110 protein-coding genes and 1 pseudogene (1 of these 111 cut by a window edge) are annotated in these 112,447 nt (G+C 68.5%); 57 read left to right on the top strand and 54 right to left on the bottom strand.

Annotated elements, in window-relative coordinates:
* The 5 genes from ACIBG5_RS40545 to ACIBG5_RS40525 form a co-directional block, all read right to left on the bottom strand.
* Nucleotides 1–1,389, bottom strand: the 5' portion of a protein-coding gene (locus ACIBG5_RS40545; RefSeq protein ID WP_396397335.1) for an MFS transporter. The gene continues 87 nt to the left of window position 1, outside the view; only the first 1,389 of its 1,476 coding nucleotides appear in the window; the start codon lies at nt 1,387–1,389; its stop codon lies off the left edge, out of view.
* A gap of 81 nt (nt 1,390–1,470) precedes the next feature.
* Complete coding sequence (locus ACIBG5_RS40540; RefSeq protein ID WP_396397333.1) at nt 1,471–1,638, bottom strand: hypothetical protein; 168 nt, start codon at nt 1,636–1,638, stop codon at nt 1,471–1,473.
* 978 nt (nt 1,639–2,616) lie between these two features.
* A complete protein-coding gene (locus tag ACIBG5_RS40535; RefSeq protein ID WP_131285495.1) occupies nt 2,617–2,904 on the bottom strand; it encodes a WhiB family transcriptional regulator in 288 nt (95 codons plus the stop codon).
* A gap of 160 nt (nt 2,905–3,064) precedes the next feature.
* Nucleotides 3,065–3,265 (bottom strand): hypothetical protein, encoded by a 201-nt coding sequence (locus tag ACIBG5_RS40530; protein WP_396397331.1) that lies wholly within the window; start codon nt 3,263–3,265, stop codon nt 3,065–3,067.
* Nucleotides 3,266–3,652: 387 nt separating this feature from the next.
* Nucleotides 3,653–5,773: an ATP-dependent DNA helicase UvrD2 gene (locus ACIBG5_RS40525; protein ID WP_396397329.1), complete on the bottom strand. Its 2,121-nt coding sequence runs from the start codon at nt 5,771–5,773 to the stop codon at nt 3,653–3,655.
* 101 nt (nt 5,774–5,874) lie between these two features.
* On the opposite strand from ACIBG5_RS40525, the gene ACIBG5_RS40520 reads away from it, so the two are divergent.
* Together ACIBG5_RS40520 and ACIBG5_RS40515 are read left to right on the top strand one after the other, a co-directional pair.
* On the top strand, nt 5,875–6,114 hold the full coding sequence (locus ACIBG5_RS40520) for a mycoredoxin (RefSeq protein WP_396397327.1): 240 nt from the start codon (nt 5,875–5,877) through the stop codon (nt 6,112–6,114).
* Nucleotides 6,115–6,251: 137 nt separating this feature from the next.
* Complete coding sequence (locus tag ACIBG5_RS40515; protein ID WP_396397325.1) at nt 6,252–8,627, top strand: PQQ-binding-like beta-propeller repeat protein; 2,376 nt, start codon at nt 6,252–6,254, stop codon at nt 8,625–8,627.
* On the opposite strand, the gene nudC is transcribed toward ACIBG5_RS40515, so the two are convergent.
* Nucleotides 8,628–9,551, bottom strand: a complete 924-nt coding sequence (nudC, locus tag ACIBG5_RS40510) for an NAD(+) diphosphatase (RefSeq protein WP_396397323.1) — start codon at nt 9,549–9,551, stop codon at nt 8,628–8,630.
* A 40-nt stretch (nt 9,552–9,591) separates the two neighbouring features.
* On the opposite strand from nudC, the gene deoD reads away from it, so the two are divergent.
* Both deoD and ACIBG5_RS40500 read left to right on the top strand, forming a co-directional pair.
* A complete protein-coding gene (gene deoD / locus ACIBG5_RS40505) occupies nt 9,592–10,305 on the top strand; it encodes a purine-nucleoside phosphorylase (protein ID WP_360458037.1) in 714 nt (237 codons plus the stop codon).
* A 137-nt stretch (nt 10,306–10,442) separates the two neighbouring features.
* Nucleotides 10,443–10,847 (top strand): hypothetical protein, encoded by a 405-nt coding sequence (locus tag ACIBG5_RS40500; RefSeq protein WP_396397321.1) that lies wholly within the window; start codon nt 10,443–10,445, stop codon nt 10,845–10,847.
* A gap of 6 nt (nt 10,848–10,853) precedes the next feature.
* Here ACIBG5_RS40500 and ACIBG5_RS40495 read toward each other — a convergent pair whose 3' ends face one another.
* Entirely contained in the window at nt 10,854–11,492 is a 639-nt protein-coding gene (locus tag ACIBG5_RS40495; protein ID WP_396397320.1) for a TetR/AcrR family transcriptional regulator, read from the bottom strand.
* Nucleotides 11,493–11,665: 173 nt separating this feature from the next.
* Between ACIBG5_RS40495 and ACIBG5_RS40490 the strand changes: the two genes are divergently transcribed.
* The 3 genes from ACIBG5_RS40490 to ACIBG5_RS40480 are packed head-to-tail and all read left to right on the top strand — an operon-like array spanning nt 11,666 to nt 15,196.
* The gene (locus tag ACIBG5_RS40490) at nt 11,666–12,472 is read left to right on the top strand and encodes an SDR family oxidoreductase (protein ID WP_360458029.1); all 807 of its coding nucleotides are present in this window, start codon (nt 11,666–11,668) and stop codon (nt 12,470–12,472) included.
* Nucleotides 12,473–12,474: 2 nt separating this feature from the next.
* On the top strand, nt 12,475–13,599 hold the full coding sequence (locus ACIBG5_RS40485; protein WP_396397318.1) for a DUF5938 domain-containing protein: 1,125 nt from the start codon (nt 12,475–12,477) through the stop codon (nt 13,597–13,599).
* A gap of 25 nt (nt 13,600–13,624) precedes the next feature.
* Nucleotides 13,625–15,196 (top strand): long-chain fatty acid--CoA ligase, encoded by a 1,572-nt coding sequence (locus ACIBG5_RS40480; protein ID WP_396397317.1) that lies wholly within the window; start codon nt 13,625–13,627, stop codon nt 15,194–15,196.
* Here the strand turns inward: ACIBG5_RS40480 and ACIBG5_RS40475 are convergent.
* The gene (locus ACIBG5_RS40475) at nt 15,193–15,867 is read right to left on the bottom strand and encodes a GPP34 family phosphoprotein (RefSeq protein WP_396397316.1); all 675 of its coding nucleotides are present in this window, start codon (nt 15,865–15,867) and stop codon (nt 15,193–15,195) included. The genes ACIBG5_RS40480 and ACIBG5_RS40475 overlap by 4 nt on opposite strands.
* Nucleotides 15,868–15,934: 67 nt before the next feature.
* Entirely contained in the window at nt 15,935–16,864 is a 930-nt protein-coding gene (locus ACIBG5_RS40470) for a sigma-70 family RNA polymerase sigma factor (RefSeq protein WP_396397315.1), read from the bottom strand.
* Nucleotides 16,865–17,004: 140 nt separating this feature from the next.
* Between ACIBG5_RS40470 and ACIBG5_RS40465 the strand changes: the two genes are divergently transcribed.
* From ACIBG5_RS40465 to ACIBG5_RS40450, 4 genes are all read left to right on the top strand, one after another.
* Nucleotides 17,005–17,592, top strand: a complete 588-nt coding sequence (locus ACIBG5_RS40465; RefSeq protein ID WP_396397313.1) for a GNAT family N-acetyltransferase — start codon at nt 17,005–17,007, stop codon at nt 17,590–17,592.
* 1 nt (nt 17,593) lies between these two features.
* The gene (locus ACIBG5_RS40460; RefSeq protein WP_396397312.1) at nt 17,594–19,315 is read left to right on the top strand and encodes an IucA/IucC family protein; all 1,722 of its coding nucleotides are present in this window, start codon (nt 17,594–17,596) and stop codon (nt 19,313–19,315) included.
* A 157-nt stretch (nt 19,316–19,472) separates the two neighbouring features.
* The gene (locus tag ACIBG5_RS40455; protein ID WP_396397311.1) at nt 19,473–19,973 is read left to right on the top strand and encodes a Uma2 family endonuclease; all 501 of its coding nucleotides are present in this window, start codon (nt 19,473–19,475) and stop codon (nt 19,971–19,973) included.
* A gap of 27 nt (nt 19,974–20,000) precedes the next feature.
* Nucleotides 20,001–20,612: a Uma2 family endonuclease gene (locus ACIBG5_RS40450; RefSeq protein WP_396397309.1), complete on the top strand. Its 612-nt coding sequence runs from the start codon at nt 20,001–20,003 to the stop codon at nt 20,610–20,612.
* Here ACIBG5_RS40450 and ACIBG5_RS40445 read toward each other — a convergent pair.
* From ACIBG5_RS40445 to ACIBG5_RS40425, 5 genes are all read right to left on the bottom strand, one after another.
* Entirely contained in the window at nt 20,609–23,848 is a 3,240-nt protein-coding gene (locus ACIBG5_RS40445; RefSeq protein WP_396397308.1) for a UvrD-helicase domain-containing protein, read from the bottom strand. The genes ACIBG5_RS40450 and ACIBG5_RS40445 overlap by 4 nt on opposite strands.
* Before the next feature lie 214 nt (nt 23,849–24,062).
* Nucleotides 24,063–27,278 (bottom strand): ATP-dependent helicase, encoded by a 3,216-nt coding sequence (locus ACIBG5_RS40440; RefSeq protein WP_396397306.1) that lies wholly within the window; start codon nt 27,276–27,278, stop codon nt 24,063–24,065.
* A gap of 159 nt (nt 27,279–27,437) precedes the next feature.
* Nucleotides 27,438–27,734: an MGMT family protein gene (locus ACIBG5_RS40435; RefSeq protein WP_396397305.1), complete on the bottom strand. Its 297-nt coding sequence runs from the start codon at nt 27,732–27,734 to the stop codon at nt 27,438–27,440.
* 31 nt (nt 27,735–27,765) lie between these two features.
* A complete protein-coding gene (locus tag ACIBG5_RS40430) occupies nt 27,766–28,605 on the bottom strand; it encodes a TIGR03560 family F420-dependent LLM class oxidoreductase (RefSeq protein WP_396397304.1) in 840 nt (279 codons plus the stop codon).
* An 87-nt stretch (nt 28,606–28,692) separates the two neighbouring features.
* Nucleotides 28,693–28,959, bottom strand: coding sequence for a DUF2277 domain-containing protein (locus ACIBG5_RS40425; RefSeq protein WP_131516337.1), 267 nt, complete (start codon nt 28,957–28,959; stop codon nt 28,693–28,695).
* Between the two features lie 88 nt (nt 28,960–29,047).
* On the opposite strand from ACIBG5_RS40425, the gene ACIBG5_RS40420 reads away from it, so the two are divergent.
* Nucleotides 29,048–29,689, top strand: a complete 642-nt coding sequence (locus tag ACIBG5_RS40420; RefSeq protein WP_396397301.1) for a TetR/AcrR family transcriptional regulator — start codon at nt 29,048–29,050, stop codon at nt 29,687–29,689.
* Nucleotides 29,686–30,477 carry a maleylpyruvate isomerase family mycothiol-dependent enzyme gene (locus tag ACIBG5_RS40415; RefSeq protein WP_396397299.1) on the top strand — a complete coding sequence of 264 codons (792 nt, stop codon included), beginning with the start codon at nt 29,686–29,688 and terminating at the stop codon, nt 30,475–30,477. The genes ACIBG5_RS40420 and ACIBG5_RS40415 overlap by 4 nt, the downstream gene beginning before the upstream one ends.
* On the opposite strand, the gene moeZ is transcribed toward ACIBG5_RS40415, so the two are convergent.
* From moeZ to ACIBG5_RS40395, 4 genes are all read right to left on the bottom strand, one after another.
* A complete protein-coding gene (gene moeZ / locus ACIBG5_RS40410; protein ID WP_396397297.1) occupies nt 30,474–31,664 on the bottom strand; it encodes an adenylyltransferase/sulfurtransferase MoeZ in 1,191 nt (396 codons plus the stop codon). The two genes, ACIBG5_RS40415 and moeZ, sit on opposite strands and share 4 nt — an antisense overlap.
* Nucleotides 31,665–31,963: 299 nt before the next feature.
* Nucleotides 31,964–34,513, bottom strand: a complete 2,550-nt coding sequence (locus ACIBG5_RS40405) for a Calx-beta domain-containing protein (protein ID WP_396397296.1) — start codon at nt 34,511–34,513, stop codon at nt 31,964–31,966.
* Entirely contained in the window at nt 34,480–34,713 is a 234-nt protein-coding gene (locus tag ACIBG5_RS40400; RefSeq protein ID WP_396397295.1) for a hypothetical protein, read from the bottom strand. The genes ACIBG5_RS40405 and ACIBG5_RS40400 overlap by 34 nt, the downstream gene beginning before the upstream one ends.
* A gap of 191 nt (nt 34,714–34,904) precedes the next feature.
* Complete coding sequence (locus ACIBG5_RS40395) at nt 34,905–35,819, bottom strand: alpha/beta fold hydrolase (RefSeq protein WP_396397293.1); 915 nt, start codon at nt 35,817–35,819, stop codon at nt 34,905–34,907.
* Between the two features lie 41 nt (nt 35,820–35,860).
* Here ACIBG5_RS40395 and ACIBG5_RS40390 point away from each other — a divergent pair, with 41 nt between their 5' ends.
* The 6 genes from ACIBG5_RS40390 (at nt 35,861) to ACIBG5_RS40365 (ending at nt 38,765) form a co-directional block, all read left to right on the top strand.
* Nucleotides 35,861–36,007 (top strand): hypothetical protein, encoded by a 147-nt coding sequence (locus tag ACIBG5_RS40390; RefSeq protein ID WP_396397292.1) that lies wholly within the window; start codon nt 35,861–35,863, stop codon nt 36,005–36,007.
* Nucleotides 36,008–36,052: 45 nt separating this feature from the next.
* Complete coding sequence (ligD, locus tag ACIBG5_RS40385; protein ID WP_396397291.1) at nt 36,053–36,988, top strand: non-homologous end-joining DNA ligase; 936 nt, start codon at nt 36,053–36,055, stop codon at nt 36,986–36,988.
* Nucleotides 36,989–37,020: 32 nt separating this feature from the next.
* Entirely contained in the window at nt 37,021–37,227 is a 207-nt protein-coding gene (locus tag ACIBG5_RS40380; RefSeq protein WP_396397290.1) for a hypothetical protein, read from the top strand.
* 126 nt (nt 37,228–37,353) lie between these two features.
* Nucleotides 37,354–37,983 (top strand): TetR/AcrR family transcriptional regulator, encoded by a 630-nt coding sequence (locus tag ACIBG5_RS40375; protein WP_360451145.1) that lies wholly within the window; start codon nt 37,354–37,356, stop codon nt 37,981–37,983.
* Between the two features lie 130 nt (nt 37,984–38,113).
* Entirely contained in the window at nt 38,114–38,341 is a 228-nt protein-coding gene (locus ACIBG5_RS40370; protein ID WP_360451142.1) for a DUF3107 domain-containing protein, read from the top strand.
* A gap of 145 nt (nt 38,342–38,486) precedes the next feature.
* Nucleotides 38,487–38,765: a GlsB/YeaQ/YmgE family stress response membrane protein gene (locus tag ACIBG5_RS40365; protein WP_396397288.1), complete on the top strand. Its 279-nt coding sequence runs from the start codon at nt 38,487–38,489 to the stop codon at nt 38,763–38,765.
* Between the two features lie 198 nt (nt 38,766–38,963).
* Here the strand turns inward: ACIBG5_RS40365 and ACIBG5_RS40360 are convergent, their stop codons facing one another.
* A complete protein-coding gene (locus ACIBG5_RS40360) occupies nt 38,964–39,644 on the bottom strand; it encodes a ferritin-like fold-containing protein (protein WP_131358941.1) in 681 nt (226 codons plus the stop codon).
* Between the two features lie 319 nt (nt 39,645–39,963).
* Here ACIBG5_RS40360 and ACIBG5_RS40355 point away from each other — a divergent pair, with 319 nt between their 5' ends.
* Both ACIBG5_RS40355 and ACIBG5_RS40350 read left to right on the top strand, forming a co-directional pair.
* Nucleotides 39,964–41,481 carry a DEAD/DEAH box helicase gene (locus tag ACIBG5_RS40355; protein ID WP_396397286.1) on the top strand — a complete coding sequence of 506 codons (1,518 nt, stop codon included), beginning with the start codon at nt 39,964–39,966 and terminating at the stop codon, nt 41,479–41,481.
* A 102-nt stretch (nt 41,482–41,583) separates the two neighbouring features.
* A complete protein-coding gene (locus ACIBG5_RS40350; protein ID WP_396397285.1) occupies nt 41,584–42,513 on the top strand; it encodes a DUF4349 domain-containing protein in 930 nt (309 codons plus the stop codon).
* A gap of 1 nt (nt 42,514) precedes the next feature.
* Here ACIBG5_RS40350 and ACIBG5_RS40345 read toward each other — a convergent pair whose 3' ends face one another.
* Nucleotides 42,515–43,264 carry a ParA family protein gene (locus ACIBG5_RS40345; protein ID WP_396397284.1) on the bottom strand — a complete coding sequence of 250 codons (750 nt, stop codon included), beginning with the start codon at nt 43,262–43,264 and terminating at the stop codon, nt 42,515–42,517.
* Between the two features lie 39 nt (nt 43,265–43,303).
* On the opposite strand from ACIBG5_RS40345, the gene ACIBG5_RS40340 reads away from it, so the two are divergent.
* Entirely contained in the window at nt 43,304–44,173 is an 870-nt protein-coding gene (locus ACIBG5_RS40340; RefSeq protein WP_396397282.1) for an alpha/beta fold hydrolase, read from the top strand.
* 6 nt (nt 44,174–44,179) lie between these two features.
* Here ACIBG5_RS40340 and ACIBG5_RS40335 read toward each other — a convergent pair whose 3' ends face one another.
* Together ACIBG5_RS40335 and ACIBG5_RS40330 are read right to left on the bottom strand one after the other, a co-directional pair.
* Nucleotides 44,180–45,271: a hypothetical protein gene (locus ACIBG5_RS40335; RefSeq protein WP_396397281.1), complete on the bottom strand. Its 1,092-nt coding sequence runs from the start codon at nt 45,269–45,271 to the stop codon at nt 44,180–44,182.
* Nucleotides 45,268–45,774, bottom strand: coding sequence for an RNA polymerase sigma factor (locus ACIBG5_RS40330; RefSeq protein WP_396397279.1), 507 nt, complete (start codon nt 45,772–45,774; stop codon nt 45,268–45,270). The genes ACIBG5_RS40335 and ACIBG5_RS40330 overlap by 4 nt, the downstream gene beginning before the upstream one ends.
* Nucleotides 45,775–45,968: 194 nt before the next feature.
* Here ACIBG5_RS40330 and ACIBG5_RS40325 point away from each other — a divergent pair, with 194 nt between their 5' ends.
* Nucleotides 45,969–46,766, top strand: coding sequence for a hypothetical protein (locus ACIBG5_RS40325; RefSeq protein ID WP_396397277.1), 798 nt, complete (start codon nt 45,969–45,971; stop codon nt 46,764–46,766).
* Complete coding sequence (locus ACIBG5_RS40320; RefSeq protein ID WP_396397275.1) at nt 46,763–47,074, top strand: hypothetical protein; 312 nt, start codon at nt 46,763–46,765, stop codon at nt 47,072–47,074. Before ACIBG5_RS40325 ends, ACIBG5_RS40320 begins: the two co-directional genes overlap by 4 nt.
* On the opposite strand, the gene ACIBG5_RS40315 is transcribed toward ACIBG5_RS40320, so the two are convergent.
* The 7 genes from ACIBG5_RS40315 to ACIBG5_RS40285 form a co-directional block, all read right to left on the bottom strand.
* The gene (locus tag ACIBG5_RS40315) at nt 47,075–48,028 is read right to left on the bottom strand and encodes an ATP-binding cassette domain-containing protein (protein ID WP_396397274.1); all 954 of its coding nucleotides are present in this window, start codon (nt 48,026–48,028) and stop codon (nt 47,075–47,077) included.
* A 3-nt stretch (nt 48,029–48,031) separates the two neighbouring features.
* Nucleotides 48,032–48,847: an ABC transporter permease gene (locus tag ACIBG5_RS40310; protein ID WP_396397273.1), complete on the bottom strand. Its 816-nt coding sequence runs from the start codon at nt 48,845–48,847 to the stop codon at nt 48,032–48,034.
* Nucleotides 48,840–49,685: an ABC transporter permease gene (locus ACIBG5_RS40305; RefSeq protein WP_396397272.1), complete on the bottom strand. Its 846-nt coding sequence runs from the start codon at nt 49,683–49,685 to the stop codon at nt 48,840–48,842. The genes ACIBG5_RS40310 and ACIBG5_RS40305 overlap by 8 nt, the downstream gene beginning before the upstream one ends.
* Before the next feature lie 222 nt (nt 49,686–49,907).
* The gene (locus tag ACIBG5_RS40300; protein ID WP_396397270.1) at nt 49,908–50,747 is read right to left on the bottom strand and encodes an alpha/beta fold hydrolase; all 840 of its coding nucleotides are present in this window, start codon (nt 50,745–50,747) and stop codon (nt 49,908–49,910) included.
* Nucleotides 50,748–50,861: 114 nt separating this feature from the next.
* Nucleotides 50,862–51,749, bottom strand: a complete 888-nt coding sequence (locus ACIBG5_RS40295) for a RecB family exonuclease (RefSeq protein WP_396397385.1) — start codon at nt 51,747–51,749, stop codon at nt 50,862–50,864.
* Nucleotides 51,750–51,759: 10 nt separating this feature from the next.
* Nucleotides 51,760–52,377 carry a MarC family protein gene (locus tag ACIBG5_RS40290; protein ID WP_396397269.1) on the bottom strand — a complete coding sequence of 206 codons (618 nt, stop codon included), beginning with the start codon at nt 52,375–52,377 and terminating at the stop codon, nt 51,760–51,762.
* On the bottom strand, nt 52,374–53,255 hold the full coding sequence (locus ACIBG5_RS40285) for a PHP domain-containing protein (RefSeq protein ID WP_396397268.1): 882 nt from the start codon (nt 53,253–53,255) through the stop codon (nt 52,374–52,376). Before ACIBG5_RS40285 ends, ACIBG5_RS40290 begins: the two co-directional genes overlap by 4 nt.
* Before the next feature lie 152 nt (nt 53,256–53,407).
* On the opposite strand from ACIBG5_RS40285, the gene ACIBG5_RS40280 reads away from it, so the two are divergent.
* Both ACIBG5_RS40280 and ACIBG5_RS40275 read left to right on the top strand, forming a co-directional pair.
* Nucleotides 53,408–53,812, top strand: a complete 405-nt coding sequence (locus tag ACIBG5_RS40280; protein WP_396397267.1) for an NUDIX hydrolase — start codon at nt 53,408–53,410, stop codon at nt 53,810–53,812.
* 111 nt (nt 53,813–53,923) lie between these two features.
* A complete protein-coding gene (locus tag ACIBG5_RS40275) occupies nt 53,924–54,688 on the top strand; it encodes a GNAT family N-acetyltransferase (protein ID WP_396397266.1) in 765 nt (254 codons plus the stop codon).
* On the opposite strand, the gene ACIBG5_RS40270 is transcribed toward ACIBG5_RS40275, so the two are convergent.
* Nucleotides 54,664–55,077, bottom strand: a complete 414-nt coding sequence (locus ACIBG5_RS40270) for a DUF4267 domain-containing protein (RefSeq protein WP_396397264.1) — start codon at nt 55,075–55,077, stop codon at nt 54,664–54,666. The two genes, ACIBG5_RS40275 and ACIBG5_RS40270, sit on opposite strands and share 25 nt — an antisense overlap.
* 92 nt (nt 55,078–55,169) lie before the next feature.
* Between ACIBG5_RS40270 and ACIBG5_RS40265 the strand changes: the two genes are divergently transcribed.
* Together ACIBG5_RS40265 and ACIBG5_RS40260 are read left to right on the top strand one after the other, a co-directional pair.
* Nucleotides 55,170–55,727, top strand: a complete 558-nt coding sequence (locus ACIBG5_RS40265; protein WP_396397262.1) for a TetR/AcrR family transcriptional regulator — start codon at nt 55,170–55,172, stop codon at nt 55,725–55,727.
* A 114-nt stretch (nt 55,728–55,841) separates the two neighbouring features.
* Nucleotides 55,842–56,798: a hypothetical protein gene (locus ACIBG5_RS40260; RefSeq protein ID WP_396397261.1), complete on the top strand. Its 957-nt coding sequence runs from the start codon at nt 55,842–55,844 to the stop codon at nt 56,796–56,798.
* 52 nt (nt 56,799–56,850) lie between these two features.
* On the opposite strand, the gene ACIBG5_RS40255 is transcribed toward ACIBG5_RS40260, so the two are convergent.
* The gene (locus tag ACIBG5_RS40255; RefSeq protein ID WP_396397259.1) at nt 56,851–57,426 is read right to left on the bottom strand and encodes a histidine phosphatase family protein; all 576 of its coding nucleotides are present in this window, start codon (nt 57,424–57,426) and stop codon (nt 56,851–56,853) included.
* A gap of 105 nt (nt 57,427–57,531) precedes the next feature.
* Here ACIBG5_RS40255 and ACIBG5_RS40250 point away from each other — a divergent pair, with 105 nt between their 5' ends.
* From ACIBG5_RS40250 to ACIBG5_RS40225, 6 genes are read left to right on the top strand one after another with little or no spacing between them, the layout of a single operon-like run.
* A complete protein-coding gene (locus ACIBG5_RS40250; protein WP_396397258.1) occupies nt 57,532–58,566 on the top strand; it encodes a LacI family DNA-binding transcriptional regulator in 1,035 nt (344 codons plus the stop codon).
* Nucleotides 58,567–58,577: 11 nt separating this feature from the next.
* Nucleotides 58,578–59,870 (top strand): sugar ABC transporter substrate-binding protein, encoded by a 1,293-nt coding sequence (locus ACIBG5_RS40245; RefSeq protein ID WP_396397256.1) that lies wholly within the window; start codon nt 58,578–58,580, stop codon nt 59,868–59,870.
* 5 nt (nt 59,871–59,875) lie between these two features.
* Nucleotides 59,876–60,850 carry a carbohydrate ABC transporter permease gene (locus ACIBG5_RS40240; RefSeq protein WP_396397254.1) on the top strand — a complete coding sequence of 325 codons (975 nt, stop codon included), beginning with the start codon at nt 59,876–59,878 and terminating at the stop codon, nt 60,848–60,850.
* Nucleotides 60,850–61,662 carry a carbohydrate ABC transporter permease gene (locus ACIBG5_RS40235; protein WP_396397253.1) on the top strand — a complete coding sequence of 271 codons (813 nt, stop codon included), beginning with the start codon at nt 60,850–60,852 and terminating at the stop codon, nt 61,660–61,662. Before ACIBG5_RS40240 ends, ACIBG5_RS40235 begins: the two co-directional genes overlap by 1 nt.
* Nucleotides 61,663–61,701: 39 nt before the next feature.
* Entirely contained in the window at nt 61,702–63,276 is a 1,575-nt protein-coding gene (locus ACIBG5_RS40230) for a glucoamylase family protein (protein ID WP_396397252.1), read from the top strand.
* A 22-nt stretch (nt 63,277–63,298) separates the two neighbouring features.
* Nucleotides 63,299–65,128 carry a xylan 1,4-beta-xylosidase gene (locus tag ACIBG5_RS40225; RefSeq protein ID WP_396397251.1) on the top strand — a complete coding sequence of 610 codons (1,830 nt, stop codon included), beginning with the start codon at nt 63,299–63,301 and terminating at the stop codon, nt 65,126–65,128.
* Here the strand turns inward: ACIBG5_RS40225 and ACIBG5_RS40220 are convergent.
* The gene (locus tag ACIBG5_RS40220) at nt 65,034–65,795 is read right to left on the bottom strand and encodes a FadR/GntR family transcriptional regulator (protein ID WP_360451064.1); all 762 of its coding nucleotides are present in this window, start codon (nt 65,793–65,795) and stop codon (nt 65,034–65,036) included. The two genes, ACIBG5_RS40225 and ACIBG5_RS40220, sit on opposite strands and share 95 nt — an antisense overlap.
* Before the next feature lie 180 nt (nt 65,796–65,975).
* Between ACIBG5_RS40220 and ACIBG5_RS40215 the strand changes: the two genes are divergently transcribed.
* Genes ACIBG5_RS40215 through ACIBG5_RS40200 form a run of 4 tightly spaced genes read left to right on the top strand, consistent with a single transcriptional unit; the run spans nt 65,976 to nt 70,342 of the window.
* Nucleotides 65,976–67,247, top strand: coding sequence for an ABC transporter substrate-binding protein (locus tag ACIBG5_RS40215; RefSeq protein ID WP_396397249.1), 1,272 nt, complete (start codon nt 65,976–65,978; stop codon nt 67,245–67,247).
* Nucleotides 67,247–68,191 carry a carbohydrate ABC transporter permease gene (locus tag ACIBG5_RS40210; protein ID WP_396397247.1) on the top strand — a complete coding sequence of 315 codons (945 nt, stop codon included), beginning with the start codon at nt 67,247–67,249 and terminating at the stop codon, nt 68,189–68,191. Before ACIBG5_RS40215 ends, ACIBG5_RS40210 begins: the two co-directional genes overlap by 1 nt.
* Nucleotides 68,181–69,023, top strand: coding sequence for a carbohydrate ABC transporter permease (locus tag ACIBG5_RS40205; RefSeq protein ID WP_396397245.1), 843 nt, complete (start codon nt 68,181–68,183; stop codon nt 69,021–69,023). The genes ACIBG5_RS40210 and ACIBG5_RS40205 overlap by 11 nt, the downstream gene beginning before the upstream one ends.
* A gap of 20 nt (nt 69,024–69,043) precedes the next feature.
* Nucleotides 69,044–70,342, top strand: coding sequence for an alpha-L-fucosidase (locus ACIBG5_RS40200; protein WP_396397244.1), 1,299 nt, complete (start codon nt 69,044–69,046; stop codon nt 70,340–70,342).
* Between the two features lie 688 nt (nt 70,343–71,030).
* On the opposite strand, the gene ACIBG5_RS40195 is transcribed toward ACIBG5_RS40200, so the two are convergent.
* Both ACIBG5_RS40195 and ACIBG5_RS40190 read right to left on the bottom strand, forming a co-directional pair.
* A complete protein-coding gene (locus ACIBG5_RS40195) occupies nt 71,031–71,534 on the bottom strand; it encodes a MaoC family dehydratase (RefSeq protein WP_396397243.1) in 504 nt (167 codons plus the stop codon).
* 111 nt (nt 71,535–71,645) lie between these two features.
* Nucleotides 71,646–72,227 (bottom strand): general stress protein, encoded by a 582-nt coding sequence (locus tag ACIBG5_RS40190; protein WP_396397241.1) that lies wholly within the window; start codon nt 72,225–72,227, stop codon nt 71,646–71,648.
* A gap of 75 nt (nt 72,228–72,302) precedes the next feature.
* Between ACIBG5_RS40190 and ACIBG5_RS40185 the strand changes: the two genes are divergently transcribed.
* Nucleotides 72,303–73,412 (top strand): magnesium and cobalt transport protein CorA, encoded by a 1,110-nt coding sequence (locus ACIBG5_RS40185; RefSeq protein WP_396397239.1) that lies wholly within the window; start codon nt 72,303–72,305, stop codon nt 73,410–73,412.
* A 219-nt stretch (nt 73,413–73,631) separates the two neighbouring features.
* Nucleotides 73,632–74,657: an ArsR/SmtB family transcription factor gene (locus ACIBG5_RS40180; RefSeq protein ID WP_396397238.1), complete on the top strand. Its 1,026-nt coding sequence runs from the start codon at nt 73,632–73,634 to the stop codon at nt 74,655–74,657.
* Nucleotides 74,658–74,730: 73 nt separating this feature from the next.
* On the opposite strand, the gene ACIBG5_RS40175 is transcribed toward ACIBG5_RS40180, so the two are convergent.
* Together ACIBG5_RS40175 and ACIBG5_RS40170 are read right to left on the bottom strand one after the other, a co-directional pair.
* Nucleotides 74,731–75,921 (bottom strand): acyl-CoA dehydrogenase family protein, encoded by a 1,191-nt coding sequence (locus tag ACIBG5_RS40175; protein WP_396397236.1) that lies wholly within the window; start codon nt 75,919–75,921, stop codon nt 74,731–74,733.
* Between the two features lie 111 nt (nt 75,922–76,032).
* Nucleotides 76,033–77,511 carry a serine/threonine-protein kinase gene (locus ACIBG5_RS40170; protein ID WP_396397234.1) on the bottom strand — a complete coding sequence of 493 codons (1,479 nt, stop codon included), beginning with the start codon at nt 77,509–77,511 and terminating at the stop codon, nt 76,033–76,035.
* Between the two features lie 119 nt (nt 77,512–77,630).
* On the opposite strand from ACIBG5_RS40170, the gene ACIBG5_RS40165 reads away from it, so the two are divergent.
* Nucleotides 77,631–78,287, top strand: a complete 657-nt coding sequence (locus tag ACIBG5_RS40165) for a peptidylprolyl isomerase (RefSeq protein ID WP_396397232.1) — start codon at nt 77,631–77,633, stop codon at nt 78,285–78,287.
* A gap of 48 nt (nt 78,288–78,335) precedes the next feature.
* Nucleotides 78,336–78,953: a VOC family protein gene (locus ACIBG5_RS40160; RefSeq protein WP_396397230.1), complete on the top strand. Its 618-nt coding sequence runs from the start codon at nt 78,336–78,338 to the stop codon at nt 78,951–78,953.
* Nucleotides 78,954–78,961: 8 nt separating this feature from the next.
* Here the strand turns inward: ACIBG5_RS40160 and ACIBG5_RS40155 are convergent, their stop codons facing one another.
* On the bottom strand, nt 78,962–79,927 hold the full coding sequence (locus ACIBG5_RS40155; protein ID WP_396397228.1) for an HpcH/HpaI aldolase/citrate lyase family protein: 966 nt from the start codon (nt 79,925–79,927) through the stop codon (nt 78,962–78,964).
* 150 nt (nt 79,928–80,077) lie between these two features.
* On the opposite strand from ACIBG5_RS40155, the gene ACIBG5_RS40150 reads away from it, so the two are divergent.
* The 7 genes from ACIBG5_RS40150 to ACIBG5_RS40120 all read left to right on the top strand — a co-directional run bounded on the left by ACIBG5_RS40150 (nt 80,078) and on the right by ACIBG5_RS40120 (nt 86,437).
* Entirely contained in the window at nt 80,078–80,605 is a 528-nt protein-coding gene (locus tag ACIBG5_RS40150) for a hypothetical protein (protein ID WP_396397226.1), read from the top strand.
* A gap of 30 nt (nt 80,606–80,635) precedes the next feature.
* A complete protein-coding gene (locus tag ACIBG5_RS40145; RefSeq protein ID WP_396397225.1) occupies nt 80,636–81,916 on the top strand; it encodes a magnesium transporter MgtE N-terminal domain-containing protein in 1,281 nt (426 codons plus the stop codon).
* Nucleotides 81,906–82,436, top strand: coding sequence for a DUF1003 domain-containing protein (locus tag ACIBG5_RS40140; protein ID WP_396397223.1), 531 nt, complete (start codon nt 81,906–81,908; stop codon nt 82,434–82,436). Before ACIBG5_RS40145 ends, ACIBG5_RS40140 begins: the two co-directional genes overlap by 11 nt.
* A 49-nt stretch (nt 82,437–82,485) precedes the next feature.
* Nucleotides 82,486–83,385, top strand: a complete 900-nt coding sequence (gene htpX, locus ACIBG5_RS40135; RefSeq protein ID WP_396397221.1) for a zinc metalloprotease HtpX — start codon at nt 82,486–82,488, stop codon at nt 83,383–83,385.
* A 3-nt stretch (nt 83,386–83,388) separates the two neighbouring features.
* The gene (locus ACIBG5_RS40130; RefSeq protein WP_396397220.1) at nt 83,389–83,952 is read left to right on the top strand and encodes a hypothetical protein; all 564 of its coding nucleotides are present in this window, start codon (nt 83,389–83,391) and stop codon (nt 83,950–83,952) included.
* Between the two features lie 219 nt (nt 83,953–84,171).
* Nucleotides 84,172–85,317, top strand: a complete 1,146-nt coding sequence (locus ACIBG5_RS40125; RefSeq protein WP_396397218.1) for an Mrp/NBP35 family ATP-binding protein — start codon at nt 84,172–84,174, stop codon at nt 85,315–85,317.
* 40 nt (nt 85,318–85,357) lie between these two features.
* Nucleotides 85,358–86,437, top strand: a complete 1,080-nt coding sequence (locus tag ACIBG5_RS40120; RefSeq protein WP_396397217.1) for a GNAT family N-acetyltransferase — start codon at nt 85,358–85,360, stop codon at nt 86,435–86,437.
* Between the two features lie 3 nt (nt 86,438–86,440).
* On the opposite strand, the gene ACIBG5_RS40115 is transcribed toward ACIBG5_RS40120, so the two are convergent.
* From ACIBG5_RS40115 to ACIBG5_RS40085, 7 genes are all read right to left on the bottom strand, one after another.
* Entirely contained in the window at nt 86,441–86,788 is a 348-nt protein-coding gene (locus ACIBG5_RS40115; protein ID WP_396397215.1) for a sec-independent translocase, read from the bottom strand.
* 72 nt (nt 86,789–86,860) lie between these two features.
* On the bottom strand, nt 86,861–88,330 hold the full coding sequence (locus tag ACIBG5_RS40110; protein WP_396397213.1) for a trypsin-like peptidase domain-containing protein: 1,470 nt from the start codon (nt 88,328–88,330) through the stop codon (nt 86,861–86,863).
* 76 nt (nt 88,331–88,406) lie between these two features.
* A complete protein-coding gene (locus ACIBG5_RS40105; RefSeq protein WP_396397212.1) occupies nt 88,407–89,459 on the bottom strand; it encodes a transcriptional regulator in 1,053 nt (350 codons plus the stop codon).
* A gap of 3 nt (nt 89,460–89,462) precedes the next feature.
* Nucleotides 89,463–90,071 (bottom strand): anti-sigma factor family protein, encoded by a 609-nt coding sequence (locus ACIBG5_RS40100; RefSeq protein ID WP_396397210.1) that lies wholly within the window; start codon nt 90,069–90,071, stop codon nt 89,463–89,465.
* On the bottom strand, nt 90,068–90,736 hold the full coding sequence (sigE, locus tag ACIBG5_RS40095; protein ID WP_396397208.1) for an RNA polymerase sigma factor SigE: 669 nt from the start codon (nt 90,734–90,736) through the stop codon (nt 90,068–90,070). The genes ACIBG5_RS40100 and sigE overlap by 4 nt, the downstream gene beginning before the upstream one ends.
* 150 nt (nt 90,737–90,886) lie before the next feature.
* A complete protein-coding gene (locus ACIBG5_RS40090) occupies nt 90,887–91,108 on the bottom strand; it encodes a biotin/lipoyl-binding carrier protein (RefSeq protein WP_131359088.1) in 222 nt (73 codons plus the stop codon).
* Nucleotides 91,109–91,143: 35 nt separating this feature from the next.
* Complete coding sequence (locus tag ACIBG5_RS40085) at nt 91,144–91,689, bottom strand: CGNR zinc finger domain-containing protein (protein WP_396397206.1); 546 nt, start codon at nt 91,687–91,689, stop codon at nt 91,144–91,146.
* A gap of 71 nt (nt 91,690–91,760) precedes the next feature.
* Here ACIBG5_RS40085 and ACIBG5_RS40080 point away from each other — a divergent pair, with 71 nt between their 5' ends.
* Entirely contained in the window at nt 91,761–92,936 is a 1,176-nt protein-coding gene (locus ACIBG5_RS40080) for an MFS transporter (protein ID WP_396397204.1), read from the top strand.
* On the opposite strand, the gene ACIBG5_RS40075 is transcribed toward ACIBG5_RS40080, so the two are convergent.
* Nucleotides 92,923–93,804, bottom strand: a complete 882-nt coding sequence (locus ACIBG5_RS40075; protein WP_396397202.1) for an SIS domain-containing protein — start codon at nt 93,802–93,804, stop codon at nt 92,923–92,925. The genes ACIBG5_RS40080 and ACIBG5_RS40075 overlap by 14 nt on opposite strands.
* A 101-nt stretch (nt 93,805–93,905) precedes the next feature.
* Between ACIBG5_RS40075 and ACIBG5_RS40070 the strand changes: the two genes are divergently transcribed.
* Together ACIBG5_RS40070 and ACIBG5_RS40065 are read left to right on the top strand one after the other, a co-directional pair.
* Nucleotides 93,906–94,688 (top strand): DeoR/GlpR family DNA-binding transcription regulator, encoded by a 783-nt coding sequence (locus ACIBG5_RS40070; protein ID WP_112244167.1) that lies wholly within the window; start codon nt 93,906–93,908, stop codon nt 94,686–94,688.
* Nucleotides 94,689–94,844: 156 nt separating this feature from the next.
* Nucleotides 94,845–95,522 (top strand): O-methyltransferase, encoded by a 678-nt coding sequence (locus ACIBG5_RS40065; RefSeq protein ID WP_396397200.1) that lies wholly within the window; start codon nt 94,845–94,847, stop codon nt 95,520–95,522.
* Between the two features lie 342 nt (nt 95,523–95,864).
* Here the strand turns inward: ACIBG5_RS40065 and ACIBG5_RS40060 are convergent, their stop codons facing one another.
* The 4 genes from ACIBG5_RS40060 to ACIBG5_RS40045 are packed head-to-tail and all read right to left on the bottom strand — an operon-like array spanning nt 95,865 to nt 98,544.
* Nucleotides 95,865–96,587 (bottom strand): alpha/beta hydrolase family protein, encoded by a 723-nt coding sequence (locus tag ACIBG5_RS40060; RefSeq protein ID WP_396397199.1) that lies wholly within the window; start codon nt 96,585–96,587, stop codon nt 95,865–95,867.
* Nucleotides 96,587–97,597, bottom strand: a complete 1,011-nt coding sequence (locus ACIBG5_RS40055; RefSeq protein WP_396397198.1) for an amidohydrolase family protein — start codon at nt 97,595–97,597, stop codon at nt 96,587–96,589. The genes ACIBG5_RS40060 and ACIBG5_RS40055 overlap by 1 nt, the downstream gene beginning before the upstream one ends.
* Nucleotides 97,597–98,115 carry a 3-hydroxyanthranilate 3,4-dioxygenase gene (locus tag ACIBG5_RS40050; RefSeq protein ID WP_396397197.1) on the bottom strand — a complete coding sequence of 173 codons (519 nt, stop codon included), beginning with the start codon at nt 98,113–98,115 and terminating at the stop codon, nt 97,597–97,599. Before ACIBG5_RS40050 ends, ACIBG5_RS40055 begins: the two co-directional genes overlap by 1 nt.
* A 3-nt stretch (nt 98,116–98,118) precedes the next feature.
* On the bottom strand, nt 98,119–98,544 hold the full coding sequence (locus tag ACIBG5_RS40045) for a RidA family protein (RefSeq protein ID WP_396397196.1): 426 nt from the start codon (nt 98,542–98,544) through the stop codon (nt 98,119–98,121).
* A gap of 94 nt (nt 98,545–98,638) precedes the next feature.
* Between ACIBG5_RS40045 and ACIBG5_RS40040 the strand changes: the two genes are divergently transcribed.
* Nucleotides 98,639–102,130 carry a tetratricopeptide repeat protein gene (locus ACIBG5_RS40040; protein ID WP_396397194.1) on the top strand — a complete coding sequence of 1,164 codons (3,492 nt, stop codon included), beginning with the start codon at nt 98,639–98,641 and terminating at the stop codon, nt 102,128–102,130.
* On the opposite strand, the gene ACIBG5_RS40035 is transcribed toward ACIBG5_RS40040, so the two are convergent.
* The 4 genes and pseudogenes from ACIBG5_RS40035 to glgC form a co-directional block, all read right to left on the bottom strand.
* Nucleotides 102,080–103,582 (bottom strand): 2-hydroxymuconic semialdehyde dehydrogenase, encoded by a 1,503-nt coding sequence (locus tag ACIBG5_RS40035; protein WP_396397193.1) that lies wholly within the window; start codon nt 103,580–103,582, stop codon nt 102,080–102,082. The two genes, ACIBG5_RS40040 and ACIBG5_RS40035, sit on opposite strands and share 51 nt — an antisense overlap.
* Nucleotides 103,579–104,880, bottom strand: coding sequence for an FAD-dependent oxidoreductase (locus ACIBG5_RS40030; protein ID WP_396397191.1), 1,302 nt, complete (start codon nt 104,878–104,880; stop codon nt 103,579–103,581). The genes ACIBG5_RS40035 and ACIBG5_RS40030 overlap by 4 nt, the downstream gene beginning before the upstream one ends.
* Nucleotides 104,877–106,136, bottom strand: coding sequence for a kynureninase (gene kynU / locus ACIBG5_RS40025; protein WP_396397189.1), 1,260 nt, complete (start codon nt 106,134–106,136; stop codon nt 104,877–104,879). Before kynU ends, ACIBG5_RS40030 begins: the two co-directional genes overlap by 4 nt.
* An 80-nt stretch (nt 106,137–106,216) precedes the next feature.
* Nucleotides 106,217–107,425, bottom strand: a pseudogene (gene glgC / locus ACIBG5_RS40020) (glucose-1-phosphate adenylyltransferase); the annotation flags it as partial.
* 64 nt (nt 107,426–107,489) lie between these two features.
* Here glgC and ACIBG5_RS40015 point away from each other — a divergent pair.
* From ACIBG5_RS40015 to ACIBG5_RS40005, 3 genes are all read left to right on the top strand, one after another.
* Nucleotides 107,490–108,035 (top strand): GNAT family N-acetyltransferase, encoded by a 546-nt coding sequence (locus tag ACIBG5_RS40015; RefSeq protein WP_396397187.1) that lies wholly within the window; start codon nt 107,490–107,492, stop codon nt 108,033–108,035.
* Nucleotides 108,036–108,053: 18 nt separating this feature from the next.
* Complete coding sequence (gene glgA / locus ACIBG5_RS40010) at nt 108,054–109,211, top strand: glycogen synthase (RefSeq protein WP_396397186.1); 1,158 nt, start codon at nt 108,054–108,056, stop codon at nt 109,209–109,211.
* A 70-nt stretch (nt 109,212–109,281) separates the two neighbouring features.
* Nucleotides 109,282–110,526, top strand: a complete 1,245-nt coding sequence (locus ACIBG5_RS40005; RefSeq protein ID WP_396397185.1) for a hypothetical protein — start codon at nt 109,282–109,284, stop codon at nt 110,524–110,526.
* Here ACIBG5_RS40005 and ACIBG5_RS40000 read toward each other — a convergent pair.
* A complete protein-coding gene (locus ACIBG5_RS40000; RefSeq protein ID WP_396397183.1) occupies nt 110,510–111,394 on the bottom strand; it encodes a helix-turn-helix transcriptional regulator in 885 nt (294 codons plus the stop codon). The genes ACIBG5_RS40005 and ACIBG5_RS40000 overlap by 17 nt on opposite strands.
* A gap of 104 nt (nt 111,395–111,498) precedes the next feature.
* Here ACIBG5_RS40000 and ACIBG5_RS39995 point away from each other — a divergent pair, with 104 nt between their 5' ends.
* Entirely contained in the window at nt 111,499–112,356 is an 858-nt protein-coding gene (locus tag ACIBG5_RS39995) for an oxidoreductase (protein ID WP_396397182.1), read from the top strand.
* The last annotated feature ends 91 nt before the right edge of the window (nt 112,357–112,447 follow it).

Below are 112,447 nucleotides of genomic sequence, written 5' to 3'. Positions count from 1 at the left end.
GCCGGCGGCCAGGTGCAGTCCTCCGGTGAACGCGTCCTGCGCCTGGGCCAGTACGTCGCCAGGCACGCCCTGAGCGATCGCCTCGGCCAATGAGTTGCCGCCGCGGCCGTTCATCTGGCTCCGGTACGCCGCGGTGACCACGCTGCCCAGGATCGCGATGCCCAGCGCGTAGCCGAACTCGTTGCCGGTCTGCGTCAGCGCGCCGGCGGATCCGGCCTTCTCCGGCGGGACCGAGCCGATCACCAGGTTCGTGCCCAGCGTGACCAGCGGAGCGGGGCCGACGCACTGGACCGCGAAGGCGATGACCAGGACGGCGGTCGACGTCGCCTGGGTCATCACGGCCATTCCGACCACCGTGAAGGCGATGCCGGCCGGGATCAGCACGCCCGGGCGGATCCGCTGCGCCAGCCGCGGCGCCACCTGAAAGGCGACGGTCGTGGTGACCATGCCCGGGACCAGCGCGACCCCGGCGGCCAGCGGCGTCATGCCCTGAACCAGCTGGAAGTACTGCGCGACGAACACCATCACGCCCCCGGACAGCATCGAGAAGCACAACATGCTGCCGAGCGTGACCGTGAAGGTCTTCCGGGTGAACAGGTGTACGTCGACCAGCGGGTCGGCCAGCCGCTGCTGGCGTCGTACGAAGATCCAGCCGAAGACTCCGCCGGCCACCAGCGCGCCGGCCGCCATCGCGCTTGGGCCGTGGGCGGCGAGCTGCTTCAGGCCGTGGATCGCCGGCAGGATCGCGGCCAGCGACAGCAGCACGCTCGGGAGATCGATCCGGCCCGCCTTCTCGTCGCGGTACTCCGGCAGCAGGAACGGCCCGACCGCGACCAGCACCGCCATCGCCGGTACGCCGATCAGGAACGCCGAGCCCCACCAGAAGTGGTTCAGCAGGACGCCGCCGACGATCGGGCCGATCACAGCGCCGACAGTGAAGCAGCCGGCCCAGATCCCTAGTGCCTTGGCCCGCTGCTGCGCGTTCGGGAACAGGGTGCTGATCAGCGACAGCGTGCATGGAGCGATCGCCGCACCCGCGATACCGAGTACCGCGCGGGTCACGATCAGCATCTCCGGGCTCGTCGAGTACGCCGCTGCCACCGAGGCGACACCGAACAGCGCGGCGGACGCGAGCAGCAGCCGGCGGCGGCCGATCCGGTCGCCGATGTTGCCCATCGTGATCATCAGGCCGGCGACCATGAACCCGTACACGTCCAGGATCCACAGCTGCTGGCTGCTCGTGGCGCCCAGCGCCTCGGTCACCGCAGGCACGGCCAGCAGCATGACGAACAGGTCCAGTGACACCAGTAGCGTCGCGAGCGACAGAACTCCCAGGCCGATCCACTGCCGCCGGCTGGTCGTCGCTGACGCGCTCTCGGTGAGGGTCATGATCCGGTTCCTTCCGCTGGAGTGCTTTCACCCCTGCGTCGGGCGGATCAGGCCGGATTCGACATCCGGTTCAGAACTTTTTCACCAGTAGACGATGTCCAGCTTCCCCTCGATGCTGCGGACGTTCTCCCGGGCGCACCGGTCGCAGTACACCAGCTTGCGACCGTCCTCCACCGAGGTCATCCAGGTCAGCGGCACGTCCTCCGACTCCGCCTGCTGACCACACAACGCACAACTCACTCTCACCATGCGCTCAGTCTGCACCTTCCCAGGACGACGCCCCCTCGGCCCCACCTCCACCCCGAGGAAGAGGCACGCACCGGCCCGTACTCCAGGAGCTGCGGACCCCCAGCACTACACAACCACCACCCAACGCCATCCGCTGAGCGTGGAAGCCGGTGGCGGTAAGCGGTTGATGAGTGCTGGCGATCCGCTGCCCGAGTTCAGCACGGCGAGGCCGAGGAACGGCGAGCGGCCGCGTGGGCGAGGAGCGGCGGCGGACCGCCAGCACTACACAACCGCCACCGAGAGACCCCACCTGAGCGTGGAGCCTGCCGGCCCGGCGCAGTTGATGAGTGCTGGCGGTCCGGGTACGCGGGTGCGGCGAGCGGGAGAAGCGACAGCGCCGGCGTGGCCGAGGAGCGGCGAACGCGGGCGCGCGAGGAGCGGCGAGTGCGGGCGCGCGAGGAGCGGCGGCGGACCGCCAGCACTACACAACCGCTGGCGACGCCGCGCGCTGAGCGTGGAACCTGCCGGCAGAACCCAGTTGTGTAGTGCTGGCGGTCCGGGCCAGAGACGGCGGGGCGCGGCGGCGGGGCGGGGCGTGGCCGAGGGGCGGGCGTGGCCGAGGGGCGGGCGTGGCCGAGGGGCGGCATCCGGTGGATGCCGCCCCTCGGTGATTCAGCTGGTCAGGCTTGGGTGCCTGCCGGCCGGTCCTCCCTTTCGGACCGGCCCGCGGGCGATGTGTTCTTTCTGGTGGTCAGACCAGCCGGGCGAGTGCGAGGCGCGCGCGTGCGCTGGCCCTCTCAGCTCGCCGGGCGGCCCGCTCGGCCCGCTTCTCGGCTCGCTCGATCTGACGAGCAAGGTGGAAGCGCCGGTTCTGCTCTGCGTCGGTCAATGTAGATCGACAATGAGCACGAGCAAGATCTTCGTTCATTAGATGCATTTCCATTCTCCTGCGTGAAGTCTGTGTCGTCATGGCTCGGTTTCTCGATTCCGGTTGGTTCGTCAGGCTGCGGTTACGGTGTCACTCTTGCGGGGACGCCCACGGGGCCGCTTGCGCGGAACCACCACTCCCTGGACGAACAGTTCGCCGCCCCACACTCCCCACGGCTCGGAACGCTCGAGCGCTCCGGCCAGGCACTCGGCCTTCAGCGGGCAGGTGGTGCACAGCGACTTTGCGTACTCGACGTCCGCCGGCGATTCGGCGAAGAAGAGTTCTGGCGCGTAGGACCGACAGGGCAGGTCCTGCGACGTTGCCACCTCGGTGAAGACATCGAGGAAGCTCACGCTCATTCCGGTCACCTCCCAGTGACTTGATGCTGATCTCTTGTCGTCGGTGACGACCTCCGGTCGAAGGCCACCAAATCTGTGGACAAACACTGGCTGATCAAACAGAAAGGCCGCGGGACCCTTTTCGGGTTCCGCGGCCTTGGAGGTGCCGGGCTGACGTCTGTCAGACCGGTGGACTCCATGCTCGAGAACCCGAACCGCCGTACTTCGCATCGCCGACAGCTCCGCCCCGGATCTGGGCAGCGCCGGAAGCCATGAGCACAACGGCCGCGAGATGCGTGCGCGGGAAGGCACCCAGGATCTGGGCGCACGGCAGCGCTACAGCGTCGCTGAACGGCTTCTTGACGATGTTGATCGTGATCATTTCCAGGGCACCTCCTCTCGTTGTGGCGAAGCGGGCGGTTAGCTCGATCGCTATGGTTGTTTGAAGTTTTCGGCCAGGCTTCGACCGCAGAAAGAACAGTACGCCGTCCCCATCGGAGCCCGCAAACTATTTATCGCCAGTTCGCGAAGTTGGCCGGAAGTTGCCGCCTCGGCGTCCGAATCTGGCTGCCTCGACGGTCTTCCGGCACGCTCCGGGACGTCATCCGCACGCTCCGGGATCGTTGCCTGTGTCACCTAATTGCCACGTCTGCCAGGAGCAGAACACGGCCTGTCCTCCAGGGTGCGCCCCACTCCCCCTGCCTGGCAACACATTTCCGGCCAGTAGCCATGGTCTGCCCGGAAGGGCAGGTCATCGGGCGGGACGAGATCAGCGCGTGCAGAGGGTCAGGATGTGGGCGCCGTACTTGGTGAGTTTGGTGTGGCCGATACCCGGGATCCGGCGGAGGGCCTGTTCGTCGGCGGGACGAGTCTCGGCGATCGCGGTCAGGGTGGCGTCGGTGAGGATGACGAAGGCCGGCATGCTTTCGGACGCCGCCTGCTCCGTGCGCCAGGCGACCAGGGCGTCGTACAGGTCCTGGTCGATCGTGGAGGGACAGTCCTCGCAGCGGCCGAGCTTGCGGGCACCGGGATCGAGCAGGCCGCGACCGCAGACGCGGCACTTCGGGATCGGCCGGCCGGACCGGGCGGCGCGCTCGGAGCGGTCCGTAGACGGCTCCCGCGCTGTTGGTGGCCGGGACGTACGGACGCCGATCGGGTCGAGGAACCGGGTCGGACCCCGCTGACCGCGCCCACCTGGGGAACGTGACGTCGACCAACTGATGAACAGCTGGTCCTTCGCCCGCGTCACCCCGACGTAGAACAGCCGCCGCTCCTCCTCCACCTGCGCCGGCGTCTGGGCGTAGCTGATCGGCAGCGTCCCCTCGTGCGCGCCCACGATGAAGACGCAGTTCCACTCCAGGCCCTTGGCCGCGTGCAGCGTGGCCAGCGTGACCCCCTCGGCCAGCGGCGCGTGCTGAATCGTGGCCCGCCGGTCGAGCTCCGCCATCAGATCCAGCAACTTCGCCGACGGATTCTCGGCGGCGAAGTCCGAAGTCATCGTCACCAGCGCGCTGAGCGACTCCCACCGGTCCCGGACGGCACCGGTCCCGGTCGGTGGCTCCGGCGTCCACCCCGCTCCGCCGAGCACCCCGGTCACCACCTCGACCAGATCGTCCGAGACGTCCCCGGCCTTGGCCTGGCCCCGCAGCAGTACGGCGGCCTGCCGAATCTCGGCGCGCTCGAAGAACCGCTCGGCACCCTTCAGCACTGCCGGGATCTTCCGCTCGGCCAGCGCCTGCTCGAAGTTCTCCGACTGGGCGTTGGTCCGGAACAGTACGGCGATGTCCCGCAGCTGAGCCCCCTCGTCGCGGAGCCGGGCGACTGCCCGAGCCACCGCATCGGCCTCGGCGACCTCGTCGGAGTACTCGCGGTAGACCGGAACCGGACCGGCGTCGCGCTGGGAGCGCAGTGTCACCCGGCCGGGCAGTCCGGACGGTCCGGCCGCGTCGAGGATCTTGTTCGCGATGTCGACGATCTGCGGAGTGGATCGGTAGTCGCGGACCAGCTTGATCACGTTCGCCGACGGGTGCCGGGAGGCGAAGCGCACCAGGTTCTCCGGCTCGGCGCCGGCCCAGGAGTAGATCGTCTGCGCCGGGTCGCCGACCACGCAGACGTCCTCGCGGCCGCCGAGCCACAGGTCGAGCAGGCTCTGCTGCAGCGGGCTGACGTCCTGATACTCGTCGACCACGAACGTCCGGTACTGCCGGCGGATCTCCGCCGCCACCCGCTCGTCCTCAGCGAGCAGCGCGACCGCACAGAGCAGCACGTCCTCCAGATCGATCCGGCCGCGCTCCAGCTTCACGTCCTCGTACGCCGCGAAGATCCGCGCGATGGTCGCCGGGTCGAACGCGGCCAGCGTCCGGCCCGAGCGGGGCGCCAGCTTCGCGTAGTCGTCCGGCCGGACGTTGCTCACCTTGGCCCACTCGACCTCACCGGCCAGGTCGCGCAGCGCGGGCGTGTCCACCCGGACCCGGCAGCGCGATGCCGCCTCGGTGAGCAGCGGGAACTTGCGATCCACGATCATCGGCAGCTCACCGCCGTACACCTTGGGCCAGAACCATCTGGCCTGCCGCAGCGCGGCGGAGTGGAACGTGCGCGCCTGCACACCCTCGACGCCGAGCTGAGCGAGCCGGCCGCGCATCTCCCCCGCGGCGCGCTGGGTGAACGTCACCGCGAGCACCCGCAGTGGGTCGAACGTCCCGGTCCGCACGCCGTACGCGATCCGATGGGTGATCGCCCGCGTCTTCCCGGTCCCCGCACCCGCCATCACCACAACCGGCCCGTGCAGAGAGGTCGCGACCGCTCGCTGCTCGGGATCGAGCGCCTCGAGCAGAGCATCCGCGGAACCCACGGCAACGGATTGTGTGAGATCGCTCACGGGCTGGGACATGCGGGAAGAGCACCACCTGCGGCGTGGTTCGGGTAGGACGAGAGCAACCCTAGACGGGCCGCCGGACAGAATCCGCGCCCACTTGCAGAAGGAGACAGCCGATGGCGGCTTTCACGATGTACTCGACCCCTTGGTGTGGCTACTGCCACCGCCTCAAGGGCCAACTGACGCGGGCCGGGATCGAGTTCACCGAGGTCGACATCGAGCAGGTCCCGGAGGCCGCGCAGATCGTCGAGAAGGTCAACAACGGCAACCAGACGGTGCCGACGGTGGTCTTCCCGGACGGGACCGCGATGACGAACCCGTCGCTGGCCCAGGTCGCCGAGAAGCTGGCCGCCTGACCCGGCACCCCGCAGTACGACGCCCGCGGCGCCGACCCCCTCAAGGGTCGGCGCCGCGAGTCATAGTGCGCGAGTTATGGACTTTACGGTCATGACCGTTATACCGTCGCGGGAACCACGTCGCAGGGAGCCCGCCCATGATCCCGCGCAGTTCAGTTCGCCATGCCCTCTTCCGCATCGCTCTGGTCCTGGCTGTCGTGCTGGGACTGCTCGTCACCGGTGGCCCGGCCGCCACTGTCGGTCCGGACCCCCACCGGCCACCGCCTGATCTCTTCCCCTCCGAGACCGGTCCGCTCACCCCCGACCGCAACCGGACCAGCAAGGCCGCCGACGTCATCCAGGATCTCGGCGCACCGATCAGCTCCCTCACGATCATGGAGGGTGCCATCGGCCGCACACCGGACGGCCGCGACGTCGTGTACGCCGTACCCGCCGGTGAGAACGCACTCCTGAACGTCGTCGACCTGCACTCCCGCCAGTTGCTCAACACCGTGACGCTCAACGGGGCCGCCGGCGCGTGGGCGATCGTGGTGGCCGCGGACGGCCGTGTGTACGTCGGCACGTACCCGAACGCGCACCTCTATCGCTACGACCCGGCGGACGGCACGGTCAGCGACCTCGGCCAGCCGATCCCTGGCGAGTCACAGATCTACGGCCTCACCGCCGACCAGAACGGCAACGTGTACGCGGGCACCTACCCGACCGCACACGCCTTCAAGTACGACGGCAGTACCGGACAGGTCACCGACTACGGCTCACTCGACCCGGTGCAGCAGTACGCACGGTCGACGGTGTACGACCCGGACCACAACGCGCTGTTCGTGGGCATCTCCACTCCGAACGCGAGACTGCTCCGCATCGACCTGGCGACCGGTGCGGTCGAGGACATCACCCCACCGGGTCTGCCGGCCAAGGACTTCATCGACCTCGACTACGCGGGCGGTCGGGTCTTCGCCAACGCCAGCAGTCGTCTGATCGTGGTCGACGCAGTCACAGGTGAGCAGCTCAAGTTCACCGACTCCGAGACCGGCAGTCAGGTCATGGACTACGCGATCGCCGCCCGCGGTGTGTCCGCAGCCGGTCCAGGTGGCGTGTACTTCACCACTAGCACGCTCGCCCTGATCCATTACGACCTCGACACCAACACGATCGGCCCGGTGTCGCCAACGGTCCGGCTGACCCGTGGCGCTTCGATCGGCTACGGCTGGGTCACCGAGAACGGCGTACCGGTGCTCTACGGCCTGGCCGGCAACTACTCCGGTGGAACGTTCCGGTACGACCCCCAGGCCGGGACGCTCGCGCAGTGGAGCTCACCGTTCCAGTACGTCCCGGTGCCACTCATGCACGCGCTCTCGAACCCGTCCGACGGCAAGGTCTTCGTCAACGCGTACCTGAACGGGTCGACGTCGGTCTACGACCCACCAACCGGCAAGTCCACGGTCACCACGCGACTGGGCCAGGTCGAAGGCTGGGGGTGGGACACCACCGGCAAGATGTACGTCGGCATCTACCCGTACGGCCGCCTGTCGCTCTGGGATCCGCACGCACCGGAGAGCCCGACGAACCCCCGTGAGCTGTTCAGTCTGGTCGACAGCCACCACCAGAACAGGCCCCTCGCGGTGGTCCCGTCCGGCGACCATGTGTACGTCGGCACCACTCCCGGGTACGGCGAGTACGGCGGAGCCATCACGGTGTACGACGTACCGACCGGTGCGTTCACGGTGTACCGCGATGTGGTGGTGGACCAGACGATCGCCTCGATCCTGCCGATGGGAACAACCCTCTGGGCGGGCTCCGGCATCGAAGGCGGCCAGGGCACCGAGCCGCGCGCGACCGAGGCCCACCTGGTCAAGGTCGATCCGGCGACCGGCTCTGTCAGCACAGACGTCGTCCCAGTGCCAGGCGCAGCCAGCATCAACGAGCTCAGCATCGGACCGGACGGCAACCTGTGGGGCCTCGCGGACGGCACTGTGTTCGTCGCCAACCCCGCCACAGGCCAGGTACTGCGGACCATCCCGGTGTTCACCGGCAGGACCGGCGCCAACGACGGAGCACTGTCCTGGCGCGACGGCTACCTGTACGGCGTGACCGGCGGCCGCCTGTTCGTCGTCGACAGCCTCAACGGCGAGGCGACCGTACTGCGCGACCACGGCCTCAACCGGCTCACGCAGACAACGGACGGCACCTACTACACGTTGCTGCGCCCGGACGGCTGGACCAACCCGACCAATCTGGCTTCCTACACCCCACCGGCGGACCCGTGTCCCCAGTCGGACCTCCGGACCACGGTGTGGACCGGGAACGTCAACAGCTACGTGATCAACCGCAACGTCCGCTACGGCTGCACGCTGACCGACGAGCTACCCGACGCGTCAGCCGACTGGCCGAACCACGCCGCCTACGTTCGCGCCGTGGACAAGACAGTCGGGGAGCTGGAGTCCGACGGCACGGTGGAGCGCTGGGAAGGAGCCCTCATCCGTGTCGCCGCGACCCGCTCCGACGTTGGCCGGTGATCACCAACTACCGGTGAGGTCCTCTCCGTACCAGCCCTCGATCAGGCGGCGGGAGATGGAGATGCTGCCGGGGAGGGCCATCGTGCCGGCTTCGACCAATGCACGAAGGTCCTCCCTGGTGAACCACCTGGCCTCAGCGATCTCGTCGGCGTCCACCTCGATGTCGGTGCTCGCCGCCTTCGCGTAGAACCCGAGCATCAGGCTGGACGGCAGCGGCCACGGCTGACTGCCGGCGTACTCGATCTCGGCTCCCACGACCACTCCGGTCTCCTCGAGGACCTCACGCCGTACGGCGGCCTCCAGCGACTCGCCGGGCTCGACGAAGCCGGCCAGGGTCGAGTACCGGCCCTCGGGCCAGGCGGCGTTGCGGCCGAGGAGCGCGCGGTCCTGGTCGTCGGTGACCAGCACGATGATCGCCGGATCGCTCCGCGGGAAGTGGTGCGCGCCGCACGCGGGGCAGTCCCGCACGTGGCCGGCCTCGACCACGACGGTGTGCTCACCGCAGTTCGCGCAGTGCGTGTGGACGGCGTGCCAGTTGGCCAGACCGATCACATGCACCGCGATGCCGGCCTCACGGTTGTCCAGGACCACGCCCATCTCGCGCAGACCGGCGTACGACTCGTCCGGCTGGCCCTCGGCCAGGACCGCGAACACAGCGCGACCGTCGGCGGTCTGACCGGCACCCGACTCGCGGTCGATGCCCAGGAAGATCCGGGCGCCCTCCGGCGCCTCGGCGGGAGCGAGCAACCGCAGTTCGGTCCGTTCGGGGTTCACCAGCATCTTGTCGCCGATCACCACCGCCACCTGCGTGTCCGGAGCGGCCCAGGCCTTGTCCAGCCAGTCGGCGTCTCGTCTGCGATCGGCCGCACGGTCCAGCACGGACCGGGACAGGGCTAGGGAACCAGGAGCGATGGAGTAGGCCACGTGACTCAACATATCCCGGCACCGTGAGAGCATCCCTCGCATGAGTATTCACATCGCCGCCGAGAAGGGGCAGATCGCGCCGCGGGTGCTGTTCCCCGGTGACCCACTGCGGGCCAAGTGGATCGCGGAGACCTACCTGTCCGACGTGACCTGCTACACCGAGATCCGGAACATGTTCGGGTTCACCGGCACCTACAAGGGTGAGCGCGTCTCTGTGCAGGGCTCCGGCATGGGCCAGCCGTCCGCGGCCATCTACGCCAACGAGCTGTTCGCGGAGTACGACGTCCAGACCCTGATCCGGGTCGGGACCTGCGGTGCGCTGACCGAGGCCGTCCGGGTCCGGGACGTCATCGTGGCGATGTCCGCGAGCACCGACTCGCAGATGAACAGGCTGCGCTTCCACGGCATCGAGTACGCACCGACCGCGGACTACAAACTGCTCCGCGCCGCGGTGGACGCGGCCGAGGCGGCCGGCCTGAACGTGCACGTCGGTCAGGTGTTCTCCGGCGACCTGTTCTACAACGACCGCCCCGATCTGGTGGCCCGGACCGCGGAGTACGGCGTACTGGGTATCGAGATGGAGGCTGCCGCGCTCTACACGCTGGCGGCGAAGTTCGGCCGCCGGGCGCTCGGCATCATGACGGTGTCGGACCACCTGATCACCAAGGAGGAGACGACCGCCGAGGAGCGGCAGACCACGTTCTCCGAGATGATCACGATCGCCCTCGACGCGGCGATCGAGGTGCCGGTCTGAACCGGGTCGCCACCGCCCTGGCCGCCCTGCTCCTGCTGACCGCCTGCTCGTCCGGCACCTCCAGCACAACACCAGAGGCAGACAAGCCCGAGGCGAGTGGCACAACCAGTACGACGCCGACCGCGGCAGCGACCGTGATGGCGCCCATCAAGGCGACCGCGGTCGTCGCAGGCCTGTCCGACGCCGGCTACAAGTGCAGCAGCGACGGTGCCTACAGCATCTGTACGTCGGGAGCCGCGTCGGTCTGGGTGCTCTCGGGTAGCCACCCACGCCCACCAGTGGTGTCACTGCACTCCGCCGGACCGGCGGACGTCGCGTCGGCCGAGATCGCCAAGGTCCTGCCGAAGGCGCTCGAGATCGCCCACATCAACCAGGGTCAGCAGATCGTGGACTGGTTCGCGCAGCAGGAAGGCAAGACCACCGCCCAGCTGACCGTCGGCGACTGGCTGGTGGAGTACTCGGTCGAGGTCGACACCGAAGAGCCCGGTGCACACCTCACCCTCACCGACAAGCTCTGCAAGTCGAACTGCCAAGCAGAGTAGGGCCGGCTACGCCGCGATGAGCCTCGGCAGGACCTGACGGACCCGGTCGGCCAGCAGGTCCGGGACCTTGTCCGGGGCCGCGGCGTACCCGACCACTGCCTGCTCGAAGAGTCCGTCGACGAGCGCGTACGCGGTGGGTGAGTCGACAGTCGGCGAGCCACCGCCCAGATCGGCGTACCGGGTGAGGATGCGCCAGATCATCTGCTCCAGCAGCTCGTCGATCGCGGTGACGTCCGCGCGCAGCTGCTCCTCGAACATGCTCTGGGCACGCAGGTCGTACCAGAGCCGGTGCATCGCGGTCTCCTCGACCAGCGTCTGCGTCATCTTGCCGAGGAAGCCGACCGCCAGCTCGTCCGCCGAGTCCGCTGTCTCCACGACCTCGTCGTACCGCTGTGCGCACTTGGTCTTGTAGTACCGCACGCAGTAGCTGATCAGGTCGATCTTGTCCCGGAAGTAGTAGTGCACGACGCCGTGCGTGAACTCGGAGTTGTTCGCGATCTCGCGCAGGCTGGTCCGGGCGTACCCGAGCTCGCCGAGCGTCTTCAGCGCCGACTCCGCCAGCGCGATCCGGCGCCGCTCGACCTTGTCGATCCCGGACACACGGGTGGACCGGGCCGGCTCCGCGGCATCCGCCGTCACACTCATCGCCACACCCTTCCGCAGCCGGGATCGTCGGCGTCAGAGTACCCCGCCACGGGCCAGGCGCGTCCCGTGGCGGGGAGATTTCTTGACAAGTGTCAAACAAAGTCTTGACGACTGTCAAAAGGCTGGCCAGAGTGTGAATCGACCATGGTGCGCTTCGAGCAAAGGAGCTTCAGATGGGCGGACTCGATCTCTCCGGCCGCAAGGCCCTCGTGACCGGCGGGGCCCAGGGGCTCGGCGAAGGGATGGCGAAGGCCCTTGCGGCGGCCGGCGCCAAGGTCGTGATCAGCGATCTGCAGAAGGACCTCGGCGAGTCCGTCGCCGACGCGCTCGACAGCGAGTACGGCGGCGGCCACGGCTTCGTCGCGCACGACATCACCGACGAGGGCGACTGGGAGAACGCGGTCGTCGCGGCCAACGACATTCTCGGCGGCCTGGACATCCTGGTGAACAACGCGGGGATCGAGATCACCAGCCTGCTCACCGAGGTGACCGCGGAGCAGATCCGCAAGATGCTCGACGTGAACGTGCTCGGCACCACGCTCGGGATCAAGTGGGGCCTGCGGACGATGCGGCCGGAAGGCCTGGCCGGTAACGGCGGCGCGATCATCAACGTCGCCTCGGTCGCCGCCACGATCGCCTTCCCCGGCATCGCGGTCTACTCCGCGACCAAGTCCGCGGTCGACCGGCTCACCCGGGTGGCCGCGATGGAGTCCGGCAAGCTCGGGTACGGCGTACGCGTCAACTGCATCTACCCCGGTCTGGTGCCGACTGCGATGGGCGCGGGCCTGGCCAACGACTGCGCGGAGCTCGGACTGTTCGAGTCCCCCGAGGCCGCGGTCGCCGCGGTGATCGGTCTGACCCCGGCCGGCCGGCTCGGTGAGGTCGCCGACATCGCCGATGCGGTCGTCTTCCTCGCGTCGGACGAGTCGAGGTTCATCACCGGCATCGGCCTGCCCGTCGACGGCGGAATGGGGATGTGACCATGACCAGCAAGCCCGTCGTCGTGTACGGCGCCTCCGGCTACACCGGCCGGCTGGTGTGTGAGTACCTGCGCCAGTACCACGTCCCGTTCGTGGCCGCGGGCCGTGACGAGGGCAAGCTCAAGAAGTCGATGGACTCGCACGTAGCCGGCATTGAGACCGCCGACTACGAGATCGCCGTGGTCGAGCACGACGTCACCGCACTGACCGACCTGTTCAAGGGCGCCTCCGTGGTGCTCAACACGGTCGGGCCGTTCAGTGAGCTCGGACCGGCAGCGGTCGAAGCGGCTCTCGCGGCCGGTGCGCACTACACCGACACCACCGGTGAGCAGAACTGGCTGATGACCTGCGACGAGACGTACGGCCGCAAGTTCGCCGACGCCGGTCTGGTACTGGCTCCCGGGATCGCGCAGATGTACACCACCAGCGAGATCGCCGCGCAATTGTGTCTCGAGGAGCCCGGCCTGGACACCCTGGACGTCGCGGTGTTCTGGGGCGGCAGTCCGACGATCGCGTCCACCCGCAGCATCCTGGTCAATGCAGCCACGTCCAAGCCGCACTACCTGGAGCGGAACGAGTACGTCGAGTTCCCCGAGCAAGGCGTCGTACCGCTGGTGGTGCCAGGGCAGCACGAGCTGGCGCTGTCACTGCCTTGGGGTGGCATGTCGCACCCTGTCTGGTTCAAGCGCGATCCGAGGGTCGCCAACTGCAAGGCGCAGGGCGGTGTCTTCAACGTCGCACTGATGAACGGCGTACCGCAGATCGTCGCCGGCGCACTCGAAGCCACCAAGGACATGGCTCCGGACGAGCGCAGCGCCGCACTGGGCGAAACCGCGCGCCAGGTGATGAACCAGATGCCGCCCCGGGAGAACCCGCGGGTGAACAAGACCCTGGACTCCGTGCACGCCTCCGGTCCGCTCGGCCGGGCGCACTGTGTCATCCACGGCAACAGCAACTACCAGCAGACCGGTCTGCTGCAGGCGTACGCGGCGTACTCGCTGCTGCAGATGCCGCCGAAGCGGGTCGGGTTCGCCAGTGGTTGCCAGGCGTTCGGTCACCGCGAGCTGCTCGGCGTACTGCGCAGCTTCGGGCTGGTGTCCGAGCCACAGCTCACGGTGCTGCGCTAGGGCCCAGGACACCAAGGAGATTGCAGTGCGACTGGTCGACTACCTCGACAAGGGCGCCTCGCTCGGTCCGGACGCACCCTGCCTGACCACGGACGGCGAGACACTCTCGTACGCCGAGGTCCAGCAGCTGTCCTACCGGATCGCGGCCGGCCTCGCGGCGAGTGGTGTCGAGCCGGGCGGCAAGGTGGCGATCCTGGCGGCGAACGATCCGATCGCGTTCAGTTGCGTGTTCGGGATCAGCCGCGCCGGCGCCGTCTGGTGCCCGATCAACCCGCGCAACGAAGCGGCGGAGAACCGCGAGTTGCTCGACCAGTTCGACTGTGAAGCGCTGATCTACCAGGCCGCGTTCGCGCCGCTGGTGGATCGGATCCGGGACGCGCTGCCGAAGATCCGTACCTTCGTCTGCGTGGACCAGGATCCAGGCTCGGGTCAAGATCCCCACCTCATCGGCCGGAGCCGAACCGTCGGCTGGGACGCGTTCTGCGGGGGCGTGTCCCAGCCGGCACCTGATCTCACCGGTCCCGACGATCTGGCGTTGATCGTCGGTACCGGTGGGACCACAGGTCGTCCGAAGGGTGTGATGCTGAGCAACGGCAACCTCGAGACGATGACGGCGCTGACCCTGATGGGCTATCCGTTCGGCGACCGGCCTGTGTACCTCGCACTGGCGCCGTTGACCCACGCGGCCGGCGTACTGTGCTTCCCCGTCCTGGCGTCCGGCGGCGAGATCGTCATCATGCGGACGCCCGACGTCCATGCCTTCCTCCGGCTGATCCAGCAGCATCGCGTCACCCACACGTTCCTGCCGCCGACGCTGATCTACATGGTGCTCGCCGCGGCGGAGCTCGACAGCACGGACCTCTCGTCGCTGCGCTGCTTCTGGTACGGCGCCGCGCCGATGTCGGTGGCGCGACTCGAGGAAGCTCTGTGGCGGATCGGCCCGGTGATGGCGCAGCTGTTCGGCCAGACCGAGGCGCCGATGATGATCTCGGTCATGCCGCCGTCCGCGCACTTCGATGCCGACGGCAACATCGCGCGCTCCCGGCTGTCGTCGGCCGGCCAGCCCTCGCCGCTGGTGACCACCGCGATCATGGCCGCGGACGGGACGCTGGTCCCGCGCGGCGAACGCGGTGAGATCGTGGTCCGCGGCTCGCTGGTGATGAAGGGGTACTACCGCAATCCCGAGGCGACCGCGGCCGCGTCGCAGTACGGCTGGCACCACACCGGCGACATCGGCTACCTGGACGAGGACAACTACCTCTACATCGTCGACCGCGCCAAGGACATGATCATCACCGGCGGCTTCAACGTGTACTCGACCGAGGTCGAACAGGCGTTGATGGCGCACCCCGCCGTCCAGGACTGCGCCGTGATCGGCCGTCCGGACGACAAGTGGGGCGAGCGGGTCGTGGCTGTGGTCCAACTCCAGTCCGGCACCACGGTCGACCCCGGCGAACTGATTGCCTTCGCCAAGCAACGCATCGGCAGCGTCAAGGCGCCGAAAGAAGTTCTGCTCTGGCCCGATCTGCCGCGATCGAAGGTCGGCAAGGTCCTCAAGCCCGACATCAAGGCCCGCCTCGCCGCCGAGGTCGGCTAGCCGGCGGTCGCTGCGGTCGAGGCGACCATGATCGCGGCGGTGACCGCGGCCTGCATCTCGGTGACCGCCTTCTTCACCGCGTCCGCGGCCCAGTCCGAGTCGGCCAACTGCTTTGCCCGCTCCTTCAGCGCCTTCTTGTCCACCGCATCGGTGACGACCTTCGGTACGACGTTCAGCGCGCTCAGCAAGGCGATCAGGGCACCGGTGCGCTCGTTCGGAGTCGTACCCACCTTCAAGGCGCTGTCCAGAGCCGCCCGCACCTCAGCCTCGTGCCGCGCGTCCTTGGCCGGCCAGCGCGTGACCGGGAACAGACCGAGCACCTTGCCCTCGTCCGCCTGCAACACGCCGCGCCCTGCGAGCTGCATGAGCAACTGATCCCGCAGCTTCTTCGACAGCCGGCCGATCTGGTCCTTCGGCCGCTTCCCAGGCTTGTCGGCAATGAAGGCGAGCCGCTCGTCCAGGATCGCGTCACCGGTCGGACGCGGGTCGAGCACTTTCAGGCGACCGGGCTTCACCCCGTCGCCCGCGGTGGTGATGTCGATCTTCCCGAGCAGCGTCAGTTCGATCAGGACCGCGCCCGCCAGCGAGTAGTCCAGACCCGGTGACCCGGCGATCGGCTTCCCGGTCTCGTCGTCGTACAGCAGCAACAAGAGATCCTCGGCAATCAACATGCCTCCAACGTAGGCAGGCCGATCGGCCATCCGCATCCGCCGCACGGGTTACCTGCGGTATCCGCCTTTAGTAGTGGTGGCCGTTGAGCACCACCGGCTCGCCCAGTTCGGCGGCGAGCTCGGTGAGGAAATCGGGCGAGAAGTAGTACCAGTGGATCGAGCGCACCTTGCCGTCTTCGGTGCTGACACGCATCAGGTCGTTCACCGCGGTGCTGCCGTCGCGGACGATGCGGATGACCACCACGGTCTCGCCCCACAGGTCCCGGACCTCCGCGGTGTAGCGGTACGGCTTGGACAGGTCGAGCGTGTGCTCGATGGACCCGTCGCGCATCTGGTCGGCGCCGTACTCGGTGAGGACGCCCATGATCTCGCTGTGCGCGTCGGCCAGCAGCAAAGCAGTCAGCCGGGGTACGTCGTACGCGTTGAACGCTGCGGCGACAGCGTCGAGCAGGCGGCGGTCCGGCGCCTCACGCACCTTGAGGGACTGCTCCCGCTCCGGTGAGTCCAGTCGGCCGCGTCCACGGTGCAGCGCGGCCTTGACAGCGCCCACGGACGTCCGCAGTACGTCGGCCACCTCGGCGAGCGTGAAGCCGAACAGGTCCTTCAGCGCGAGTGCCGCCCGCTCCTGCGGCGGCAGCAGCGTCACGAGCTCAGCCCAGGCGTCCCGGACCTCAGCGGGATCCGCTGTGGTCGGTGCGACCTGCTCCACGGCGTCCACCAGGACCGGCTTCTGCCGGCGGTAGCTGTCGACGTACGCGTTGGTCGCCACGCGAAACAGCCAAGCCCGCGGGTTCGCGATCGGGCTGTGCGCCTGCGCAGCCTGGGTGAACGCTCGCGCCAGCGACTCCTGGACCAGGTCCTCGCCGTCGAAGGCGTTGCCGGTCAGGCGGCGGCAGTAGGCGTACAGGTCGGAGCGCAGCGGCTCCAGCCGGTCGAGGAAGTCTCTCCGCGCCTGCCGCGCGGCTCGGAGCTCGGGCAGGTCGAGTGCGTCAGTCATCGTCATACCAGTCTGGACGGCTGCGGGCGCCGCCAGGATACGGGCCGGTTTCGATGCAGGGTCAGCTATCAAGTAAGGTAAGCCTTAGCTAAGCAGGTTCGCCTACCTCGAAATTCGCCCACCTCGAAGGCAGATCCGCCATGACCAGAGCACTGCCCGAGCCGACGTACCGGCGCTTCGTCGCCGGCATCGGCACCCTCAGCCTCCGGCCGTTCGACCTGACCGAGGACGTCACCACCCTGCACGGCTGGGTCACCCAGCCCTACGCCCGCTACTGGGGGCTGCTGACCGCGTCCCGTGCGGACGTGCACGCGGAGTACCTCCGGATCGAACAGTCCGGCCACCACCGCGCGCTCCTCGGCGAGCACGACGGCCGGCCCGCGTTCCTGATGGAGCGCTACGAGCCGTCGTACGACGCGGTCGGCGGGAGGTACGACGTGGCGCCGGGCGACATCGGCATGCACGTGCTGGTCGCACCGCCGGTCGCGCGCATCCCAGGCTTCACGGGCGCCGTCTTCGAGACGATCCTGGACAGCTTGTTCAGTGACCCCATGGTGGACCGGATCGTGGTCGAACCGGACGTCCGCAACACCAAGATCCAGGCGCTCAACGAGCGGATGGGATTCCGCAAGCACAGCATCGTGGACCTGCCGGACAAGCGGGCCTGGCTGAGCTTCTGCACCCGCGACCAGTACGCCGAGGCGACGCGGATGAACGAGGCGGGCTGACATGACCGATCACCTGAACCCTGAGGCGTGGGCCGTCGTCAACCGTGCGCTGGTGCGTAAGGCGCTCGCGGAGTTCATCCACGAGCGGATCCTCGAACCAGTTGCCACGGACAACGGTTACGCGGTCGGCGCCTATGAGTTCTCGGCGCAGCTGTATCCCTTGAACCATTGGGAGATCGACGCCGCGAGCATCACGCGTCACGACGGCGGCCCGATCGATGCGCTGGTGTTCATCACGGAGTTCCATGAGCGGCTCGGGATCGGCGCCGACATGTTGCCGGTGTATCTCGAAGAGATCAGCAGCACGCTGGCGAGTGCGGCGTACAAGCTGTCCAAGCCGGATCTGACCGCGGCCGACCTGGTCACCGCGGACTTCCAGACGATCGAGGCCGCGATGACCGAGGGGCACCCTTGCTTCGTCGCGAACAATGGGCGGCTCGGGTTCGGTGTGACCGACTACCTGGCGTTCGCGCCGGAGACTGGTGCGGCTGTGCGGCTCACGTGGATCGCCGTACGCAAGGATCGGGCCACCGTCTCGCACAGCGGCTCCATCACGTACGACGACCTGCTGCGGGACGAACTGGGAGACGACGTACTGCTCTCGTTTGCCCAGCGGATCGTGGCTGCGGGGTGTGCGCCGGCGGACTATGTCTACCTGCCGGTGCATCCGTGGCAGTGGGAGAACAAGACGTCGATCACGTTCGCCGCCGACATCGCGCAGCGGCACATCATCCTGGTCGGGTCGAGTCCTGACGAATACCAGCCACAGCAGTCGATCCGGACCTTCTTCAACCGGTCGCAGCCGTCGCGGCACTATGTGAAGACGGCGTTGTCGGTGCTGAACATGGGCTTCATGCGCGGGCTGTCCCCGACGTACATGGCCGCGACGCCGGCGATCAACGACTGGGCGTTCGACCTGGTCGAGAACGACCTTGTCCTGAAGCGCTACGGCTTCTCGATACTGCGAGAGATCGCGGCGGCCGGATATCACAACCGGTACTACGAGGCCGCGACGCAGAGGACGTCGCCGTACCGGAAGATGCTGTCGGCGTTGTGGCGCGAGAGTCCGGTGCCGGCGCTGGAATCGGGCGAACGGCTGGGCACGATGGCGAGCCTGCTGCATGTCGACCGGCATGGTTCGTCGCTGGCGGCGGCTCTGATCCGCGCGTCGGGGCTGGCGCCGGCGGACTGGCTGCGGGCGTACGTCGACGCCTACCTGATCCCGCTCGTGCACAGCTTCTACGCGTACGAACTGGTGTTCATGCCGCACGGCGAGAACCTGATCCTGGTACTGCGGGACGCGGTGCCGATCCGGGTCATCATGAAGGACATCGCCGAGGAGATCGCGGTGATGGACCCGGCCACCCCGCTGCCGGCCGACGCCGAACGTGTCCGCGCCGAGGTCCCCGACGACGAGAAGCTCCTGTCGATCTTCACCGAAATCTTCGACTGCATCTTCCGCTTCCTGTCCCCGCTCCTGGACCGCGAAGATCTGCTGACGCCCGCCGACTTCTGGTCCGTGGTCGGCGACTCCATCCGCGACTACCAGTCCGCGACCCCCGAGTTGGCGGCGGCCTTCGCGAAGTACGACATCTTCGCCCCGACCTTCGCCCTGTCTTGCCTGAACCGCCTCCAACTCCGCAACAACCAGCAAATGGTCGACCTCACCGACGTCGCCGGCTCCCTCCAGTTCGCCGGCACCCTGGACAACCCGATCAGCTGACCCGGACCCCAGCCACTCACCAACCGAAGCCATCGCCGCGAGTCCACGCTCGCACGGACGATGTCTGCACGTCCCGGCGCACCTTGGTGAGTGCCAGCGGTCCGCCTGCTGTGGATAAGTTCCGCGGCGGTACGGCGGAATCCGTCACGCTGGTGGGGTGATCAGCCAACAGCCAGCCGAGACGCCTCGCGACGGGAGGCGCTACGAGATAGTCGCTGGGCGCCTGCTGACAACCGGCGCCCAACCGCCCGCGCACCACGCCGCCGTCGTGGGCCTGATGGTCCACCTCAAGACGTCTTGTCCGCCCGACCTGATGGTCGCCGTCGGCTCACTCGCCTTCCGCCCCACTCCGACCACCACTCTCCGCCCCGACCTCATCGTCTGCCCCCGCGGCTACACCGGCGTACATCCACCACTCCTGGCCGTCGAGGTCGTCTCCCCCTCCACTCGAACCACCGACGTCGTCCTCAAACGCGCCCTCTACGAGACGCACCACATCCCGTCGTACTGGCTCCTGGACCCCACCCACCAGGAACTCACCATCCTCACCCTCACCCCCACTGGCTACACCTGCCAATCAGTCCTCCAATGCGAAGAAACCTTCCACACCACGCACCCCTTCCCCATCACCCTGACCCCATCCCAACTCCTGGCATGACAGGGCATTCCGGGGCAGATCGGCGAAATGGCACCAACCACCCACCGGAGACGACCATGCTGGTCGTGTGACCGAGAAGGAGGCACCATTGTGTCCGAGGAACCCCTTGAGTCAGGGCCCTATACGTTGGCCTACCTCGAAACCGCTCCCGACGACGGGAGACGGCGCGAGATCATCGACGGTGGACTGCACGCGACGCCGGCACCGTCGAGGATCCATCAGCGAGCAGTAGTCCGGCTTGTCTGCGCACTCGACGCCGCGTGTCCTGACGGGCTCGAGGTCCTCGTCGCACCCTTCGACTACCAGCCGACATCTCAGCGGTCTCTCCAACCCGACGTGCTCGTGTGCCACCCCGACGACCGGGCATTGCAGCATGCCGTCAAGCCCCTGCTACTGGCAGTCGAAGTTCTGTCACCCAGCTCGAGGATGCACGATCTGCTCCTGAAGCGGGGCATCTACGAACAGTCCGGCGTGAGCTCGTACTGGATTCTCGATCCGGAGAGGGAGACGCTCACCGTGCTGGAACTGGTGGACGGTGTGTACTTCGAGCGCGATGTGATCGCCGGCGAGAAGGTGTTCGAGGCGACCGTGCCGTTTCCGGTGCGGATTGTGCCGGCCGAACTGCTGCGAGCGCGCTAGCCGTTCAGGAGGTTGACCAACTCTTGTTTGGTGGGGAGGTTCGGGGGGCGGACTATGTCGGCTTGGCGTACGTAGTAGAAGGCGGCGGTGACCTGGTCGAGGGGGATGTTCATGAGTTCGGACCAGGCGACTCGGTAGATGGCGAGTTGGAGCGGGTCGGCGGACTCGTTGCGGGTGGTCTTCCAGTCGACGACGTCGTAGCCGCGGGATCCGTCCGGGCGGACGACCTGGTAGACCGCGTCGATGCGGCCGCGGACGACCCGGCCGCCGATGGCCAGTGCGAACGGTGCCTCGATCTCGTACGGCGTGGTCTCGCCGTACGGCCCGATGCGGAACGCGTCCATCAGTTCGGTGAGATCGGTGTCGTCGACGATGTCCTCGTCCGCAGCGCCGGGCAGGTCGTCGGGGTCAAGGAGAAGCTGCTGCCCGAAGTAGCTCTCGACCCAGGCGTGGAAGCGAGTGCCGAAACGCGCCGCCCGGTTGGGTTTGCGCGGCATCGGCCGGGCCAGCTCGGATGCCAGACCGTCCGGGTCCTTCGCCAGCCGCATCACCTGGGTCGCCGACAGCGCGGCCGGCAGCTCGACGTCGTACGCCTTCCGGCTCCGGCTCTCCCTTGCCTCTGACAACAATCGCTCGATCTCGGAGTCCCAGCGTGCGACCGTCGCCTGCTCGTCCAGCAGCAGCGACTCCTCCGCCTCGATCGACGGTCCCTCCGCGCGTGAACGCTGCACCAACTCCACCGCATCCAGGCGGCGCTGGTACGACTCCGTGTCGTACGGCGTCGGCCACGGGGCCTGCGTCTGCTCGGCGAGCTCCGGGTTCTCCTCGGTCAGCTCCGGCTGCTCCGCCCACGCGATGACTCGCTCGCCGGCATGCTTCTTCAGAGTCTCGAGGTACGACGACGGGCCGCGCGGGCGCTTCTGCGTCGGCCCCCACCAATGCCCGGTGGCGACCAGGATCTCCTTCGCGCGCGTGAAAGCGACGTACCCGAGACGCCGCTCCTCCAGCGCGTTCACGCCCTTGCATTCGTCGGTGAACGCCTTCAAGCCGGCGTTCGACAGGTCGTGGATGTCGGGCAACGTGTCGGCGTCACCGCGCAGCGGCCACGGCAGCACCTTCGCGTTCGTCGTCCACTTGTCCCGGCCACGGTCCGACGGGAACACCTTCTGTACCAGCGTCGGCACGAACACGATCGGCCACTCCAGGCCCTTCGACCGGTGCGTGGTGAGCAGCTTCACCGAGTCCGCCTCACTCGGGACGGCGAGGTCGAGGCCCGCGGCGTACTCCTCCTCGGCGGCGAGATAGGCCAGCAGGCCGTCCAGCGATCCGTCCGACTCGGTCGACACGAAGTTGCCGACGGCATCCAAGAACGCGGCGAGATGGTCGCGACGGCCCGAGTCGATGTGGTCGGGGGTCGCGGTCAACTCGACGTCAAGGCCGATGGTGCTGATCACGCGTCGTACCAGGTCGAGCAGCGGCTCCCCGCCGTGGGCGCGCAGCTCGCGCAACTCGACGGAGAGTTCCTTGAAGCGGACCATCGCCTCCGGCGAGTACCCCCAGGCATCCGGACCTGGATCGTCGACTGCCTCGGCCAGCGAGATCACTTCGGTCGAGTCCATCCCGGCGACGGCCGCGTCGAGTGCGGCGAGCAGGTCGTCGGCGTCCGGGCGGTCGCCGGTGTCGGCGAGGGCGCGCGAGCGATTCGCGAGCAGGGCGAGGTCGCGGTGTCCGATCCGGTAGCGCGGACCCGTCAGGATGCGGAGCATCGCGGCGTTCGCGGTCAGGTCGTTGACCGCCTGTAGCGTGGCCACGACGTCAACGACCTCGGGCAGCGCGAGAAGTCCACCGAGGCCGACGACCTCGACCGGGACCTTGCGTGCGATCAGCGCTTCGTGCACCGCGCTGAGGTCGACGTTCGTCCGCATCAGGATGCCGATGTCCTTCCATCGGCGGTTCGGAGTGCGGTGCGTGGCGACGATCGCGTCGGCGACCCACTCGATCTCCTGCGAGCGCGTCTCGAACAGGCCGACGGTGATCGCGCCCTCGGGTGCGTTCTCCGGGGCTTCGAGCGGGATGACGCCGGGGTGCTGTTCGTACAGCTCGGTGGCGTGCTGGTTCGCGGCGGCCAGGATGCGGCTGCCGCAGCGGCGGTTGACGCTCAGCACGTACCGCTGGGCGGGCGTGCCGTCCGCGTTCGGGAAGTGCTCGGGGAACTCGTCCAGGTTGGCAACGGACGCGCCACGCCAGCCGTAGATCGCCTGGCACGGGTCGCCGACCGCGGTGACAGGGTGGCCACGACCGTGCTCGACATCCGGGCCGGCGAACAACGCGGTCAGCATCCGGCGCTGCGAGACCGAGGTGTCCTGGTACTCGTCGAGCAGGACGACCTTGTACCGCGAGCGCTCGGCGATCGCGACCTCCGGGCACTCCTCGGCCAGCCGCGCGCCGAGCGCCATCTGATCGGCGAAGTCGACGACACCTCGCTCTGCCTTGTAGGCCTGGTACTCCTCGACCAACTGCAGGATCTCGCCACGCTTCAGCGCGGTCTCCGCGAGCTTGCGAACCTCGACCGTCTGCTTTCGCGCCGCCGCGACCTCCTGTCGTACCGCGTCGTCATGCTCGCGTACGTCGTCCGCCCGGAGCAGGTGGTCCGCGAGTTCACCGTCGAGCGCGAGCAGACTGTTGACGAGCGTGGGCACGTGGTGCGAGGCGAACCGGATCGGCCCGGCAGATCGTCGGACGACGCGGCCCGCAAGCTGGAACCGGGTCGCGTCGGCGAGGACCCGGGCATCTGGCTCGAGACCGAGACGGAGTCCGTGCTCGGCGATCAGCGTGCCCGCGAAGGCGTGGTAGGTCGAGACGACCGGCTCGCCAGGCTCCTCGGGCTCCCAGTTCGGGATGTTGCTGCGGAGGTGTGCGGCGAGGATCGGGGGCTGCTCCTTCGGCAGGGTCGATCCGAGCACGCCGGCCTTGGTCAGGTCGTCGCGGATCTTCACGTCGAGCTCGTTCGCCGCCTTCTTCGTGAACGTCAGCCCGAGCACTTCCTCCGGCAGCACCTGCCCGGTGCAGATCAACCACACCACGCGAGCCGCCATCGCCGTCGTCTTCCCGGACCCGGCGCCCGCCACGATCACCCCAGGCGCCAACGGCGCCGTGATAGCCGCCAACTGCTGATCACTGAACGGAATCCCCAGCAGCTCACACAACTCACCAGTGGACCTGAGCTGCGCAGCCATCAGCACTCCCCCTTCCACCCGGCAGCGCGCCCGGCAGCGCGCCCGGCAGCGCGCCCGGCAGCGCGCCCGGCAGCGCGCCTGGCGGCGAGGCCTTGAACAAGAACTCGGGGCTCGCGACAGGGTATTTCCTGTCCACCGCCCCCAGAACCTGTCGACGCCACCCGCACCTGCCACGGCGCTGCGCACCGGATGGCGCTCTCCCTGGGTGCGCGCATCAGACGATCTCCCGGCCTTCGGGCTGAATGGGGCAGAGCGGGCGGGCTTCGCAGCGGCTGCAGCCGTCGTTGCGTTTGGCAATGAATTCTTCGGAGCGGACCATCGCCTCGGCGTCTTCGACCGCCTCGTCCAGCCAGGTCTTGCCGTCGTCGCCGGCCTCGAGCGGACCCTGGTGCTGCACCTTCGGGAAGCCGCTGTCGTCGTGGCGGAGCTGGACGAGCTCAGCGCCGCCCGCGACCGGGTCCTCGCCGAGATCCTTCAGCTGCCGGGACGCGATCGCGCGCTGGTAGATCGCGAGCTGCACATGCCGCGCCAGCGCAGGCTTGGTCGGCATCGAGCGGCCGGTCTTCAGGTCGACCACCCGGATCGTCCCCTCACCGTCCTGCTCGATCCGGTCCATCCGCCCCTTCACCCGCACCGCCGGCTTGTCCGTGTCCGGCAGCAGTACGTCGAAGTCCACCTCGGTGCCCACCAGCGTCCGATCCGGCCGCCCCTGGTGCCAGGCGACGAACCGCCGCAGCGCGTCCTCCGCCTCGACCCGCTCCCGGTCCGAGATCCAGGTCGACTCGAAGTCGAGCTGCGTCCACACTTTGTCGAGCCAGCCGGTCAGCTCGTCCACCGACGGCGGCAGCGTCCCGGTCGCGACCGCATCAGCCAGCGTGTGCAACACCATGCCGAACCCGATCGCCGACGTACTGGGTGTCTCTCCACCCGCACGCCGCTGCAGGAACCACCGCAGCGGACAGTCCACGATCGTCGTCAGCGCACTCCCCGACAACGGCACCGGCAGATCCGGATCCGCGATCGGCCGCTCTGACCGGGTCCGCTCCCGCACTCCCCACCACCGGGACGGATCAGCCGTCGGCACCAACGAGTACTCCCGTTCGTCCACGGCGTCGGCCAGCAACGCCAGCCGATCCGCCGCGACCCGCTTCAGCGCCGGCGACGAGGCGGGATCCGACAGCACGCAGCGCAGATCGGCGACCAGGCCGTGGAGCGACAGCGGCCGCCGCGGCCGCCCCGCGACCAGTTTCAAAGGAATGTCGAGCTCGGCAAGAAATCTGGAGGGCTGGTCCCCGTCCGCCTCGGGTGCCTGGACCGCCGTCACGATCAACCGCTCCCGAGCCCGCGTGATCGCGACGTAGAACAACCGTCTCTCCTCGGCCAGCAACGCACCGGCCGACAACGGATCGATGAGCCCATCAGGGCCGAGCCGATCCGGCTCCAGCAATGAACCGCGCCGCCGTAGATCCGGCCACTGTCCTTCCTGCACACTCGCGACCACGACGAGCCGCCACTGCAGACCCTTCGACCGGTGCGCAGTCATCAGCTGGACGCCGGCCTCGCGGTACGTCGCGTCGAATCGGTTGTCGCCCGCGATGTCCAGGGATTCGAGCTCCGACAGGAACGCCGACACGCCCTTGAACCCGACCTGCTCCTCGGCTCGGCTCGCCGCGTCGAACAAGGCACACAGGGAATCCAGATCCCGGTTCGCCGCGCGCGCCGGCTCCCCACCTGAATTGGCCTGACCGCGCAGCCGCCGCAACCACGGCGACTCCGACCACAGCGACCACATCACCTCGTCCGGCGCGGCGCCGGCGGTCACGATGTTTCTTGCCTTGAGCAACCTCTCCCCCAACGCGACGAACCGGGCCTCGGCCGGCGACGCCTCCTGGTCGAGGAGCAGCGGGTTCATCAGGGCCTCGCGCAGCAGCTCGTCCGACGACCGCGGCAACCGCTGGCCGCCCGCGGCCTCCCGGTCCCGCCGCCGCAACACCCGCGCCAGCCGCCGCAACTGCCCCGCATCCATCGCGCCCAACGGCGACAACGCCAACGCCCGCACGACGTCGACCGTCAACGTCGACGGGTCCGCGACCGCACGCAACGCCAGCAGCATCGGACGTACGGCGGGCTCCCGGGACAACGGGAGCTCGTCACCGGCCACGTCGACCGGGATCCCCGCGGCCGCGAGCGCGCGACGCAGCGGTGGGATCGACCGGCTGCCGGACCGGACCAGCACCGCCATCTCGTGCCAGCCGACTCCGTCCTGGACATGCGCCCGCCGCAGCAGGTCGGCGATGTGCTCGAGCTCGGCGCCGCTGGTCGAGTACAGGTTCGCCTCGACTTTGCCGGCACCGTAGACACAGGCGCTCGCATCCGGGTTCCGGAAGTGGTCGAACGTGTCGCGGTCCAGGGTTCCCGGAACACCGAGCCGGCTGACGACATTGCGAGACACGCGCTGCAGCGTCGTACCGAACCGGCGCGTCGTGCCGAGCGCGATCTGGGCCGCCTCAGCGCCCTCCGCCGTACGGAACTCGTCCGTGAAGCGCAGCAGACCGCGAACGTCGGCACCGCGGAAGGTGTAGATGGACTGATCCGGGTCGCCGACAACGACCAGGTCGCGGCCGTCGCCGGCGATCGCCTGGAGCAGTTTGGTCTGGCCGGGGTCGGTGTCCTGATACTCGTCGACGAAGACGGCCTTGAACTCTGTGCGGAGCTTGGCCTGTACCTGCGGCTGCTGGGCCAGGATCACCGCGCGGTGGATGAGCTCGGAGTAGTCCAGCACCTGCTCATGGTCGAGGATCTGCAGGTACTCCTCGAAGAAGTCGCCGACCGCGACCCACTCGGCCCGCTCCGCCGACTGGCCGATCGCGGACAGGTCCTCCGGGTCGAGTCCGAGCTGCCGCGCCTTGCCGATCACGGCCTGCACCTCGTCGGTGAATCCGCGGGTCTTCAGCGCCGGATGCAGACTGCTCGGCCACCGCACCGCGCCGACCTCACGACTGCCGGACAGCGCCTCGGTCAGCCGCAGCGATTGCTCCGGTCCGGAAGGAAGCCGCAGTGGTACGTCGAACGCGTCGGCCGGGGTGAAGCGTCGCAGCAACGCGTAGCAGAAGGAATGGAACGTCATCGAGGGCATCACTCGCGTGGTCCGCCCGAGCCGTCCGGTGATCCGGTCCCTCAGCTCGGTCGCGGCCTTGCGGCCGAACGTGAGCACGAGCACTTCGTCCGGTCTCAGGCCGCGATTGCGGACCCGGTCGACGACGGCCTCGACGAGAGTCGTCGTCTTCCCGGTCCCCGGGCCGGCCAGCACCAGCAGAGGTCCGCTGGGGTGGTCCACCACCGCCTGCTGATCAGCATCCAGAACAGGGGCTTCAGCACTCCGGCCCGCGGCCCGGATCAACCGATACCGGGACCCCTGTCTGCTGACCATCGCACCATCCCAGCAGACCCCGCCGACAAATCCTCACGCCCACCCCGAGCGCTCGTCGAATAGCCGGAAAGCGGACGCGCCAACTTTCCGCGCACCCGCGGCATCAACAAGACACCGGCGGCGCGAAGGCTCGGGGCGGAGCAGTCGCGCCGCCGGCATCTAGTGCTCGGGATCCCAGCGAACGTCGCGCAGGTTCACCCGGCCGTTGGTCACCCGGACGCCGTCGGAGCGCAGGTTGTGCAATTGCTCGTCGCCGACCTCATCAGCAGGCACACCGGAAGCACGAATCACCCGCCACCACGGCACACTCCCGCCGTACTCCCGCATGATCGCCCCGACCTGCCGAGGCCCACCCTGCCCGACGTACTCCGCGATGTCCCCGTACGTCGCAACGCTGCCGGGCGGAATCGACTCCACTGCCCGCAACACCGCCTCGACGTACTCCTCCCTGTCCACGAAGCCCAACCTAGCGGGCAGAGCGGACAGTTCAGGCCAGCGGGGCGACCGCCTTCGCGAGCGGCTCGAGGACGGACGGCGGCGCGTCCAGCGGGAGGTTCAGGACGACCATGTCGACGCCCGCTTCGCCGTACGCCGCCGCGGCCGCGACCGCGCTGTCGAGAGGCTCGTCGGGATCGATCCGGACGTTGACCGAGCAGGTGATTTCGTTGACGTCGCGACCGACGTCCTCGCAGTGCTTGACGAGGATGTCCTTGAGGGGCTTCCACTCCGCCGGGTTCGCGACGATGACGTTCCAGTGCTGGGCCCAGCGGGCGACCGCGCGCAGGGTGCGCTTCGGGCCCTTGCCACCGATGGCGATCGGCGGGTGCGGGGTCTGCACGGCCTTCGGCTCGCAGTACGCGTCGGTGAGCTTCACGTACTTGCCGTCGAAGTTCGCGACCTTCTCGGTGAGCAGCGCGACGATCGCCTGCATGCCCTCGTCGAACCGGTCGAAGCGCTCCTTCAACCCGTAGAGCTCGATGCCGTACGCCGTGGTCTCCATCTCGTTCCAGCCCGCACCGAGGCCGAGTTCGAGCCGGCCGCCGGAGATGATGTCGGTGGTCGCGGCCATGTTCGCCGTCACGGCGGGATGCCGGTAGATCATGCCGTTCACCTGGCAACCGATCCGGATCCGCTTCGTCGCCTGTGCCAGTGCGGCGAGCGTGGTCCAGGCCTCTAGGTTCGGGCCCGCCATGTCACCGGTCAGCGGGTAGAAGTGGTCCCAGTGCCAGGCCGACTCGAAGATCTCGAACTCGTCCGCGGCGATCCACACGTCCCGCAGCTGCTGCCACGTGGTGTGCTCCGGCCTGGTCTTGATCGCAAACCGCATTCCCGGCCTCCCTAGGTAACCGTTTCCCAGGTGGGACACTACCCCGCGATCGCACCGGCCAGCACGCGCCGAAGCCGCGAGGTGGGGCTAGTCGAGGCCGAGTCTCGCGCGCACCTCGGGCCGGCGCAGCGGCGGCACGGTCTGCGGTGGGTTGCGGCGCTCGGGCATCTCCGCCAGCAACTGCTGGGTGATCTTGGCGACCTCGGTCGCGGCCCGCTCGATCGGACCACGGGTGGTCGAGCTCAGCGAGCCGACGCCGGACACCTTGCGCGCGTACTGCAGTGCCGCCGCGTAGATCTCCTCAGAGGTCGCGGCCGGCTCGAGTCCCCGGAGGACGGTGATGTTTCTGCACATGCCAAGACAGTAGTCGGCCGCAGGGACAAACCAACGGAATTCCTATGGGGCATTGACTTCCCTAATGGTCGTAGGTTTTCCTCAGCATATGAGCACAGCTGGTCTGGACCGCCGTACCCGCCGCCGTCAGGCGACCATCGAGGAGATCCTCGACGTCGCCATCGAACTGATGGAGGCGGAGGGTGTCGCGGCGCTCAGCCTGTCCGCGGTGGCCCGCCGGCTCGGCATGCAACCTCCGTCGCTCTACCAGTACTTCCCGTCCAAGATGGCGATCTACGACGCCCTCTACCAGCGCGGCAACGAGTTGCTGCGCGACGCCTACCGGTCCGCGCGGCTGACCGCGGACAGCGATGACCAACTCGAGCTCAACCTGATCGTGGCGACCGCGTTCTGCCGCTGGTGCTTGGAGCACCAGGTGTACGCCCAGCTGATGTTCTGGCGCACGATCCCCGGCTTCGAGCCGAGCCCGGAGGCCTACGCGCCGGCCCTGGAATCGATCCAGGACCTCCGCGGCCATCTGCACGCCACGGTCGACGCCGGGCACCTGCACCCGGACGCGGCGAGCGAGGAGGGGATCGCTCTGCAGACGTCGATGATGGCCGGCCTGATCTCGCAGCAGATCGCGAACGAGCCGGACGCCTCGTTCGAGGACGGACGCTTCATCCGGCTGCTGCCGACCGTCCTCGAGATGTTCTACCAACACTATTCACCAGCCAGGGGGAAAGCATGAGCGCACTACTCGCGGAGCAGATCGGACGCGCCGATCGGCCGCGGTGCAAGGTCCACCGGGACGCCGAGATCCAGGTGTGGCACGACCTGCTGGCGTCGATCGAGGGGGCCGACTGGCAGCGCCGTACGGTGTGCGACGAATGGGACGTCGCGGACATCGCCGGGCACCTGATCGGCCAAGCGGAGGACGTGTTGCGGCCGTGGACGTTCCCACGTCGCTACGTCAAGGCGAAACGGGTCTATCCCAACATCCCGCGGCTCGACGCGCACATGATGGTGCAGGCCGACGAGCACCGCGGTACGCCGCCGGCCGAGCTGCGGGCCCGGTTCGACCGGGTGTGGGCGAAGGCGACCCGGGCGATCAGCCGCTACCCCGAGTTCCTGCGCCGGCCGTCGCTCAAGGTCGAAGGCATCCCTGGCTACGACCGGCTCGCGCTCGGCTATGTGCACGACATCCTGCTGGCGCGGGACCTGTGGATGCATCGCGACGACGTGTGCCAGGCGCTCGGGCGGTCCTTCGACGCCGGACCGTACGCCGAGGAGATCGTCGGACAGGTGATGTACGACGTGGTCGACGGACCGTTCTGGGGTCACAGACCGACCGTTCAACTGGAACTCACGGGCCAGGGAGGTGGGACGTACCGGCTCGGGAGGGACGAGCCGGTCGGCCGCGCCGCCGTGGACGCCGTCGGCTACATGCGAACGCTGTCGGGCCGCGACGACGCACCTGTGGTCTCAGGTGACGCCGCCGCGGTCGACGCGGTCAGCTCGTGCCGGATGCCGTTCTAGTACGACGGCTGGCTCGGGTCGATCTGGTCGACCCAGGCAACCACTCCGCCACCGACGTGGACGGCGTCGGAGAAGCCGGCGCCCTTCGCGATCGCCAGCACCTCGGCGGACCGGACGCCGGACTTGCAGTGGAACACCAACTGCTTGTCCTGCGGCAGGTTCTCCAGCGCCACACCGGTCTGGAAGTCCGCCTTCGGGATCAGCACCGAGCCCGGGATCTTGTTGATCTCGTACTCGTTCGGCTCGCGGACGTCGATCAGGACGAAGTCCTTCTCGCCGTTGTCCTTGAGCTTGATCCATTCGCTCAACTGCTTCACCGAGATGGTCGAGCCGACGGCCGCGTCGGCCGCCTCCTCGGTCAGGGCGCCGCAGAAGCTCTCGTAGTCGATCAGCTCGGTGACGGTCGGGTTCTCACCGCAGATGGCGCAGTTCGGGTCCTTGCGGACCTTCAGCGAACGCCAGTTGAGGTCGAGCGCCTCGTAGATGTTCAGCCGGCCGAGCGACGGGTCGCCGATACCGGTGAGCAGCTTGATCGCCTCGGTGACCTGGGCCGCGCCGACGGACGCGCAGAGCACGCCGAGTACGCCGCCTTCCGCGCAGGACGGGACCATGCCGGGGGGCGGCGGCTCCGGGTACAGGCAGCGGTAGCACGGGCCGTGCTCGGCCCAGAACACGCTGATCTGGCCGTCGAAGCGGAAGATCGAACCCCAGACGTACGGCTTGCCGAGCAGCACCGCGGCGTCGTTCACCAGGTAGCGGGTGGCGAAGTTGTCGGTGCCGTCGACGATCAGGTCGTACTGCTCGAAGATCTCGAAGACGTTGTCGTTGTCCAGCCGGGTCTCGTGCAGGACGACGTTCGTGTTCGGGTTGGTCTCGAGAATCGACTCCTTGGCCGACTGGGCCTTGGACTTGCCGACGTCGGACTGGCCGTGGATGATCTGGCGCTGCAGGTTCGACTCGTCGACGGTGTCGAACTCGACGATGCCGAGGGTGCCGACGCCGGCCGCGGCCAGGTAGAGCAGCGCCGGGCTGCCCAGGCCGCCGGCGCCGATGACCAGCACCTTGGAGACCTTCAGCCGCTTCTGTCCGGCCATCCCGACCTCGGGGATGATCAGGTGCCGCGAATACCGGCGCACCTCGTCGATAGTCAGCTCGTCGGCCGGTTCGACCAGCGGTGGCAGTGACACGTGTCGGCTCCTCGTGAAGATGTCGGACGGGATCTCCGGTTTTCAACCATCCGTCCCACCTCCATGTTCCCGCACAACCAAACCCACCCCCGCCCAAGTCCGAATCGCGGACCCTCCGTCTCGCTCCCACCACGTCCCGTGGTTGGTGGAGCAACCACGCACCCCCACTCGCGGGGAAGGTGGGAGGGCACCAGCGGCCGCCGGTCGGGTCAGCACGACCACTCCCGGCAACCATGGCCCGAGGCTTTGCGAAGTTCGCCGGTCCGGGCGCCCCCAGGGCGCCCGGACCGGCTGCTCTTCTAGTCGTTGTCGGTGATCGTGGCCTGCAGCGTCTTCGGGAGCTTGACCTCAGCCCCGTCGACCGCCCCGACGACAACGGAGAACGTCTCGCCCGGCTCCTTCACTGTGTCGTCGACGAGGGTCACCGAGACCTCACCGGCCGCCTTCCCCGGCTCCACATATCCGTCCAGCGAGCGGTTCGCCGGGTCGGACCCGTCGTCGTACGCCCCCTTGTAGTCCTTCCGGAGTACCGCCGTCCCGTCCTTCAGTTCACCGAAGATGTTGACGATCTTGTCGCTCGGCGCGGACAGCTTGACCGGGAATTTCACCTCCCCGGCCTTCTCGGACGCCTGCGCGTTCCCGAGCGTGAGCGTCGGCGTCGGGTCGTCGTCGATCACCAGACCGTGGCCGAACGACTGGTCCAGCAGCCCGTCCCGCGGCACCGACAGCACCAGGTCGAACGGCAGGTCGTAGCTGTCCCAGGTGTTCGAGTGGATCGGCACGCTCACCTTCTGCCGGACCTGCCCCGGCTTGAACACCAGCTTCCGCGTCATATCCCCCACGGTCTCGCCCAGCTCACCGCTCGTCTCGGCGTACACAGTCACGGGCCGGATGCTCGGCCGCGACATCGTCACCCAGAAGTCCGCCCAGTTGGTGCCCTTGTCCCCCTCCTTGACCTTCACGTTCGACGCCGACAGCTTCGGCAGCAGGACAGCCGGCGCCGACAACCCCACACCGGGCGACGAGAACGCCAGATCGCTCACGTACGCCGACCCACGCGCCACCCGGTCCGTCCGCAACTCCACGGCCCGTACGTCGCGCAGGTCCACACCCTTGAGCGACCCGACCGGGATACGCACGGTCCGCAGCAGGTTCTTCGGCAGTCCGTTCGCGTTATTCCCTGGCATCCGCACCAGCGCGTCGCTCACAGTGGACACCGGTACGACGGCCGCCCGTCCGTGCCCGTCGACGACCCGGACAGTCAGATCGGTCTTCGGCGTACCAGCCGGGTCTGGTGCTGCCCGGAACGACAACGCGGCAAAGCGCCGTACGTCGCGCTGCCAGGCGGGCAGGTTGAGCCGCAGCACGCCGTCGGTCCCGGTCCACGTCAGTTTGGTGACCGCAGTGGTCGGTGTCCTGGCCGCAAACCACGCAATACTCCAATGCGGCGTGTTGCCGAAGTCAGCAGTGGACATGCAGGTCGGAATCGCCGCGCCGGCAGCAGCCCGAGCCAGACCGGTGTTCAACTCCTCAACACCCGCACACACGGTCGCGGACGCCTTCCCACTGACCGCTCCGGCAGGCAGCGGCTGGTCCAAACGATTCACATCGCGCCGCGACGCCAGCGGCGCCTGAGCAACAACCCGTACGACGGCCCTCCCTGCCGAGGCAGCCCGGGAGTCGGACCCATCCAGGAGCGGCAAGAACTGCGTCTCATGCCCCAGTTGCAACCGGAAGAACCCCGCGATGTACGCCGTACCGACCGCCTGCTGCTCCTTGGCCGTCAGCCGACCGGCGTACTTCGCACCGCACGGCGACTCCTTCTCCTCACCGAACCAGTCGTCGCCCGACGGCGCCTCGGACTGGCCCGGAGTCCACTCGGTGTTGAAGAAGTTGTGGTTCGCACCGAGCACCGTGATCGTCGACCGCGGCGCGGTGTCGCCGGTGACGGAGTAACGCGTGTCGTCGTAGAACTTCTGCCCTTGCAGGTCGGACACATCGCCGTCGCAGTACGGCAGCACCACACTCATCGCGACGCCCGGCACGGTTGTCCGGGCGAAGTCGGTCGGTGCGAGCGGCAGGACCGCGCGGATCCCGTACTGGCCGCCGCGGTCGGCGTTCAGGACCACGGCCCGCGCGACGCCGTCGCCTCCACGGGAGTGACCCATCAGGCCGACGTTGCGCAGGTCGATCCTGCCGACGAACTTGCGGCCGAACGGTCCGCCGCCGAGCGTCGACCACTTCTTCCACAGCGCCAGATGATCAAGTATCAACTCGGCCCGCGCCTGCGCACCGGCGTCGTACGCCGCACCGTCCCACGCGTTGATCGCGTTCGCGCTGATCGACACGACCTGGTATCCGTTGCCGGCCAGCGCCGTCGCGGGACCGTCGTACCCGCGGTAACTCGGCACCGGCTTCAGGCCTGCGGAGCACGGCCAGGGCTTGGCCTCAGGCTCCTCGCCGTCGCCGTAGCAGACCTGGTGCCGACCGTGCAGGAAGATCACCAACGGCCGCGGTCCGACGGCACCGCGCGGCGTGTAGACCTTGCCGCGAATCTCCGATCGTTGCCCGAGGCCCGGAAGGAACGCCGCCTCGTCACCGAGGTCGTACTCCGACGTCTCGACCTGATACTTGCCGACGGCACCGGGATCGTCCGTCAGCTCAGGCCCGCGCCGCGCCTTCAGCCAGTCGGCGTCGGTCGGGCCGGCGGCCTGGCTCCGCTCCTGGCCCTTGCCGGCTTCCTTGCCGAGGTCACCCGACCAGATCAGCCGTACGTCGTGTGCCTTCAGCACAGCCGGGTTCGTGGTGATCAACGTCAGAGTGCGCTGATCCGGCGACTGCTTCGCCACCCCAGCGGCACGCCGTTGACGGCCAGCAACGGCAGCGACGCGCGCATCGGCGCCGGCGCGTCCAGCCGGAGCGTGAGCTGATAGCCGGACGCGACCGGCTTCACTTCCCAGTTGTTGCCTTGAGCAAGCGACGGCGGTGCTTGCGGTGTGGCGGATGCCGGCAGTGCCGGCAGGACCCCCACCCCCAGTAGTGCGACCATCCCCAGCGACAGGCTCTTTCTGAATCTGCCGATAACCCGCACAGTGGTCCTCTCGTTCGACGAACCTTCGATGTCGGTCCGACTTCGTGGGCGAGAGGAAAGTTGACCTGACCGGGTGCTCAGCCGCGTCTCAGTCCTGCGACAGCTTCGACTCGATCCGCCGCACCCCGTCCAGGCTCGACGGCTGAGGATCAGGCGATCAGTTGGCGGAACGCCCGGGCGACCTGGTCCGGGTGCTCCATCTGCGCGACGTGGCCGGACTTCGGCAGGTAGAGCAGCCGGGCGTTGCGGAACGCGCGCTGGGCCTTGGTCCGGATCCGCGCGTCGACCAGCCTGTCCTTCCCGCCGTAGATCAGCAGCACCGGGCAGTCCAGCTTCGCCGCGTCCGCCCACAGCGACCGGCGCGGCATCGCCACCGACGACCGCAGGATGCTCCGGGCGCCGTCGACCGTTGCCTGCCGCACCCACGGGTCCCCGTCGCGCCGCCGCAGTTCCGCCTCGTACGCCGCCCGTACCTCGGGCGCGAGCGACCGCGGATCGCCGAACACCAGCGCCATCGACGCCTCGAACCGCCGGTCGAACGGCAACCGCCGGGTCCGTTCCAGTACGGCGGAACCCAGCCGGGGAGTAGCGATCGCGGCGAACCACAGCGCGCTCGCCGACATCCGCGGATGCGGGAGCGCGGGCGAGATCAGGGTGAGTGACGCGACCAGGTCGGGTCGCCGCCCGGCCATGGCGACCGCCGTCGCGCCACCCATCGAGTTCCCGAACAGGTGCAGCGGCCGGTCGAACTCACGCTCCACCAGCTCGATCATCAGGTCGGCCTGCTCGTAGATCCCGGCGGCGCCGGACAGCGGCGTACGTCCGAAGCCGGGGAGGTCGGGTGCGACGCCGCGGACGGTGTCGTTGAGCATCAGGCCCAGAGCGGTCCAGTTCAGCGAGGAGCCGTTCAGACCGTGCACGAACAGCGCGGGCGGCAGATCCGGCGCCGTGTCCGGCACGTCCCGCACAAGCAGATCCGCGCCTCCGACCGACACCTGCCGCGTCGGCCACTCCCGTACTTCCAGCGGGCCCTCAGCCCCGGTTACTCCCGCGTAACTCTCCACCTGACCCATGGTAGGACCCCTCAGCCGAGAGACTCTCCCGCATGACGCAGTACCTGACGATGAGTGCGAGCAGCCGCGACGGGGAGACCGGTGAGATCTCGTGCGAGATCTGGCTGGACGGCGAGCAGGTCGCGTCCGGGAGCGCGTCCGGCCCGGAGGCCCACACCGACTGCTCCCTGAATCAGTAGAGCGGTTCGCCCGTTAGGACGCCGCAGAGGTGGAGACTGGGAGGCATGGCAGCCGCGCCGCAGCAACTGACGACCGAGGTCGACGGGCAGACGATGAAGCTCACCAACCTCGGCAAGGTGCTCTACCCGCAGACCGGCTTCACCAAGGCCGAGGTGATCGACTACTACCACCAGGTCGCCGAACTGCTGCTCCCGCACCTGTCCGACCGTCCACTCACCCGCAAGCGCTGGCCCGACGGCACAGGGGCGCAGTACTTCTTCGAGAAGAACGCACCGCGCGGTACGCCGGCCTGGGTGCGGACAGTGACCCTGCCGACGCCCGGCAGCTCGACCGGCCGGGACGAGGCGGACTTCGTGGTCGCCGACGACATCCAGACCGTGGTGTGGCTGGCGAACCTGGCCGCGCTCGAGCTGCACATCCCACAGTGGCGGATCGGTCTGTCGGACGTGGGCAAGGACCCGCAGGCCGACCTGATCGTGTTCGACCTCGACCCGGGGCCGGGAGCGAGCATCGTCGAGTGCTGCGACGTGGCGCTGGCGCTGCGCGAACTGCTGGGCCACTACGGGCTGGAGGGGTGGCCGAAGACGTCCGGCAACAAAGGCATGCATCTGTACGTCCCGATCGAGCCGGCGTCGTCCCGGAGTACGAGCGCCTTCGCCAAGCTCCTGGCCGAGCAACTGGCCGAGGCGCTCCCGGAGAACGTCACCGCGAACATGACCAAGGCACTGCGTCCTGGCAAGGTCTTCATCGACTGGAGCCAGAACGCCAGCGCCAAAACCACACTGGCGCCGTACTCCCTGCGCGGAGCCGAAGAGCCGCGGGTGTCCACCCCGATCGACTGGGACGAGGTGGCCTCGGCAACCGACGCGGAGGAGCTCCGCTTCCTGCCGCACGAGGTACTGGCCCGGATCGAGGAGTACGGCGACGTCCTCGAGGGCCTGTACGACGACCCGCGGCCGCTACCGTCGATCCCGTCGTAACTGTCCGTCACCGCGCGAGGAGGAGCAGTCGCATGACCAGTGAGACCGAATACGAGGGTCCCGGCTTCGGCGGTGTCCCCGACGACGCTCCGGAGGCCGATGTCCTCGAGCAGCGGGAGGACTCCACCGAGGTGGACGACTTCACTCCGGACGACGACGTACCCAGCGAGGCCGACCCCGTCGACGTGGAGGAGCAGCGCCGCGAGGTGGGCGACTCCGGCGAGGACGACTATCGGTGACCGCTACCACGATGGAACGCAGACCGGCGGGGAAGCTACTGGCCGGGAGGACTGCTGGGTAGGATTCGGAGAACGACCCGGCGGTCGAGCCCGTGCCGCCGGTGCCGCACCATCGAAGGAGCCGACGTGTCGACGACACCCGAGACCGCGCCGAAGCGTGGCAGCCGCCTGCCGCGGCTGGCCCGCCGCGCGCAACTGCTCGAGGCGGCGCAGGAGGTCTTCGTCGCGAACGGCTACCACGCCGCCGCGATGGACGACATCGCTGACCGCGCCGGCGTCTCCAAGCCGGTCCTCTACCAGCACTTCCCCGGCAAGCTCGAGCTGTACCTGGCCCTGCTGGACAGCTCCTGCGACGCGATCATCGCCTCCGTCCGGGACGCGCTGAAGTCGACCGAGGACAACAAGCTACGAGTGGCCGCCACCATGCACGCGTTCTACGAGTACGTGGCGAACGCGCAGGGTGCCTTCCGGCTGGTGTTCGAGTCGGACCTGACCAACGAGACAGCGGTCCGGGAGCGGGTCGACCGGGTCACGCACACGTGCGCCGAGGCGGTGTCCGAGGTGATCAGCGCCGACGCCGGCCTGAACCGCGAACAGTCGATGGTGCTGGCCGTCAGCCTGGTCGGCATGGCCCAGGTCAGTGCCCGCTACTGGCTGGCCTCCGACGACCCGACACTGGCCCAGCAGCAGGCGGCCGACCTGGTCGCCTCACTGGCCTGGCGCGGCATCCGCGGTTTCCCCCGCACCGACTCCTGACCTGCGCCGCCGCGGTCCGACGTACCAAGGTTCTGCTCTGGGCGGACGGGTGAGAGCTGGCGGTCGGTAGCGGATAGGCTCGAACCGTCACCGGCGAGAGCCGCCGGTCGGATCGTGCCCGGAGGGTTTCGTGGAGGTCAAGATCGGCGTACAGCACGCCAATCGTGAGTTGGTGCTCGAGAGCGAGCAGAGCCCGGACGAGGTCCAGGAGGCGGTAGCGGCGGCGCTCAGCGGCAAGGCCAACCTGCTGCAGCTCACCGACGACAAGGGCCGCCGGGTGATCATCCCGGCCGACCGGCTGGCGTACGTCGAGATCGGCGAGGTGTCGATTCGCAAGGTCGGGTTCGGCGCGATCTGATCGCGGTCCGGACACAGTCGCGCGTGTCCCGGTTGCGGACTGCGACCCAGGGGGCACGATGGCAGTAAGACCTGCGTTGCAGTGGTCTGGTAGCACGGGGCGCCAGGCCGGAGCGCGGGTCAGCCATCCCTCATAAGGAGGAACCGTGTACTGGGTCTGGATGCTCATCGTCAGTCTCATCGCGGGCATCATCTTCGGGCCGCTGGCCCGGCTGGTGCTCCCCGGCAAGCAGAACATCAGCCTCGGCTGGACCATTCTGGGAGGCGGCATCGGCGCCTTCATCGGCGGTCTGATCGCGAAAGCCTTCGGAGTCAAGGACACCCCCGGCCTGGACTGGACGCAGTACCTGATCCAGATCATCTGCGCCGTGATCGTCGTCGGCGCCATCGCCGGCTACCAGAGCAGATCGAAAACCTCAGCCTGACGACCTCACCTCAGCGGCCGCCACCCCGACCCGGGGCAGGCGGCCGCTCTGCGTCCACCCTCGCCCACCGTCTCGTGGGTAGACCCACGAGACGGTGGGTTCGCCAACCGCCTGCGCCGTGCCAACCCACCATCTGATGGGTCAGCCCATCAGAGGCGACGGCGACGCGGGCCGGCAGAGGGTGGTGGTGGCAGAGGGTCAGGCCTGGAGGCCGAGTGCGGTCATGCGGGCGGTGTGCGCCTCGGTGAGGCGGGTGAACATCCGGCCGATCGCGGCCAGGTCCAGTCCGGGCCGGTCGACGCTGCCGGCCAGCAGTGCGGCCAGCGAGTCCCGGTCGGCGGCGATCCGCTGCGCCTGGCTGAGCGCCTCACCGACGAGCCGGCGGCCCCACAGCGCCAGCCGGCCACCCAGCTTCGGATCCTCCTCGATCGCGGCCCGGACCCGGTCCACCACGAACTCGGCCTGCCCGGAGTCGGCGAACACCTCAAGCACCAGGGCCCGCGTCTCCGCATCCACGAACGACGCGATCTCGCGGTAGAAGTCGTTGGCCAGACCGTCCCCGACGTACGCCTTGACCAGGCCCTCCAGCCAGTCCGACGGCGCGGTGTGGTCGTGGAACGCGTCCAGCGGCGTCACGAACGGCCGCATCGCTTCCATCGGGTCCACGCCGAGCGCGACCAGCCGGTCCCGCAACTGCCGGAAGTGCCCGAACTCGGTCGTCGCCAGCGCCGCCAGCTCCGCCTTGTCGTTCAGGGTCGGTGCCAGTTTCGCGTCCTCGGCGATCCGCTCGAACGCGGTCAGCTCGCCGTACGCGAGAACTCCCAGCAGATCCACCGCCGCGGCCCGGTAGGCGGGATCATCAAAGGCCGTCTGCTCCATGCCCGGCACCCTATCTGTCCACCGGCGGGAGTGGCGCAAACCACACGAAGCGGCGTTGACAGCTCATGCGGTTACACTGGTGGGCGATTCGCCGGTGACGCGCCCAGATGGGCGAGCTGGTGCGAGGTGCTTGCACAGTGTCCCCGCGCCTCACAGACGAGGTTGACAAACCTCTGGCGCCCGGCCACAGAGCACCTGTCCGTATCAAGCATGTTGAGAGGCGATCAGCCTGACCACCTTCCGAGAGCTCGGGGTCTTACCCGAGATCTGTGACGCGCTCGATCGCGTCAACATCGTCGAGCCGTTTCCGATCCAGGAAATGACGCTCCCTGTAGCCCTGATGGGTACTGACCTGATCGGTCAGGCCCGGACCGGCACCGGCAAGACGCTGGGTTTCGGCATTCCGTTGCTGCAGCGCACCATCTCCCCCGGCGAGGCCGACTACGAGGAACTGGCCGCCCCCGGGAAGCCGCAGGCACTGGTCGTCACCCCGACCCGTGAGCTGACCATCCAGGTCGCCAAGGACCTCACGACCGCGTCCACCGTGCGTACGGTGCGGGTCCTGACCATCTACGGCGGAGTCGCGTACGAGCCGCAGCTGGACGCACTGAAGAAGGGCGTCGACGTCGTCGTCGGTACGCCGGGACGCCTGCTGGACCTGGCGAACCGCGGCGTGCTCGACCTCGGCCACATCAAGGTCCTGGTCCTCGACGAGGCCGACGAGATGCTCGACCTCGGCTTCCTGCCCGATGTGGAACGCATTCTGCGCAAGACTCCCGAGCTGCGGCAGACGATGTTGTTCTCGGCAACGATGCCGTCGGCCGTGATCGCGCTGGCCCGCACCCACATGCGGCACCCGCTGAACATCCGCGCCGAGTCGCACGAAGACACCGAGATGGTGCCGACGACCGCGCAGTTCGTCTACCGGGCGCACGACCTGGACAAGCCCGAGGTGGTGGCGCGGATCCTGCAGGCCGAGGACCGCGGCCGGGTGATGATCTTCTGCCGGACCAAGCGGGAGGCGTCCCGCCTCACCGACGACCTGCAGGACCGCGGGTTCAAGGCCGCCGCGATCCACGGCGACCTGAACCAGCAGGCCCGCGAGCGGGCGCTGACCCGGTTCCGCGGCGACAAGATCGACGTACTGATCTGCACCGACGTCGCGGCCCGTGGCATCGACGTCGAGGGCGTCACGCACGTCATCAACAACACCTGCCCCGAGGACGAGAAGGCCTACATCCACCGGATCGGCCGGACCGGCCGGGCGGGTGCGAGCGGTATCGCGGTGACGTTCGTCGACTGGCCGGACGTGACCCGCTGGAAGACCATCAACAAGGCGCTCGACCTGCCGTACGACGAGCCGCAGGAGATCTACTCGACGTCGCCGGAGCTGTACCACGACCTGGGCATCCCGACCGATGCGAAGGGCCGGATCAAGCCGGCCAAGGAGCAGCGCGACGAGAAGCCGGCCCGGGAGCCGCGCCGCAGCGAGGACCGCACCGAGGAAGGCGAGCGTCCGGCAGCCCGGAAGCGGAACCGGACCCGCAAGCGCACTCGTTCCGGGCAGCCGCTCGAAGAGGGCGCCGACGTCACCACCAAGACCGAGGTCCCACCCCCCACGGAATCCGCGACGGAGGCCGCCGAGGCTCCGGCCGAGCGGAAGCCGCGCAAGCGGGCCCGCACTCGCAAGACCGCGGAGAAGCCTGCCGAGAAGGCCGTTGAGACGGCTGCTCCCGAGCCTGCCGCTCCCAAGCCTGCCGCCGCCGCGCCTGCCGAGAAGGCTGCGCCGGAGCCGGGCACGAGCCCGACCGTCCCCCTGTTCACCGCTCCGGAGTGACCTGCCCGTCGCCCGACCGTGGCTGAACAGTGACCTCAGCCTGCAACACCCGGCCTCTCGTGGACCGTCCTAGGACGGAAACCACGAGAGAGGGGCTGGGTGATGAGGCGGATCAGGGGTGCCGTGGTCGGAATGGCGGCGCTGGGGGTCGTGTTGCTGGCGGGTTGCGGGGGCAACAGCAACGAAAGCACCGCTGAAGGGGTGTCCGGTCCCGCGCAGCGGCAGGATGGCGGCAGCGGCGCATCCGCGGGCGACAGCGGCAAAGTCGCGGAGGGCGAGTCCAGCAACGTCGCGCCCAAGGCCCAGGGGCAGCCGCAGGCGCAGCCGAGCGTGACCCGGGCGATCATCAAGACGGGTTCGCTCACGGTCGAGGCCGACGACGTGAACGGTCAACGGCAGAAGGCGATCACCGTGGTCACCACACTGCGTGGCCAGGTCGCGTCCGAGGACACCGGCAGCAATGCCGACGGCAAGATCACCCAGGCGAACCTGGTGCTCAAGGTTCCTACCGCGTCGTACGAGACCGCGATCCAGCGCCTGTCCGACCTCGGCAAGCGGGTGCAGATCCACCAGGAGTCCGCCGACGTCACCGAGCAGGTGGTCGACGTGGAGAGCCGCATCAACTCCCAGCGCGCGAGCCTCGATCGGATGCGAACCCTGCTCGCGAAGGCGAACACGATCGGCGAGATCGTCTCGGTCGAGACCGAGCTGACCCGGCGTGAGGCCGACCTGGAGTCCCTGCTGGCCAAGCAGAAGAATCTCTCCCTCCAGACCGAGCTCGCCACGCTCACGCTGACCCTGACCGAGAAGGGCAAGCCTCCCGTCGCGGAGGACCCGGATCGCGGCTTCCTGGCCGGACTGAAGGGCGGCTGGAACGCGTTCGTCGCGACCTTCTCCGCACTGGCGACCGCACTCGGCGCGGTTCTCCCGTTCGTGGTGCTGTTCGCGCTGATCGGCGTACCGCTGTGGCGGAACCGGCACCGTCTGCGCCGTCAGCCTGCCCTTCCGCAGACTCCGGACGGCGGGCAGTAGGTCAGAGCAGCGCGCCGGCCAGAGCCCGGTAGGCCTTGGCACCGGCCGAGGCCGGCGCGGTGCTGAGCACGGTCTCCCCGATCGCCGGCGCCTCCGCGAACCGGATCGACTTCGGGATCGACGGCTGCAGCACGTCCAGCGAGTACGTGTCCGCGATCGTCTCCAGCACCGCCCGGGCATGCGTCGTGCGGCCGTCGTACAGCGTCGGCAGTACGCCGAGCACGTGCAAGCCCGGGTTGGTCAACCGCTGTACGTCGTGAATCGTGTCAAGTAGTTGCCCTACGCCACGATGTGCCAGAGTCTCGCACTGCAAGGGAATCAGGACCTCGGACGCCGCCGACAACCCGTTCACGGTCAGCAGCCCGAGGGTCGGCGGGCAGTCGACAATGATCCAGTCGTACGACGCCCGCAGTGGGCGCAAGGCGGTCCGCAGCATCTGCTCCGGGCTGGTCTCCTGCGCGATCCGGACCTCCGCGGTGGCCAGCTCGATCGTGGCGGGCAGCAGGTCCGCTCCGTCCCCGAGCTTGACCAACACGTCCCGCGCTCTCACGCCGCCGAGCAGCACCTGGTAGATCGACGTGTCCAGGTCCTCGGGGTCGATCCCGACCGAGAACGTCAGGCACGCCTGCGGGTCCAGATCCACGAGCAGCACCCGTTGACCCAGCTCCGTCAGGGCAGCGCCGAGCGTCGCGACGGTGGTCGTCTTGGCCACGCCGCCTTTCTGGTTGGCAACAGCCATGGTGCGAGGCACCCGGCCATTGTGCCGTACCGGCGACTACCCTCTTGACTTGTGAGTACGCCGCGCACGTTGACGCTGCCCGACGGGGTCCACCCCGCGACCCTCGACACCGACCGGGGTTCCTTCGCCACGCTCATGGCAGTGCCGAGGTACGGTACGCCGCTCGGCACTGTGCTGCTCGTACCAGGGTGGACCGGCAGCAAGGAGGACTTCACTCCGCTGGTCGACCACCTGTGCCGGTACGGATGGCGCACGGTGGCGGTCGACCAGCGTGGTCAGTACGAGACCCCCGGGCCCACCGAGCGGTCGGCGTACACGCTGGAGGAATTCGGCGCCGATGCGGTCGCGATGAGCAAGGCGCTCGGCGGGTACAGCCAGTTGGTCGGGCATTCGTTCGGCGGACTGGTTGCGCGGGAGGCCGTGCTGACCGATCCGTCGGTGTTCTCGACCATCACGCTGCTGTGCTCGGGTCCTGCGGCGTTCACGGACGAGTCGAAGGTGCAGGGCCTGCAGATGCTCGCGTTCGGGCTGGATAACCTGCCGATCGAGCAGGTGTACGACCTGAAGCTGGAGCACGACAGCTTGGTGCCCGGGTACGTGACGCCGCCGGATGAGATCGCGGCGTTCCTCCGCAAGCGGTTCACCAGCAACAACCCGGCCGGCCTCGCCGAGATCACTCGCCGCCTGATGGACGCCGACGACAAGACCGACCGGCTGGCCAAGTCCGGCGTCCGCACGCAGATCGCGTACGGCGCCTCCGACGACGGCTGGCCGATCACGGTCCAGGCCGACGTGGCGGAGCGGCTCGGCATTCAGGCCCAGATCATCCCCGACGCCGGCCACTCCCCGGCCATCGAGCAGCCCGCCGCGACGGCCCGGCTCCTGGTCGACTTCTTCCACGACCAGACCTTCATCGACTGACGCCGGTCACTCGACGGGTTGCACCGCGGGCTTGACTGTCAGCAGGTTGAGGCCGACCGGCGTGAGCGCGGTCTTCACTGCCTCGGTGTAGACCAGGACCTCGACCTCGGCGCGGCCACCGCCCGGAGACGACGCGGACGCGGTCTGGATGCCGAGCTCCTGCTTTGCCGTGAGGTTGGTCAGGGTCTGGTAGATGCGGTTGACGTCGCCGCGGCTGAGCAGGGCCCTGGACACGCAGAGGTTGCCGTCGAACACCTTGTCCAGGGAGGTCCGGAACGCCTCCAGATCCCCGTGCGCGACGCCGACCTGCACGACGACCGGCTTGCTCCGGCCGTGACCGGCCGGGTACTGGATGAGCGGCTCAGAGATCTGGGAGCTGTGCGCGTCGAGGAAGGCCAGGACCGTGGGCGCATTGAGGTTGTTGGGCTTCGACACCCAGCCGCCCTGCGGGGCCTTGCACGGCAGCGGCGGGATCTGCGGTGCGGGCGGTGCGACGAACGCCTTCTGCTCCTGGACGTCGATGGATCGGTTGCCCCAGACCCCGATCAGGGTCGCGGTCCCCTGGCGTACGTTCTTGACCGTCCGCGCGTCGCCGAGCCGGTCGAGGTCGACACCTTTGAGCTTGACGGCGATGGTGGCCGGGCAGCTGGGAGCGGGCTCCTGACCGGGCGGATAACCCACCAGATCCGTCGGGTGCGACGGGCAGAACACAGGCTCCTGACCTTGTACGGCGATCACCTCGCCGCCGGCCTGGACCTTGTCACCGGCGCGGACCAGCAGCTTGTCGTTCACCGGATCCGGTTGGGTGGCACCTGGCATCGGAGTGGACGCCTGGTTGCCTTGGGCAAAGGCTTGCTGGGTGTCACCAGTTGCGGGTGGGACGGCGGCCGGGTCCTGGCCGCCGTCCGGGAGGACGGTGAGCGCGGCGGCGGCGATCGCGGCGACGCTGGCGGCGGCCAGCGCCGGTACCCAGCGACGGGGAGGGCGGCGACCGCCGAGAATATGCTCCAAGTCTGGTTCGGGGGCCGACGGCTGGTCCGCGCGCCACCGCGCACCGGCCCGCGTCAGCAGGTCGTCGACCTCGTCGGTCGGGTTCATTCGCTGACCTCCAGCAGGGCGCGCAGGCGGGACCGCGCATCGGACAGGGTGGACTTGACGGTGCCTTCGGAGCAGCCCATCACCGCGGCCGTGTCGGCGATCGACAGGTCGACGAAGTAGTAGCAGTCCACTGCGAGGCGCTGTCTTGCCGACAACGAGGTGAGCGCGTGGTCCACGTCCACCCGGGCATCCAGGTCCGGCCGCGACACCGGCCGATCGTGCTCGTCGAACTCCCCGGCCGGCCGCAACCGCCGCGCCGCCTTCCGGGCCTGGTCCGCGGTGATCGCGAGCAGCCACGCCGACGGCGTACCCCGGCTCGCGTCGTACTGACTCCGCTTCGCCCACGCCCGCGCCAGTGCGTCCTGCACGATGTCGTCCCGGTCGGCCCCCACCGCGAGCCGCCCCGCCAGCCGGGCCATCGCGGGCAGATGCGGGCGCACCCACTCGACGAACCCAGCCCCGTCCGCCGGCGGACCCACCACCACAGCAGGCTCATCCGTCATCGTCGGCATACCCTGTCTACCCCCGAATCCCACTTCCGGTTGGGTCCCTACCCGCAGTTCAACGACCCCACCACCCCCAAGTCACACCCCACCCCACTTCGTAACCTCCCCGAGTTATCCACAATTCACGAAACCCACCCCACAGCCGCTCCCCCGGTCACTACGGTCGAAGAACCACGACCTGGGGAGATCAGATGCCATCCGAGCCGTCCGAGTTGCACCGAGCCTTCGCTGCGCACGGTGAGCTCGATTGGGGCCAGAGCCTGGTGTCAGTGGCCGACATGGCCAGGATGCACGGCCGGCCCGCAGCGGAGAAGAGCATGCGGCTGCTCGCCGAGGTGACGGCGATCGAGCCTCAGGTGACCGCGGACTTCCTGGACTCGCTGCCCGCGTCGGCAGCGCCGTACCGACTGAGTCGGCGCGTCAAGTCGCCGGAGTCCCTCGCCCGGAAGATCCAGCTTTGGGAGGAGGTCGACCGTCGCTTCCCGATAGATGACGTGCTGCGATACACCGCGCTGACTCGGACGCCCGAGGAGCTGGTCCGGGCGGCCCGACAGACTGTTGACGAGCTCAACCGCCGCGGTTGGCAGGTCACCTACGCGATGCACTCGTACACCGAAGGCTCCCGGTACAAAGGCATCCACGCATACCTCGCACCACCGCGCGGTCCGCGTGTCGAGGTGCAGTTCCATTCGGCTGCGTCGGTGAAGGTCAAGGAGGCAACGACGCGCTGGTACGAGATCGATCGCAGCGAGACGGCCACGCTCGTAGAGCGGACCGCCGCGCGACAGCAGTGCGTCGATCTGTCAGCCACACTTCAGCCTCCGGCCGGGATCGGCGGGCTGACACGGCTCGGCGGACGAAAGGTCGCAGTCAATAACTACAGTGACTCCCGGCAACCTCCGCGGTATCAGGCGGGTCCGGTGCCGGACCACGAGCTACCTGTGGCGCAATCCAGGACACTAGACAGGAACGACGGGATCACACGATGAAGCTCTATCTGGTGAAGGAAGAGGGGCGGCAGGTGTGGGTCGCCGCGCTGGCGCACGAGACGATGTATTCGTACGTCGCCAATACCGGCAAGTTCCATGCGAACAATGCCCTGCGCAACGACTTCTACGCGGAGCGGTGGTTCACCTACGAGGACATCGGTCCGGCTGAGGCTCGCCGTCTGATCCAGGACGGCATCGGCACCCTCGACGAGACGGACCATGCCACTGCCCTGCAGAAGTGGCGCTCCGACCCAGACCCCCAGGACCCCTCGGACGTCCTCTCGATGGCCGCCGGGCACAACCCCTGATCAGTGGTGGGTGGGGGTGTAGAGCTGGGTTATGACGGATTCGATGGTGGGTTCGGCTACGGAGAGGTCTACGAGGGGGTAGTTGGCGGCTATTTGGGATAGCAGTGGGGCGGCGCTGGTGGTGGTGGGGAAGGTGAGGTGCTGGCGGGGGCCGTCGACCTTGACGACGGTGGCGCCGTGGATCTCGATGGGTGGGAGGGAGGTGGCCAGGTCCACGACCAGGGTGCGCGGGGCCGACTGGCTGGCGCGGAGGCCGGTCAGGGTGCCGTCGTAGATCTGGTGGCCGTGATCGATGACCATGACACGGCTGCACAGGGCTTCGATGTCGTCGAGGTCGTGGGTGGTGAGGATGACGGTGGTACGGCGTTCCGCGTTGACCTGGGCAAGGAACTCGCGCAGCCGAGCCTTGCTGATCACGTCCAGCCCGATCGTCGGCTCGTCGAGGTAGACGATCTCCGGGTCGTGCAGCAACGCGGCCGCGATGTCGCCGCGCATCCGTTGACCCAGCGACAGTTGACGAACAGGTACGTCGAGCAGTTCGCCGAGATCCAGCAGTTCGACGAACGTCGCGAGGTTCTCGCGGTGCCTCGCGATTGGAACGTCGTACATCTTCTGCAGTACGGCGAACGAGTCCTTCAGCGGCAGGTCCCACCACAGCGTGGTGCGCTGCCCGAAGACGACGCCGATCCGCTTGGCCAGCTTGAGCCGGTGGCGGGACGGGTCCACCCCGGCGACGCGGATCGTGCCGCTGCTCGGGACCAGGATGCCGGTCAGCATCTTGATCGTTGTGGACTTCCCAGCGCCGTTCGGCCCGATGTAGCCCATCACCTCACCTGGTTCGACGGTGAACGACATCCCGTCCACGGCGCGCACTTCCCGCCGGGTACGGCGAAATCCGTTCCGCGACGTGACGGTGAAGGTGCGGGATACGTTCGACAACTCGATGACTGCCACTGCTCAGCTCCCTGTACTGCGGTAACGACGGAGACCGCCCCGCCACGCCAGTGACGCCAGCGCGACCATCGCGACGGCGACCAGCGGAGACAGCAGACCGATCCATGACGGCAGGCCCAGCGGGGCCGGCTTACCCAGCACGAACAGCACCGGGTAGTAGTTGACGAAGGCAAGCGGTACGAGGAACGTGACGGCCCAGACGATCTCCTTGCCGAAGACCGACAACGGGTACTGCGTCAGCGTCTGACCGCCGTACGTGAACGAGTTGGCCAGCTCGGCGGAGTCGATCGCGAGGAACTGGAACGCGGCGCCGAGCACGAAGATCGCCGCGAAGATGATCGAGCCGGTGATCACAGACAGCACCAGCACGACGATCCTGGCCGCCGTCCAATCGACGTGAACGTTGCTGAGGGCAAATGCAAGCACGAGGCCGGCCTGCAGCGGCCGGCCGATCCGGCGCAGCGCGAACCCGTCCGCGGCGGTCTGCAGGAACGCCGGCATGGGCCGGATCAGGTAGACGTCGAGCGACCCGGTACGGATCCGCTCGCCGACGCGCTCGATCGATCCGGTGAACAAGTCGGCTATCCCGAGCGTCATCGAGGCCGTTGCGTAGAGCAACGCCATCTCCCCGATGGTGAACCCGCCGAACGTGTCGATGTGGCTGAACATCAGCACGATCGCGACGAAGTCGGTCACAGTGAGCAGCATCGAACTGAACAGCATCAGCACGAACGACGCCGGATAGGCCAGCGACGACCGGATCCACATCACGACGAGCATCCAGTACTGCGCGGGTGCCCGGCGGAGTCGCTCAACCACCCTGGATCACCACCTTCCGGGTCGCCACCGACGTGGTGAGCTGCCCGGCCAGCAGCAGCACCAGGAGCCACCCGAGCTGGAACATCAGCGCCGAGGCGATCCCGCCGGGGTTGCGGCCGAGCCAGATGTCGATCGGCACCTGCAGCGTCGCGGCCCACGGCGTCGCCCGCGCGAACTCGCCGAGCCAGCCGGGGAACACGACCAGCGGCAGGATCGTCCCGGAGAAGAAGCACGACAACAACAACGCGAGCTGTTCCATGCCGCGCGTATCGGTGATCCAGAACCCGGACAACGCGACCAGGTAGCGGATGGTGAAGCTCACCAGGATCCCCAGCACCAGCCCGACCGCGACGGCGAGCCACGTGATCGGGTCGCTCGGGAACTTCAGGTCGAACACCAGCGCACCGACCACCAGCGGCGCACCACCGCGGACCAGCAGCTGGAACATCGCGCGCCCGAGGTCGACGGACAGCCACCACAGCAACAGATGCGTCGGCCGGTACAGGTCGACGGCGATCTCACCGGTGCGGACACGCTCGCCGAGCTCGACCGTGGTGGTGGCACCGAAGATCCCGATCGGCATCAGCAGCCCCTGCTGCAACCACACGAACGTCAGCGCATCGGCGACGTCGTACCCGCCGAGCCCCGGCCGCTCGTGCCACAAGGTCAGGTAGATACCGCACAGGATGAACCCGAACACGGTATTGGTGAACGCGCCGGACGCGGTCGCGATCCGGTACGTCGAGAAGCGCCGGAACGACCGTACGCCGATCGCCCAATAGACGCCCAAGGCAACCTCCTCTCCGAACTTCGAGGTGGTGTCCGGATCCAGCGGCACGCAGAACTACCCCGAATCCGACAGGACCGGGGGGTTCGGACACCACTGTGACAGGCATGGCTGAACCACACCGTTTTCAAGGCAAGGATCGGACAGTACGCCGCACTCCAGGCAGCCGTCAACCGGATTCTTCGGTGGTGCTCCCACGATGGGTGCTCTGCGTAGGACTACCGGTCCGGGCGGGGACCCCTCAGACCTCGCCCGGACCGGGACTGGGAGGGATCAGCTGATTTCGGCCTCGAGGACTCGGTTCAGGAGGGTGGCGAACGGGGCCGGGTGGCTCGAGTAGCCGGCGTGGCCGCCGGGGAAGGTCACGACGGGCCAGCCGAGGTGTTGTGCGATCAGTTGGATCGGGCGGCCGGGGAGGAGTTCGATCGACTGTAGGCCGGCGGCCGGGACGATTCGGTCGGCGACGGTCTTCAGCGCGTCCAGGTCCGGCTGGTAGCGGGTGAACGGCAGCAGTTTGTGCTGGTAGAAGGTGCCCGCGTTGGCTTGCATCCGCTCGGCCAGCTCGCGGTACTCCGGCAGCAGGTCCTCCAGCGGCGGCATCGCGTCGTCGTCCATCCCGGTGCCCATCAGGAAAAGCACGTCGGCCGCCGCGACCCCGTCGGTCTTGTGGGTATCGTGCACGTCCTCGAAGAACGCGCGCGCGTCCTCGACGTCCGGCAGCACCTCGACGCACGGCGGTTCGTGCGCGACCAGCATCCGAACCCGGTCCGGGTGGCGGGTGATCAGCTCGAGTCCGGTGATCGCGCCGGAGCTGCTGCCGAAGACGAACGCCGGTTCGTCGCCGGCGACCGCGTCGATCAACGCCAGCGCGTCCTCGGCCGACTGGTCGACGCACTCGTCGACCGGTTGACCGTCGTACGGGCTGCGCGAGTTGCCGCGCGGGTCGTACGCCACCACGGTGTAGTCGGCCGCGAGCTGCCCGACCATGCCGTCGAACACCCCCGCATCCGTCCCGCCCCCGGCGATCAGCAGCAGCACCGGCCCGGCCCCCGTCACCTCGTAGTGCAGCGTCGCCCCCGGTACCGCCAGCTTGTTCACGGTCTTCGCACCCATCAGGCACCCCTCTCTCGTGCCTCCACTTTCGCCTCCCTCGCTGGCACCCCGCGCACATGCCGCTGGTACGGCGCCCTCAGCCAACTTCAGACGGCGTCCGCCAGTCAGAGGGCGTCAGCTGAGGGACTCGTCCGTGGACGGGATCGGAGACGTGTCGTCGAGGCCCGCCCAGGAGTCGCGGGGTGGGGCGGCGCGGCGACCTTCGGGGCAGATGCGGACGAAGTCGCACCAGCCGCACAGGGGTGACGGCTCAGGTGGGAACGCCTCGTCGGCTTCGGCGGGGGTCAGCCCTTCACGCCAGCGGACCTCGGCGGCGGCCGCATCATCCGCGATCGACTCCGCCCGGCGCTGGTGGCGGGCGAGCGACGCGTCGTCGTGCTCGGCCGCAGCCACCGTGTTCGTCGGCAGGTGGTGGAGCTCGACCCGCGTGCACGGCTTGTGCAGGACCCGCCGCGCGCCGAGTACATACAGCGCCATCGCCAACGACGACCGCGCATCCACCGGTGTCAGCGGACGCCGGCCGGTCTTGTAGTCGACGATCGCCAGCTCGGTCCCGCCGCTGCCGTCCCGCCTCGGGCGCTCGTCGATCCGGTCGACGCGCCCGCGCAGCGACGCCCGCTCGGTGGTGAAGGCGACGGTGCGCTCCACCCCGCGCGGTTGGAAGTACGGATCCGAGTCGCGCAGATACCCGAGCACCATCTCGGTCGACCGCTCGCGCCAGTCCAGCGACTGCTGGTCGTCCCGGAAGCCCTCGCTCCGCCAGCTCGACCGCATCTTCGCGACCACCTCGTCCGGCGTACGGCGGGCGGCCGGCCAGCGACCGAAGAAGTCGGCGAGCACCTCATGCACGATGGCCCCGACCGTGTTGTGCGCCCACGGTGGTCCCTTCGGCGGCCGCGGCGTCTCCAGATACGTGTACCGGTACTTCCGCTTGCAGTCCGTGAACGTGAGCAGCTTGGTCGGCGTCGCGACGAACAGCCGCGTCGGCATCCCGGGCAGCATGTCGCTCACATCAGCCCGCCTTGATGAAGTCGGTGACGGCATCGGCCACCAGCTGTACGGCGATCGCACTCAGGAGCAGGCCGGCGATCCGGGTGACGAGGAGTACGCCGTTCTCCCCCAGCAACCGCATGATGATCCCGGAGAATCGCAGCGTCAGCCACATCACCACGTGGATCAGGATGATGCCGACAGAGATCGCCATCACGTCCGGGAGTGCGCCGTTCGCCCGCTGCACGAACACCATGGTCGCGACGATCGCACCCGGCCCGGCCAGCAACGGCGTACCCAGCGGGACGAACGCGATGTTGACGTTCTTGGTCTGGACCGGGTCCTCGGCAGTGTCGGTCAGCAATTGCAGCGCGATCAGCAGAAGCAGCAGACCGCCGGCGGCCTGCAGGGCAGGCAGCGTGATGCCGAGGTGGTGCAGGATCTGCTGCCCGAAGGCCGCGAACACCACGATCACGCCGAATGCGACCAGCACCGCCTGCCAGGCGGCCTTCTTCCGGACCGCGCGAGATTGGCCCGCGGTGAGCGAGATGAACACCGGCACGGTGCCGGGCGGATCCATGATCACGAACAGCGTGACCACGACCTCGCTCAGCAGCCCGAGGTTGATGACACTGTTCACGGCAGGTAGGCCTCGGGCACCTGAGCGTCGGTGGCGGCCGCGTTCGCCTTGGCGACCTCGAGCAGCCGCTCGAACTGCTCGGGCTCGGTCGAGTTCACCCCCAGCTCGTGGTCGATCTTGCCCACGCCGTGGTGGTCGCTGGAGCCGGTGGCGATGATGCCGAGCTCGTCGGCGATCCGATGCAGCGCGGCCCGGGATTCGGCCGAGTGGTCCTGGTGGTCGACCTCGATCCCGGCCAGGCCGTGGTCCGCGACGAGCGCGGCGATGGCGTCCTGGGTCATCACCTTGTAGCTGGACCGGCCCCACGGGTGCGCGATCACCGGTACGCCGCCGGCCGCGCGGACCAGGTCGATCGCGCGACCAGGTTCGATCGCATAGTGCGAGACATGACCGGCCCGGCCGTCGGCGAGATACCGGTCGAACGCCTCGCCCCGGTTAGCGACCGTGCCGTTGGCGACCAGCGCGTCGGCCACGTGCGGCCGCCCGACGGACGGCGTACCGGTGGCCTGGGCCAGCACCTCGTCGACGGTCAGCGACACGCCGATGCTGTTCAGCCGGGCCACGATCGACGGGATCCGGTCGGTGCGGCCGTCACGGACGATCCGCAGCTCCTCGGCGAGCTCAGGCTGGGACGGGTCGAGAAGGTAGCCGAGCAGGTGGACGCTGATACCGCGAAGCTTGCAGGAGATCTCGATCCCCGGCACGAACCCGATCTCCAGCTCCTCCGCGGCCCGGCGGCCGTCGGTCCACCCGTCGGCGGTGTCGTGATCGGTGAGCGCGATCACATCGAGGCCGGCCTGCTGCGCGTGCGCGATCAGGACGTCCACCGGATCGGTGCCGTCCGAGCGGTTCGAATGGGTGTGCAGATCGATGCGCACGAGCGGTGAGGATCCCTTCGGTGTCCGTGACCATGTCCGTGATCATGTCGGTGGTCATGTCCGTGATCAGGACATCTGTCACCGCAGATGCTAGCCGCGTTCACACGCCGGACCTGTCAGTTGTCCCCAGGCGAGCACTATCCTGCCGTGGCATGGATGCCGAGCGGGTCGACTGTGTGGGTGCTCTCGTGTACGACGAGCAGCGCCGGCTGCTCGTGGTACGCCGGGCCAACGAACCCGGCCGCGGGCTGTGGTCCATCCCCGGCGGGCGAGTCGAGCCCGGCGAGAACGATCCGGCGGCAGTGGCGCGCGAGGTCGCCGAGGAAACCGGCCTGACCGTGCAGGTCGGGGCCATGGTCGGCGAGGTCGAACGCGACGGCCCGAAAGGCCGGCTCTACGTGATCCGCGACTACGCAGCGACCGCGGTGGGCGGCACGCTCACTCCCGGTGACGACGCGACCGACGCGAAGTTCGTCAGCCGTACCGAGTTCCTCGCCCTGTCGACCACAACCCTGCTCGTTTCCACGTTGGAACAGTGGAACGCCCTGCCCGGCTGATCAGCAGGTGGTGACTGATGTCGAGCGGGTGCTCGGGCGCCCGGCCGGGACCTTCCGCGATTGGGTGCAAAGCAATCGCGCTGCGTTCGGGTGATCGGCCAGACTGTCCCCGTGGAGAACGTGGTGCGGGCGATCGAGGAGAACGCGGCCGAACTGCTGATGGCGATGGGGGCCGCCGGGGGTGGTGTGCAGCGCGACGACGCCGCAGCACGGTGGACGATCGGCGGGTCGCCGATCGATTACCACAACGCGGAGGTTGGGGCGGCCGGCGAGCAGGTGATCGCGGAATCCCTTGCTGAGTTGAGGAATCACGGCGTACCGGGGAGCTGGCATGTCGGGCCGGCGATGCGGTCGGACGGTCTGGCTGAGCGGTTGGTCGCGGGCGGGTTCACGTTCGGCGGGAGTGAGCCCGGGATGGCGGTGCGGCTGGACGAGTTGCGTACGCCGGCCGTCGTACCAGGGCTGGAGATTACGCGCGTACGGGACGACGAGGAGCTCGCGACCTGGGAGGCGACGCTCGGGCGTGGATTCGGGGAGGGTGTGAAGGAGGCTCGGTGGGTCGCCGAGGTCTACCGGAAGCTCGGGTACGGGGATCCGTGGCGTCACTACCTCGGACGGCTCGACGGTGAGCCGATCGCGACGACCACGATCTTCCTCGGCGCCGGCGTCGCCGGGGTGTACTTCGTGATGACGGTCCCCGAGGCGCGACGGCGCGGGATCGGTGCGGCGATCACGTATGCCGCCCTCCGCGAGGCCGCCGGCGTTGCGGAGTACGGCGTACTGGGGTCGTCGCCGGCCGGGCGGTCTGTGTACGCCGGGCTCGGGTTTCGCGAGTACTGCACGATCGATCTCTACGAATGGGCCCCGACCGGCTGAGCGGCCGCGACAGTCTGGCGCTGGCGCAGCAGCAGCCAGGCGTCGACGAGGACCACAACTGCGGTCAGGCCGTGGACGCCGAGCGCGGTGGCGACCGAGCCGTCGTGGGTGAGTACGACGATCATGTCCGTGACCGGGATGAGTGTGGCGAGTGCCATCACGATGCCGGTGGCACGGCGCTGGCCGAGGGCGAACAGGACCAGGATGTTCAGGCCGCAGACGATGTCGCGGATCCCCTTCACGGCGAAGTAGCCGGCCGCGGTGCCGGTCGGCCAGGGATCGATGCCGAAACCGGCGGCGGCTCCGTGCCCGTCGAACAGGAACCGCAGGCCGAACGAGATCGGGAACAGACCGAGCAGGACGGTGAGCACGGTGACGAAACGACGCATGACTGACTCCTTGATGACCTAGCAGCGCTAATTTCTCTAGCGACGCTAGCATTGCCGTTGCTAGATTGTCTAGCAGTGCTAAGATCCGGTCTATGCCGAGTCAGACACGCAGGGAACGGGCGCGGGAGGAGCGGCGGGAGCTGATCGTCCGGACCGCCCGCGAGCTCGCCGAGGCCGAAGGGTGGGAGGCCGTCACCACCCGCCGCCTGGCCGAAGCCGTCGACTACAGCCAGCCCGTCCTCTACGGCCACTTCAAGAACATGGACGCCATCTCCACCGCCGTGGCACTCGAAGGCTTCGAAGAACTGGCCGCCGGACTTCGCGCGGGCCGGGAACGCGACGGCCTACGCGGACTGGCCGAGGCCTACCTGCGGTACGCCGAGGAACATCCGGCCGTCTACGATGCGATGTTCGTACGGCGTACGGACCTGGTGTTCGGCGACGCCGGCACCCCCGCGATCCTCAGAACGACGTTCGGCGAAATCCTGGCCGTCGTCACCCCCTTCGCCCCCGACGACCCCGAAACCCTCACCGAGGTCTTCTGGAGCTCCCTCCACGGCCTGGCCACCCTCGCCAACGGATCCCGCCTCCGCCCCACCCACCACCAACAACGCCTCGACCACCTAGTCGCGATCATCAGCCACCCCTGAACCTCGGAAACCAATCGCCACCCAGCGGCGATTTGTTTCCGGACAGCGGCGGTACGAGGCGGTTGTCCACAGCCGCCTCGGCGAGCGCCGGCGAAATCCGTCACGCTTGAGCGGATGGACTGGTGGTGGCGGCGACAGCTCGCAGACGAGGGCATCGATGCGCTGATCCATGACCAGAATCGGATCGTGTCGCGCGTCCAGCTGTCCGCCGCCGGCTGGTCCAAGGCACGGGTCCGGCAGCCGTTGCGGGCTCGACGCTGGCAAACCGTTCACCCAGGCGTCTACGCCACCCACACCGGCCCCATCGGGTACGACGAGCAGTTGCTGGCGGCCCTGCTCTACTCCGGACCCGAAGCGGCTTGGAGCCATTACACCGCGGCGGAGCAGCTCGGTCTGATCACCCCGGACAGCAACCGCCCGGTGCACGTGACGATCCCGGAACACCGCCGGGTCAGGCGGCAGCCGAATCTCGTCGTACATCGCGACCAGCACTGGGCGGCTCGCCTCGCGGCCGTCGTACCGCCTCGACGGACTCCGGCGCACGCCGTCCTCGACATCGTGGGCAGCACACGATCGCTTGACCGGGCGGCGGCGGTGATCGCCGAGGCCTGTCAGAGCGGCCGAGTCGCTCCCGCGGAGATCGCGACGGCACTGGCCGTCCGTCCGCGGTTGCGGCATCGCCGGTCGCTACGGCCGATCATCGAGGATGTCGCTGCCGGGTCGCATTCTCTGCTCGAGCTGCGCTATCTGCGCGACGTCGAACGCCGGCACGCGTTGCCGACCGGTCAGCGACAACGCGCGGTGGACCGCGAATTCACTGACGTGTTCTATGCCGGGTTCGAGCTCGTGGTCGAGCTTGACGGGCGGCTCCACCTCGTCCCGCGGCAGCGCTGGCGCGACCTCGATCGGGACAACCGTGCCACGCTGCGGACCGAGTCGACGCTGCGTTACGGCTGGTTCGACGTCACCGGCCGGCCGTGTCAGGCCGCCGTACAGGTGCTGCAGCTACTGCGTCGGCGAGCGCCGGCCCTGGCGGCGAAGCGGTGCGGGCCTGCCTGCCCGGTCCGCTGACGATCTTCGGAAACAAGGAGTCTCTCACCGGCGACTTGTTTCCGGAGAGCGGTTAGTTGTTCCAGTGGTGGATTGCTGGGGAGCCTCGTTCCCAGCCTAGGACTGAGATGGTGGCGGTGTTGAGGACGAAGTGGCGGCCTTCGGTGACGTCTAGTTCGAGCCAGCGGGCGGTGAGGGCGCGGAGGGCGTGAGAGTGGCCGAAGACGAGGACGTCGCCGTCGACGGCGGCGATGCGGGCGTTGACGCGGTCGAGGCGGGCCGCCACCTGAGCCGGGGTTTCGCCGTTGGGTACGGGATCGTCCCAGACCGTCCAGCCGGGCACGGTCTCGCGGATCTCCGCGGTGGTGATGCCTTCGTAGTCCCCGTAGTCCCACTCGACCAGGTCGTCGTCGACCTCGGCGTCCGGGTAGCCGGCCAGCTCCGCCGTACGCCGGGCACGCTGCCGCGGTGAGGTGAGGACCAGGTCGAAGTTCTCGGCCGCCAGGCGCTGCTTCAGCGACGCCGCGACCTGCTCGCCGTCCGCGGTCAGCGGAAGGTCGGTGACGGACGTGTGCCGGCCGGACCGGCTCCACTCGGTCTCGCCGTGCCGGACCAGGAAGAGCTGGTCGATTCGTTCCGGTGTGGTCACGCTTTCATCGTCGCAGATCGGGGCCGAGGTCTTGACCGATGCACCTGGGGCAGGGCAGGGTCAGAAACTGTAAGCGCTTCCACTCCGACCCTCAGGAGCGAGCACGTGGCATCCGGGACCAGCGGGAGGCCGGCGACGATCTACGACGTCGCGGCCCGCGCGAAGCTGTCGATAGCGACGGTTTCGCGCGTCCTGCAAGGGACCGGACCGGTGTCGGAGAAGGCGCGGGCCCGGGTCGACCAGGCGGCGCAGGAGCTCAACTACGTACCGCTGCGCGCCGCCCGAAGCCTGGCGGTACAACGGCATGAGGCGCATGGGCTCGTACTGCCCGACCTGGCCGGCCCGTTCTACGGCGACCTGCTGATGGGGTACGAACGCTGGGCCGGCGAGCACGGCCAGAGCGTGGTGATCACGGTGACACACGGCCACCCCGATCCCCGCCGCAGCGTCCGCGACCTGGCCGGCCGGGTCGACGGGATAGTTGTCCACGGCAACGCTCTGGATCTGCCGACGATCCAGGACCTGCGCAAGACCGGCGCCCCGCTGGTGCTGGTCGCCCATCCGCCGATGACCGGCTGCGACTCGGTCCGCAGCGAGAGTGCGGCCAGCGCCGAGCAGCTGACGAACCGGTTGCTCGATCACGGCCACACGAACCTGTTGTTCGTCGGCGATCCGGCCAGTTCGTACGACGTCTCCGAGCGGTACGCCGGGTTCGCCCGGGCCCACGCCGGTCGGGGGCTGGAGCCGCCGGAGCCCGAGCGGGTCCCGCTCACCGAGGAGGCCGGCGCCGAGGTCGGCGAGAGGGTGCTTCGGGCAACGAACCCGCCGGACGGACTGGTCTGCGCGAACGACGAGCTCGCGCTGGCGGCGATGAACAGCCTGAGTGCGCAAGGAATCGGCGTACCGGACGAGATCGTGGTGACCGGGTGGGACGACGTGATGGCGGCGCGGTACGTGTCGCCGGGGCTCACGACGGTGCGGCAGCCGATGATCGAGCTCGGCCGGCTCGCGGCGCAACGACTGCACGAACGCGTGACCGGGGAACGGACCCGGGCGCGGAACGACGTACTGGCGACACAACTCGTGCTACGGGACAGCTGTGGCACGGTGCAACCGGGGGATGCAGCAGGAACCGAGTGAGGAGACAACACATGTTCACCCACAGCATCCGCCGCCGATTGGTGATCGGCAGCGCTGCGCTCACCGCCACCGCTCTCGCACTCGCGGGATGTGGCCGGTCCGAGGACACCCCGAGCGGGGGTTCACAGGCGACGACGACGGTCAGCGAAGGACCCGCCACCGGCAATCTGACCGTGTGGGCGATGGGGACCGAGGGCGAGAACCTGCCCAAGCTGATGCAGCAGTTCCAGCAGGCCAACCCGGGCGTGAAGGTGACCGTCACGCCGATCCCGTGGGACGCCGCACACAGCAAGTTCACCACCGCGATCACCGCGCAGTCGCTGCCGGACGCCGCGATGGTCGGCACCACATGGATGGGCGAGTTCGCCGACCTCGGCGCGCTCGACCCGACCCCGCAGGGCTTCGACACCGACGGCTTCTACCCCGGCGCGCTGGACACCACCAAGGTGGGCGACACCCAGTACGGCGTTCCGTGGTACGTCGAGACGCGGTTGGTCTACTACCGCAAGGACCTGGCCGCGAAGGCCGGGATCACCACGCCGCCGACCGACTGGGACGGCCTGAAGGCGATGGCCAAGGCGATGAAGGACAAGGCCGGCGCGAAGTACGGGATCAACCTGCAGCCGGGCGGTACCGGCTCCTGGCAGACCGTGATGCCGTTCGCCTGGTCCGCCGGCGCGAACCTCACCACGGACGACCAGAAGGAGTTCACCTTCGACACCCCGGAGATGCAGGAGGGGCTGAAGTACTACCAGAGCTTCTTCACCGAGAAGCTGGCCGGGACCGACCTGCCGCCGAACCAGACCGAGGCGCAGTTCGTCAACGGCCAGGTGCCGATGTTCGTCTCCGGGCCGTGGATGGCCGGGTCGGTGGCCAAGCTCGGCGGCGACGCGATCAAGCCGAACATCGGTGTGTTCGAGATCCCGAAGAACAAGACCTCGACGTCGTTCGTGGGTGGGTCCAACTTCGTCGTGTTCAAGACGTCGAAGAACAAGGACAGCGCCTGGAAGCTGGTCAAGTTCCTGTCCGATCCGAAGACGCAGGCGGCGTGGTTCAAGATGTCGTCCGACCTGCCGGCGGTGAAGAGCGCGTGGCAGGACCCGAGCATCGCCTCCGACCCGCTGCTGCCGGTGTTCGGCAAGCAGTTGGAGAGCGCGAAGGCACCGCCCGCGGTGGTGAACTGGGAGCAGGTCGCGAACGCGTTCGACACCGAGATCGAGAAGATGGCGAAGTCGGGCCAGTCCCCCGCCGACACCGCCAAAGCCACCCAGACCAAGGCATCGTCGATCGGCACCGGTAGCTGATCCCGATGGTTCATGACACGGCTCCCGACGAGGCGCTGCGGACCTCGTCGGGAGGACCGCCATCGGGTGGACGAGCAAGCACGGTACGTCCGCGCCCCCGCACCAGGCGGCTGGATCGGCAGACCTTCGCGGCGTGGGTGCTCGTCCTTCCGTTCGTGCTGCTGTTCCTCGCGTTCACGGCCGGGCCGGTGCTGGGGTCGTTGGGGATGAGCTTCACCGACATGCGGCAGCGGGATCTGCGGACGCCGTTCGCGGTGAACGGGGTCGGGTTCGGCAACTACGTGAAGGCGTTGTCGGACGAGACCTTCCGCAAGGCCGCGTTCAACACGGCGTACTTCGTGATCCTCGGCGTACCGCTGACACTGGTGGTCGCGCTGGCGGCCGCGGTGCTGCTGGACCGTGGTGTGAAGCGGTTCCAGAGCCTGTTCAAGGTCGGCTACTACCTGCCGGTGGTCACGTCGATCGTCGCGATCGCGGTGATCTGGCGGTTCCTGCTGGCGCCCGACTCCGGCCTGGTGAACACCGTGCTCGGCTGGTTCGGCATCGACGGGCCGAACTGGCTGGCGTCGAAGACGTTGGCGATGCCGTCGCTGATCGCGATGGCGATCTGGCGCAACTTCGGCTCCGCGATGATCATCTTCCTGGCCGGTCTGCAAGGCATCCCGCAGACCGTCGAGGAGGCCGGTCAGATCGACGGTGCGAGCTCGTGGCAACGATTCCGCTACCTGATCCTGCCGTTGCTGCGTCCGACCGTGCTGTTCACCAGCGTGACCACCGGCATCGGCTACCTGCAGTTCTTCGAGGAGCCGCTGGTGATGACCCAGGGCGGTCCGCTGAACAGCACGCTGTCGGTGTCGATGTACACCTACCAGCAGTTCGGGTTCGGCAACTACGGCCTGGCCACGTCGATGGCCTACATCCTGTTCGTCGTCATCGCCGTCGTCACGTTCATCCAGTTCCGGCTGCTGAGGGAGAAGTGATGCGCCGTACCTGGTGGATCTACCTGATCGGGGTGCTCGGCCTGGTGGCCGTCGCGGCGCCGTTCCTGTGGATGGTGCTCGGCAGCTTCAAGACGCAGGGCGAACTGCTCCGCGTCCCGCCGACCTGGTGGCCGGACAATCCGACCACACAGAATTACGGCGACCTGTTCCGCAAGGCGAGCTTCCCGCGCTACTTCCTCAACTCGACCGTGGTCGCGCTGGTCGTGACGGCCGGGAACCTGACGTTCTGCTCGATGATCGGCTATGCGCTGGCCAAGCTGCGGTTCAAGGGCCGCGACACTCTCTTTGTAGTGGTCCTGGCGACGCTGATGATCCCCGGCATGGTCACGTTCGTGCCGCTGTTCGTGCTCGTCACCAACGCCGGGCTGGCGAACACCTACCCCGGCCTGATCCTGCCGTTCCTGGTGTCGCCGTTCGGTGTCTTCCTGATGCGGCAGTTCTTCTCCGGACTGCCGGACGATCTGATGGACGCCGGCCGGGTGGACGGCACCAGTGAACTGGGCATCTTCGGCCGGATCATGCTGCCGTTGACGCGGCCGGCCCTGGCCACGCTCGGCATCCTGACCTTCCTCGGTTCCTGGAACAACTTCCTCTGGCCGCTGGTGATCGCCCAGACCGAGGACAAATACACCCTTCCCGTCGCCCTGGCGCTGTACTCGACCGGCCAGAACGCGCAGAACTACGGCCTGCTGATGGCCGGCGCGGTCGTGGTCGTCCTGCCGGTGCTGGTGATGTTCCTCGTCTTCCAGCGGCATGTCACCAAGGGCATAGCCATCACCGGACTGAAATAGCCACAGCACCGGACTCAAATAACCCTTCTGGAGACTTAGATGACCGCCAACATCAGTCGCCGTACCCTGCTCGCCGCCGGCACCGCCGCCACTCTCATCGGAACCGCTGCCCCCGCCTTCGGTGGAACGCGCTCACCTGCGGAACTGTTGATGGGTGGGTGGAAGCCGAGCAAGGCCGACCGCGCACTCGTCGGCCGCTGGGCGCGAGACACCTGGCGCAGCCTGGTCGCGATGACCGACGAGAAGACCGGCCTCCCGGCCGACAACATCGGCTCCTCGGTGACGAACCCGGTCCGCAGCCAGTACACCTCCCCCACCAACATCGGCGGCTACCTGTGGAGCACCGTCGTCGCGCGCCACCTCGGCATCATCTCGCCGAAGGAGTCGCTGCGCCGGATCACCCAGACCCTGACCACGATGTCGAAGGTCGACCACCACGAGCCGAGCGGCATGTACTTCAACTGGTACGACGAATCGACCGGTGAGGTCCGGTACGTCGACCCGGACGGGACGAAGCCGATCACGCCGTTCGTCTCGAGTGTCGACAACGGCTGGCTCGCCTGCGCGTTGATGGTGGTCCGCAGCGCCGAGCCGGGGGCCCGCGCGCTCGCGGATTCGCTGCTCAGCAAGATGAACTTCGCCTACTACTACAACCCCGCGGCCCGGCCAGGCGGTCTGATGCGTGGTGGCTTCTTCGAGACCCCACCGCCGGACGAGGAGACCGACAAGGGCAACCACGCCGGCACCGGCCCGGACGTGTACTACCGCAAGTTCCACTACGACACCTGCAACACCGAGGCTCGGATCGCCGGCTACATCGGATTCGCGCTCGACCAGGTCCCGCACACGCAGTACTTCGCGACGTACCGGACGTTCCCGGACTCGTGCGACTGGTCCTGGGTCGAGCAGAAGCCGAAGGGCGTGCACCGGACGTACCTCGGTCTCGACGTCTTCGAGGGCACCTACTCGTACCGCGGGATGCGGCTCGTGCCGTCCTGGGGCGGCGACATGTTCGAGTCGCTGATGCCCGATCTGTTCATCCCGGAGACGACCTGGGCACCCCGCAGTTGGGGTATCAACCACCCGCTGACCGTCCGCGCGCAGATCGAGCACGGACTGGACGACGCGAAGTACGGCTACTGGGGCTTCTCGCCGGCCTCGAACCCGAAGGGCGGGTACTCCGTCTACGGCGTCGAGGCGATCGGGATGGACCCCGGCGGCTATCCGTCCGACCTGGAGGCGACGAACTTCGACGCCGGCTTCGAGGGCTGCCGCGAGGGCGTCAACCCGAATCCCACCTTCGGCGACGGTGTGGTCACCCCGCACGCCGCGTTCCTGGCGATGCAGTACGCGCCGGGGCAGGCGATCGAGAACCTGCGCCGGATCGAGACGAACCTGCACGCGTACGGCGCGGGTGGCTTCTACGACTCGGTCGCGGTCCGGTCCGGGCTGATCGCCCAGCGGTACCTGGCCCTGGACCAGGCGATGGTGATGGGTGCCATCGGCAACGTCTTCGCCGACGACGTGGTCCGGCGGAACTTCAGCACCACGACGGTCGAGCGCCGGATCCGGCCGCTGATCGCGATGGAGCAGTTCGAGTCCGGGCTCGAGTGACACGACGACAGGAGTCAGCTTGATGCACGACGACGCCTCGGTGGAGGCCAAGACCGACTGGGACGCGCGGATCGCGCTCCGCAGTGACGAGGAGCGCGCGTTCACCTTCCCGGACCTGGATCCGCCGAAGGAGGTGACCGCGACCGGCGGCGCCGGTCAGGTGACGATCGACTGGACGCCGGTGGACGGCGCCGCGGGCTACCTGATCCTGCGGTCCACCGGCGACCACGGCCCGCTCGAGCCGGTCGATCACCACAGTGGAGACATCCTCTCGGTCCCGGCGCCGCCGTACGTCGACACCACCTGCACCCCGGGGACGCCGTACCGGTATGCGGTCGCGAGCGTCCCCGAGGTGACCGCGAGCGGCCGTCCGAGCAGCACGGTGAGCGCCGTACCACTGGTTGCCGACGGCACCGTCCCGGTGGTTTCGGTGACCGTCGACACGACTGCCGAGGGCACCGAACTGGCGACGCCGTGGGTTCCGATGGTCGGCAGCGAACGGCTCAGCCAGCTGCTCTGCACGGATCGCACCGGTGGTCACGAGATCGGCGCGGAGCTGGAGCAGGCACTTCGCCGGATGCACGACGAGATCGGGGTACGCACGGTCCGGGCGCATGCGATCTTCCATGACGACACCCGCGTGTACGCCGAGGTCGACGGCGAACCGGCGTACGACTTCTCGGTCGTCGACGCGATCTACGACAAGCTGCTGGCGATCGGACTGCGGCCGGTGGTCGAGCTCGGGTTCATGCCGCGGGACCTGGCCAGTGATCCGGCCAAGACCGTGTTCGCGTACGGCGCGATCATCTCGCCGCCGAAGTCGTACGAGCGCTGGTACGACCTGGTCCGCGCACTGGTGCTGCACCTGGTCGAGAGGTACGGCCTCGACGAGGTACTGACCTGGGACTTCGAGGTGTGGAACGAGGCCAACCTGGAGGTCTTCTGGTCCGGCACGAAAGCCGAGTACCTGCATCTGTACGACGTGACCGCGGCAGCGGTGAAGTCGGTGGACCCGCGACTGGCGATCGGCGGACCGTCGTCGGCCGCGGCGGGCTGGGTGGACGACCTGCTCGCGCATGCGGCGGCAGAGGGTACGCCGGTGGACTTCGTGTCGACGCACACCTACGGCAGTCCGCCGCTCGATGTGCAGGCGTCGCTGGATCGGCACGGGTTCGGCGACGCGCGGATCCTGTGGACCGAGTGGGGCGTGACCCCGACGCACTTCAACCCGATCAACGACTCGGTGTTCTCCGGAGTGTTCCTGCTGCGCGGGATGAAGTCGGCGGCCGGGCGGGTCGACGCGCTCGCGTACTGGGTCGCGTCGGACCACTTCGAGGAGCTCGGCCGTCCGCCGCGGTTCCTGCATGGTGGCTTCGGCTTGCAGACCGTTGGTGGACTGGCGAAGCCCCGGTACCACGCGATGAGCCTGCTGAGCCGGCTCGGGCCGGTCGAGCTGCCGGTGACGTGGAGCGGCGACGGTGGCGGCAGCCTGGTGGAGGCGTGGGCCTCCCGGGATGACGATCGGATCGCCGTACTGCTGTGGAATCTGACCCTCGACCAGACCAAGTCGGCGGGGGCACCGGAACTGTCCAGGACGGTCCACGTGCAGCTGCCCGGCGTGGATCCGTCCTGGCAGGCCACCGTCACCACACTCGGCATCGGCGTCGGCGATCTCGTCGCAGCCGCCGCCGACTTGGGAATCGGCGATTGGCCCACCGACGAGCAGCTGACCGAGCTGGCCGACCGGAGCCAGATGGTCAGTACTCCGCTGGAGTGGAACGGCTCAGCACTCGAGCTGACCCTCCCGATGCCGTCCGCTGTCCTGGTGGAGCTTCGCCCGAGTCAAGGTTGACCGCGTCCTGGATCCAGCGCTCCACGCCGGCGATGTGGACCGTCGCCCAGGCCCGCGCGACCTCGGGTTCGCGGGCGGCGATGGCGTCGAGGATGGAGCGGTGTTCGGCCACCGATCGGGCGACCGCGCCGGTCTGGGTCAGGCCGCGCCAGATCCGGGCCCGGTACGTCGGCTGACGCAGACTCTCGATGATCGAGGCCAGCGCCCGGTTGCCGCTGCCGATCGCGAGCTGCCGGTGGAACTCCACGTCACAGGCGAGCTGATCGTCCGCCGACGGTTCCTCGCCGAGATCGTCCAGCAGCTTGCGTAATGCGGCGACGTCCTCGTCCGGCATCCGGAGCGCGGCCCGCGCGGCCGCGGCCGGCTCGAGGATCCGGCGTACCTCGAAGAACTCGAGCACCGACGCGTCCTGGTGCAGGTCGAGGACGAACCCCATCGTCTCCATCAGCAGGGACGGGTCGAGGCTCGTCACGAACGTCCCGTCGCCCTGGCGGACCTCGAGGATCCGGATCAGCGCCAGCGCCTTGACCGCCTCGCGCAGCGAGTTCCGGGACAGGCCGAGGCGCGCGGCCAGGTCGGCTTCGCGCGGCAGCCGGTCGCCAGGCTGCAGTTCGCCGGACACGATCATCTGCTTGATCCGGTCGATCGCCTCGTCGGTGACCCGCATGCCAGCCTCCCTGCTCGGCCCGGAAACCTCCGATGTCTTGGGACAATACATCGGAGGTCTACTCGGCGCATCTACGCTCAACGCCGAGTTTCTGCCCTGAAATAAGGCCACGAACTGTTGACTCTCGTCAAGACTTCGGCATATTGATCGGATGAATCACAGCTCTCCATGGAGGTCAGGATGAGAGGAACACCAGCGCGGGCTCGCCGCTGGGCCACCGCCGCCCTGTCGGTGCTGGCTCTGACGGCGGTGGCGGCCTGTGGCGGCGGCAACGACAGCAGTGGCGGCGGATCCGGTTCGGCCGACAAGGCCGATCTCACCTGGTCGTTCTGGGTCGCGGGGACCGAGGACCAGGCCGCGTGGCAGAAGGTCGCGGATCAGGCCCACACGGACCATCCCGGCATCACCGTCAAGCTCCAGGGCACCACCTGGGACAACTACTGGGCGAAGGTCGGGACCCTGCTGGCGAGCGGCAAGGCGCCGTGCATCATGGGCATGCAGAGCCTGCGACTGGCGTCGTACGCGAGCGCCCTGCTCCCGCTCGACGATCTGATCAAGAAGTACGGCCTGAAGACCGAGGACTTCGACAAGCCGATCATGGACGGCCTGAAGGCGGACGGGAAGCAGATCGCGATCCCGTACGACTCCGGCCCGATGGTGATCTTCTACAACCGCGACCTGTTCAAGGCTGCCGGCGTGGCCGAGCCGAAGCCGGGCTGGACGATGGACGAGTTCACCGCGGCCGCCAAGAAGCTCACCTCCGCCGGGCGGACCGGATTCGTGACGAGTCCCGGCGATCTGGGCGTGACGTCCTGGGTTCGCACCCAGACCGGCGCCGAGCCGCTCGCCGACGGCAAGCTCGCGCTCACCGACCCGAAGTTCGAAGAGGGCTTCACGACGTACGCCGACTTCGTCAAGACCGACAAGATCGCCCCGCAGGTGCCGTCGGGCAACCCCGACTTCGAGACCCAGCAGTTCACCTCCGGCAAGGCGGCGATGCAGCTGAACGGGCCGTGGTCGCTGATCGACGTCAAGGGCAAGGTCAAGTTCAACCTCGGCATCGCACCGATCCCGGCGGGTCCGGACGGCTCGAAGACGTACACGGCCGGCTCGGGCTTCGGCATCTCGCGGTCCTGCAAGACGCCGGACGCGGCCTTCCAGGCGATCATGTCGATGACGAGTGAGAAGCCGCTGACCACGCTGGCCGTGGCCGGCCGGGCGTACCCGGCTCGCACCGTTGCGCACCCGGCCTGGTTCACCGCGGTGAAGGTCGAGGGCGCCAAGGAGACGATCGACTACGCGTCCGAGAACTCGGTCCCGCTGGTGACCTCGAAGAACTGGGTCCAGGTGGCTGATCTGCTCAACCGGTTCGGGACGCAGGCGCTGAACGGCGAGATCCCGCCGGACCAGGCGCTGAAGACCATCCAGGACCAGGCGGGCGCCGGTTCCTGATGGCCACCGACACCACGACCGTCGCTCCGCCTGGTCTGCCCTCCGGGGCCGACCGGGTGGGGCGCCGGCCCGCGCTGCGACGGGACGGCCGGTTCGCCGGGATCTTCCTCGCCCCGAGCCTCGGCGGGCTGGCCCTGTTCACGCTGTTCCCCACCGCGATGGCGCTGGCGATCAGCCTGTTCGACTGGCCGGTGTTCGGCGAGCGCAAGTTCCTCGGCATCGACAACTACACCCAGCTGCTGAACGATCCGGTGTTCCGCCGGGTGGTGCTGAACACGGCCCTGTTCGTGGTGCTGTACGTGCCGCTGAACCTGGTCGTGTCGCTGGGTCTCGCGGTCTGGGTCGGGCCGAAGATCAGGGGCCGGCAGGCGTTCCGCGTGCTGTTCTTCATCCCGGTGATGACGCCGATGGTGGCCAACGTGATGGTCTGGCGGCTGTTGTTCCAGCCCGGCGGTCTGATCGACACCACGTTGGAGAGCTGGTTCGGCATCAACGCGCCGAACTTCCTCGGCTCGTCGACCTGGGCGATGCCGGCCGTCGTCGCGATGTCGATCTGGCAGGGCTTCGGCTACAACTTCCTGGTCTTCTCCGCCGCCCTCGACCAGGTGCCGCAGTCGCAACTCGAGTCGGCCCAGATCGACGGCGCCGGGCCGTTCCAGCGGTTCCGGTACGTGACCTGGCCGATGATCACACCGTCGATCTTCTTCGCCACCACGATGACGCTGATCACGTCGTTCCAGGTGTTCGTGCAACCGTTCATCCTGACCCAGGGCGGTCCGGGCGTGGCCACCCAGACGATCGTGATGTTCGTCTACAACCAGGGTTGGCAGTTCCTCACCATGGGGCTGGCGTCCGCGGCGGGCTGGGTGCTGTTCGTGATCATCATGGCGGTCACCGCGATCCAGTTCGCCGGGCAGCGGAGGTGGGTGCAGTATGACGTCTGAAACCGTTGGCCGCCGGGTCCGCAGCGGGGTCTCGCACACGCTGCTGATCATCGTCGCGATCGCCTTCCTCGGACCGCTGGTGTACGCCGTGTCCACCTCGCTGAAACCCGCGGACGAGGTGTTCACGCCGACGCCGGAGCTGTTCGGCTCCGAGATCCGCTGGCAGAACTACGCCGACGCGTTCACGTTCGCGCCGTTCGGCCGCTACTTCCTGAACAGTCTGTTCGTCGCGATCGCCGGTACCGCGGTCGTGGTGATCGCCTCGAGCCTGTCGGCGTACGCCTTCGCCCGGCTGCAATTCAGGGGCCGTGAGCAACTGTTCGTCCTGTTCCTGGGCACGCTGATGGTGCCGCAGGAGGTATTGATCGTGCCGATGTACTGGCTGATGCAGTCGCTCGGCTGGGTGGACAGCTACTGGGCGCTGATCCTGCCCTGGGCGTTCACCGCGTTCGGCACCTTCCTGCTGCGGCAGTTCTTCCTGACCGTCCCGGCCGAGCTGGAGGAGGCGGCGCGGGTCGACGGGTGCGGGCCGTTCCGCTCGTTCCTGCGGATCATGCTGCCGTTGGCCCGGCCGGCCATCGCCGTACTGACCGTCTTCACCTTCATCAGTTTCTGGGGCAGTTTCCTGTGGCCGCTGATCATCGTGAACAGCATCGCGGACAAGGGCACGGTGCCGCTCGGCCTGGCTCAGTTCGTCGGCCAGCAAGGCACTCAGTGGAACCTGATGATGGCGGCCTCGATCATGGCGATGGCACCGACCGTCCTGCTCGTGATCCTGCTCCAGAAGCATCTCGTCCGCGGCCTGCTCGTCACCGGTCTGGGCGGCCGTTAACTACTCCGAGGAGATCTGAGATGACCGACGCGCCTCCTGCGCATTCCGTCGAGAAGTTCCGTGACTGGCGGTTCGGCCTGTTCGTCCACTGGGGGCTGTACTCGCTGCCGGCCCGGCACGAGTGGGTGAAGAACCTCGAGCGGCTGACCGACGAGGACTACCAGCCGTACTTCGACCACTTCGAGCCGGACCTGTACGACCCGGGCAAGTGGGCTCGCGCCGCCCGTGAGGCCGGCATGAAGTACGCCGTACTCACGACCAAGCACCACGAAGGCTTCTGCCTGTGGGACTCCGAGGTCTCGGACTACACGGTCGCGAAGACCGCGTGGGGCAAGGACCTGGTCGGCCCGTTCGTCGAGGCCTGCCGGGCCGAGGGGCTCGGCGTCGGCTTCTACCACTCGCTGATCGACTGGCATCATCCCGAGTTCCCGATCGACCTGGTGCATCCGCAGCGGGACGACGAGGAGGCGATCGCGAAGGCGGCCGGCCGCGACATCCAGGTGTACGCCGACTACCTGCATGCGCAGACGCGCGAACTGCTGACGAACTACGGCCCGATCGACATCATGTGGTTCGACTTCTCCTACCCGGGCCGGACCTACCCCGACGGCCGCGACGGGCACGGCAAGGGCCGCGACGACTGGCGGTCCGAGGAACTGATGGCGATGGTCCGGGAGTTGCAGCCGGACATCCTGATCAACGACCGCCTCGACATCCCGGGCGACTTCGTCACGCCGGAGCAGTACCAGCCGGACGGCCCGATGGAACGCGACGGGCAGCCGGTGCTGTGGGAGGCCTGCCAGACGCTGAACGGCAGCTGGGGCTACGACCGGGACAACCTGGACTGGAAGTCACCCGAGCTGCTGGTGAAGATGCTGGTCGACTCGGTCTCCAAGGACGGCAACCTGCTGCTGAACGTAGGCCCGACCGGGCGGGGCGAGTTCGACCCGCGCGCACTGGCTACGTTGGCATCGATCGGCGAATGGATGCGGCTGCACGAGCGGTCGATCCGTGGAGCCCGGCCGGCCTCGGGGTACACCGCTCCGGCCGACTGCCGCTTGACCCAGAGAGGCAACCGGCTCTACCTGCATCTGTTCTCGTGGCCGATGGGCCACGTCCACCTGCCCGGCCTGGCCGGCAAGGTGAAGTACGCCCAGCTCCTGAACGACGCGTCCGAGATCAAGCGCATCGTCAACGATCCTCACCAAACCGCCCAGAACACCACCATGGGCGGCACTTCCGCCGACACCCTCACTCTCAAACTCCCGATCCAGAAACCCAACACCCTGGTCCCCGTGATCGAACTCTTCCTCACCTGAAACCCCGCCACCCCGCCTGCTGCTGACCACCCGCTGATGGGTTGACCAACCAGACAGTGGGTCGACCCACCGCGTGCGGTTGGCCGACCCCCAAACGCGTGGGTCGACCCATCACACACGAACGAGCACCCGGCACCGCGACGTACGCCGGACAGCGCGAACGCGGCTGCACGGAAAGCCGACGGCGACGCGGGGTCCGGGCTGATGGGTTGACCAACCAGACAGTGGGTTGACCCACCGCGTGCGGTTGGCCGACCCCCAAACGCGTGGGTCGACCCACCACACACGAACGAGCACCCGGCACCGCGACGTACGCCGGACAGCGCGAACGCGGCTGCACGGAAAACCGACAGCGACGCGGGGTCCGGGCTCATGGGTTGACCCACCGCGTGCGGTTGGCCAACCCCCAAACGCGTGGGTCGACCCACCACACACGAACGAGCACCCGGCACCGCGACGTACGCCGGACAGCGCGAAGGCGGCTGCACGAAGAGCCGACGGCGACGCGGGGTCCGGGCTCGTGGGTCGACCCACCAGACAGTGGGTTGACCCACCGCGTGCGGTTGGCCGACCCACTACGGCGTGGGTCAGCCCATCAGATGGGTGCGGGCCGGGGCGCGCATGGGTGGTCGGGGGGCGGTGCGGGGTGGGGTGGTCGGGGGGCGGTGCGGGGCGGGGGTGGTTGGGGCTAGGAAGCCGGGGTGGGGCGGCCGGGCTGGTCTCCGCCCCGGGCTTCCAGGTAGGTGTTCTTGGGGACCATGACCTTGCGGCGGAAGAGGCAGACGACGGTGCCGTCCTGCTTGTAGCCCTTGGTCTCGACGTACACGACGCCGCGGTCGTCCTTCGACTTCGACTCCCACTTGTCCAGTACGACGGTCTCGCCGTAGATCGTGTCGCCGTGGAAGGTCGGGGCGACGTGCCGCAGCGACTCGACCTCCAGGTTCGCGATCGCCTTGCCGCTCACGTCCGGCACCGACATGCCGAGCAGGATCGAGTAGATGTAATTGCCCACCACAACGTTCTTGCCGAACTGGGTGGTTTCGCCGGCGTAGTGCGCGTCGAGGTGCAGCGGGTGGTGGTTCATCGTCAGCAGGCAGAACAGATGATCGTCGTACTCCGTCACCGTCTTGCCCGGCCAGTGCTTGTAGACGGCACCGACCTCGAACTCCTCATAGCTACGCCCGAACTGCATGCCGGCTCCTCCTGAACCCGATGGACCCCCCATGCTGCCGAATCCGGGCGTCCCCGGTCCGTGGTGTGGCTCTCACCGGCAGGAGAGATAGGTCACCTCCCACCGGGGAGCTCAGTCGTGCGGCCGCTGCCCTGGCTCGACCGGCTGCTGCGTGACCGGCTGCTGCGCGGCCGCCTGCTGCGTGGCCTGGTGCTCCGGCAGGCGCGGGTTGACCTCGCCCTTCAGAGCAAGCTTGGCCAGGTGGTTCCGCGCCTCTTCAGCGAACTTGAAGTCGCACAGTACGTCGTACGTCGTCGCGACCACCGCGTTCCGCGAGGTGAAGTCGCGCCGGCCGGCGGACTGGGCGTAGCCGAGGCCGCCGAACACCAGACCGAAGAAGGCACCCAGCACCACACCGGTGAGCAGCGCGGCGAGCCAGTTGCCCGTCGTGAACAGGCCCAGCAGCAGGCCGACGAACAGACCGAACCAGGCACCGCTGGCCAGTCCCGCGGTCAGCGCCCGGCCCCAGGTGAGCCGGCCGGTGATCTTCTCCACCTGACGGAGGTTGTTGCCGACGATGGTCGTGTGCTCGACCGGGAACTTCTCGTCCGAGAGGTAGTCGACAGCTCGCTGCGCCTCCCGGTAGGTGTCGTACGTCCCGATCGTCAGGCCACTCGGCCGGGGGTCCATCGAGGGCATGCCCTGCGGGGTCATCGTCGTTCCTCTCCACGTTCGTCACCCCCATCATTGCCGACGGCTGGTTACCGCGCCTTGATAGCCTCGCCGGTGATGGCCGGGCGACGGTGGGACACAGGCGTGACACGCCGGATGGGACGAGTCTTCGCCCGGCGTTCGGGCGGTGACGGCCCGGGACCGGTGGACCTGGTCGCCAGCGGGAAGCTGGACGGCGCCCTGGTCGATTGGGCGTTCTACCGCGACGGCCGGCGCGACTCCAAGATCAACTCCTATACGGAGGCTCTGAGCCGGGCCAAGCGGGGTCAGGGGTTCGTCTGGATCGGTCTGTTCCAGCCCGATGACCGCCAGTTGGCCATCATCGGCGCGGAGTTCGGGTTGCACGCGCTGGCCATCGAGGACGCCACCGAGGCCCACCAGCGCCCGAAGCTCGAGCGGTACGACGACACGTTGTTCGCCGTACTGAAGACAGTCAGGTATGTCCCGCACGGGGACCTGACCGCTACCAGCGAAGTGGTGGAGTCGGGTGAGGTGATGGTGTTCTGCGGACCCGGCTTCGTCGTGACGGTCCGGCACGGGGAGCACAGTGAGCTGACCGGACTCCGGCAGTCCCTGGAGGAGCAGCCGGATCGCCTCGCCCTCGGTCCCGGCGCCGTACTGCATGCCATCGCGGACCTTGTCGTCGACAGGTACCTCGAGGTGACGGACGCCGTACAGGCGGACATCGACATGATCGAGACGGAGATGTTCAGCCCGCGCGGCTGGCGGAACATCGACCGGGTCTACCAACTCAAGCGCGAGGTGCTGGAGCTGAAGCGGGCGGTGGCTCCGCTGACCGGTCCGATGCGGGCGCTGTCGACGCTGCGCCACCCGCTGATCGCCGACGAGACCCGGAACTACTTCCGCGACGTCGACGACCACCTGCTCCGGGTGAAGGAGCAGGTGATCTCGTTCGACGAGCTGCTCAGCTCGATCCTGCAGGCCGGGCTGGCCCAGGTTCAGGTCGCCGAGAACGAGGACATGCGCCGAATCTCTTCGTGGGTGGCGATTATCGCCGTCCCGACGATGATCGCCGGCATCTACGGGATGAACTTCGACAACATGCCCGAGCTGCACCTGAAGTACGCGTACTTCGTGGTCCTCGGCATCATGTTCGCCGCGTGCACGGTCCTTTACCGATTGTTCAAGCGAAACCACTGGCTCTGAGGCCGCAGTTCCAATACAACGTCACGCACGAGTTGGCAACCTTCTGCCATGGCCACGAGTACCACTCGTTTGGAATGTTCCAACAGTTGTGGACGGCTCGGCGCCCTTGATTGAATGCGGCCATCGCGTTCGGTCAGCAGGCCGCCACATTCTGCGACCGGCGGCATCGGGGGATGTCGTGATGGGTTCGGCGTCTCGGTAGGCAGGGAGGGCTGTGCCGTGCTTCGTATTCATTTCACACCGCGTGATCTGACCCGGGTCACGGTCGCCACCAACCCCGCGCCGCTGTGGGAGGTGCTGCTGAGCCTCCACATGCTGCAGCACTCCGACGGGCGGCTGATCTTCGAGGACTGGCGCCGGCAGGTGCGGGCGAAGGTCGCTCCGGAGCAGATGCGGCTCCTGCTCGAGCTGACCCCGCTGCGCGGCTACTCCCCGGACTTCCTCACCCCGGACGAGCCCGCACCGGATTTCGAGACCGCGCTGGAGCTGACGCTGGCCACGCCGCGGCAGCAGATCCGCAGCCAGCTCGACCTGCTCAGCAAGTACCGTCCGGTCTCCCCGTGGACGCGGGAGCTGGCCCAAGGCGAGCGTTCCTCGCTGCAGAAGCTCGGCCGGGCGATCCGCACGTATCACGCGGCCGCCATCGCGCCGTACTGGAAGTCGATCGGGACACATGTGTCGGCCGATCACGCACACCGCGGGGAGGCACTGGCCCGTCACGGGGTGGACCGGCTGCTCTCGTCGCTGCATCCGCGGGTCCGGTGGGTGGCGCCGGTCCTGCAGGTGCTGGACATGAACGACCGCGACCTCTACCTGGACGGGCGCGGCATCGAACTGCAGCCGTCGGCGTTCTGCTGGCAGGTGCCGACCAAGCTGCGCGACCCGGAGCTGAAGCCGATCCTGGTGTACCCGATCCAGCACGCGCCGGGCATCCTGCGGCAGGGGCCCGCAGAGCCGGATCCGTCGACCGACGCGCTGGGCTCGCTGCTCGGCTCGACCCGTGCCGCCGCGCTGGAGGCCGCCGTCTCCGGCTGTACGACGACGGAGCTCGCGAAGCGGTGCAAGATCTCCCCGGCCGCGGCCAGCCACCAGGCCACGGTCCTGCGGGAGGCCGGCCTGATCACCACCCGCCGGGACGGCGCGTCCGTGCGTCACGAGATCACCCAGCTGGGGATCTGGCTGCTGTCCGGCCACGGCTCGGGTAAGACCCGGCAGCCGCCCTCGGAGCTTCGGGTGACCGTCTAGCCACCCCTCCGCGGCACGCTGGACGCCGACCGGCACCGCCCCGCCTGTCGGCCCAGCGTGCCGGCCTGTCCGGTCAGAGCTTGTAGTCCTCCAGCAACCGGCGACCGATGATCATCCGCTGGATGTCCGCCGTACCCTCGCCGATCAGGAGCATCGGAGCCTCGCGGTAGAGGCGCTCGATCTCGTACTCCTTGGAGAAGCCGTAGCCGCCGTGGATGCGGAACGAGTCCTCCACCACCTGTGAGCAGTACTCGCTCGCCAGGTACTTCGCTACTCCGGCCTCGAAGTCGTTGCGCGAACCACTGTCCTTCTTCCGCGCCGCCTTCACCATCAGCTCGTGCGCGGCCTCGACCTTGACCGCCATGTCGGCCAGCCGGAACAGCACCGCCTGATGCTCGGCGATCTTCTTGCCGAACGTCTCCCGCTGCTGCGCGTAGGAGATGCCGAGCTCGAACGCCCGTCGCGCCACGCCACAGCCGCGGGCGGCGACGTTCACCCGGCCGACCTCGACGCCGTCCATCATCTGGTAGAAACCCTTGCCCGGTACGCCGCCGAGGATCTGGCCCGCGTCGATCCGGTAGCCGTCGAAGATCAGCTCGGTCGTGTCGACGCCCTTGTAGCCCATCTTCTCGATCTTGCCCGGCACGCTGAGGCCCTTGTCCACCTCGCCGAACCCGGGCTCCTTCTCGACCAGGAACGTGGTCATGTTCTTGTAGACCGAGTCCTGACCTTCGTCGGTCTTCACGAGTACGGCGACCAGGTTGCTGGACCCGCCGTTCGTCAGCCACATCTTCTGGCCGTTGATCGTGTAGGCGTCGCCGTCCTTGACCGCCTTGGTCTTGATCGCGGCGACGTCGGAACCGCAGCCCGGCTCGGACATCGAGAACGCGCCACGGACCTCGCCGGTCGCCATCCGCGGCAGGTACTTCCGCTTCTGCTCGTCGGTGCCGTGCTGGAGCAGCATGTAGGCCACGATGAAGTGGGTGTTGATGATGCCGGACACGCTCATCCAGCCGCGGGCGATCTCCTCGACACACAGTGCGTAGGTGAGCAGCGATTCGCCGAGGCCGCCGTACTCCTCCGGGATCATCAGGCCGAACAGGCCGAGCTCCTTGAGGCCCTCGACGATCTCGGCCGGGTACTCGTCGCGGTGCTCCAGTTCGGTCGCGACCGGGAGGATCTCCGACTCGACGAACGCGCGGACCGTCTTGAGGATCTCCTCCTGGATGTCGGTCAGCCCGTCGGTCTGCTGCAACCTGCTCATCGTCGGCTCCTTCGGTCGAGATCGCCTACCCGCGAGTATCGCGGGTCCCAGCATCCCGGCACGAGGACGACACCCGCTGTGACACCGGCCACGCGCTCACCGTCGCGTGGCTCACTCGTCGCGTGAACCGTCCGAATTGGGGTTGGGCAGCGCCCGGCTAATCGTGGCGAACAACCCCGCGATCTGGGGAGTCGCCCGCCAGCGGTGTTGCTGCTGCGCCTCGAACAGCCGCTTCCTGGCGTCGTAGAAGTGCTGCGCGGCGGACTCCGTGTCGCCGTGATCCAGCGCTTCCGCGGCCCGGTCCAGGTCGCGCGCCGCCTCCCGCGGAGCCTTGCTCCGGCTCCCTTCCTGGGTGGCGCGTACCTGCGCGGCCAGGGTCCGCAAGCTCTGTACCAGCGCCGCCTGCGGGTTCTGCGTCTCTTTCGGAGTCGGCTTCGGCGTCTTCGACGGCGTCGGAGTCGGCGTCGGAGTCGGCTTCGACGTGGTCTTGGGTGCGACCGAGACCTTCTGCACCGGTGCGGACGGTGTCCCACCCGCCTGCGCCGGCGGCTCGTTCGTCACGCTCTCGCGGAGCATCAGCCCACCAGTGATCGCAGCCAGCACCACCGCGGCTGCCACACCCACCTTCGCGAGTGGGAACGCCTTGCGAGGTGCCCGGTGAGTGCCCGTTTCAGCGGACTCGTCCTCCCAGTGGCCAACGCCGACCACATCCTCGGCCGCGTCTGTGTGCTCATCTGGCTCGTCGGTCGCCGGTGCGGGGAGGGACAGCACCTGCGTCGCGTTGTGCAATGGAGATGGCGTCAGAAGGGCAGCGACCTGAGCAGCCGACGACGGTCGGTCAGCGGGGTCCTTGGCCAGCAGGTGCGTGACGAGGCTGGCAAGCTCGACCGGTACGTCGGTCCGCACGATGGGCGGCGGCGGCGTCTCGAGGTGCTGGCGCATGACCACGTCCACCGTCTGGCCGGTGAAGGGCGGCGTACCGCTGAGGAGCTCGTAGAGGACGCAGCCGAAGGAGTACCAGTCGCTGGCCGGGGTGGCCGACTTGCCGCGGACCTGCTCCGGCGACACGTACGACGCCGTACCGAGCAGGACACCCAGACCGGTCGTCTCGTTGCCCGCGTGCTTGGCGATGCCGAAGTCGGTGATCTTGAGCGTGCCGTCCGCGGCCAGCATCAGGTTGGCCGGCTTCACGTCGCGGTGCACGATCCCGGCGGCGTGGGCCGCATCCAGACCGCGTGCACCCTGGGTCGCGATGTCGGCGACCAGCTCCCCGCTCGGCAGGCCCGCCGTACGCATCAGTTGGGCCAGATCCGGGCCGGAAACGAGTTCCATCACCAGGAACACATGTTCGCCCTCTGTGCCGACGTCGTACGTCGCGACGACGTTCGGATGGGTCAGCCGCGCGGCCGCCTGCGCCTCCGCCCGGAACCGCTCGGCCGCGTCCATCGGGTCGCCCTCGAGCCGGCGGAGCAGCTTGACGGCCACCTGGCGGGCCAGGACGGTGTCCTCGGCCTTCCACACCTCACCCGCGCCACCCGTGCCCAGCAGAGTGAGCAACCGGTAACGCCCTGCGAGTACCTCGCCGTTCACACACAACACCTTCCGCAGCGGACCGCAACACCTTAGGCGGCCAAGGCGACGAGATCGAGTCCACGGCGAAAAGCTTGAAGAACCTCTGCACAGAGCGATGAACGTACTACCGTGAGCGAATGAAGCGATCAATCACCGCCCTGATCGCGGCCACTCTGGTTGCCGCGACGCTGACCACCACGACCGCGTCGGCTGCGCCGGCGCACCGGCCGAAGCCGGTGGTGAAGTGTGAGTTCACGCCGACGCCGGAGAATCCGGAGGCGAAACCGGTGCGGATTCCGTCGGCCACCGCGAAGGCCAAGGGCACGGTCGACGTGTTCTTCGTGACGAACTACGGACCGTTCGTCGTACGGATGGACCGGGCCAACGCGCCGTGCGGGGTGCACAACTTCGTGCATCTGGTGAAGAGCCGGTTCTACGACTTCACCCAGTGCTTCCGGCTGACCAACTCGGCCCGGCTCGGGGTCCTGCAGTGCGGGGACATCTACCGGCAGGAGGAGGGTGGCCCCGGGTACAAGTTCCCCGACGAGGTCACCGGGCAGGAGACGTACCCACGCGGTACCGTTGCCTACGGCAACCAGGGTCCCGGGACGAACGGCAGTGAGTTCTTCGTGGTCCACTCGTTCGCCAACATCGACCCGAACTACACCGTCCTCGGCCACGTGATCGCGGGCATGTCCACGTTCGACCGGATGGTCGCCGCCGGCATCGCCGACCCCGACCAGGACGGCCCGCCGGTCAAGCCGATCCGCATCTACAAGGTCTGGTCCCACTGACCTTTCGGGGGAGGGTAATTCCACAGCCTGCAGGGCTACCTTGAGCTCGTGGGTACTCGCGGACGACCGAGGCATCCCGACGTACTGACGCCGGCGGAGTGGCAGGTGGTGCACGCGGTCCGGCACGGCATGTCGAACCGGGAGATCGCCCGGCGCCGCGGGGTGAGCCTCGACGCGGTGAAGTTCCACGTCGCAAATGCCTTGCTGAAGCTCGGCCTGGAACGCCGGGCCGAGCTTCGCACCTGGCGCGGCGTGCCCGCCGACAGCGCTCTGCGTGGACAAGGAGGCTCGGACATGGTTCTGCAGTTGGGCACGATCGGACAGATCGCACGACCGGTCAGCAATATCCAGACCGCGGTCGACTTCTACGGCGGGACTCTGGGGTTGCCGCATCTCTACACGTTCGGAGATCTGGCGTTCTTCGACTGCGGCGGAACCCGGTTGTTCCTCAGCGCGAACGACGGGCCGGTGGGTGAGCCGTCGGTGCTGTACTTCCGCGTCGACAACATCCAGTCCGCGTACGACGACCTGCTGGCGCGCGGCGTCGAGTTCGAGACCGCGCCCCACTTGATCCACAAACACGACAACGGCACCGAGGAGTGGATGGCCTTCTTCCCGGACCCAGACGGCCACCTCCTGGCAATCATGGCCCAGGTCGGGGGCTGAGTCGGGAACTACTCCTCTGGTTGCCAGATGTCGGTGCGGGTCATCCCGGCGGCGCGACCTTTGGCCGAGACCACCAGCGCCATCTTGCGGGACGCCTCGTCGATCATTTCGTCGCCGAGCATGACTGCTCCACGGGCGCCGCCGGCCGCGGAGGTGTAGTGGTCGTAGGCGTCGAGGATGTTCTCGGCGTGGTCGTAGTCCTCCTGCCGCGGCGAGTACACCTCATTCGCCGCGGCGATCTGATCCGGGTGCAGCACCCACTTGCCGTCGAAGCCCAGCGCGGCGGACCGGCCGGCGACGCGGCGGAAGCCGTCCACGTCCTTGATCTGCAGGTACGGACCGTCGATCGCCTGCTTCCCGTGAGCCCGCGCGGCCATCAGGATCTGCATGAGGATGTAGTGGTACGCGTCCCCGACGTCGTACCCGGGCGGCTGCTCGCCCACCACCAGCGACTTCATGTTGATCGACGCCATGAAGTCGGCCGGGCCGAAGATGATCGTCTCGACGCGGGGTGACGCGGTGGCGATCGCGTTCACGTTGGTGAGGCCGAGTGCGTTCTCGATCTGCGCCTCGATGCCGATCCGGCCGGGCTCGTAGCCGTGCACCTTCTCGAGTTGGGTGAGCAGCAGGTCGAGCGCGACCACCTGCTCGGCGGTCTGCACCTTCGGCAGCATGATGCAGTCGAGGTTCGCGCCGGCGCCGGCGACGACCTCGATCACGTCGGCGTACGTCCATTCGGTGGTCCAGTCGTTCACCCGGACGACGCGGATCTTCGTCCCCCAGCCGCCTTCGTTCAGCGCGGCGACGATGTTCTTGCGCGCGTCCACCTTGGCGATCGGCGCGACCGAGTCCTCGAGGTCGAGGAAGACCTGGTCGGCGTCCAGCCCCTTCGCCTTGGCCAGGAACCGCGGGTTCGACCCCGGCGTGGCCAGGCAGGACCGCCTGCTGCGCAAGGTAGTTGTCTGATCAGCCATCGCCGTCGTCCTCCAACTCGGGTTACCCGCCGGTCACGGGCAGCGTACGGCGAACCCTCGGCGAGGTCCGGTGATCGGGCTCACTTCGCCGTGGAGTGTGTCCGGTTTCACCGTGCCCCGAAGGACGCGCCGGTGTGACAACCTTGGTCCGTGACCATCGAGGACGCTGCCGCCGAGATCGCCGGTGTCATGAAGAAGGCCGGCCTCGTCTGGCTGTCCTGGAACGGCGGACGCCCCGCGCCGGCCTGGTTCGCCACAGTCGACGGCCAGTACGTCGTACTGGCGGATGCGGCCGAGAGCGCGGAGCAGCCGCTGCCCGGACTGGCCACGGCCGGCTCGGCGGACGTCGTCGTACCGGCCAAGCCCGCCACCAACCGGCTGGCGAGTTGGAAGGCGACGGTCCGACGGCTGGAGCCAGGCAGCGACGAGTGGACGACGGCAGCCCAGGTACTGCGCACCGAGCGGCTCAACGCGGCCGGACTGGACACGCAACTCGAGCGCTGGAAGACCGAAGCGGACCTCCTCGTGCTCGAGCCCACCGGTGAAATCACCGAGGCCGCCGGGCGGTACGACGCCACTCCGCGGGCCGAAGCACCGATCGGCACCAAGGCGACCACCCGAGGCAAGCCACCGGTCACCTTGCACCGCCGCATCCCGCGCCGCCCGCGCCTGAGCTGAGACTCCACTCCGGCGGGTTAGCCTTCGATCATGAGTGGCTCACCGTCGCGCGTGTACGTGGCTCGGCTGGCCGGTCTCCCCGTGTACGACCCGAACGGGGATCAGGTCGGCAAGGTCCGCGACGTCGTGGCGATGATGCGGCAGGGTACGCAACCGCCGCGGGTGCTCGGTCTGGTGGTGGAGGTATTCACCCGGCGCCGCATCTTCCTGCCGATGACCCGGGTGACCAACGTCGACGTCGGACACGTCACCACCACCGGACTGGTGAACATGCGCCGGTTCGAGCAGCGGCCGACCGAGGTGCTGGTGCTCGGCGAGATGCTGGACCGCACTGTCACCGTCCTCGAGACCGGCGCGACCGCAGTGGTGTTCGACATGGCCATGGAGCAGTGGCGGACCCGGGACTGGGTGCTGTCGAAGGTGGCGGTGCGCGAGGGCGGCAAGCGGTTCCGGCGGCGCGGGCAGTCGCACGTGTTCGACTGGGCCGACGTGAGTGGCTTCGCCCAGGTCGAGGAAGGTCAGGGCGCGACCCACATCCTGGCCGCGTTCGAGTCGATGAAGGCCGCCGACCTGGCCGCTGTACTGCATGATCTGTCGCCCAAGCGACGCAAGGAGATCGCGTCCGCGCTGGAAGACGAGCGGCTGGCCGACGTACTGGAGGAGCTGCCCGAGGACGACCAGGTGGAGATCCTGGCGGGCCTGGACACCGAGCGCGCCGCGGACGTGCTCGAGGAGATGTCGCCGGACGACGCGGCCGACCTGATCGCCGAGCTGCCCACCGAGACCGCCGAGGCGCTGCTCACGCTGATGGAGCCGGACGAGGCCGAGGACGTACGCCGTCTGCTCACCTACGAGGAGCGCACCGCCGGTGGACTGATGACGTCCGAGCCGGTGATCCTGCCGGCGGATGCGACCGTCGCGGACGCCCTGGCCCAGGTCCGCAACGCCGATCTGAGTCCCGCATTGGCCGCGATGATCTATGTCTGCCGGCCGCCGCTGGAGACTCCGACCGGTCGGTTCATCGGCATCGGCCACATCCAGCGGCTGCTCCGCGAACGACCATCCGAGCTGGTGTCCGTAGTAGTGGACACCGATCTGGACGGGCTGCGGCCGGACGACAGCCTGACCACGGTCAGCAAGTACCTCGCGACCTACAACCTCGTCGCGGCACCGGTGCTCGACGACGAAGGCCGGCTGCTCGGTGCGGTCACGGTCGACGACGTGCTCGACCACCTGCTCCCCGACGACTGGCGTGAATCCGATCAGCCCGGCGACAACGACTCGCAGGAGGTGGACCACGATGCCTCGTGACGACCGCAGCACCGACGACCGCCGCCTGCGCAGTACGGCGCGGCTCGACGTACCACGGGACTGGCGGCGGACGTTCGTGCCGCGGCCGTCGTACGACGCCGACGCGTTCGGGCGGCTGTCGGAGCGGATCGCCCGCTTCCTCGGCACCGGGCGGTTCCTCGTCTACATGACCGCGACGATCCTGTTCTGGGTCGCCTGGAACATCTTCGCGCCGCAGAGCCTGCGGTTCGACCAGTACCCGTTCATCTTCCTGACGCTGGCACTCAGCCTGCAGGCGTCGTACGCCGCTCCGCTCATCCTGCTGGCGCAGAACCGGCAGGAGGCGCGCGACCGCGTGCAGTACGAACGCGACCGTGACGTGGACGCCCGGACCCGTGCGGACATGGAGTTCCTGGCCCGCGAGATCGCCTCGCTGCGGATGGCCGTCGGCGAGGTCGCGACCCGCGACTTCCTCCGCTCCGAACTGCGCACGCTGCTCGCGGATCTGGACCTGAAGAGCCGCGAGGACGACCGCGTCTGACCTCTTTGGAGCCGAGATACTCTCGCTATCAGGTGAGGAAGGACGTGGAATGAAGACTCGATTCGCGCCTGATCGCGGCCTCAGCCGCCGGATGGTGATGACCAGTTTCCTGCTCGGTCTGCTGTACGTCGCCTTCGTCGCGCTGCTGATCGCGCTGACCGGGAGCGCCGTACTGGCCGTCGTGATCGCGGCCGGGGCGTTGTTCGTGCAGTACTGGTTCTCGGACCGGATCGCGTTGTACGCGATGCGCGGGCGGATCGTCAGCCCGGAGGAGGCGCCGCAACTGCACGGCGCGATCGACCGGCTGTGTGCCCTGGCCGACATGCCGAAGCCGAGGGTCGCCGTCGCCGACGTCGACCTGCCGAACGCCTTCGCGACCGGGCGCAACCCGAAGAACGCGGTCGTCTGCGTGACCACCGGGATCATGCGCCGGCTGGACGCGGACGAGCTCGAGGGCGTCCTCTCGCATGAGCTGTCCCACGTCGCCCATCGTGACGTCGCGGTGATGACCATCGCGTCGTTCCTCGGCGTACTCGCCGGCCTCATCACGCGCTTCGGCCTGTACGGCGGACTGAGCCGCAACCGCGATCAGAACGCGGCGGTGATCGTGCTGACCGTGGTCCTGGTGTCCGTCGTCGTCTACGCGATCTCGTTCCTGCTGACGCGGGCGCTGTCGCGCTACCGCGAGCTCGCCGCGGACCGGGCCGGCGCCATGCTGACCGGCAGACCATCGGCACTGGCCTCGGCGCTGACCAAGATCAGTGGGGACATCGCCCGGATACCGTCGCGCGATCTGCGCCAGGCGGAGGCGTTCAACGCGTTCTTCTTCGCCCCGGCGATCTCGGGCCAGGGGAAGAGCCTGTCCTCGCTGCTGTCCACTCACCCGCCGCTGGAGACACGCCTCGACCGCCTCGGTGTGCTGTCGCGCGAGCTGGGCGAGCAAGCTTAGGTCATGGGCCTTCTCGACATCCTGCTCGGCCGGAGCAAAGCCGTCCCGCCGAACCTCGACCAGCTGTTCTCGCTTCCGTCGGCCGCGATCACGCTCGACACAGCGGCCGGTTACCGGCCGACCGGAAGTGGATCGGTCTGTTTCAAGGCGGCCGAGGGCGGTGGATTCTCGACCCTGCGCGAGGAGGTGGACAACCTGCTCGCGCTCGACAACGGGAAGTTCACCAGCCACACCGACTCGTACGGCTTCACCTGGCTGGTCCGGCAGACCACTCCGGACGATGTCGAGGGCCTGGTCACCGACCTGCACGCGGTGAACACCTCACTGGTCGACGCGGGCTTCGGATCGGCGCTGCTGTGCACGCTCGTCGCCTTCACCAACGGCAGCAAGTCGCTGGGGCTCGTCTACCTCTACAAACGCGGTACCTGGTACCCGTTCGTTCCCGCTGGGCAGGACCGCCGCGACAACGCCACCGAACTCCAGATCAAGTCGGTCATCGGCACCGACCTCCGCTTCGAGCAAGACCTCTCGCGCTGGTTCCCCATCTACGGCGCCCCCGGCCTCTGACCCACCTCGCATATCCCGCGACTTCAACCATCGCCGTCCCAGCGACTTTGAGCACCCATCGCCCATCGCCGAGCCGATTTCGTGGCTGACCGGTGCACAAAGTCGTGCCTGCACTACGAGCGGTGCTCAAGGTGGCGGTGGAGGTAAGGGTTGCCTTGGCGGACCTACGTCACATGGACCGTGGTCGGGGCGGCTCGGGTGAGCACGTAGCCTGGGGGTATGGCTCCCACTGCTGATCAAGTGACCACGGCGCTCGGTGGTGTACTGGATCCGGAGATCAAAAAGCCGATCACGGACCTGGGCATGGTCGAGTCGGTCGTCGTCCGGGACGACGGCGTCGTCACGGTCCGGATTCTGCTGACCGTCGCAGGCTGTCCGATGAAGGACACACTGCGCCGCGACACGACCGCCGCGGTCAGCAAACTCGACGGCGTGACCGGGGTCGAGGTGGACCTGGGCGTGATGTCGGCCGAGCAGCGGGCGGCCTTGCAGACCCAACTGCGCGGTGGCGTGGCGGAGAAGGAGATTCCCTTCTCCCGGCCGGACTCGCTGACCAAGGTGTTCGCGATCGCGTCCGGCAAGGGCGGTGTGGGCAAGTCCTCGGTGACGGTCAACCTCGCGGCCGCGATGGCGCTGCAGGGGCTGCAGGTCGGCGTACTGGACGCGGACATCTACGGGCACTCGGTACCGGCGATGCTCGGCGTCGCGGACCAGCGGCCGACGGCCGTGGACGACATGATCATGCCGGTGCCCGCGCACGGCGTGAAGGTGATCTCGATCGGCATGCTGAAGCCGAAGCGCGACCAGGTGGTCGCCTGGCGCGGCCCGATCCTGGACCGCGCGCTGGTGCAGATGCTGGCCGACGTGTACTGGGGCGATCTCGACGTCCTGCTGCTCGACCTGCCGCCCGGTACCGGTGACATCGCGATCTCGGTCGGCCAGCGGCTGACCAGCGCCGAGGTCATCGTGGTGACGACCCCGCAGGAAGCCGCCGCCGAGGTGGCCGAGCGGGCCGGCACGATGGCGCAGATGGTGCACCAGCGGGTCGCGGGCGTGGTCGAGAACATGTCCTTCCTGCCCTGCCCGCACTGCGGCCCCGAGCATCGGATCGAGATCTTCGGCTCCGGCGGCGGGACGCGAGTCGCAGAGACCCTGTCCGCACGCCTGGGCTACAAGATCCCGCTCCTCGGTGAGATCCCCCTGGACGAGCGCCTCCGCAGCGGCGGCGACCTGGGCAACCCCTTGGCCGTCACCGACCCGGAAACTCCCGCAGCGCAGGTCCTCACGCAGATCGCGGCCACCCTGGGCGGCCGACCCCGAGGCCTGGCCGGCCGGCAACTCGGCCTGTCCCCCGCGGGCCGCTGACCACCCGAAGCTGACGCCACCCTGGTGTTGACTTGGCCGGGTGCCGATTCCTGAGAAGCATCCGGTTCTGACCGACGGTGTAGTGACCCTGCGCGCCCCGCGGCCGGACGACGTACAAGGCCAGATCGACCGCAATCGCGAGGACCCCGCCCGCGACGACGAGGACGCACGGCGGTGGATCACCTTCGGCATCACCGAGGCCTGGGCGGCCGGCTGGCGGCTCGCGTTCGTCGTCGAGTTTCGGGGCCGGTACGCCGGTACTGCCTCGCTGAAGCCGGATGCGGACGGCAACGCCCGGGTGACCTACGGGCTGTCCGAGTGGGCGCGTGGCGCCGGGGTGGCGAGTCGCGCCGTACGGCTCCTGCTGGAGTTCGGCTTCGGCACGTGCGGGTTCCGCGTCGTCCACTGGTGGGCGCGGGTCGGCAACTGGCCGTCCCGCCGGGTCGCGTGGGCCACCGGTTTCCGGCTCGGTGACACCATCCCCGGCCTGGCGAAGGAAGGCGGCCGACCCATCGACGCCTGGACCGGCTGGATCGGCCCGATGGACCCTCGCACACCCCGTCGGCCCTGGTACGTCGCCCCGGTGCTCGAGACTCCGCGGCTACGCCTGCGTGCCTGGCGCGAGGACGAGATCCCCCGCATCACCGCGGCCCGGACAAATGAGGCCACGGCCCACTTCCTCCCGTTCATCCCTCAGCCCTTCACCGCCGAGGACGCGCGCTACTGGCTCAAGAGCCTCGACGAACAAGCCGCCTCCGGTCACCGCTACAACTGGTGCCTCGCCGATGCCGGGACCGACCTGGGGCTCGGCAACCTCACGCTCTTCAATCTCAACGACGACGGCGCCGGCGAGCTGGGCTTCTGGGCGCACGCCGACGCCCAGGGCCGCGGCTTGACGGCAGAGGCGATTCATTGCGTCGCCGGTTGGTTCTTCTCCCCCGACGGCCAGAACGGTCACCGCCTGCTGATCCGGACCGCCGCCACCAACACTCCCGCCCGCCGGGTCGCCGAGTCAGCCGGTTTCCGCCACGCCGGCACCGAACGCGAAGGCTTCCGCGTCGCGACCCGCCAGGACGACCTGGTCAGCTACGACCTGATGGCCGGTGATCTGGCCGGGTGAAGGTCAGGTCGACTCGGGGTCGAAGGGGGCCTTCTGACCGGCCGGGAGACGGTCAGGAGTGGACTCCATGAAGTCCGGAGTGCTGGTCGGCTTCTCGTCGTCGAGGTCGTCGGAGCCTTCGAGCAGGTGCTTGCGGACGAAGTTCTTCGGGTTCAGATCCTGGAGCTCGAGGTCGGCGAACTCCGGGCCGAGCTCGTTGCGCAGATCGTTCTGGGCGTTGTTGACCATCTGGCGGACCTGACGCAGCAACCGGCCCGCGGTGCGGGCGAACTCCGGCAGCCGATCCGGGCCGAAGACGAGCACGGCGACGATCGCGATCACCACCAGCTCGAGTGGCCCGATGCCGAACATGTCCCCACCTCTCTGTACGTCGTTTCCGACGGCGTCCAGGGTAGCCGCCGTACGGTGACACCGCCTGCCGGGTCAGCCGATCTGGCCGGCCAACGCGACCGTTGCCTGCCGCTCCCGCCCACTGCGCTCGTACGCCAGCTTCACGCTCTCACCGGGCTGGTGGGTGCGAATCGCGACAATCAGTGCTTCGGCGGTGTCGACGACCTGGTTGTTGATCGAGGTGATCACGTCACCGACGCGTAATCCCGCCCGCGCGGCCGGAGACCCCGGGTTGACCAGGCTCACCCGCGCGCCACCCTCGAACTGCATGTCCACCTGCGCGCCGATCACCGGGTACGACGCCCTGCCGTTGGCGATCAACTGCTGAGCGGTCCGCCGGGCCTGGTCGATCGGGATCGCGAACCCGAGCCCGATGTTGCCGCTCTGGCCCTCCTGCGTGCCGCGCACGGTGGCGATCGCGGAGTTCACGCCGATCACCCGCGCGTTCATGTCGACCAGCGGGCCGCCGGAGTTGCCCGGGTTGATCGCCGCGTCGGTCTGCAGCGCGTTGATGTACGACTCCGGGTCGGCGGCCTCCCCGGAGGTGGTGACCGGGCGGTTCTTGGCCGAGATGATGCCCGAGGTGACCGTGCCGGCCAGCCCGAGCGGCGAGCCGATCGCGACCACATCCTGACCGACGATGGCCAGGTCGGAGCGGCCGAACTGCACCGATGGCGCCTTCAGACCGGCCACTTGGACGATGGCGAGGTCGTACGCCGGGGAGCGGCCGACCAGCCGCGCGGTCGCAGGCTTCCCGTTCTCGGCGACGACCTGGATCGAGCCGCCGTTGGCCGCCGCGGCGACGACATGGTTGTTGGTCAGGATGTGGCCGACGTTGTCGATCACGAAGCCGGAGCCGGTCGCGTTCGAGTCGTCCGCACCCTCGACCCGCAACTGCACGACGCTCGGCAGCAGCGTCGAGGCGACGGCGGAAACCGATCCGCTGCGGATCTTCGGGTCCGCGCCGGTGCCGACCGGCGGTGTGGGCTGCTCGGCGACCGGACTGGTGTTCGCATCAAGGGCGACGACGGTGACGGCAGCGCCGGCGCCTGCGATCACGCCGATGACCAGGGCGACGGCCGCGGCGATCGCGACGACCCGGTTGGTCTTGGGCGGCGGCGCCGGGGTGTACGCGCGGGCCTGCTGCTGATGCCAGTCGATCGGCGGGGGCGGCGTGTACGTCGGCTGGTACGCCGGCCGCTGGGTCGGCCAGGCCTGCCCCTGGTACACCGGCCTGAAGTTGGGCTCGTCAGCGGCGGGCTGCCCGAAGCTGCGTTGTGTCACCGAACGACCACCGTTCTGCCGGTACGACGCATCGCTCCCGGGAGGCGGCAACGGCATGCTGCCCGGCCCGGCCGCAGGCGGCACCAGCGCCGACAACGGCGGACCGTCGGCGGTCGGCTCTGCCGAAGCAGGCGCGGCCGTCGGCATGATCCGGGTGGGTTCCGGCGTCGCTGGATCGCGGGGGGTCGGAACTGTCGGTTCGGCGTCGTCGCTGGTCACGGTGGCCGCCTCACGTGTCGTGGTCGTCGGTCGGAGGCCCTCTCCCGGGGTTGCCGGAAGACCCCTCCAGATTCGATTATCCCAGCTTCGGCGAAAGGGCACCCATCGGAGTTAGCCAGGTAGCGATTTTCGCCAGCCCGGCACCCATCCGCTGGATCGCGGTCAGCTTCACCGGGACGTCGTGCGGGAAGGCCCGGACCACCTGGCCGAGCATGTCCGGCGGCAGGTCGCCGATCAGCGTGTAGACGATCCCGCCGGAGGACCAGACGACGTACGACGGCATCCCGTAGCGCTGGTAGACGCCGGGGGTGTCAGTGGCGCCGAAACCGGCCACAGCCGCCGGGTCGAGCGCGCCGCGTTGCTCGAAGAGCGAGATGTTGAACAGCCCGTCGGAGTACGAGAACTGCAGCGACCCGTTGCCGGTGTCCTGGTGGACGTCGTACAGCTTGAGCGACGCGGGGAGCTCGGGCGCGCAGACCCAGCCTTCGGAGCGCAGGTTGTCGACCGTTCCCAGGCCCATCGACTCGACTCCGCCGGGCGCCATCGGCGGCAGGTGCCCGAGGAACTCCGAGTCCTCGATCTCCAGCTCGGTGAACACCGTGGCCCGGACCATCGTCTTCCCGTCCACGCTGAACAGCTGTCGCTGCAGCAGCAGTCCGGTCGCCTTGTCGATCCAGAACCGCGCAGCGAGAGTTTCGTCATCCCGCAGTGCCTCGACCAGGACAGCTGCCCGGCCGATCGTGGCTGTGCAGCACTTGTAGACGAGCGCGTACGTCGCCTCCAGCAACGCCAGCGGTCCACCGTCGACCGCACCGGCGTTCGTGGTGCGCTGGACGAAGGCCTTGGCGCCGGGAGACGCCTCGGAGCCGACCACAGTGATCTCGGAGCCCTGTGAGGCCGCGTGCACGATGTCGAGCATCGCGGAGCTGGCGCCCTGCGGTCCCCACGAGGTGATGATCTGGGTGCCGTGGAACGAGACCCGGTTCGGCGCCGCGGCGGCACGCTCGAGCCAGCTGACGGCCGTCGGTGAGTCCTCACGGGACGCGACAGTCACCGCAGCAGCGGGCATGGGCAGGCCGAAGCCGATCAGTGCGGTGCTGACCAGTACGGCGAGCCGGGAGAGGCTCACAGGTCAACGTCCTGCCAGGGCCACCGGCTGCAGCGTCGGGCTCAGCCCCGCGTACCCAGCCCCGTTGTAGGAGTTCAGCAGCGCGACCGGGTCCGCGAACGGCGCTTCGCTAGTCGTGCTGGCGTGGTCGGCGGAGAAGCTCGCGACCGGCGGCTGCAGCGCGGGTGGCTGCTCCGACCGGGCCGGGTCTCCGACGACGAACGCCGTACCGAGTAGTGAGGCCACTGCGGCGGCAGAGCTCGCAGCAGTCAGTACGCCGGTACGCCGCCGGGAGCGAGTGGTCCGAGGCGCGGGGCCGGTGGATCCACCGCGACCCGCCGGGAACGCGGACCGCTGCGGGAAGAGCGACACGGCCGGTGTGAGGACCGGGCGGACCTCCTCGCGCGGCTCCATCGAGAACGACGAGACGCCCATCAAGCGCTGCATCAGGTCGGTGGACGGCTCCGGCAACTCCTGAGCCGCCATCCGGGCCTTGAGCCGGCGCTGCGCGTCCACCTCCGCACGGCAGGTGTCACAGCTGACCAGGTGGCTCAGCACCTTGTCACGGGAGTCGTGGTCGAGTTCACCGTCGACGACGGCAGTCAGCTTGTCCATCGGGTGCTGCAGCGTCACCGGTGCTCACCTCCGGTGCTGAACGGGGCGTCTGCGGGCGGACCACCGATCCGGGACTGACCAGAGCGCGGGGCGCGGTGCTCCAGGTGCTTGCGCAGCATCGAGCGTCCCCGGTGGATCCGGCTGCGGACCGTCCCGAGCTTCACATCCAGCACGTCGGCGATCTCGTCGTACGTCATGCCCTCGATGTCGCACAGCACCACGGCCGCGCGGAAGTCCTCCGGCAGCGCGTCCAGTGCGTCCTGCACGTCGTGGTCGAACAGGTCCGAGTCGAGCTTCTCGGCCGGGCCCTCGCCCTTGGCCGGGAGCCGGTCGTGCGCATCCTCCGGCAGGCCGTCGAAGCGGATCCGCTGCTTGCGGCGGGCGCCGTCCAGGAACAGGTTCGTGGTGATCCGGTACAGCCAGCCCTCGAAGGTGCCCGGCGTGTACGACGACAGCGAGCGGAAGACCCGGACGAAGACCTCCTGGGTCAGGTCCTCGGCGTCGTGCTTGTTGCCGGTCAGCCGGTACGCCAGCCGGTAGACCCGGGCCGAATGCGCACGGACGATCTCGTCCCACGACGGCAGCGCGTCCGCAACCGCCTCCGGGACAGGCACCACAGAGGTGTCAGCCGGCTTCACCGCAACGCCTCCCAGGGTCCTCTCGGCAATAAGCGTGAAGGCCATGGTGCCGCGTTCACCGTCCTCTGCGCACGTGGGGAACACCCGGGTTGGACCCTGAGTTGCTCGTACGACGGCTCAACGCGGTGCCCCGGCCGGAAGTTCCCGGCCGGTGCCCTCACCAAACAAGACGTATCAGCGGCCATTTCGGTTGAATCAGTTCTCCTCGATCACAGCGATCGGGTCCCCGTCGCGGACGACTTCGCCCTCGGCGACCTTCAGCTCGACAATGGTCCCGGCCACCTCGGCCAGCACCGGGATCTCCATCTTCATCGACTCCAGGATGACGAGGGTGTCCTCCGGCCCCACCGTGTCCCCGGCCCGGGCGGTGACTTTCAGCACATTGGCCACCAGTTCCGCCACCACGGTATGACTCAATTCGCACTCCTCCGGTCCGGATCTCTGCCTCGATCCTAGGCCTCCCCGACTGCGGCCTGGCGGGCCCGGTACGACGCGACGCGGGTGCGGCTGGAGCAGGTCGGCGAGCAGAACCGGCGCGGTCTGCGCTCGGCCGGGTTCACGAAGACACGCTCGCAGTCCGGAGCCGCGCACGCGTCGATCGCGGCGAACCCGTGCCCGGCCGCGAACCCGGCCAGCCCCAGGGCGGTCGAGGCGGCGAGCCACTCGCCCCACGTCGCCTCGGGTTTGGCCACATGCAGGTGCCACGGCGACCCGTCATGGTCGGACAGATACGGGCGTACGGCGTACTCCGCGAGCAAGTCGTTGAGGACTCGGGCCGCCTCGGCCGGGTCGGCGTGGAACACCGGCCGGATCCGCTCGCGGACAGCCCGGACCGCCGCCAGATCACCGTCGTCCAGCGTGATCGGGTCCGACTCACCATGCTCCAGCAGGAAGGTGCGGACATCGTCAGGCTCATTGAGCCGCTCCGGGTCGCGGGTGCGCGTGTTGACCAGATCGACCGCGAGCCGGATCAGCCGGTCCGGCGTCTGAATCTCCACCACTTCTCCCTCTCGTAACGTATTTGCTAGCGTAACGCGTAACAGCAGATATCTCGTTACAGGAGGTCGGCGTGCCCAGCTACTACGTCGCCGCGACCCTCGCCAGGCTCGCTGACGAGATGGTCGCGTTCACGCTGGTGCTGCTCGTGCTGGAGCGCACCGACAGTCCAGCGCTCGCAGGTCTCACCGGGGCCGCCTACGCCTTGCCGGCCGTTGTCACCGGCCCGCTGCTCGGTGCCTGGCTCGACCGGACGCCGTACCGTCGCTCCGCACTGGCGCTCAACCAGGCGGTGCTCGGTGTGGTGATGCTGAGCCTTCTCGGCGTGGTCGGCCACAGTGCGCACTGGGTCACTCCGGTGCTGGCGGCTGTCGCCGGGGCGACGCTGCCGATGGTGAGTGGTGGGTTCACGAGCATGCTGCCGAGCCTCGTCCCGCAGGAGCGGTTGGCTCGCGCCAACTCGTTGGAGGCCGCGAGCTTCGGAGCGGCCACGATCACCGGTCCGGCGACCGCAGCGACCATCTCGGCGGTGTTCTCGGTGGAGACCGCCGTACTGGTCATCGCACTGGCTGCGACGCTGAGCATCGTCGCCATCACCCGACTGCCCGCACTCCCCCGGGCTGTGACCGGTGGCGAGCCGTTCATGGCCTCGGTCATTGGCGGACTCGCCCATCTGGCGCGCACACCGCGGCTGCGGGCGTCCACGGTCACGACCACGTTGCTTCTGGGTGTGATGGGCATCCTGCTGATCACACTGCCCCTGCACATGAAGTCGCTCGGCATGCCGACGTCGGCTGCGGGCTACCTGTGGACCGCACTGGAGGTCGGCAGCGTCACCACTGCTCTGGCGTTAGGCCGACTCCAGACGCGCTGGCGTCCGGAGTACGTCGTGATGGTGTCCGTTGCGGCGTACGGGCTGGCCATGCTGACGTGGCCGCTGGCCGGGTCCTTCGGCGTACTCCTGCTGCTGGCGGCTGTCGCCGGACTGCTGCAAGGGCCGACCATGCCGGCCATGTTCGCGGCGCGTCAGCAATACAGCCCCCAGTCACTGCAGGGCAGGGTCAGCACGACCGCAGCCAGCCTGCGCGTGGGCACTGCCGCGCTCGGGCAGGCTGCGGGCGGCCTCCTGGTACCGGCGATCGGCACTCACAAGGCCTTGCTCGTCGTAGCCATCGGACTGGTCGCCGCCGCGGTCTTGGGTCGCGTGGCAGGCGTCCAGACCAGGGAGCCTGTGCTCAGTGGAGGATGACGGAACGGGTCAGACTGCGCGGCTGGTCCGGGTTGAGGCCCAGAGCCAGTGCCTTGGCGACTGCGACGCGCTGCGCCACGACGAGCGACGCCATCGGGTCCAGGTCCGCGTGGTGTACGACGGTCGCACCGGTGGCAGTGACGTCATCGAGCAGACCGGCCGGCGACTCTCCGAAGATCCAGACGCCGCGGCCCGGCTGCGCGATTGCGATCGGGCCGTGCCGATAGTCCATCGCCGGGTACGCCTCGGTCCACGCGGACGCGGCCTCACGCTGCTTCAGCGCCGCCTCGTGCGCCAGGCCGACAGTCCACCGGGTGCCGACGTACGTGAGCTGCTCCAGCTTGGCCAAGTCGTCCACGTTCACGGCCAGCGCCGTCTCCGCGTCCGCGGCCGCCTGCTCGAGGTCCTGGCCCAGTGACGCCCGCAGCAGCGCCAGCGTGGTGGTCGCGAAGCGGGTCTGGACGACGGACTGCTCGTCGGCGAAGTCCAGCATGATGATGTGGTCGGCCAGCTCGACGATCGGCGAGTCCGGAGTGGCGGTGATCGCGATCGTGGGGAGGTCCGTCGCCCGGATCAGGTCGAGCACCTCGGTCGTCGTACCGGACCGGCTGATCACGACCACGGCGTCGTACGTCCGGCCGGCCGGGAACTCCGAACCGGCGAACGCGTCGGTCTCCCCCTGGCCGAGGTCCTCGCGCAGGGCGGCGTACGCCATCGCCATGAACCAGGACGTGCCGCAGCCGACCGCGGCGACCCGCTGACCGGCCTTCGGCAACGCGCCGCCGTACTGCGCGAAACCGGTCGAAACCTGCCGCCAGAGGTCAGGTTGAGTGGCGAGCTCAGTGCTCACACATGGCGTCGACGTCATCATGTCTCCCTAGATGTCATGGTCGAAACTGCTCGAACGTGATCGAATGGTGCCAACCAGCCGCCACCCGGCTGACCGATTGTGTGAAGGAGGAGCCCCGGGTGAAGCGTTATGAACGCCTCAACACCTTGCTCGAGTCGCTCGCCGAGAAGGGCGCCATCGACGTCGACGAGCTCGCCGAGCAGTTGCACGTCTCGGCAGCCACGATCAGGCGCGATTTGGACCACCTCGGCAAGCAGCAGCTCCTCACCCGGACCCGCGGTGGCGCGGTGGCCAACGCGGTGTCGTACGACCTGCCGCTGCGCTACAAGACTGCGCGTTTCGCGTCCGAGAAGCAGCGGATCGCGCAAGCCGCGGCCACTTTGGTCCGCCGCGGCATGGTGATCGGGATGAACGGCGGCACCACGATCTCCGAGGTGGCCCGCACGCTGGCGACCCGGCCGGAGCTGTCCGCCGAGCATGGCGAACCCGCGTTCACCCTCGTCACCAACGCGCTGAACATCGCCAACGAGCTGATCGTCCGGCCGCACGTCAAGATGGTGCTCACCGGCGGCGTGGCCCGGCCGCAGTCGTACGAGATGATCGGGCCGCTGTCGCACCGGATCCTGGCCGACCTGTCCCTGGACATCGCTTTCATCGGCGTTGACGGGATCGACGAGACCGGAGCCACCGCCCACCACGAGGGCGAGGCGAACATCAACCAGCTGATCGTCAGCCGGGCCGCCAAGGTCGTCGTGGTCGCCGACTCCTCCAAGCTCGGCCAGCGCGCGTTCGCGCGGATCTGCGAGCTGAGCGAGATCGACACCCTCGTCACCGACGCGCAGGCCGACGAGAGCCAGCTGGCCGTGTTCAAGGAAGCCGGCATCGACGTCATCCGCTCCTAGGACCCTCAACACGCCGTACCTCCCTCCCGTGGGTGACTCAGGTCTGCCGAGGTCGATCATATCTGACTCAAGTGGCAGAGTTATGAGCAAGAGTACGCAGTCCCAGCGCGGGAGACACGGAATGCGGCCCTCGTGCCGCTAGGCTTCTGACTCAGCATGAGTAGCGCAGCGGCAGAACCTTGGGAGGGCATCATCGCCACCGGCATCGACCCGACGTCCTGGGCATACGCCGAGGACTACACCGGTGAGGACGAAGTCGTCACCGGTGCGCGGGCGAGTGCCGAGGACAGCGGCATCGCCGCGATCGGTCCCGGCGCATCGGCCGCACTGAGCATGCTCGCGGCCGGCGTGAGCGCCAAAGCCGTGGTCGAGATCGGCACCGGCACCGGCGTCTCCGGGCTGGCCCTGCTGCGCGGGATGCGCGCGGACGGCACGCTCACCACGGTCGACATCGACGCCGAGAACCAGCGGCTCGCCCGCAAGACGTTCCTGGACGCCGGCGTCCCGTCGAACCGGTTCCGCCTGATCGCGGGTTCCGGGCTCGACGTGGTCACCCGGCTCACCGACGGGCACTACGACCTGGTCTTCTGCGATGCGGACCGGCGCGAGAACACGGCGTACCTGCACGAGGCACTGCGCCTGCTCCGCCCCGGCGGCCTGGTCGTCTTCGCCGGCATCCTCACCGGCGGCCGAGTCGCCGACCCCGCTCACCGCGACCCCGACACCAACGCCCTCCGCGACCTGCTCCGAGCAGTCCGCGACGACGACAACCTGGTCTCAGCCCTCCTCCCCACCTCCGAAGGCCTCCTCACCGCCGCCAAACGCCTCAACTGAGCGCCACACAGAGCTGACCCGCCGAACGTTGGGCTGCTGCGTCTCGACAGGCTGCTCTGGTCGCAGACGGCGTACCCCTCCGCCGACATGCCAGCAAACCGGCAGTGATGCGCACCCGCTGGCAGGTTATCCAGCCGATAGCGCACTGTAACCCGCCAGTCGGCAAAGACCGCGCTACCGGTGCCCTCGGCAACCAACTGCTGTCCACGTGCGGCTGGACAGGAAGTATCTCGCCGACAGGTAGTGCAGCTGAGCGCACATGGCGGCCTGTGTACGGTGTCTCGCAGGTGCACTACCTGTCGAGCTGTACACCGCCTCGGTCAGAAAGGCCGGCTGGGGCCTTCAACCCGTCAGGCGGGTTAGTTCTGCGGTCAGTTCGTGCCAGTGGGGGCTTTGGGGGTCTATCAGGTCGTAGTGGCCGGCGCCTTCGACGCGGTTGAGGCGGGCGGTGGGGTGGGCGGTGAAGTAGGACTCGGTGACGGAGAGCGGGACGTGGCTGTCGACCGTGCCGTGGATGATGCTGATCGGGGCGATCGCGGCGGGCAGGTGCACCGGGTCGAGGTCGTTGCGTACGCCGTCGCCGATGAAGTCCTGTACGGCGCCCTTGTCCAGGCCGAGCCGGTCGGCCATCACGAGGTCCGCGACCGGGGCCAGCGCGACCAGACCGCGGAGCCGGACCGGGTTCAGCGTCGAGGCTGCCCACAACGCCAGCTGTCCCCCTGCCGAGTGGCCGACCAGCACGTAGCCGGCGTGGACGTCGACCAGGTCCGGCAGCGACTCGATCGCCGCACGGACGTCCGACGTACTCGCGTCGGGGTCGCCGGGCTCGCGACGGTACTCCAGGGACACCACCGGCCAGCCGAGGTCGGAGATGGCCTCACCGAGGGGGCGGGCGTGTTTCCGGTCGTACTCCGGCCGCCAGAAGCCACCGTGCACGAACACGATCAGCGGCCGGTACTCCTTGGCATGCCAGTAGTCGATCTTCTGGTCCGCGTGGTCGCCGTACCGGAGCTCCTCGTCGGGCTCACGGGCCGCGCGGGTCAGAACCGATCGGTCTTCACTCATCAGACCTCCCGAGGCTGCTCTGACCTCCCGAGAAAGTGCAGAGCGTTCGTGGACAGCAGCTTGTGCCGCTGGTCCGCGGACAGGAAACCGGCTTTCCGTACCACCTCCCCGACCGGCCGCTCGCCCAGTGGATACGGATAGTCACTGCCGACCAGTACCCGATCATCTCCCAAGGTATCGACAAGTAGCCGCAAAGGCGCTGATTCGAACACGACCGTGTCGACCACGAACCGATCCAGGTAGTGAGAGGGTGGGTGCTCGGAGCAACCACGCACGATGTCACCGCGCCGGTGCCAGGCGTTCTCCAGCCGCCCCAGCCAGAACGCGAAACTCCCGCCGCCGTGGGCGAAACAGATCCGCAGCGACGGCGGCAACGCGTCGAAGGCCCCGCCGAGGATCATCGCCAGGACGGACAGATGCGTCTCGGCCGGCATCCCGGTCAGCCAGCGGGCCATCCAGCGATCCAGCCGCGGACCGGCCGGCATGTCCCACGGATGCACCAGGACCGGCATCCCGGTCTCCGCGCAGTGCTTGAGAAAGGCAACGATCCCGGCGTCGTCGAGGTCCTTGTCGCCGACATGGTTGCCGATCTCGACACCGGCGTGACCGGCGGCCCGGCACCGGTCGACCTCGGCGCAGGCGGCGTCCGGATCCTGCAACGGCACCTGGCAGAACGCGACGAAGCGGCTGTCCCCGGCGAGCGTCTCGAGGGTCAGGTCGTTGAAGATCCGGGCCAGCTTGACGGCCTGGCCGGCAGGCCGGTCATAGCCGAAGAACACCGGCGTCGGCGAGACCACCTGCAGATCGATGCCGTCGGCATCCATGTCGGTACGGCGTACGGCGGGATCCCACGCCTGGGGACCGATCGGGCGGAACTCCGTCGAGCCGACCATGATCATCGCGGCCCGCTCGGAGTCGATCCGCAGCCACGGCCAGCCGTCGCCGCCGCACGCTACCGAGAGATCCGGCCAGCCCTTCGGCACCAGGTGCGTGTGGACATCAACAGCCATCAGGCCTTACCCGGGTGCAGCGTGCCGCAGTCCGGGCAGGTGCGCGCGTCCTCGCTGTCGTAGAAGGCCTTGAACACCGGTGGCAGGTCGGCCACGATATCGGTCACCTGGAGCTCGACCTCGTGCACGATCCCGTTGCAGTTGGCGCAGTACCAGCGGAACTTCTCCAGCGTGCCCGGCTCGCGGACCCGCTCGATCACCAGTCCGATCGAGTCCGGCCCGCGCTGCGGCGAATGCGGCATGTTCCGCGGCAGCACCCACATCTCTCCCGCGTTCACCTCAACGGTGGCGGGGCCGTCGTCGGTGACGACGTCGACCCGGAGTTCGCCTTTGATCTGGTAGAAGAACTCCTCGTACGGGTCCACGTGGAAATCGGTGCGCTGGTTCGGACCGCCGACCACCATCGTGATGAAGTCGTCCCCGGTCGGGAACATCTGCTTGTTGCCGACCGGCGGCTTCAGCAGATGCTTGTTCTCCTCGATCCACTGCGGGAAGTTCGTCGACTCCAGATTCGCCATGCCCTACTCCTTTGCACCTTGCGGGATCGCCGCTACGGCCTGGATCTCGATCAGCAGCTGGGGATGCGGCAGCTGATGGACTGCGACGGTCGTCCGGGCCGGCCCGGACTCGTCGAAGAATTCGCCGTACACCTCGTTGTAACCCCCGAAGTCGTTCATCGACACCAGGTACGTCGTCACGCTCACCAGGTCATCGAGTCCGGCGCCGACCGCCGCCAGGATGTCCCGGATGTTGTCCAGCACCGCCCGGGTCTGCACCTTGATGTCCAGCGACACCGTGCCGAGTTCGTCGACCGAGGCACCCGCGATGGTGTTGTCCGGCAACCGGCTGGAAGTCCCCGACACGAAGGCGAACCCACCGCTCACCTTCACGTGCGGAAACCGCCCCCGCGGCACCGCCTTCCCCGCCACCACCGTCGCGTCGGCCATGTCAGCATCCTTGCCCACCACCCACCATCCGCCAAGTACCTGCCGCACCGGCGTCGCGTGGCCACTCACCCCTCCCTCCACTACGATCGAACGGGTGACCGACGAGGACTTCTCGCTGCAAGACATCCTGGAGTCCCGGGACGCCGGCACGTTCGTCGGGCGCACCGAGCCGCTGCAGCTGTTCGAGCAGAACCTGGCGCTGCGGCCCAACGATCCCCGCCGCCGCTTCGTCGTCAGCCTGTACGGCGACGCCGGCGTCGGCAAGACGTCGCTGGTCCAGCGCTGGCAGGCCGCCGCGACCAAGAGGAAATGTGCCACCGCGTACGTCGACGAGGCGTTCGACGTACTGTCCGGGATCGAGCAGCTCGCCCGCGGTCTGGCCGCCTCCGGGTCCGCCTGCCGCGGTTTCGACAGCAGGTTGAGGCAGTACCGCAAACTGCGTCTCAGCGTCGACTCCGATCCTGGCGCCCCGTCCGGGATCTCGTCGGTGCTGACCCGGGCGGCGGTCCGGCTCGGGATCCGTGCGGCCGGCGAGATCCCCATCGCCGGCGTGCTGGCCGGTGCGATCGACGAGAACGAGGTAGCGTCGCGGGTCGACCAGTACCGTGCCTACCTGGCCGGCAAGATCACTCGGCACGACGATCTCGAGCTGCTGCTGTCACCGGTCGAGGCGCTCAGTACGGCGTTCGTCACCGATCTCCGCAAGATCGGCCAGCGCCGGCAGATCGCGCTGTTCATCGACACCTTCGAGCGGACCGGCCCCGCCCTCAACGGCTGGTTGCTGGCCCTTCTGCGCGGCACCTGCGGCAAGTTGCCGGCCGACATCGTGGTGACGGTGTCCGGTCAGCATCCACTCGACCCGAACCAGTGGGCCGGCCTGCGGAACCTCCGCGTCGACATCGAGCTGCAGGTGTTCACGGAGGCGGAAGCGCGCGAGCTCCTCGCCACCCAGCAGATCGTCGATCCCGGCACCGTGGACGTGATCCTCCGGCTCTCCGGCTGTCTGCCGATTCTCGTCGCCCTGCTGGCGGAATCGGCGGCTCGCGGCACCGCCGGATCGACGGATCACGCCGAGACCGCCGTCGATCGCTTTCTCCGGGAGGTGCGGGACAAGGACCGGCAGGCGGCCATCCTGGCCGGCGCGATCCCCCGCCGGCTCGACCGCGACATCCTCGAGGTGGCCGCCGGAACGACCGTCGACCTCGATTCGCTCCGTCGTCTCCCCTTCGTCTCCGCCCACGCCGACGGCTACCGCTACCACGATGTCGTCCGTACGCCGATGCTCCGCTCGCTGCGGCGCGCCTCGCTCCCCGACTGGACCGAACGCCAGAAGGCCCTGGCCGACCACTACCGCGAGCGGCTGGCAGAGCTCGATCTCGGTCCCACGAAGCGCTGGCGGGACGCCCGCTGGCGCGAGCTGAAGCTCGAGTCCACGTACCACAAGCTGTGCGCGGGCGGCGTACCCGAGCTGCCGAACGCACTGGAAGGGCTGATCGACGCCTACGGCCGGACCAGCGACAGCACGGCCAAGTGGGCCCAGATGATCGCCCAGGCCGGCGATGACTCCGACACCGACGAGATCCGGTCCCGCGGCGAGCAGCTGACCATCCTGCTCCAGGGATCGACGAGCGACGAACTGCTCCTCCTCGACGGCCTCGCCCTGGATCCGCTGCTGAGCACCTACCACCGAGCGGGCGCCCTCACCGAACGCAGCCGGCTGCACGAGCGCCTGAAGGACTACGAGGCTGCCCGGCGGGACCTCGACCGGGCGGACGCCCTGCTGCCCGGCCGCAGCTGGATCGTCGGCCCGCGCGGACGGATCCACGCCGATCTCGGCGACTACGACAAGGCCTTCGAGGACCTCGGCGAGGCCATCCGGATCGCCCCCGACTACGCGGGTGCCTACTCCTCCCGGAGCTCGATCAGCCGGCGTCTTCGCAAGTACGACGCCGCCCTCGAGGACATCGATCGCGTGATCGAACTACGCCCGGGCGACGCCTACTACCTCACGGTCAGGAGCTCGATCTACCGGGACCTGCGACGCTTCGCCGAGGCGAAGACGGATCTGGATCATGCGCACGCCCTGGCACCGACAGACACCTGGGTCCTGCTGTCCCGGGCCCGGCTCTGGCGCGATCAGCGGATGGAGCGCGAGGCGCTGGCCGACCTCGACAAGGCCGTCGAACTCGACCCGCAGTACACCGCGGCACTCGACGATCGGGCCGATATCCTCCTGTCCCTGGGGCAGTACGCCGACGCACTGGCAGATCTCGACCGAGCGATCGCGGCGGATCCGGGCGATCGGTGGTCGTTCACGATCAGAGCCCGGGTCTACGAGCGCTCCGGCGAGTTGTCGCGAGGGGTGGCCGACTTCACCGCGAGGATCCGGACCGATCCGGACAACCCGGTCCTGCTGCGCGCGCGAGCCGACCTGCATCTGAGCGCGCGCCGGTACGACGATGCGCTGCGGGATCTCGACCGCGCCCTCGAGTTGAGCCCCGACGACCTGTCGGCGCTCACGACGCGGGCGCTGGTGTACGACCGGTCGGGCCGTCGCTCCCGGGGACTCGCCGACCTCGACCGGGTGCTCGAGCTCGATCCGACCCGTGGTCCGACGTTCGGGATCCGGGCCGGGATGAGAGCCGCCGCGGGCCAGTACGACGGCGCGGTCGCGGACGCCGAGCGCTCCCTCGAACTCGACCCGTTGTCGGCACTGGCGTTCGACCAGCGTGGGTCCATCCGGCTGGATCACGGTGATCTCGACGGGGCCTTGGACGACCTCGATCGAGCCATCGAGCTCGATCCCACTCTCGGTTCGGCGCTGGTCTCACGGGCCCAGATCGCAGAACTGGAAGGCCGGTACACGCAGGCGCTGGCGGACCTGGATCGTGCCGTCGACGTCGCCCGGCGGAGCGCCGGGGCGCTCTCGCGGCGCGCCAGAGTGCACGAGCGGCTCGGAAACCTCGACGCGGCCCGCGCCGACCACGACCGCGGGGTGATGATCCCCCGCAACCAAGGCTGGGCCTTGATCTACCGCGGCCAGTACTTCCTCCGCGTGGTCGGCGACCACTCGGCGGCCTTGCACGACTTCACCCAGGCGATCGACCGGCTCCCGCGGACGGCGACCGCCTGGATCGGGCGGGGCGAGACCTACCAGGCGATGGGTAAGACGGCCGCCGCACTGGCGGACTTCGAGCGTGGCGCCGAGCTCAATCCGAAGAACGGCTGGGGGCTGTACCGGCAGGCGCTGATCCGTCTCGACCAGGGCCGCGACGACGACGCGGCAGCGTTGCTCGAGTCGGCGCTGGAGTCACTGGACGATGAGGCGGACCAGCCGCGCCCGGATCTGCGCCGGCTGGTCCGCCAACCCACCTTCCTGACCGCGCTCGGAGCGCAGCGCGACGCGATCAACTACGTGGAAGGCGCACTGGCGGAGGATCTGCCGGATCTGCTGCGCCAGATCGGGGAGGAGCTGACCGAGTTGGGGGAGTTCATCGGCGCGGACAAGGTCGCGCCCGTCCTCGACGTACTGAGGTCAGGTCAGCTCGATGCAGACGTTGGTGGGCTCGGAGTAGAAGGCCAGTGAGTGCGTGCCGCCTTCGCGGCCTACGCCGGACAGCTTCATGCCGCCGAACGGCGTACGGAGGTCGCGGAGGAACCACGTGTTGATCCAGACGATGCCGACGTCGAGCGCCGGGCCGGCACGGTGCGCGCGGCCGACGTCGCGGGTCCAGACGGTGGCCGCCAGGCCGTAGTCGCTGTCGTTGGCCAGCGCGTAGGCCTCGTCCTCGGTGTCGAACGGGGCAATGTGGCAGATCGGGCCGAAGATCTCCTCGGTGGTGGCGCGGGCGTCCTGCGGCAGGCCGGTCACCACGGTCGGTTGCACGTAGCAACCACCGTCGCGGGCGTCGCCGAACGACGGTACGCCGCCACCGGTCAGCACCTCAGCACCTTCGGATCGGGCCAGGTCGTAGTACGAGAGAACCTTGTCGCGGTGCTGTTTCGAGATCAGCGGCATGTTCATGGTGGCCTCGTCGGCCGGCCAGCCGTAGGTCAGCTCGGATGCTCGTTGCGCCAGCCGAGAGCAGAACTCGGTGAAGACCGGGCGCTCGACGTACAGCCGCTCGGTGCACAGGCAGACCTGGCCGCCGTTGGTGAACACGGACCGCACCGATCCCTCGACCGCGGCGTCCAGGTCAGCGTCCGCGAAGACCAGGCCGGCGTTCTTGCCACCGAGCTCGAAGGACACCGACTTCACCCGGTCCGCGGCGACCTTGGCGATCGCCGTACCGGTCGCCGACTCGCCGGTGAAGGTGATCGCGTCCACACCGGGATGCCGGGTCAGGTACTCCCCCGCCGACGACGGGCCGAAACCGTGGACGAGGTTGAAGACCCCAGGCGGTACGCCGGCCTCTGCCATCACCTCGGCCAGCACGGTCGCCGAGGCCGGTGTCTCCTCGGACGGCTTCACCACCACAGCGTTGCCGCAGGCAAGCGCCGGCGCGACCTTCCAGGTGAGCAGGAGCAGCGGCAGGTTCCACGGTACGACGATCGCCACCACGCCAATGGGTTTGCGGACGGCGTAGTTCAGCGCCCGCCGGCCGTCCGGCAGCACGGTCGTGTACGACTCGGTAGCAGCCGTGGTCGCGAAGTCGGCGAACGCACGGAAGTTCGCCGCACCGCGCGGGATGTCGAGCGTGCGGGCCTGGCTGATCGACTTCCCGGTATCACCCACCTCGGCCGCGACGAGGTCCTCGAACCGCCGCTCCAGGCCGTCGGCGACACGGCGCAGTACCACCGCCCGTTCCTGCTCGCTGAGACGTCCCCATGGTCCCTTCAGCGCCGTACGCGCCGCCTGCACCGCCGCGTCCACAGCCGACTCGTCCGCCTCGCAGACGTCGAAGATCTGCTCACCCGTCACCGGGCTCACCTTCGCGAACGTCGAGCCGCTCCCCACGAACTCGCCGTCGACGAAGTTCCGCAGCAACCCCACCGACTTGGGCTGCCCGGTCAGCAGCTCCGGCGTCCACAGACTCATCGCCGTCTCCTCCTCCGTGCGATCCCGAGCAGTACGCCGGCAGCGGCCACGGCACCCAGCCCGAGCACCTGGTGCTGCCGATGGACGCGTTGACGGACTTCGGCGTACGGCGTGGTGGAGAACGAGACGAGCTCGTAGCGGGAGACATACGTGCCGGGGAGCAGGCGTTCCAGGGCGTGCTCGATGCGCTTGGTGAGGCGGAAGACGGGCGACGCGACCTTGTCCCGCATCTCGACGAAGTTGCCGAGCGCCATCTCCGCGATCGCCTCGGAGTTCTCCCGGCGCCGCGCCTCGAACAGCGGCAGCGCCCGGGCCCACGACCCGGCGGTGTCGTCGAGGCAGCGGTCCAGCTCGACCACGTCCTCGAAGGCACAGTTCGCGCCCTGGCCGTAGAACGGCACGATCGCGTGCGCCGCGTCGCCGATCAGCGCGGTCCGCCCGTGCGCCTGCCAGGGCAGCGTGTGCACGGTCCCGAGCACACCGACCGGGTTGTGCAGGTAGTCGCCCACCAGATCCGGTGCCAACGGCAACAGATCCGGGTACGACATCCTGAAGTGGTCCTCGATGTCCACCTCGGAGGTCAGCGCGTCGAACGATCCGGCCGGCCAGAACAGCGTGCAGGTGAAGGACCGATCCGGATTCGGCAGCGCGATCATCATCGACGTACCTCGCGGCCAGATATGCAGCGCACCAGGGTCAAGCGCGAACTCACCGTCGGCCGCCGGGATGGACAGCTCCTTGTACCCGTAGTCGAGGAAGTCGACGTCCTCGGCAACGATGCCCTCGGCAAGCAACTGCTCGCGCACCGCGGACCCGGCGCCGTCCGCTCCGAGCACCACGTCGGCCTCGGCCGAGACCTTCCCCGACGGCGTCGCGAACACCATCCGCCCGGCCTGCGACTCGAGCTCGACCAGCCGATGCTCGAACTCGACCGACACGCCCGGAGACTCCGCGGCTGCCGTCAGCAGCGCGTTGTTCAGTGCACCACGGCTGATCGAGTTGATCGCGCGGTCACCGCCGGCCGAGTACGCCTGGAAGTCCAGCGGTCCGGAGACCGGGTGGATCATCCGGCCCTTCATCGGCAACGCGTCGGCCATCACCTGGTCGACCAGCCCGATCCGCCGCAGCGCATCCAGCCCGCGCTCGGAGATCGCGAGGTTGATGGACCGGCCGCGCTCGGCCTGTCCGACACGCGGGTCCGGCCGCCGCTCGTACAGCCTCACCGACAACCCGCGCCGGGCCAGGAAACAGGCCAGGAGACTCCCGGTCAGCCCGGCCCCGACGATCGCGACCTTCATGCCGGCACCGCCTCAGCCAGAGCCGTCGCCGCCCGCCAGCAGTCGTGGTACGTCGAGTACAGCGGCACCGGCGCCAGGCGCAGTACGTCGGGCTCCCGTGAGTCCGCGATCACGCCGTACTCGAACCGCAACCGCTTCGCCAGCGCACCCGCGCCGTGCGCACCACCGATCCGCACCGACAACTGCGCCCCGCGCCGCTGTGGATCCGTCGGCGTGATGACCTGCAACGGCCGCTCGATCATGACCTCGCTCAATTGCCTCTCCAGGTACGACGTCAACCGCAGGCTGCGTTCGCGCAACACACCGATACCGATCTTGTCGAAGATCTCCAGCGACGTACGCACCGGGCTCATCGAGAAGATCGGCGGATTCGACACCTGCCACGCATCCGCGGACGCGGGTGGTCGTGACTCCGGCGTCATCTCGAAGCGGGTCGACGCCTCGGTGCTCCACCAGCCCTCGAACCGCGGACGGTCGCCGCCCAGGTGGCGCTCGTGCACGAAGGCACCGGCGAGCGCACCCGGCCCGGAGTTGAGGTACTTGTACGAACACCAGGCGGCGAAGTCCACGCCCCACTCGTGCAGCGCCAGCGGGACGTTCCCCGCCGCGTGCGCAAGGTCCCAGCCGACGATCGCACCGGCCGCGTGCCCGGCCTTGGTGATCGTCGGGATGTCCATCAGCTCGCCGGTCAGGTAATTCACCCCGCCCAGCAGCACCAGGGCCACATCGCCGCCCAGCTGCTCGACGACGTCCGCCGTACGCAGGCACTCCTCGCCCGGGCGTGGCCGCAGGCGGATGATCGCGTCGTCGGCGTCGTACCCGTGGAAGCGGGCCTGGGAGCGTACGGCGTAGCTGTCGGAGGGGAAGGCGGAGTCCTCGATCACGATCCGGTGCCGCGAGCGGGTCGGGCGGTAGAACGAAACCATCAGCAGGTGCAGGTTGACCGTGAGTGAGTTCATCACCACGGTCTCGTTCGGCAGCGCACCCACCAGCCGTGACGCCGGTCCGGTCAGGAGCTCGTGGTACGGCAGCCACGGCCGGCCGGCGTCGAGGTGTCCCTCCACACCCAGCGACGCCCACGCGTCGAGGTCCTCGAGCAGCTCGGCCCGGGTCGCGCGCGGCCGCAGCCCGAGCGAGTTCCCGGCGAAGTACGCCACGTCCGGGTACTCGCCACCCTGCGCCGGCGGTACGTCGAACAGATCGCGGTGCCCGGGGTCCGCGGCATCGAGTTCCAGCGCCTCAGCCTCCGCGCTCACGCCTCGGCGACCTGATCCGTCGCGGGCTCCGCCAAGTCGTCCACCTCGGCGGGCTTGTCGGCCGGCGGGTCGATCAGCTGGCCCTTGCCGAGCACGGTGATGCCGCCCGTGGAGACGGTGAAGCCGCGTTCGCGGTCATGATCCGGGTCGACACCGATCTCGACGCCGTCCGGGACGACCACGTTCTTGTCCAGGATCACGTTGACCAGCCGGGCCCCGGCGCCGATCTTGCAGTTGTCCATGATCACCGCGCGCTCGATGTAGGCGCCGGCACTGACGATCACGTTGGCGCCGAGCACCGAGGTCTCCACGGTCGCGCCGGTCACGATCGAGCCCTGGCAGACGATCGACTCGCCGACGGTCGCGTCGTCGGTGAACTTCGCGCCCGGCAGTTGCGGGTGCGAGGTGAAGATCGGCCAGTCGGAGTTGTAGAGGTTGAACACCGGCTGGATCGAGACCAGGTCCATGTGGGCCTCGTGGTAGGAGTCCAGCGAGCCGACGTCACGCCAGTACGAGCGGTCCCGGTCGAGCGCGCCGGGTACGTCGTTGTCGCGGAAGTCGTAGACTCCGGCCTTGCCCTCGGCAACCATCATCGGGACGATGTCGCCGCCCATGTCGTGCCGGGAGGCCGGGTTCGCGGCGTCCTTGCGGAGCGCCTCGACCAGGACGTCGGCGCTGAACACGTAGTTGCCCATCGAGGCGAACGTCTCGTCCGGCGAGTCGGGCAGTCCCGGCGGGTCGGCCGGCTTCTCCAGGAACTCCTCGATGCTCTGTCCGTCCGCACCGGTCTTGATCACGCCGAACTCGCTCGCCCCGGCCCGCGGCACCCGGATCCCGGCCACGGTGACGCCGTTCCCACGCTCCAGATGCGCGGCGACCATCTGGGCCGCATCCATCCGGTACACGTGATCGGCGCCGAACACCACGATGACCTCGGGCTTGAAGTCGTCGATCAGGTTCATCGACTGGTAGATCGCGTCCGCGCTGCCCTGGTACCACTGCGGGCCGAGCCGCTGCTGGGCAGGTACGCAGCTGACGAAGTTCCCCAACAGGGTGGACATCCGCCAGGTGACCGTCACGTGCCGGTCCAGCGAGTGCGACTTGTACTGCGTCAGCACGAACAGGTTCCGGATTCCGGCGTTGACCAGGTTGGACAGCACGAAGTCGATCAGGCGATAACTGCCCCCGAACGGCACGGCCGGTTTGGCCCGGTCCGCCGTCAGCGGCATCAACCGCTTGCCCTCGCCACCGGCCAGCACGATTCCGAGAACTCTGGGCGCCTTTGCCATGTCCGCACCTTAGCTCTGGGAGGCGGCGTGCATAAGCGCTTGCGAGTGTCGCGACACTGGGGGGATGCCAACGCTCATCGAACCTACGGTCGCCGTTCACCGCTCGTTCCTCGCTGCCTGGGACGAGTTCGGGCCGGACGACGAGCGGTGGATGGGTGCACGGGCGATCAGCGGCGACGAGGAGGAGTGGAGCCGCGAGCAGGCCGCGGATCCGGACGAGTTCGCCCGGATGGTCGAGCTGATCCGGATCGAGGCGGATCCGGCCACCGAACTGCGGCCGGACCTGGTCCACCAGAGCGTGCTCTGGTTCGTCGACGGCCAGGAGTGGCTCGGCCGGCTGTCGATCCGTCACGACCTGACCCCGGTCCTGATCGAGCTCGGCGGCCACATCACCTACGGCGTACGGCCGTCGGCGCGGCGCCACGGTCACGCGACCCGGATGCTGACCCAGTCCCTGCCGATCGCCGCCGGTCTCGGCATCGACCCGGTGCTGGTCACCTGCGACCTCGACAACGTCGGCTCACGCAAGGTGATCCAGGCGGCCGGGGGCGAATTGGAAGACGAACGACACGGAAAGCTGCGGTTCTGGGTACCGACACACGTCGCGTGATGACCTAGCCTCGGACGCATGAAGGTCGCCATCCTGACGCGTGAGTATCCTCCGGATGTGTACGGCGGGGCGGGGGTGCACGTGGACTTCCTGGTCCGCGAGCTGCGCCGGCTCCTCGACGTGGACGTGCACTGCATGGGCGAGCCACGTCTCGGCGCGACCGCGCACTCCGAGGACGACGCACGCATCCCGCAGGCGAACGCGGCGCTGCGCATCCTGTCCACCGACCTGACCATGACGGCCGCGGTCGGCGACTCCCAGCTCGTCCACTCCCACACCTGGTACGCGAACATGGCCGGCCACTGGGCCAAGCTCCTGTACGGCGTACCGCATGTCGTGACCGCTCACTCGCTGGAGCCGCGCCGCCCGTGGAAGGCCGAGCAGCTCGGTGGCGGCTACCGCCTGTCCAGCTGGGCCGAGCGGACGGCGTACGAGGCGGCCGACGCCGTGGTCGCGGTGAGCAACGGCATGCGGGACGACGTACTGGACTGCTACCCGGCGATCGACCCGGCCAAGGTGCATGTGATCTCGAACGGGATCGACGCCGACTTCTACCGGCCGGATCCGGCGACCAACGTGCTGGAGCGGCTCGGGGTCGACCTGAGCCGGCCGTACGTGACGTTCGTCGGCCGGATCACCCGGCAGAAGGGCGTCCCGCACCTGCTCCGCGCCGGGCTGCGGCTGGACCCGTCGGTGCAGCTGGTGCTGCTCGCCGGCGCGGCCGACACGGTCGAGCTGAAGGTCGAGACCGATGCCCTGATCGACGACCTCAAGGCGGCCCGGGACGGCGTGTTCGTGGTGTCCGAGATGCTCCCGCGCGACGAGGTCCGGCAGGTGCTGACGCACGCGCTCGCGTTCTGCTGCCCGTCGGTCTACGAGCCGCTCGGCATCGTCAACCTGGAGGCGATGGCGTGTGAGACCGCCGTCGTGGCCAGCGCGGTCGGCGGCATCCCCGAGGTGGTCGACGACGGCGTCACCGGCACTTTGGTCCGCTACGACGAGAACGACATCGACGCGTTCGAGCGCGACCTGGCCGCGGGGATCAACGACCTGGTCGACAACCCGGCCAAGGCGGCCACGATGGGCAAGGCCGGCCGCGAGCGGGCCGTCTCCGAGTTCGGCTGGGACGCCGTGGCGGACCGGACTGTGCAGCTGTACACCAGCCTGCTCGGGTAGGCGAAAGTCCACCTCCAGCCGGGGGCCGAGCACCCTCGTCGCACGCTCGGCCCAGCGGTTGGCTGGAGGCATGACTCCACGGATCACCAAGACCGTTGCCGCCACTCTCGCCACGGCCGCGCTGCTCGCGGCCCCGATCTCGGCGTACGCCGCTGTCACCCAGCCGACGCTCTCGGAAGCCGCCGTCACCAGCGTCCATGCCCCGCGTGGTGCGCTCGTGTCAGCCGTCCCGATCGCCCGGCTGACCGCAGCCCAACTGGACGGAGCCGCGGCCGGGACGGGCTTCGTCGGTACACCGGTGGCCAAGCACGACGTCACGGCGTACCGGTTGATCTATCGGACCGTCGACCCCAACGGCCGGCCCACTACCGCGAGCGGTCTCGTCGTCCTGCCAGACGGCCGCCACGGCGCGCTGACCGTCGCGGAGTACCTGCACGGCACGACCGCGACGAAGGCCTACGCGGCGTCCGTGTCCGAAGAGTCGACCGACCGGCTCGTCACCGCGCTCTTCGCCGGCCAGGGCCTGGTCGGGGTCGCGCCCGACTACCTCGGTCTCGGGCTCGGACCGGGCGAGCATCCGTACATCGACACCAAGACCGAGACGAGCGCGTCCGCGGATCTGCTGCTCGCGGCTCGCACGTTCGCGCTCAGGCATGGAGTCCTCCTCAAGCGCGACGTGCTCGTCACCGGCTTCTCCCAGGGCGGCCGGGCCTCCGTCGCCCTGGGACGGGCGCTCAGCCGGGGTGAGGTCTCGACGTTCCGCCTCGGCGCTCTGCAGGCCGTGGCCGGGCCGTACGACCTGCAAGGGACCGAGCTGCCGGCCGCCTTCAACGGTGGGCTGGCGCCCGCGACCGCCGCGTTCTACCTGGCCTACTTCACCACTGCGTGGAACCGGACCGTCGGCCTGTACGACGACCCGCGGGAGGCGTTCCAGGAGCCGTACGCGAGCACGGTCGAGGGCCTGTTCGACGGGACGCACCCGGACGAGGAGATCGTTGCCGGACTCCCCGATTCCCCGGAGAAGCTGTTCACGCCGGCGTTCATCGAGCGGCTGACGCACCCGACCGGTCGCTACCTGCGCGCGCTGCAGGCAGCCGACCAGATCTGCCACGACTGGACCCCGCGCGTACCCGTCCACTTCTACAACGGCACGAAGGACACCGACGTGGTGGCCGCCAACGCGGATGCCTGTGCCACCTCGCTGCGGGCTCGCGGCGCGAACGTCACCGTCCACTCGATGGGCGCGGTCGACCACGTGGGTACGGCGCTGGCGGCGTACCCACAGATCGTCGGCGCCTTCAGTCGCTGGGCCTAGGTGTCTGATCCCGCTGCTCGGTGGTCTCATCGGTCTGGTCGCTGGATGCGACGAGGCTGCCGAGCAGGGCGAGTGACTCGATGCTCCGGCTTCCGGGTACGGCGTGGAAGACGACCAGCGTCATACCGTCGGTGCCACCGATGGTGAGCTTGTCGGACTTCAGCTCCAGGTCTCCGACGTCCGGATGAGTCAGGAGACTCAGCCGGCCGCGGCGCGGGCGGACGTCGTGCCGCGCCCACAGCTGGCGGAACCGCTCGCTACGCACCGACAGTTCGCCGACGAGCTCGACCAGCCGGGGATCGTCGACCGCCGACCCGAGCTCGGACCGGAGTACGGCGACGCCCTCCTCGGTGAGCTCGTCCCAATCTCGCCGCAGTGCCTGCTCCGCGGGGTCGAGCAGGACTGCGGTGAGCAGGTTGACCCCGACCGCGTAGTTCGGCGTCAGCGCCGCGCCCAGAGCATTGACCGCGAGCACGTCTGTGTACTTGTTCTGCACGTACGCCGGGTTGTTCGGCCACCCGTCGATCAGTTCGCGGATGCTCTCCGGCACAGGCTCGGTCCTGGGTCGTTGCCGCTTCGGGACAGCACGCGGCTGCTCCTGGACGAGCCCGACCAGGTACGCCGTGGCGTCGGCGTCCAATCGCAGTACGTCGGCCAAGGCCTCGAGCACCTGGACCGACGGGTGCCGGTCGCGACCCTGCTCCAGCCGCAGGTAGTAGTCCGAGCTGATGCCGGCCAGCATCGCGACCTCCTCGCGCCGCAACCCCGGCACCCGCCGTACGCCGACCCGTCGGAGCCCGACGTCCTCCGGCCGGACCTGTTCGCGCCGGGCTCGGAGATACTCACCCAGCGCGTTCGAGCTGTCCATGTCGTCCACGGTAGTCGGACCCGACGCGCGGTGACTGGGTCCTGTCACTCCCAGGAACAGCGGGACACTCCCTCCTTGGCCGACCCCGAGGAACAGTGGAAGACATGACGAACTCAACCATCACCCTCGCCGACGACCTCACCATCACCCGGATGGGGTACGGCGCCATGCAGCTCGCCGGTCCCGGGGTCTTCGGGCCGCCGAAGGACCGCGACCAGGCGATCGCCGTACTGCGGGAAGCCGTCGACCTGGGCGTCACGCACATCGACACCAGCGACTTCTACGGCCCGGTCGTGGTCAACGAGATCATCAAGGAAGCCCTGCACCCGTACCCGGCCGGCCTGCACCTCGTCACCAAGGTGGGCGCCCGCCGCGGCGACGACGGCAGCTGGATCCCCGCTCGCGAGCCGGACGACCTGAAGGCCGCGGTCCACGAGAACCTCGAGCACCTCGGCCTGGACGTCCTCGACGTGGTCAACCTCCGCACCCCCGCGCACGACGGCGGCAGCGAGGAGTCGATCGCCGCCGAGTTCACCGCCCTCGCCGAACTGCAGCAGGAGGGCCTGATCCGGCACCTCGGGCTGAGCGGCGTCACGGTCACGCAGATCCGCGAGGCGCAGACCATCGCCCCGGTCGTCACCGTGCAGAACCTCTACAACCTGGTCCGGCGCGATGACGACGACGTGGTCGACTTCTGCGCCGACGAGAACATCGCGTTCGCGTCGTTCTTCCCGCTCGGCGGCTTCAGCCCGCTGCAGTCCGAGACCCTCGCAAAGGTCGCCACCCGCCTGAACGCCTCACCTCAGCAGGTCGCCCTGGCCTGGCTCCTGCAGCGCTCCACCACCAGCATCGTCATCCCCGGCACGTCCTCACTCACCCACCTCCGCGAAAACATCGCCGCCCGAGACCTCGTCCTCCCCACCGACGCAATCACCGACCTCAACGCAATCGGGAGGCCCTAGTGTCGCGTGTTTGAAGTTGGTTTACGGCTGATCTTGGTGAGGATGGTGTCGGCGGTCTTGGTCCAGGTGAAGGGTTTGGCGCGGTTGTTGT

Origin of the sequence: Kribbella sp. NPDC050241 (genome assembly GCF_044459685.1) — a bacterium.
GTDB lineage: Bacteria > Actinomycetota > Actinomycetes > Propionibacteriales > Kribbellaceae > Kribbella.
The sequence above is the reverse complement of the archived record's forward strand: the minus strand, read 5'-3'. Positions and strand labels throughout refer to the sequence as shown.

Bases quoted from the DNA above. Each gene is read 5' to 3' on its own strand.
- ACIBG5_RS40540 (WP_396397333.1), bottom strand. From the start codon at position 1,638: ATGGTGAGAGTGAGTTGTGCGTTGTGTGGTCAGCAGGCGGAGTCGGAG.
- ACIBG5_RS40535 (WP_131285495.1), bottom strand. From the start codon at position 2,904: ATGAGCGTGAGCTTCCTCGATGTCTTCACCGAGGTGGCAACGTCGCAG.
- ACIBG5_RS40530 (WP_396397331.1), bottom strand. From the start codon at position 3,265: ATGATCACGATCAACATCGTCAAGAAGCCGTTCAGCGACGCTGTAGCG.
- ACIBG5_RS40525 (WP_396397329.1), bottom strand. From the start codon at position 5,773: ATGTCCCAGCCCGTGAGCGATCTCACACAATCCGTTGCCGTGGGTTCC.
- ACIBG5_RS40520 (WP_396397327.1), top strand. From the start codon at position 5,875: ATGGCGGCTTTCACGATGTACTCGACCCCTTGGTGTGGCTACTGCCAC.
- ACIBG5_RS40515 (WP_396397325.1), top strand. From the start codon at position 6,252: ATGATCCCGCGCAGTTCAGTTCGCCATGCCCTCTTCCGCATCGCTCTG.
- deoD (WP_360458037.1), top strand. From the start codon at position 9,592: ATGAGTATTCACATCGCCGCCGAGAAGGGGCAGATCGCGCCGCGGGTG.
- ACIBG5_RS40500 (WP_396397321.1), top strand. From the start codon at position 10,443: ATGGCGCCCATCAAGGCGACCGCGGTCGTCGCAGGCCTGTCCGACGCC.
- ACIBG5_RS40495 (WP_396397320.1), bottom strand. From the start codon at position 11,492: ATGAGTGTGACGGCGGATGCCGCGGAGCCGGCCCGGTCCACCCGTGTG.
- ACIBG5_RS40490 (WP_360458029.1), top strand. From the start codon at position 11,666: ATGGGCGGACTCGATCTCTCCGGCCGCAAGGCCCTCGTGACCGGCGGG.
- ACIBG5_RS40485 (WP_396397318.1), top strand. From the start codon at position 12,475: ATGACCAGCAAGCCCGTCGTCGTGTACGGCGCCTCCGGCTACACCGGC.
- ACIBG5_RS40475 (WP_396397316.1), bottom strand. From the start codon at position 15,867: ATGTTGATTGCCGAGGATCTCTTGTTGCTGCTGTACGACGACGAGACC.
- ACIBG5_RS40470 (WP_396397315.1), bottom strand. From the start codon at position 16,864: ATGACTGACGCACTCGACCTGCCCGAGCTCCGAGCCGCGCGGCAGGCG.
- ACIBG5_RS40465 (WP_396397313.1), top strand. From the start codon at position 17,005: ATGACCAGAGCACTGCCCGAGCCGACGTACCGGCGCTTCGTCGCCGGC.
- ACIBG5_RS40460 (WP_396397312.1), top strand. From the start codon at position 17,594: ATGACCGATCACCTGAACCCTGAGGCGTGGGCCGTCGTCAACCGTGCG.
- ACIBG5_RS40450 (WP_396397309.1), top strand. From the start codon at position 20,001: ATGGCACCAACCACCCACCGGAGACGACCATGCTGGTCGTGTGACCGA.
- ACIBG5_RS40445 (WP_396397308.1), bottom strand. From the start codon at position 23,848: ATGGCTGCGCAGCTCAGGTCCACTGGTGAGTTGTGTGAGCTGCTGGGG.
- ACIBG5_RS40440 (WP_396397306.1), bottom strand. From the start codon at position 27,278: ATGGTCAGCAGACAGGGGTCCCGGTATCGGTTGATCCGGGCCGCGGGC.
- ACIBG5_RS40430 (WP_396397304.1), bottom strand. From the start codon at position 28,605: ATGCGGTTTGCGATCAAGACCAGGCCGGAGCACACCACGTGGCAGCAG.
- ACIBG5_RS40425 (WP_131516337.1), bottom strand. From the start codon at position 28,959: ATGTGCAGAAACATCACCGTCCTCCGGGGACTCGAGCCGGCCGCGACC.
- ACIBG5_RS40420 (WP_396397301.1), top strand. From the start codon at position 29,048: ATGAGCACAGCTGGTCTGGACCGCCGTACCCGCCGCCGTCAGGCGACC.
- ACIBG5_RS40415 (WP_396397299.1), top strand. From the start codon at position 29,686: ATGAGCGCACTACTCGCGGAGCAGATCGGACGCGCCGATCGGCCGCGG.
- ACIBG5_RS40400 (WP_396397295.1), bottom strand. From the start codon at position 34,713: ATGGTCGCACTACTGGGGGTGGGGGTCCTGCCGGCACTGCCGGCATCC.
- ACIBG5_RS40390 (WP_396397292.1), top strand. From the start codon at position 35,861: ATGACGCAGTACCTGACGATGAGTGCGAGCAGCCGCGACGGGGAGACC.
- ligD (WP_396397291.1), top strand. From the start codon at position 36,053: ATGGCAGCCGCGCCGCAGCAACTGACGACCGAGGTCGACGGGCAGACG.
- ACIBG5_RS40380 (WP_396397290.1), top strand. From the start codon at position 37,021: ATGACCAGTGAGACCGAATACGAGGGTCCCGGCTTCGGCGGTGTCCCC.
- ACIBG5_RS40360 (WP_131358941.1), bottom strand. From the start codon at position 39,644: ATGGAGCAGACGGCCTTTGATGATCCCGCCTACCGGGCCGCGGCGGTG.
- ACIBG5_RS40355 (WP_396397286.1), top strand. From the start codon at position 39,964: ATGACGCTCCCTGTAGCCCTGATGGGTACTGACCTGATCGGTCAGGCC.
- ACIBG5_RS40350 (WP_396397285.1), top strand. From the start codon at position 41,584: ATGAGGCGGATCAGGGGTGCCGTGGTCGGAATGGCGGCGCTGGGGGTC.
- ACIBG5_RS40335 (WP_396397281.1), bottom strand. From the start codon at position 45,271: ATGAACCCGACCGACGAGGTCGACGACCTGCTGACGCGGGCCGGTGCG.
- ACIBG5_RS40330 (WP_396397279.1), bottom strand. From the start codon at position 45,774: ATGACGGATGAGCCTGCTGTGGTGGTGGGTCCGCCGGCGGACGGGGCT.
- ACIBG5_RS40325 (WP_396397277.1), top strand. From the start codon at position 45,969: ATGCCATCCGAGCCGTCCGAGTTGCACCGAGCCTTCGCTGCGCACGGT.
- ACIBG5_RS40320 (WP_396397275.1), top strand. From the start codon at position 46,763: ATGAAGCTCTATCTGGTGAAGGAAGAGGGGCGGCAGGTGTGGGTCGCC.
- ACIBG5_RS40300 (WP_396397270.1), bottom strand. From the start codon at position 50,747: ATGGGTGCGAAGACCGTGAACAAGCTGGCGGTACCGGGGGCGACGCTG.
- ACIBG5_RS40295 (WP_396397385.1), bottom strand. From the start codon at position 51,749: ATGCTGCCCGGGATGCCGACGCGGCTGTTCGTCGCGACGCCGACCAAG.
- ACIBG5_RS40280 (WP_396397267.1), top strand. From the start codon at position 53,408: ATGGATGCCGAGCGGGTCGACTGTGTGGGTGCTCTCGTGTACGACGAG.
- ACIBG5_RS40270 (WP_396397264.1), bottom strand. From the start codon at position 55,077: ATGCGTCGTTTCGTCACCGTGCTCACCGTCCTGCTCGGTCTGTTCCCG.
- ACIBG5_RS40265 (WP_396397262.1), top strand. From the start codon at position 55,170: ATGCCGAGTCAGACACGCAGGGAACGGGCGCGGGAGGAGCGGCGGGAG.
- ACIBG5_RS40260 (WP_396397261.1), top strand. From the start codon at position 55,842: ATGGACTGGTGGTGGCGGCGACAGCTCGCAGACGAGGGCATCGATGCG.
- ACIBG5_RS40245 (WP_396397256.1), top strand. From the start codon at position 58,578: ATGTTCACCCACAGCATCCGCCGCCGATTGGTGATCGGCAGCGCTGCG.
- ACIBG5_RS40240 (WP_396397254.1), top strand. From the start codon at position 59,876: ATGGTTCATGACACGGCTCCCGACGAGGCGCTGCGGACCTCGTCGGGA.
- ACIBG5_RS40235 (WP_396397253.1), top strand. From the start codon at position 60,850: ATGCGCCGTACCTGGTGGATCTACCTGATCGGGGTGCTCGGCCTGGTG.
- ACIBG5_RS40230 (WP_396397252.1), top strand. From the start codon at position 61,702: ATGACCGCCAACATCAGTCGCCGTACCCTGCTCGCCGCCGGCACCGCC.
- ACIBG5_RS40225 (WP_396397251.1), top strand. From the start codon at position 63,299: ATGCACGACGACGCCTCGGTGGAGGCCAAGACCGACTGGGACGCGCGG.
- ACIBG5_RS40220 (WP_360451064.1), bottom strand. From the start codon at position 65,795: ATGCGGGTCACCGACGAGGCGATCGACCGGATCAAGCAGATGATCGTG.
- ACIBG5_RS40215 (WP_396397249.1), top strand. From the start codon at position 65,976: ATGAGAGGAACACCAGCGCGGGCTCGCCGCTGGGCCACCGCCGCCCTG.
- ACIBG5_RS40210 (WP_396397247.1), top strand. From the start codon at position 67,247: ATGGCCACCGACACCACGACCGTCGCTCCGCCTGGTCTGCCCTCCGGG.
- ACIBG5_RS40205 (WP_396397245.1), top strand. From the start codon at position 68,181: ATGACGTCTGAAACCGTTGGCCGCCGGGTCCGCAGCGGGGTCTCGCAC.
- ACIBG5_RS40200 (WP_396397244.1), top strand. From the start codon at position 69,044: ATGACCGACGCGCCTCCTGCGCATTCCGTCGAGAAGTTCCGTGACTGG.
- ACIBG5_RS40195 (WP_396397243.1), bottom strand. From the start codon at position 71,534: ATGCAGTTCGGGCGTAGCTATGAGGAGTTCGAGGTCGGTGCCGTCTAC.
- ACIBG5_RS40190 (WP_396397241.1), bottom strand. From the start codon at position 72,227: ATGACCCCGCAGGGCATGCCCTCGATGGACCCCCGGCCGAGTGGCCTG.
- ACIBG5_RS40185 (WP_396397239.1), top strand. From the start codon at position 72,303: ATGGCCGGGCGACGGTGGGACACAGGCGTGACACGCCGGATGGGACGA.
- ACIBG5_RS40175 (WP_396397236.1), bottom strand. From the start codon at position 75,921: ATGAGCAGGTTGCAGCAGACCGACGGGCTGACCGACATCCAGGAGGAG.
- ACIBG5_RS40165 (WP_396397232.1), top strand. From the start codon at position 77,631: ATGAAGCGATCAATCACCGCCCTGATCGCGGCCACTCTGGTTGCCGCG.
- ACIBG5_RS40155 (WP_396397228.1), bottom strand. From the start codon at position 79,927: ATGGCTGATCAGACAACTACCTTGCGCAGCAGGCGGTCCTGCCTGGCC.
- ACIBG5_RS40145 (WP_396397225.1), top strand. From the start codon at position 80,636: ATGAGTGGCTCACCGTCGCGCGTGTACGTGGCTCGGCTGGCCGGTCTC.
- ACIBG5_RS40140 (WP_396397223.1), top strand. From the start codon at position 81,906: ATGCCTCGTGACGACCGCAGCACCGACGACCGCCGCCTGCGCAGTACG.
- htpX (WP_396397221.1), top strand. From the start codon at position 82,486: ATGAAGACTCGATTCGCGCCTGATCGCGGCCTCAGCCGCCGGATGGTG.
- ACIBG5_RS40130 (WP_396397220.1), top strand. From the start codon at position 83,389: ATGGGCCTTCTCGACATCCTGCTCGGCCGGAGCAAAGCCGTCCCGCCG.
- ACIBG5_RS40125 (WP_396397218.1), top strand. From the start codon at position 84,172: ATGGCTCCCACTGCTGATCAAGTGACCACGGCGCTCGGTGGTGTACTG.
- ACIBG5_RS40115 (WP_396397215.1), bottom strand. From the start codon at position 86,788: ATGTTCGGCATCGGGCCACTCGAGCTGGTGGTGATCGCGATCGTCGCC.
- sigE (WP_396397208.1), bottom strand. From the start codon at position 90,736: ATGGCCTTCACGCTTATTGCCGAGAGGACCCTGGGAGGCGTTGCGGTG.
- ACIBG5_RS40075 (WP_396397202.1), bottom strand. From the start codon at position 93,804: ATGACGTCGACGCCATGTGTGAGCACTGAGCTCGCCACTCAACCTGAC.
- ACIBG5_RS40065 (WP_396397200.1), top strand. From the start codon at position 94,845: ATGAGTAGCGCAGCGGCAGAACCTTGGGAGGGCATCATCGCCACCGGC.
- ACIBG5_RS40060 (WP_396397199.1), bottom strand. From the start codon at position 96,587: ATGAGTGAAGACCGATCGGTTCTGACCCGCGCGGCCCGTGAGCCCGAC.
- ACIBG5_RS40055 (WP_396397198.1), bottom strand. From the start codon at position 97,597: ATGGCTGTTGATGTCCACACGCACCTGGTGCCGAAGGGCTGGCCGGAT.
- ACIBG5_RS40050 (WP_396397197.1), bottom strand. From the start codon at position 98,115: ATGGCGAATCTGGAGTCGACGAACTTCCCGCAGTGGATCGAGGAGAAC.
- ACIBG5_RS40045 (WP_396397196.1), bottom strand. From the start codon at position 98,544: ATGGCCGACGCGACGGTGGTGGCGGGGAAGGCGGTGCCGCGGGGGCGG.
- ACIBG5_RS40035 (WP_396397193.1), bottom strand. From the start codon at position 103,582: ATGAGTCTGTGGACGCCGGAGCTGCTGACCGGGCAGCCCAAGTCGGTG.
- ACIBG5_RS40030 (WP_396397191.1), bottom strand. From the start codon at position 104,880: ATGAAGGTCGCGATCGTCGGGGCCGGGCTGACCGGGAGTCTCCTGGCC.
- ACIBG5_RS40015 (WP_396397187.1), top strand. From the start codon at position 107,490: ATGCCAACGCTCATCGAACCTACGGTCGCCGTTCACCGCTCGTTCCTC.
- glgA (WP_396397186.1), top strand. From the start codon at position 108,054: ATGAAGGTCGCCATCCTGACGCGTGAGTATCCTCCGGATGTGTACGGC.
- ACIBG5_RS40005 (WP_396397185.1), top strand. From the start codon at position 109,282: ATGACTCCACGGATCACCAAGACCGTTGCCGCCACTCTCGCCACGGCC.
- ACIBG5_RS40000 (WP_396397183.1), bottom strand. From the start codon at position 111,394: ATGGACAGCTCGAACGCGCTGGGTGAGTATCTCCGAGCCCGGCGCGAA.
- ACIBG5_RS39995 (WP_396397182.1), top strand. From the start codon at position 111,499: ATGACGAACTCAACCATCACCCTCGCCGACGACCTCACCATCACCCGG.